The sequence below is a fragment of the Eisenbergiella sp. OF01-20 genome, from assembly GCF_003478085.1.
In the GTDB taxonomy this organism is placed as follows: Bacteria; Bacillota; Clostridia; order Lachnospirales; family Lachnospiraceae; genus Eisenbergiella.
Map to the genome: position 1 here is coordinate 1992 of NZ_QUES01000023.1, position 97185 is coordinate 99176.

General features: G+C 48.8%; 83 protein-coding genes, 3 tRNA genes and 1 other annotated feature. Of the genes, 9 read left to right on the top strand and 77 right to left on the bottom strand.

All coding sequences use genetic code 11. The features are described 5' to 3' along the window. Nucleotides 1-458 precede the first annotated feature (458 nt). The 17 genes from DXA36_RS21700 to DXA36_RS21775 form a co-directional block, all read right to left on the bottom strand. Nucleotides 459-800 (bottom strand): hypothetical protein, encoded by a 342-nt coding sequence (locus tag DXA36_RS21700; protein WP_118681549.1) that lies wholly within the window; start codon nt 798-800, stop codon nt 459-461. A gap of 165 nt (nt 801-965) precedes the next feature. Beyond that, nucleotides 966-1952: an FxLYD domain-containing protein gene (locus DXA36_RS21705; protein ID WP_118681550.1), complete on the bottom strand. Its 987-nt coding sequence runs from the start codon at nt 1950-1952 to the stop codon at nt 966-968. A 646-nt stretch (nt 1953-2598) separates the two neighbouring features. After that, nucleotides 2599-3033, bottom strand: coding sequence for a phage portal protein (locus DXA36_RS21710; RefSeq protein ID WP_118681551.1), 435 nt, complete (start codon nt 3031-3033; stop codon nt 2599-2601). Nucleotides 3034-3526: 493 nt separating this feature from the next. Next, nucleotides 3527-3739 (bottom strand): hypothetical protein, encoded by a 213-nt coding sequence (locus tag DXA36_RS21715; RefSeq protein WP_118681552.1) that lies wholly within the window; start codon nt 3737-3739, stop codon nt 3527-3529. 84 nt (nt 3740-3823) lie between these two features. Further along, a tRNA-Phe gene (locus DXA36_RS21720) sits at nt 3824-3896 on the bottom strand. Nucleotides 3897-4039: 143 nt separating this feature from the next. After that, entirely contained in the window at nt 4040-4636 is a 597-nt protein-coding gene (locus DXA36_RS21725) for a GNAT family N-acetyltransferase (RefSeq protein ID WP_118681553.1), read from the bottom strand. Nucleotides 4637-4668: 32 nt separating this feature from the next. Next, nucleotides 4669-6087 (bottom strand): phospholipase D family protein, encoded by a 1419-nt coding sequence (locus DXA36_RS21730; protein ID WP_118681616.1) that lies wholly within the window; start codon nt 6085-6087, stop codon nt 4669-4671. Nucleotides 6088-6221: 134 nt separating this feature from the next. Further along, nucleotides 6222-6923, bottom strand: a complete 702-nt coding sequence (locus DXA36_RS21735) for a GTP pyrophosphokinase (RefSeq protein ID WP_118681554.1) — start codon at nt 6921-6923, stop codon at nt 6222-6224. A gap of 129 nt (nt 6924-7052) precedes the next feature. Then, nucleotides 7053-7619: a GNAT family N-acetyltransferase gene (locus DXA36_RS21740; protein ID WP_243114708.1), complete on the bottom strand. Its 567-nt coding sequence runs from the start codon at nt 7617-7619 to the stop codon at nt 7053-7055. Nucleotide 7620: 1 nt separating this feature from the next. After that, nucleotides 7621-7893: a hypothetical protein gene (locus tag DXA36_RS21745; protein WP_147366631.1), complete on the bottom strand. Its 273-nt coding sequence runs from the start codon at nt 7891-7893 to the stop codon at nt 7621-7623. Beyond that, nucleotides 7859-10459, bottom strand: coding sequence for a GyrI-like domain-containing protein (locus tag DXA36_RS21750; RefSeq protein WP_118681556.1), 2601 nt, complete (start codon nt 10457-10459; stop codon nt 7859-7861). Before DXA36_RS21750 ends, DXA36_RS21745 begins: the two co-directional genes overlap by 35 nt. Then, nucleotides 10449-11369, bottom strand: coding sequence for a hypothetical protein (locus tag DXA36_RS21755; RefSeq protein WP_118681557.1), 921 nt, complete (start codon nt 11367-11369; stop codon nt 10449-10451). The genes DXA36_RS21750 and DXA36_RS21755 overlap by 11 nt, the downstream gene beginning before the upstream one ends. 31 nt (nt 11370-11400) lie before the next feature. Further along, entirely contained in the window at nt 11401-11913 is a 513-nt protein-coding gene (locus tag DXA36_RS21760) for a GNAT family N-acetyltransferase (protein ID WP_182479202.1), read from the bottom strand. A gap of 19 nt (nt 11914-11932) precedes the next feature. Further along, nucleotides 11933-13060 (bottom strand): hypothetical protein, encoded by a 1128-nt coding sequence (locus DXA36_RS21765; RefSeq protein WP_147366632.1) that lies wholly within the window; start codon nt 13058-13060, stop codon nt 11933-11935. Between the two features lie 67 nt (nt 13061-13127). Beyond that, nucleotides 13128-13337, bottom strand: a complete 210-nt coding sequence (locus DXA36_RS32720) for a hypothetical protein (RefSeq protein WP_147366633.1) — start codon at nt 13335-13337, stop codon at nt 13128-13130. Between the two features lie 99 nt (nt 13338-13436). Continuing rightward, the gene (locus tag DXA36_RS33080) at nt 13437-13676 is read right to left on the bottom strand and encodes a hypothetical protein (protein ID WP_182479203.1); all 240 of its coding nucleotides are present in this window, start codon (nt 13674-13676) and stop codon (nt 13437-13439) included. A 24-nt stretch (nt 13677-13700) separates the two neighbouring features. Then, entirely contained in the window at nt 13701-14129 is a 429-nt protein-coding gene (locus DXA36_RS21775; protein ID WP_118681560.1) for a hypothetical protein, read from the bottom strand. 201 nt (nt 14130-14330) lie between these two features. Here DXA36_RS21775 and DXA36_RS21780 point away from each other — a divergent pair, with 201 nt between their 5' ends. Both DXA36_RS21780 and DXA36_RS21785 read left to right on the top strand, forming a co-directional pair. Further along, nucleotides 14331-14714 (top strand): BlaI/MecI/CopY family transcriptional regulator, encoded by a 384-nt coding sequence (locus DXA36_RS21780; protein WP_243114709.1) that lies wholly within the window; start codon nt 14331-14333, stop codon nt 14712-14714. Beyond that, nucleotides 14705-16246 carry a M56 family metallopeptidase gene (locus tag DXA36_RS21785; protein ID WP_118681561.1) on the top strand — a complete coding sequence of 514 codons (1542 nt, stop codon included), beginning with the start codon at nt 14705-14707 and terminating at the stop codon, nt 16244-16246. The genes DXA36_RS21780 and DXA36_RS21785 overlap by 10 nt, the downstream gene beginning before the upstream one ends. Before the next feature lie 45 nt (nt 16247-16291). Here DXA36_RS21785 and DXA36_RS21790 read toward each other — a convergent pair whose 3' ends face one another. The 7 genes from DXA36_RS21790 to kdpA all read right to left on the bottom strand — a co-directional run bounded on the left by DXA36_RS21790 (nt 16292) and on the right by kdpA (nt 26769). Further along, complete coding sequence (locus DXA36_RS21790) at nt 16292-16990, bottom strand: response regulator (protein ID WP_118681562.1); 699 nt, start codon at nt 16988-16990, stop codon at nt 16292-16294. Then, nucleotides 16950-18536: a DUF4118 domain-containing protein gene (locus DXA36_RS21795; RefSeq protein WP_118681563.1), complete on the bottom strand. Its 1587-nt coding sequence runs from the start codon at nt 18534-18536 to the stop codon at nt 16950-16952. The genes DXA36_RS21790 and DXA36_RS21795 overlap by 41 nt, the downstream gene beginning before the upstream one ends. Before the next feature lie 29 nt (nt 18537-18565). Beyond that, nucleotides 18566-19267, bottom strand: a complete 702-nt coding sequence (locus DXA36_RS21800) for a response regulator (protein WP_118681564.1) — start codon at nt 19265-19267, stop codon at nt 18566-18568. A gap of 21 nt (nt 19268-19288) precedes the next feature. Further along, nucleotides 19289-22003: a sensor histidine kinase gene (locus DXA36_RS21805; RefSeq protein WP_118681565.1), complete on the bottom strand. Its 2715-nt coding sequence runs from the start codon at nt 22001-22003 to the stop codon at nt 19289-19291. Between the two features lie 120 nt (nt 22004-22123). Continuing rightward, on the bottom strand, nt 22124-22732 hold the full coding sequence (gene kdpC / locus DXA36_RS21810) for a potassium-transporting ATPase subunit KdpC (protein ID WP_118681566.1): 609 nt from the start codon (nt 22730-22732) through the stop codon (nt 22124-22126). 75 nt (nt 22733-22807) lie between these two features. Further along, nucleotides 22808-24886, bottom strand: a complete 2079-nt coding sequence (gene kdpB / locus DXA36_RS21815) for a potassium-transporting ATPase subunit KdpB (RefSeq protein WP_118681619.1) — start codon at nt 24884-24886, stop codon at nt 22808-22810. A 65-nt stretch (nt 24887-24951) separates the two neighbouring features. Beyond that, nucleotides 24952-26769 carry a potassium-transporting ATPase subunit KdpA gene (gene kdpA, locus DXA36_RS21820; RefSeq protein ID WP_118681567.1) on the bottom strand — a complete coding sequence of 606 codons (1818 nt, stop codon included), beginning with the start codon at nt 26767-26769 and terminating at the stop codon, nt 24952-24954. A 579-nt stretch (nt 26770-27348) separates the two neighbouring features. Here kdpA and DXA36_RS21825 point away from each other — a divergent pair. Both DXA36_RS21825 and DXA36_RS21830 read left to right on the top strand, forming a co-directional pair. Then, nucleotides 27349-30525: a leucine-rich repeat domain-containing protein gene (locus tag DXA36_RS21825; RefSeq protein ID WP_182479204.1), complete on the top strand. Its 3177-nt coding sequence runs from the start codon at nt 27349-27351 to the stop codon at nt 30523-30525. Between the two features lie 113 nt (nt 30526-30638). Further along, on the top strand, nt 30639-31403 hold the full coding sequence (locus tag DXA36_RS21830) for an alpha/beta fold hydrolase (RefSeq protein ID WP_330425088.1): 765 nt from the start codon (nt 30639-30641) through the stop codon (nt 31401-31403). Nucleotides 31404-31448: 45 nt separating this feature from the next. Here DXA36_RS21830 and DXA36_RS21835 read toward each other — a convergent pair whose 3' ends face one another. The 8 genes from DXA36_RS21835 to DXA36_RS21870 form a co-directional block, all read right to left on the bottom strand. Then, entirely contained in the window at nt 31449-32414 is a 966-nt protein-coding gene (locus tag DXA36_RS21835; protein WP_118681570.1) for a phosphotransferase, read from the bottom strand. Between the two features lie 46 nt (nt 32415-32460). Continuing rightward, a complete protein-coding gene (locus DXA36_RS21840) occupies nt 32461-33156 on the bottom strand; it encodes a response regulator (RefSeq protein ID WP_118681620.1) in 696 nt (231 codons plus the stop codon). A 28-nt stretch (nt 33157-33184) separates the two neighbouring features. Then, the gene (locus DXA36_RS21845; RefSeq protein ID WP_243114710.1) at nt 33185-34306 is read right to left on the bottom strand and encodes a sensor histidine kinase; all 1122 of its coding nucleotides are present in this window, start codon (nt 34304-34306) and stop codon (nt 33185-33187) included. A gap of 72 nt (nt 34307-34378) precedes the next feature. Beyond that, on the bottom strand, nt 34379-35029 hold the full coding sequence (locus DXA36_RS21850; RefSeq protein ID WP_118681571.1) for a potassium channel family protein: 651 nt from the start codon (nt 35027-35029) through the stop codon (nt 34379-34381). Between the two features lie 9 nt (nt 35030-35038). Next, nucleotides 35039-36388, bottom strand: coding sequence for a TrkH family potassium uptake protein (locus DXA36_RS21855; RefSeq protein WP_118681572.1), 1350 nt, complete (start codon nt 36386-36388; stop codon nt 35039-35041). An 84-nt stretch (nt 36389-36472) separates the two neighbouring features. Continuing rightward, nucleotides 36473-36997, bottom strand: coding sequence for a hypothetical protein (locus DXA36_RS21860; RefSeq protein ID WP_147366634.1), 525 nt, complete (start codon nt 36995-36997; stop codon nt 36473-36475). A gap of 181 nt (nt 36998-37178) precedes the next feature. Further along, the gene (locus DXA36_RS21865; protein WP_118681574.1) at nt 37179-38549 is read right to left on the bottom strand and encodes an ATP-binding protein; all 1371 of its coding nucleotides are present in this window, start codon (nt 38547-38549) and stop codon (nt 37179-37181) included. Further along, nucleotides 38546-39271, bottom strand: a complete 726-nt coding sequence (locus DXA36_RS21870) for a LytR/AlgR family response regulator transcription factor (RefSeq protein WP_118681575.1) — start codon at nt 39269-39271, stop codon at nt 38546-38548. Before DXA36_RS21870 ends, DXA36_RS21865 begins: the two co-directional genes overlap by 4 nt. A 182-nt stretch (nt 39272-39453) precedes the next feature. Here DXA36_RS21870 and DXA36_RS21875 point away from each other — a divergent pair, with 182 nt between their 5' ends. The 3 genes from DXA36_RS21875 (at nt 39454) to DXA36_RS21885 (ending at nt 40830) form a co-directional block, all read left to right on the top strand. Further along, the gene (locus DXA36_RS21875; protein ID WP_118681576.1) at nt 39454-39846 is read left to right on the top strand and encodes a hypothetical protein; all 393 of its coding nucleotides are present in this window, start codon (nt 39454-39456) and stop codon (nt 39844-39846) included. Between the two features lie 6 nt (nt 39847-39852). After that, nucleotides 39853-40050, top strand: coding sequence for a hypothetical protein (locus DXA36_RS21880; protein ID WP_118681577.1), 198 nt, complete (start codon nt 39853-39855; stop codon nt 40048-40050). Between the two features lie 159 nt (nt 40051-40209). Next, nucleotides 40210-40830, top strand: a complete 621-nt coding sequence (locus DXA36_RS21885; RefSeq protein ID WP_118681578.1) for a flavodoxin family protein — start codon at nt 40210-40212, stop codon at nt 40828-40830. A gap of 136 nt (nt 40831-40966) precedes the next feature. Here DXA36_RS21885 and DXA36_RS21890 read toward each other — a convergent pair whose 3' ends face one another. The 30 genes from DXA36_RS21890 to DXA36_RS22030 form a co-directional block, all read right to left on the bottom strand. Next, complete coding sequence (locus tag DXA36_RS21890) at nt 40967-42304, bottom strand: SPFH domain-containing protein (RefSeq protein ID WP_118681579.1); 1338 nt, start codon at nt 42302-42304, stop codon at nt 40967-40969. Between the two features lie 157 nt (nt 42305-42461). Continuing rightward, nucleotides 42462-43577: a GGDEF domain-containing protein gene (locus DXA36_RS21895; protein ID WP_182479205.1), complete on the bottom strand. Its 1116-nt coding sequence runs from the start codon at nt 43575-43577 to the stop codon at nt 42462-42464. 160 nt (nt 43578-43737) lie between these two features. Next, complete coding sequence (locus DXA36_RS21900) at nt 43738-45660, bottom strand: glycoside hydrolase family 36 protein (RefSeq protein WP_182479206.1); 1923 nt, start codon at nt 45658-45660, stop codon at nt 43738-43740. Nucleotide 45661: 1 nt separating this feature from the next. After that, nucleotides 45662-47380 carry an amylo-alpha-1,6-glucosidase gene (locus DXA36_RS21905; RefSeq protein WP_118681582.1) on the bottom strand — a complete coding sequence of 573 codons (1719 nt, stop codon included), beginning with the start codon at nt 47378-47380 and terminating at the stop codon, nt 45662-45664. A gap of 41 nt (nt 47381-47421) precedes the next feature. Continuing rightward, entirely contained in the window at nt 47422-48249 is an 828-nt protein-coding gene (locus DXA36_RS21910; RefSeq protein WP_118681583.1) for a carbohydrate ABC transporter permease, read from the bottom strand. A 2-nt stretch (nt 48250-48251) separates the two neighbouring features. Continuing rightward, on the bottom strand, nt 48252-49154 hold the full coding sequence (locus tag DXA36_RS21915; protein WP_118681584.1) for a carbohydrate ABC transporter permease: 903 nt from the start codon (nt 49152-49154) through the stop codon (nt 48252-48254). A 133-nt stretch (nt 49155-49287) separates the two neighbouring features. Then, nucleotides 49288-50712: an ABC transporter substrate-binding protein gene (locus DXA36_RS21920; protein WP_118681585.1), complete on the bottom strand. Its 1425-nt coding sequence runs from the start codon at nt 50710-50712 to the stop codon at nt 49288-49290. 195 nt (nt 50713-50907) lie between these two features. Further along, the gene (locus DXA36_RS21925) at nt 50908-52356 is read right to left on the bottom strand and encodes a response regulator transcription factor (RefSeq protein WP_182479207.1); all 1449 of its coding nucleotides are present in this window, start codon (nt 52354-52356) and stop codon (nt 50908-50910) included. Next, nucleotides 52349-54169 carry a cache domain-containing sensor histidine kinase gene (locus DXA36_RS21930; RefSeq protein WP_118681587.1) on the bottom strand — a complete coding sequence of 607 codons (1821 nt, stop codon included), beginning with the start codon at nt 54167-54169 and terminating at the stop codon, nt 52349-52351. The genes DXA36_RS21925 and DXA36_RS21930 overlap by 8 nt, the downstream gene beginning before the upstream one ends. A gap of 170 nt (nt 54170-54339) precedes the next feature. Then, nucleotides 54340-55155: a sugar phosphate isomerase/epimerase family protein gene (locus DXA36_RS21935; RefSeq protein WP_182479208.1), complete on the bottom strand. Its 816-nt coding sequence runs from the start codon at nt 55153-55155 to the stop codon at nt 54340-54342. A 186-nt stretch (nt 55156-55341) separates the two neighbouring features. After that, nucleotides 55342-55686 carry a winged helix-turn-helix domain-containing protein gene (locus tag DXA36_RS21940; RefSeq protein ID WP_118681589.1) on the bottom strand — a complete coding sequence of 115 codons (345 nt, stop codon included), beginning with the start codon at nt 55684-55686 and terminating at the stop codon, nt 55342-55344. Between the two features lie 119 nt (nt 55687-55805). Then, entirely contained in the window at nt 55806-56027 is a 222-nt protein-coding gene (locus DXA36_RS34445) for an acyltransferase domain-containing protein (RefSeq protein WP_182479212.1), read from the bottom strand. Between the two features lie 110 nt (nt 56028-56137). Continuing rightward, a tRNA-Leu gene (locus DXA36_RS21945) sits at nt 56138-56221 on the bottom strand. A 47-nt stretch (nt 56222-56268) separates the two neighbouring features. Further along, nucleotides 56269-56350 (bottom strand) — tRNA-Tyr (locus DXA36_RS21950). 92 nt (nt 56351-56442) lie between these two features. Next, nucleotides 56443-58602: a glycoside hydrolase family 13 protein gene (locus DXA36_RS21955; protein ID WP_243114711.1), complete on the bottom strand. Its 2160-nt coding sequence runs from the start codon at nt 58600-58602 to the stop codon at nt 56443-56445. Between the two features lie 333 nt (nt 58603-58935). Continuing rightward, entirely contained in the window at nt 58936-60786 is a 1851-nt protein-coding gene (gene ftsH / locus DXA36_RS21960; protein ID WP_118681623.1) for an ATP-dependent zinc metalloprotease FtsH, read from the bottom strand. 101 nt (nt 60787-60887) lie between these two features. Then, nucleotides 60888-61415 (bottom strand): hypoxanthine phosphoribosyltransferase, encoded by a 528-nt coding sequence (gene hpt / locus DXA36_RS21965; protein WP_118681590.1) that lies wholly within the window; start codon nt 61413-61415, stop codon nt 60888-60890. Further along, the gene (gene tilS, locus DXA36_RS21970; protein WP_118681591.1) at nt 61408-62856 is read right to left on the bottom strand and encodes a tRNA lysidine(34) synthetase TilS; all 1449 of its coding nucleotides are present in this window, start codon (nt 62854-62856) and stop codon (nt 61408-61410) included. Before tilS ends, hpt begins: the two co-directional genes overlap by 8 nt. 100 nt (nt 62857-62956) lie before the next feature. Beyond that, the gene (locus DXA36_RS21975) at nt 62957-64168 is read right to left on the bottom strand and encodes a SpoIIE family protein phosphatase (RefSeq protein ID WP_118681592.1); all 1212 of its coding nucleotides are present in this window, start codon (nt 64166-64168) and stop codon (nt 62957-62959) included. A 328-nt stretch (nt 64169-64496) separates the two neighbouring features. Then, nucleotides 64497-64805, bottom strand: coding sequence for a septum formation initiator family protein (locus DXA36_RS21980; protein WP_118681593.1), 309 nt, complete (start codon nt 64803-64805; stop codon nt 64497-64499). A 1-nt stretch (nt 64806) separates the two neighbouring features. Continuing rightward, the gene (gene yabQ / locus DXA36_RS21985) at nt 64807-65304 is read right to left on the bottom strand and encodes a spore cortex biosynthesis protein YabQ (RefSeq protein ID WP_182479209.1); all 498 of its coding nucleotides are present in this window, start codon (nt 65302-65304) and stop codon (nt 64807-64809) included. A 40-nt stretch (nt 65305-65344) separates the two neighbouring features. Then, on the bottom strand, nt 65345-65635 hold the full coding sequence (gene yabP / locus DXA36_RS21990; protein ID WP_118681595.1) for a sporulation protein YabP: 291 nt from the start codon (nt 65633-65635) through the stop codon (nt 65345-65347). Nucleotides 65636-65718: 83 nt separating this feature from the next. Continuing rightward, nucleotides 65719-66696, bottom strand: coding sequence for a phosphotransferase enzyme family protein (locus DXA36_RS21995; RefSeq protein ID WP_118681596.1), 978 nt, complete (start codon nt 66694-66696; stop codon nt 65719-65721). Between the two features lie 284 nt (nt 66697-66980). Beyond that, a complete protein-coding gene (locus tag DXA36_RS22000) occupies nt 66981-67220 on the bottom strand; it encodes an RNA-binding S4 domain-containing protein (protein ID WP_009255983.1) in 240 nt (79 codons plus the stop codon). A 196-nt stretch (nt 67221-67416) separates the two neighbouring features. Further along, the gene (locus DXA36_RS22005) at nt 67417-67692 is read right to left on the bottom strand and encodes an HU family DNA-binding protein (protein ID WP_009255984.1); all 276 of its coding nucleotides are present in this window, start codon (nt 67690-67692) and stop codon (nt 67417-67419) included. A 221-nt stretch (nt 67693-67913) separates the two neighbouring features. Beyond that, the gene (locus tag DXA36_RS22010) at nt 67914-68897 is read right to left on the bottom strand and encodes a CotS family spore coat protein (protein WP_118681597.1); all 984 of its coding nucleotides are present in this window, start codon (nt 68895-68897) and stop codon (nt 67914-67916) included. A gap of 83 nt (nt 68898-68980) precedes the next feature. Then, complete coding sequence (locus DXA36_RS22015) at nt 68981-70309, bottom strand: CCA tRNA nucleotidyltransferase (RefSeq protein ID WP_118681598.1); 1329 nt, start codon at nt 70307-70309, stop codon at nt 68981-68983. Between the two features lie 145 nt (nt 70310-70454). After that, the gene (locus tag DXA36_RS22020) at nt 70455-72830 is read right to left on the bottom strand and encodes a valine--tRNA ligase (protein WP_118681599.1); all 2376 of its coding nucleotides are present in this window, start codon (nt 72828-72830) and stop codon (nt 70455-70457) included. Nucleotides 72831-72966: 136 nt separating this feature from the next. Next, nucleotides 72967-73254: a binding site (T-box leader), on the bottom strand. 55 nt (nt 73255-73309) lie between these two features. Beyond that, complete coding sequence (locus DXA36_RS22025; RefSeq protein WP_118681600.1) at nt 73310-74329, bottom strand: hypothetical protein; 1020 nt, start codon at nt 74327-74329, stop codon at nt 73310-73312. A 134-nt stretch (nt 74330-74463) separates the two neighbouring features. Further along, nucleotides 74464-74790 (bottom strand): PadR family transcriptional regulator, encoded by a 327-nt coding sequence (locus DXA36_RS22030; RefSeq protein WP_118681601.1) that lies wholly within the window; start codon nt 74788-74790, stop codon nt 74464-74466. 277 nt (nt 74791-75067) lie between these two features. Between DXA36_RS22030 and DXA36_RS33090 the strand changes: the two genes are divergently transcribed. After that, complete coding sequence (locus DXA36_RS33090) at nt 75068-75223, top strand: hypothetical protein (RefSeq protein WP_182479210.1); 156 nt, start codon at nt 75068-75070, stop codon at nt 75221-75223. A gap of 15 nt (nt 75224-75238) precedes the next feature. Here the strand turns inward: DXA36_RS33090 and DXA36_RS22035 are convergent, their stop codons facing one another. The 10 genes from DXA36_RS22035 to DXA36_RS22080 all read right to left on the bottom strand — a co-directional run bounded on the left by DXA36_RS22035 (nt 75239) and on the right by DXA36_RS22080 (nt 90338). Further along, nucleotides 75239-77125 carry a family 20 glycosylhydrolase gene (locus tag DXA36_RS22035; protein WP_118681602.1) on the bottom strand — a complete coding sequence of 629 codons (1887 nt, stop codon included), beginning with the start codon at nt 77123-77125 and terminating at the stop codon, nt 75239-75241. Nucleotides 77126-77138: 13 nt separating this feature from the next. After that, on the bottom strand, nt 77139-78584 hold the full coding sequence (locus DXA36_RS22040; RefSeq protein WP_118681603.1) for an arylsulfatase: 1446 nt from the start codon (nt 78582-78584) through the stop codon (nt 77139-77141). Then, nucleotides 78547-80787, bottom strand: a complete 2241-nt coding sequence (locus tag DXA36_RS22045; RefSeq protein ID WP_118681604.1) for a helix-turn-helix domain-containing protein — start codon at nt 80785-80787, stop codon at nt 78547-78549. Before DXA36_RS22045 ends, DXA36_RS22040 begins: the two co-directional genes overlap by 38 nt. Before the next feature lie 68 nt (nt 80788-80855). Further along, complete coding sequence (locus DXA36_RS22050; protein WP_118681605.1) at nt 80856-82541, bottom strand: extracellular solute-binding protein; 1686 nt, start codon at nt 82539-82541, stop codon at nt 80856-80858. Between the two features lie 36 nt (nt 82542-82577). Beyond that, nucleotides 82578-83480, bottom strand: a complete 903-nt coding sequence (locus DXA36_RS22055) for a carbohydrate ABC transporter permease (protein ID WP_118681606.1) — start codon at nt 83478-83480, stop codon at nt 82578-82580. 15 nt (nt 83481-83495) lie between these two features. Next, nucleotides 83496-84437 (bottom strand): ABC transporter permease, encoded by a 942-nt coding sequence (locus DXA36_RS22060; protein WP_118681607.1) that lies wholly within the window; start codon nt 84435-84437, stop codon nt 83496-83498. A gap of 29 nt (nt 84438-84466) precedes the next feature. Further along, entirely contained in the window at nt 84467-85978 is a 1512-nt protein-coding gene (locus DXA36_RS22065) for a sulfatase family protein (RefSeq protein ID WP_118681608.1), read from the bottom strand. 236 nt (nt 85979-86214) lie between these two features. Then, nucleotides 86215-87828, bottom strand: coding sequence for a DUF5597 domain-containing protein (locus DXA36_RS22070; protein WP_118681609.1), 1614 nt, complete (start codon nt 87826-87828; stop codon nt 86215-86217). Between the two features lie 81 nt (nt 87829-87909). After that, nucleotides 87910-89952 carry a M56 family metallopeptidase gene (locus DXA36_RS22075; RefSeq protein ID WP_118681610.1) on the bottom strand — a complete coding sequence of 681 codons (2043 nt, stop codon included), beginning with the start codon at nt 89950-89952 and terminating at the stop codon, nt 87910-87912. Continuing rightward, nucleotides 89949-90338 (bottom strand): BlaI/MecI/CopY family transcriptional regulator, encoded by a 390-nt coding sequence (locus DXA36_RS22080; RefSeq protein WP_118681611.1) that lies wholly within the window; start codon nt 90336-90338, stop codon nt 89949-89951. The genes DXA36_RS22075 and DXA36_RS22080 overlap by 4 nt, the downstream gene beginning before the upstream one ends. A 440-nt stretch (nt 90339-90778) precedes the next feature. On the opposite strand from DXA36_RS22080, the gene DXA36_RS22085 reads away from it, so the two are divergent. Further along, a complete protein-coding gene (locus DXA36_RS22085) occupies nt 90779-90991 on the top strand; it encodes a cold-shock protein (protein WP_009255996.1) in 213 nt (70 codons plus the stop codon). A gap of 112 nt (nt 90992-91103) precedes the next feature. Here the strand turns inward: DXA36_RS22085 and DXA36_RS32725 are convergent, their stop codons facing one another. The 5 genes from DXA36_RS32725 to DXA36_RS22110 form a co-directional block, all read right to left on the bottom strand. Then, the gene (locus DXA36_RS32725) at nt 91104-91295 is read right to left on the bottom strand and encodes a hypothetical protein (RefSeq protein ID WP_147366637.1); all 192 of its coding nucleotides are present in this window, start codon (nt 91293-91295) and stop codon (nt 91104-91106) included. A 255-nt stretch (nt 91296-91550) separates the two neighbouring features. Next, entirely contained in the window at nt 91551-91739 is a 189-nt protein-coding gene (locus DXA36_RS22095) for a hypothetical protein (RefSeq protein ID WP_118681613.1), read from the bottom strand. Nucleotides 91740-91848: 109 nt separating this feature from the next. Continuing rightward, on the bottom strand, nt 91849-94548 hold the full coding sequence (locus DXA36_RS22100; RefSeq protein WP_118681624.1) for an alpha-mannosidase: 2700 nt from the start codon (nt 94546-94548) through the stop codon (nt 91849-91851). Nucleotides 94549-94695: 147 nt separating this feature from the next. Beyond that, entirely contained in the window at nt 94696-96219 is a 1524-nt protein-coding gene (locus tag DXA36_RS22105; RefSeq protein ID WP_182479211.1) for a sensor histidine kinase, read from the bottom strand. Nucleotides 96220-96221: 2 nt separating this feature from the next. Further along, nucleotides 96222-96947, bottom strand: a complete 726-nt coding sequence (locus DXA36_RS22110) for a response regulator transcription factor (protein ID WP_118681615.1) — start codon at nt 96945-96947, stop codon at nt 96222-96224. Nucleotides 96948-97185 lie beyond the last annotated feature (238 nt).

Genomic DNA, 97185 nt, shown 5'->3' on the forward strand with positions numbered 1-97185 from the left:
ACGCAAAGTGGATGTTAATTTCAGAATGTGGATGTTAGTTTAAATATTGACCCTTTATTTCCCACAAAGAAAGACGCGCCTTCCGGGCTATCCTTACTTGCAGCAATGCTTGGAACTGAATATGCGGCAGGGCGGGGATTACCGGCCTGCATTATCTGCATGCCGGTTCGGTTTATAGGTTACCTCATAAAACATAAAAAACCCTTACAAATACCACAAAATAGTATTCGTAAGGGTTCATGCCCAGAACCGGAATCGAACCAGTGACACGAGGATTTTCAGTCCTCTGCTCTACCAACTGAGCAGTGACCTCTCGTGAAGCCCGATAAACACTGGACAACATACTTGTATTCGTAGGATTATATCCTGTTTCATTCGTAGGATTAATCATCGGAATAAGTTATATCTTACCATGTGAAATGCTAAAAGTCCCCTAAATTTGTATCTTCTATGTAAACTCAAATTCCTCTCGTATACATCAGCGAAAAGCAACTGTAATCTTCATTTGGCTCTGGTATAGACGCTATCTTATCTTTGACTTGTGCTATCCGCATTTCTATAAATTGATATGCCTGACCCATGTTGCTGAACTCTGTAGATATGGATGTCATTAGGTCTATATCATTGGCAACTGCTTCTAATACATCCAGTACAGTAAGCAATAATTGTTTTTGCATATCTTCTTTAATATATGCGTTCTCCGGCAATAGGTTGTTCTCCGTGAGGAACTGGATATATTGCTCGTCTGTGAAATACTGCTGATTGGATAACTCCATTTTTAATCTGTCTAATGTTTGCATTGTTGAACTCCTTTCGTTTTACGCTTCTCCTTCAATTGGAGGGCAACCGCTTTGCCATATAAATGAGTGTCCAAAATTGGACAGTGAGATAGGTGTGATTTTTCACTTATCTGTGCATTAAAAAAGGACTGTCCGTTGTGGACAATCCTTTCTTTGCTTGTTGATTTAATCATAGTCATATATTTCTGCTCTATAATATTCCATATTAGAATCTTTTTCTATAAAGCAATCGAATTTCGCAGATTCGTTCGGTTTTATACCCTCATCACCACAAGCGTAGGTTGTTTCAGTATCAAGCACTTTATAATTTTCATCCAATAAAGAAACTTTTACTTTAACAAAATATACTGTACTATATGTATTATTAGTAACTGTTCCATATATTTTATAGTTCTTTCCAGATGTAGTAATATCACACTCTTCTACGATAAGAGATGTTTTCCTTCTTTCTTCACGCATTTCTTCATTAGAAGAATAAGCAACACCTTTTACCAACTTATCTGCTGATTCTTCATTTGTATCTGCAACAAAATATTCACTCTTTATGTATGTTTTATATTGTTCCCATGATTCATAAGATGTCTTTGATTTTACATAAGATTCTACTGCGTCAGATACCCTAGTATCTACTTTATAATCCATGTCTACAAATGACATATACATACTTATATCATCTAAATCATCTGTTACATTTTCTATTGTGCCATCGCTTTCAAAACTACCATATACATAATCTACACTTGTTAATGTACTATCTACGCTAGACACACAAGTTTTAATTCTATCAACATATCCTTTAGAATCCTCGATCGCTTCTGCTATTTTATTCTCTTTATCTATGTACATTCCAAACAAAATTACAAGAGCTAATACTGCACAAGCAGCAACTCCCCATCCAAGTTTTTTCATAGGAGTACCAAAATACTTATTTATATTCTCTTTGTGTTGTTTTTCTTTGTCCTCTTGTAATCTCTTGCGTTTTTCTTCATCTGCAATTCTTTGTTTTTCACGTTCTTCTTCAAGACGCTTCTCTTCTTCCTCTTGCTTTACCTTATCATAGTATGCTTTTATTGCATAACCACAATCAGGACACATATCTGCACTATCAGAAACTTTTTCTCTACTGCATTCGGGACATTTAACAAGTGCCATTATGTTTCACCACCCTTTTTGATATTCTTATATCCTACAAAAACAAGACCGATTCCTACAACACAACAAATGATAGCAGCACCTCTAAATTTCCAAATTTTCTTCATATCATCTTCCATCATATCTTCATAGGTAGACGCTATACTTTTATAACAGCCCGAAAACATTCCGCCATATTTGGCTTCCTCCTACAATCATCATAACCTCTTTGCAATCTTCATAATGTTCTATATAGAATTTATAATCTTCATGTGAAATTCTAGTGATTGCAACAATGAAACAGATACAACCTATAATACACATCACTGTGCCTATAAGTTTCTTCTTCTATTTTAATGGGTCTATTGGTTCTTTTGCCACTTCAGGAACCTTCGATTCTGTTGGTTTTTTATCGGAAAAGCACAACAAGGACATACTGATACTTCACTATCAATTTCTGCATTACATTCTGGACATTTGATTAAAGCCATACCAACCACGCTCCTCTATAAGAATATATCTACATTATATCTTATATCTCGGGTCTTTTCCACAAAATATCACCGCATAACACACAATGCTACTTTATCATGCTTTATCCTATTTTTCAATATTTAGTATGAGTTGGTGATATATTATTTACGAGGTAGGTGATTGAATGAAACCATTAAAAAACAAGGTAAGTATTACATTGGATTGCATATAGTATCTTCATAGCAACTTCACTGATATTCGCAATATTTGTACTACTCCCTAACACAGACGGAATACATGATATATCCTTCAACATCTGTTTCAGATTATCTAAATACAATTTCACAGTATTGTAATCCATAGAAGTGCTAACCACCTTGAAATCTCCATTATCAAGGTTCAGCACATACCCTGTTGCATCTGCCGGTATACTGGATTCTATTCTTTGACCAATCGCCACAGGCATAGGATTAAGTGTATTTGCATAGATTGCATCTCCTAATTTACTGATTATATCCTCCAACTCATCCATAATCGGCTTAATATCCGTAAGCAAACTGACACCATAATTATAATCTTCATCACTGAAATTATGATAATGAACAAATATTTTCTGCAAGCGGAACATATCACCTCCGGCAAGAATCCACTGCTTTGCAAATGTATGTCTAAACAGGTGGCATGAGGTTTTATTGACACTTCTTTTGATATTGTATCTGCGTACCAACTGTTAATAGGTTCTCTCGATTGCTTTATCCCCATACTCATTGCAAAATAAATAATCTTCCGGCTCACCGCCCCTAATAAGCAAATATTCTTGCAGCACATCAGCAAGGGTATTGGAAAGCGGTATAATCTACTGTTTACGGTTCTTTATCTTACATAGGGTAATTGTCCCATCCTCAAAGTTTAAATTTCCTATATGGACGTTTAACGGTGTTGAAATACGGTTTCCAGTCCCCAGCAGATAGTTTTCAAATACCCAAGTTTTATATGCACTAAAGGAACAGTTGTCAACATCTGGCTTATGTAATAAGTTACACTCTATACAGTAATAAAGAAAAGCCATCTTCCTGCGTAAGTAACTGTTAATGGTAATATCATTGGCTTCCGTGTTCTCCCTAAGCCACAGGATATAAATCATCTACAGTATCAGACGTAATCTGTTCAATGGTTTCTTCCCCTGACAAAAACTCATAGAAATGCACTATCTTTTTTCGGTAACTCTCAATGGATAATTCGGTCAGATTTTTGACCTTACATTTACGAATAAATAACTTAAATGCTTCTTCGATTGTAGGCGTTGTTGACTTAGACATGGTAATTTTCTGCATATAGGACTATCTCACTTTCTGTGTAATAATCCTACGAAATTAAAAAACCTCTAAACACTGCGAATACAGTATTTAAAGGAAAAATGCCCAGAACCGGAATCGAACCAGTGACACGAGGATTTTCAGTCCTCTGCTCTACCAACTGAGCTATCTGGGCCTGCTGCAATAAATGATTACTGTAATCTGCAACATTGCTTATTTTACCGATTTTCTTTTTATCTGTCAAGATGCATTTTCATTTTCCGACAGCAATTTTATTATTAAATAACAGCTCAGAGGGCCGTCTGGACTATTACATTTTTACGCCTTAATAAACTGCATACTTTCTTCCAGAATATCCTCAATTCTCCCGCATTCAACTGCAGAACAGGGAAGAATTTCTTCCGGATCCTTCTCATGGATCCCAATATTTTTCACAAAGCAGGAAACGTCGATCCATTTCCCCATCTTATAGCCGGTTTCGCGGGAAATCCCCTCCAGACGGAATCCCATTGCCTGATGAAGCGCTTCGCTTTTTTCATTGGGGCTGGTCACCAGCGCATAGGCATTTTTCACGTTCTGGCATTTCAGAATCTCCATCAGCGCATGGTAAAGCGCCCTGCCCATTCCCAGTCCGGTATACTCTTCATGCACATAAACGGACAGCTCCGCATTCCACTGGTACGCGGCCCTTTCCTTGTAACGGTGGGCATAGGCATAGGCCAGGATTTTCCCACCGGCTTCACAAACCAGGTAAGGGTAGGAACCCATAATGCCGGTCATACGGCTTCGGAATTCCTCCAAAGACGGCACCTCATATTCAAAAGTAATTACCGTCTTTTTAATGTAAGGCTCATATATCCCCAGGATTTGGGAGGCATCCTCCGGGGCAGCCATCCGTATTTTTATCTTTTCCATTTTAGTCCATTCCTTTCTCCTATGCTGTTTTTTTATGCGAGTACCCGGACGGGCTGGAGGAGGAAGCCCACTATTTTCCATGCCGCCCGTTTTAGAAACGGCACCGGCGCCACAGTTATATGATCGGGGACAATATAGTCCGTTTCATCCACTACCGTACGGCAGTCCTTTTCGATGTCATCCATGTAATGAATCAGCTGCTCCGTAAGTGCCTCACTCTGGATCACCAGCATGAGTTCGGTATCCATATAGGTACTGCGCAGGTCAAAATTATAAGAACCAACGGCACACAGGTCGTTATCAATGACCAGTGATTTTCCATGGGTGGAAATCCCGCCGTCGTATTCATACAGCCGGATTCCTGTAGCCACCACATCCTTTTTATGATATTGATAATCACTGGAAGCCACGAAATTATCCCCGTTTTCCACGGAATTAATGACCATTTTCACATCCGGGACCGTGTCTGCAATCTCCGTAAGCGTTTCGTTCATATAGTCGTTGGTTACCACATACGGCGTATGGATAACCACCCGCTCTTGGGCCTGCTTCATCAGTTCGGTCAGCGTATAGAAAACAGCCGGTTCTTTCCCATAGATGCCCGTCGGACCGGATACCAGACGGATGCGGTTTGTAGGGCAGGTGTTGTTGCTGTAATCGTAGGTGCCGTCAAATAACCCTACCTGCTTTTCCTTAAGTTCTTCATAACGGCTCGCAAGCATATCTATCTGTTCCCTCACCCGCTTCTTCTTCTGCAGGCTCTCATCGTCATGGAACAGGCGGCATACATCTAGATTCCAGACCTGATGGAAATAAGCCTCCACCTGGAATAAGGAGCTTTCTTTGCTGTCTGCCCCGCCTTGTGCGGTGTTATAAATGAGAACCTCTCTGTCCAGGCTCTTATTTTTAGAATCGTAATCCCCCAGGAAGTAATCAAAGGTATTTCTGCCTCCCAGTATATAGGCATTGTCATCCACGATCACATATTTATCATGCATCCTTCCCTGGCTTTTCCAGGGCATAAGCAGATTGATGGGGTTATAGATCTTAATCTGGATATTAGGATGGGATGCTGCCGCATAAAAAAGAGGATCCGGCTCCATCCGTATCAGCCCGCTGAAGCCGTCCACCAGAATTTGTACCTTTACACCTTCTTCCGCCTTATGCCACAGCACAGCGAGTAAATCCTTCGTACTTTCCCCATTTCTCATATCAAAGGTGCTGAGTATGATACGGGATTTGGCTCCATCCATTAACCGGATGCGATGCTCCAGGGCGCTCTCACTGGTTTCCAGCAGCATGGCCCGATCCGGTCCGGTTCCGCTGCTCCTGAAATCTTCTGCACGGAAATTCTCTTCCGCCTGTCTGCTCACATCCTTATATTTCATAAAAGGGACCATTGCCCCTGCCACCAGATATACGACAATACTCACCACGATTATCAGTACCATCTGTTTTGCTTTTATTCTCACTGGTTATACTCCTGTATCCGCTGTATATAGTAGAATATTATAACGCACTTTGCCTTAATTGCAACCCGCAAAAAGGGCCGGATCCCTTCCCGGATCCGGCCTGTCCATTGTTCCTATCCCTGTTCTATTCGGTTTCGGATTTCCTGCATCCGTTCATCCATGCTGCTGATGATCCTGGCGCATTCCTCCAGTTCCCGGGCGATGTCGTCCGGATTATCGATATCCTTTTTGTATTTCAGCTTATGCTCCAGGCTGGCCCAGAAATCCATGGCGATGGTACGGAACTGTACCTCCACCCGCATGTATCTCTTACAGTTGGAAAGGAAGATAGGTACTTCCACTATCAAATGAAGGCTCCGGTATCCGTTAGGCTTTGGTTCCGCAATATAATCCTTCTTCTCAAGCAGCCGGATATCATCCTGCTTCACAAGCATAGCGGCCAGTGCATAGATATCGTCGGGAAAGGAGCAGATCACGCGGACTCCCGCGATATCATTCAGATTCTTTTCTATATTTTCCACAGAAAGGGGAATCCCTTTCCTGCGCATCTTATCAATGATGCTCATGGGCTTTTTTAACCGCGATTTAATGGTTTCAAAGGGGTTCCTGTTATAGGTAATGGAAAATTCCTCATCCAATACCCGAAGCTTGGTTTCCACCTCCATCATGGCGCAGCGGTATCTGCTCATAAGTGCAATAAAGGGTATGGCATTCTCCAGGATTTCCTCCGGACGTTCCCCTTCCAGAATCCTGGAAAACGCATCCCCTGTAAGCCCGTCAAATAATATATTTTCTTTGGTTGTCCGTTCTTCCATAATCCTATTCTTTCCTTTTCTTACCGGGATTTATACATTCTATACGGCCCGTCCGCCGTTCTCCCCTATCATAACACAAAAGAGGCGGCGGTGAAAAGAAAAAGCAGCGGCCGGCACATATTTTTCACCTTAATTGGCGAACCGGAAAACCAGCTTGGGCATACCCTCTATTCTTTTTTCCATATTACTATAACGGCCTCCGGTATACTCTCCTATCGTTTTTGTCCAGAAGTGCATCGCTTTTTCATTTTTGTTATCCGACTGGGTAAAAAGCATCCACCGGCCGTGATGCCGATCCAGGACTGCCTTGACCGCATGGGCGGCAATCCCTCTGTTTCGGTAAGGTCTCAGGATAAAGGTTTCATAAATATGGAAGTCCGTTTCCTCCGGTACAAACCTTCCGCTTCCTATCAGACAGAAACCTGCGGGCAGGCCATCAGCCATGATAATATATGGAAATAATTCCTCCGGGTATTCAAACCAGGCCTGCTGGACATCGTACTGTTCCTGCAATGTACGTATATTCCCTTCTTCAAAGATACCATATTTATTTGGCAGGGTTCCATGTATGCCTGCCAGATCATGCAAATATAAGGGATACATATTTTTTATAATAAATCCATTTTCCTCTGTTGCTAAAATAATTTCCGTTCTCATCCCATCCTTTTCTTTCTGTTCAGCCAGAATTACAGCCATTTTATAGTATATCCCAGCACGGGCGGCCCGCATTGATGCTCTTCGTAAAAGCGGAACGGATTTCGTCCATGTTTTCCTCGTTCTCCTCCATGATCCCGCAGCCATCCCCCGCATAAGCAAAGGCATAGCGTATGGTGTCGTCATGGCCGGCGTTCACTTGGGTGAGGACAAAGGAGGAGGGGCATTGCTCCGGGTGCCAGAGAATACCGAAGGACATACCGGAGGCCGCCAAGTATTCTTTATAGGCTAACCGTTTCAGATATTTCCTGCTCAAACACTTTCAGTATATCCCTGCAATAGCTGCCTGCTTTTTTGATTGCGTCGCTGACGGGCTTCATTCTTGCACTATCCCGGATTGCTTCAGGCGGCAGACTGAAACCACCCTCCATTCCTATGAGTTCCATGAACCCTTTTCCGCACTGCTTCTCATATATGGGAAGGAGCTGTTCAATGAAAGTGAGTTCGGTGTTGAACTCATAGGCCTTTTTCAGAAAATCCACGGCGCAAAGGTTGGTTCCCAGCATACAGAGATAGGTCCCGTGCATGTTCCAGCAGGTAAAGGACGGATCGCCGTGGGTATGGAACAGCTTGCTCTCCGCCGGGTATTTTTGATACCGGCCGTCCTCAAGGCTTTCCGCCCAGTCTATGAAAGCCTTTTCACCAAAGGAATAGTCCTCCGTTTCCTGTATCGTCATGAGAGCGGGAACAGCCAAAACGGCGTCTTTATATGCAACGGCCAAGGCTGGCTGTTCTTTTTTATCTCCAACAAAAATCAAATTACTGTAACTGTAGGCGGCGGGAGTGGTTTCTTCTCCCATAATGGAATAAAACCTTTCGGCATCATAGCCGCAGATGACGGCAAAGGAGCGGAAGGTATTCTCCACCCGTGCAATGACAGGAATGTTCCTATCGATGGATTCCCGAATCCGTTTTCCAAGCATTTCCCGGTTGCCTTCGGTTATTTTATCGTATGCATAGCCATAGCCGCAGGCGTCAAAGGCTTTTTTGAGGGCAGTATCCGTCATGATATCCGAATAGCACAGCACCATTTGTTCGGGATTTTTGCCGTACACCTGTAAAAAACTGTCGCCGGTGACGCCGGAAAAGAACCAGTAATCATAATCCGGGCTTTCGCCCAGGCACTCCATCAAATATGCCATACAGCCGTTCAGCCAGTAATTCTGCCCCGCCATATTGCTGATCATTGGATGGGCGGGAAGATTGGGTATCATTTTTTTCGGCACAGGATCGCCTCCTCCTCCTTTGCAAACTGCCGTCAGCTCCGCCAAAACAGCCCGATCGTTATCAAACACAATTCGGAACAGCCTCTTGATTTCATTGCGCGTTTCGGGGTTCAGCAAGCGTTTGGCCGCCTCCGGCGTTATCCAGTATCCAGTTTCCGGCCCAACACCCAGCAGTCTCCATATCTTCCAGCAAACTCCGTGGGTTTCATCGTTGTGATCGGCAATATATTTTTTGAAGAAAAGATCAGACAGCCTGCTTTTTAATGCCTGTTCCTCCGTCAGGCAGCTTATCATATTATCCATCGAGCAAAAGGCCTCTGCCGCGTGCCACCTTGCCTCAATCGGGACACCGGTGATCCCGCACATCATCATCGCGGTTTCCTCCGCGTTTTCAGGCGTTACCGCGTCCAGCTTCGCCATGATGTCATTTTCGAGCTTTGCGTGAGAGGGATGGCTGAGCGTTCTGATGATACGGTCCAGCACATCCATATAGGTAACGCTTTTTTCTTGGTGCCCGGTGATGATCACTGCGTCGATGAAGCTGTCCTGCCAGTTTTGCAAAAGAAACAATCCGTCGGAATATGCAGCGGTTTCCGAAAGTGAATTCGCATCCAATCCGCATAAGGCGCCGTCTTTATAGCCGGTAACGACCTGCCATGCGGTTTCCCCCGGAAATACCCCATGGCCGCCCAGCCGTGCAAGCACAGGATATCCCCTATCAATGGAGGCTGTGATGGCCTTATAAATTTCACTTTGATCTGCATCCCGCATAATTCTTTTCCACGTCAGCCCTGCAAAGCCCATGATATAGCCGATAAATGCATCGGGCCAGCGCCAGCCGATTTCCACGTCTTCAAAAGAATGGCAATCCACCTCGTCATCCTCCGGATAATCAAAGCCGAAGGCCGTCCCGGTCGCTGTTAACAGCGCATGATAAACCGACAGTTGATGTTTCTGCAAGGTGGTTTTATCGCCGCAGCCACCGCAGCCTATACAATATGCGGCCTTGGGCGGACACCAATAGGGCGTTTCTTCTGAATATCCGAGTATGGGGAGAAGCGCGCTTGCCAAGGCGCCGAAGAAAGAGTCGCTCTCCGCGTCGCAGGGGAATGGAACGACGCCACGGATCTGCTTTTGATTAAATGTATTCGGCCGGATTGGAATCAAAATATCGCATCCGTCATCTTCATCGCAATGCTCCATATCGTCAAATATCTCAAAGTCGCCCGGCAATTCCTCATTCACCCGGAAGCCGGACTCCGGGAGCCACTGGTTGTATGCGTATCCGCCGGGGCCGCCTACCGTACCCCTCTTTTCTTCCCGGAATTTTGCAAACAGGCTTTCTGGCAAAGCCTTCACAATAAGATCCTTTGGCACCGGAGCCTCCTCCGATACCTCAACGCCTGTGAAATAGCACCCGTCTGGCTGCCAAAAACCAACCATGCGAACCGGCGCGGACATATTGGGGATCTGATTTAGATTCTGCCGCAGCGTCTCCCGCAAATCCTCCAACGTTTTTGAAAAATCCTTGCTGAAATCAATCTGTGTTTCCAGCCCCACCAGTAAGAATTCCTTTTTCATTATTTCAGGTTTCATCGTACAGTCGCTCCTTTTTATTTTTATGAATAGGCTGGCATTTAGGGCAGTAGTAAACCACGCCTCCCAAATGCGGCTCCTTGACGATAGGCTCGCCGCAGCGGCCACAGGGTTTACCAAGGGTGTTTCGGCTGACTTTGGCAGCGTAAACTCCGGGATTTCCGAAGATATCCTTCCAGGTATCCAGTCCTCCCGCCTCGATCACCGCCGGGAATACTTTCTTGATTGCGGCGTACAGACGCTTATACCCGGCTTCACCTAAGGCCGCCATATCACTCTTGGGATTCACCTGCGCCTCCCACAGAATTTCATGCAAGATGGAGTTGTCCAAACCCGGAATACGATTGTTTGTTGCGAGGAAACATTTGACGGTTTTGGCGGGCTTTAATTTTGCCAGATCGGTGTTTTTTATCAGGTCAAGGAAAAAAGGTTCGGAAAAATCGTCCGACAATACCGACGGGGCATCCGGCGGCGGATAACCAACGGCAAGGCCCTTTTCATCTACCCGAAATAAATAGATCGCACCGCCAAGAGATCCGCACAGAGCCAGGGACGAGCCGTCGTCAAAGATGAGATACAGCTGGTGACGCTTCGGCGGCTTTTCACCCACAGCATAATAGCGTGTCGGCAGGCTGAACATCAGCGCACGGACGCCGACGTAAAGAAAATTATAAACGCCGTAGCTGCCCAAATGCACCTGTGAATCCTCAACCCGTTTGCCGGTCAGCAGCGCTTCATATTGTTCTGCCTGCCTGTGAGAAACCTCCGCCGCCACAAAAGCGTATTGCGGTTCTGTTGCGAACCACACAAAGGTGTGCGGATTTTGATTCGCAATTACTTTGACGATGGTTTTACCAACAACTGTGCTTTGCAGCTGATTTGAAATGACCTGATTCTCGGCAAGGCTCATCTTGATCTTCCCTCCTTTGATGCTTAATGTGCTATTTATCTAAACGTTCATATGCACTCGCTAAGAAGCTGATAGGATTTCCCTGTGCGTCATTACAAAAACTGGCTTCCAGAGACCGTGTTTTCGTAAAGCCCAATTTATCAAGAAGCTTTACAGAAGGCTCATTGCAATCCGCTGTTCCCGCTGTAAACTTTCCGATGCTGCACTCTTTCGTGTAATACTCTATCAAGGCGCGGCACGCTTCACAGGCATAGCCTTTGTTTTGGTAAGCTGAATGTATTGTATACCCAAGGTCGCGTATCGCTACATCATCCGTGCGGCTTGCGGCAATAAAGCCAATTACTTTCTTTTTATTGATGAGTTCCACGGCGTACCATGCATCATCGTTCATAAAATATGCTAAGATATCCTTGGGGCTGTCAATCGGCCACTGCGTATCATAGGGCGCATATTTTGACGACATCTTATCGTGAATCAAAAGGATTAAATCTTCAAGATCGTTTTCCTGAAATTGCCGTATAATGAGCCTGTCAGTCTTCAACAAAAATACCACCTCCGTTCTATTATTTCTTTTTCAGCCCGTATTCCAGCTCCAGAAGCTGCGTATAAAGCGGGACATACCCGGTGTCGAAAGCGTTGAAGTTAAAGCATTGAAAAGCGCAGCCGTCATGGGACTCGCCGTCAAGCGTCCAGTGCAGGCGGAACTTGCAGTATTCCTTTGTGGATCCCTGAAAACCGCAATACTGGCAGCAGCTTCTTGTAAACGGCTCCTTTACGGCAGCAGGCAGCTGTTCCACAAAATCGATGTATTTGTTCACGCCTTTCAGCTTCAGGATCAGCATATAATTCTTGCCCATCGCGGGAGATATGGTGTTCGTGATGCGGGCGATGCGCTTGCCCTTATACATATAATCACCGTTAAACGCAACGCCGCCGTATTTCTGCATTTCCTCAAAAAAGGCAATACTGAATTCTTTCAGCTGCGGGCCGTATTGCATGATATCGGCCTCGTCCCGCACCCAGGCCAGCATAGGCAGCTCCCTGAGGTCGGCGGTGATTTTATAGTCGAAGCGGTAAAAATGGTGGTGGAACTCCTGCGAGCTCAGCTTGACAAGCTCATTTCGTATTCCTCTGTTTTTGCAGCCTCCCCGGAACCTGTCCACCTGAGCCCAGCATTGGCAGTAGGCTTTTATGGTGTCGACCATCTCCGGGCCGTCCGGGAATTCCACAAGGAAGGATTCCGCGCCCCTCGCGATCATGCTGCCGTTAAAGTTGGAGATTGTAAAACCGAATTCACAAAGCTTTGTAAGAATCAGCCCATACCCGGTAATCGCCACCGGTGACTTGATCGCCTTGCGGAATTTCGCCGTATCTACCCGCAGGCAGTGGTTATTGACCTCTCCGTTAGCAAAAAGCGCGTTAAGCGTCTCAACAAAGCGGTAAACAGAATTGTAGCTTTCTCGCGCAAGGTCATTGTCTGTTGAGTCGATGGGAAGAAGCGCCAGGCCGTAAGCTTCCGGCTCTTTCGCCATATCGAGGTAACTTTTTTTCGCAAGTTCGCACAGCCGCGCAAAGCTCTCACGGTAATTCTCCGGCAAGATGGGGTTTAGGGGGTAATCGACCGGCACCGGCAGAATTTCTTTGGCGAATTCCTCCGCCTGACGCTGGGAATGGTATTGATATGTACCCATAATAATCTCCTTTTTCTGTATTACGTACGCATGCTCCTGGCAGAGAAGCCGCTGAATCTCCCCAAGGTCATCCGCTGAAACATCCGGAATCCGCCGCAGCCGGCCTCTCCCATCTCCTCGTATCGTCATTAGGCCGAGCGTGTCCTCTGTCCTCGTCAAACGGCGAAATCCCAACCGCCTGCTTCATCACTGCAAATCGATTTCCGCCAGTCCATTCGTCCCACTGCTTTCCGAAGCCGCCCGACAAAGCGTATGGCAGGTATTTTTTTATATTCAAAGCGTTCCCCCACCGCGCCTTTGACAGGATCCGTATCCAATTCATAATCTTAGCATTTCTGGCCGGATGGAGTACTCGTTTATTTTATCGTACCGGCATTCAAAACTCCATGTCATAAAATGCGATGTTTTGTCCGTTCTGGTTTACGCTCCTTATGTTGACTGTACTGAAAAAGTCCTGCGCACAAAGGATGCGGCACCCGCACTCCATCCATATATTGGTTATCCATACCTCCGTGATTCCCACGTTTCCGGTTTCCAAAGGGATCCTTGTCGTCATTTCATCCATAAATGCCTGCTGCTCTATGATGCCGGCCACCACATTTATGGCGCATACCACTCGTCTCCTTCCTCCCTACGGCACTTAAAAACAGAAGATACCCTGTTTGTCGTTATGTTTTCTTTTCACCACATGGCCCACCCCGTTTTCATCGTATTCTATCTTAAAGCGTTCCTTCGTTTCCTCCCTCCTGCAGTCCTCCATAGTATATGCCGCTTCCGAAGGACGGGCAAAGCTTCCGTAATTCTCCATATTTTTTCTTGCGGGCAAAAATGTGGGATCCAGCGCCCATGCCGCCCGGAAATGCTTCATCGCGGATATATGGTTGCCCCGCTTTTCCATAAGGATGCCGAACAGGTTATGCGGCTCCGCCGCATCCGGATATTCCTTCATGGCATCACAGACTATTTCTCGGGATTCTTCTATATGATAATCACAGATAAGGCTGCGGACCTCTTCACACAGCTGGTTCAAATATTCTTTTTCAGTTTCTGCTTCTCTCGTTGTTTTCATCGCTTACTCCTCCTTTTGATGGTTTTATTCTAGCTTATAACCTGTGAGGAGGGTGTGAGAGTTTGGGGAAAGGGTGTGAGAATCCTGTGAGAATAACTTGACATGGTTATTATACAATTATATAATCAATATACAGACGTATAATGCGTTTTAACGGGAATCATCAAATTATCATCCGCTGATAGGATAAGGAGAAACAAATTGAAATCTTTAGGGGACGCAGAGCTTGAGATTATGAAGGTTTTATGGAAGGCAGGGGATAAGGTGTCCAGCACATATATTTTGGCAGCGCTGGACGGCAAACTAAACTGGAAGCTTTCTACCCTGATGACGGTATTAACCAGATTGGAAAAAAAGGGATTCCTGGTTTGTGACCGGCAAACCAGAACCAATCTGTATCAGGCAAGCATAAGAGAAAAAGAGTATATGGCGGAGGAAAGCAGGGAGTTTCTGGAAAAGCTTTATGATAATTCAGTAGAAAATTTTATTACAGGGTTATATAACAGTAAAATCCTGAAAAATACAGACTTGGATGAGCTGCGCGTTTTTTTGGATAAATTGGAGGAATCAGAGGAATGGCATTAGAAATTTTTCTGACATTTATGGAAATATCTCTTTCCGTAGGGTTAACATCCGGCATCCTACTGGCACTGTCTCCCATTCTGGAGCAAAGATATGCCGGGAAGTGGAGGTACTGGCTTTGGGCGGCACTGGCGGTACGCTTGTTTATCCCTGTAAATATAAATATACCGGAATATCATTGGAGCCTTACTGTGCCAGGTATCCTTTTACCCCAGACGGCCGCTGACGGGCAACAGGGATATGCGACGGATGATGAAACAGGGAGCGGCACTTATGAAAATGAGGAAAAGAAGGGCCTAACATCCGTTGTTCCTTCTGATAAAACTCCTGTCCGCAGGACATCCGAAACAATAGCTCACGGAATTTCACAAGTATGGCAAATAATCCCTATCGTGTGGCTGACAGGTGTTATTGGCTATCTCTGTCTCTCCGCAATATTATGGCAGATAAATAAGAAACGGATATTCCACAAAACCCGTACCATACAAAATAACAGTATATTGGATATGGCTAAAAATCTGTCTCTCGACATTGGTTTACATAAAAAAACAGAACTCCTGACAGGAAGTAAAGAGTACGGCCCCATGGCCGTGGGCCTTATATCCCCGGTGATTATCCTCCCGGATTGTAAATACACGCAGGATGAACTCCTGTTTATCCTGAAGCATGAACTGCTTCATATCAAAAGACGCGATCATTTATATAAACTGCTTTTGCTTCTGGCAAATGCCGTCCATTGGTTTAATCCGGTTATTTATCGGATGGTCCGGGCTGCAAATACGGATTTGGAAATGGCCTGTGATGAAGACGTGATCAAAAATACTTCGTTTGCCGGACGAAAGGCATATGCAGAGGTGATTTTTACCGCCCTGAGCAAGCAGAAGGGCAGAGACGGTTATTACACCACTCATTTTTATAGAGATACAAAGTTTATGAAAAAACGATTCCGAAATATCCTGAAAAAAAAGAAGGGCCGCAGAGGTATGCTCCTGTTGTCCGTAATGCTGCTCCTGACTCTGACCACAGGCAGCCTGATTGCCTGTACCACTCCTACGGGAGCTGCCGGCACCGATATGGACTCCCCCATACGCCCGGAAGAAAACGAAACCCCGGATGCCCCTATCCCCCGGGAAATTCCCACCAGGGAATCGGAACAGACAACAGAAACCACAATGCCGGACGAACCGGCCGCTCTTTCGCCGGAGCTTTCCGAAGATGCACAGAAAATAAAAACAATGACAGAAGAATTTTTAACTGCTTATTTTAACGCAGACCTGACAGGCCTCCAAGGCTGTCTGACAGATCCTTACGAATGGGACATAACCGTTTATGATAATCCTCAGGAAGCCGGCATGATAACGGACACCTCCTTGAAAGGCCTTTCGGATATAGGCGTTCTGGAAGAGAATACCCCCTGCGTAATCTCCTTCCAATACAAAGTCTCTCCCCAGGCCGATTATTACCGCTGCCTGACTATAGAATTCGTTCGTACCGGAGAGAACTTTTACATTCAGTTCTATGGGGAGGAAGGCTGATCTTGCTTTCCATGTGCAGAAAAAATGCCTTAGAGGCTCCATTTTTTATTCGTCGGCCATGCGGTAGCCTATCCCTATTTCCGTAAGGATATAGCGCGGTTTTGCCGGATTCTTCTCGACCTTGCGGCGCAGGGCGGCCATAAGGGCACGCAGAGCCTGGGTATCGGAATCATAGGCTGCTCCCCATACCTCCTTCAGGATATAGCCGCTGGTGAGAACCTTTCCTGCATTTTTCATGAGAAGGGTCAGCAGGCTGAATTCCATAGGCGTCAGGTGAAGCGCTTCGTCCTCCAGTGAGGCGGCATGTTTTTCCACATCCAGTGTAAGCCCTCCCACACGGTATACGGACTGGGGGCGGGGAAGTCCCTGCCGGTACAGATGACGGAGGGCCACACGGATCCGGGCCATCAGCTCCGTGGCGGAAAAAGGCTTGGTCAGGTAATCATCCGCGCCCAGATCCAGCATGGCTGCTTTTTCTTTGTCCTGATCCCTTGCGGATACGATAATGACAGGCATTTCCGACCATTCCCGCACCTTTTTGAGAACCGCCTCCCCATCCATGTCCGGAAGGCCCAGATCCAGCAGCATCATATCCGCCTGCTCCATTACCAGCAGCTTCATGGCAGCGGCGGCGTTTCCCGCAGTCAGGCAGGTAAACCCCTCCGCCTTCAGGGCGTAGCAGATAAAGTTCCGGATCTGGACATCATCCTCCACTACCAGAATTGTTTCGTGATACTGTTCCATCCTCATTCTCCTTTCCAAGGTTATGCAGGTGTTTCGTTTCCAGAGGCAGGGTAAACATAAATTCCGCCCCCGGCCCGTCCGTCCGGTTGCCCGCTTCCATCCGCCCCCCATGCTGGCTCACAATGGATTCACAGATCGTCAGCCCCAGGCCAATCCCCTTCTGGGCGTCCGCCGGTTTCATCTGTGAGGTATAAAAGGTTTGAAAGATATGGGGCAGATCCTCCGGCGCGATGCCCTCTCCCCGGTCCGCCACGCGGAATACGGCGTTTTCCCCTTTCGGATCTTTTTTGACCGTAACCGTGATCTCTTCCTCCGGCGGCGTATGCTTTACCGCATTATCCAGCAGATTGATAAGCACCTGCATGATCAGCCTGGCATCCATGGGGATCATAAGCACCTCCTCCGGCACCTCTACCTGGATTTCCCGTCCGGGGGCACGTCCCGCCATCCGGGCGACGGCGCTTCCCACGATCTCCTCTGCCGCCTCGGGCTGCTTGTTGATGCGCATATGCCCCTCCTGAAGCCTGGTGAGGCTCAGGATATTTTCCACAAGGGAGTGCAGCCAGACAGCGTCCTTATGGATTCCCTGCGCCAATTCGTATCGGGGGTCCTCCTTCCGGGACATATCCATAATCATTTCTGAAGTCCCCATAATTCCGGACAGGGGAGTCCTCAGATCATGGGAAATCGCCCTGAGCAGATTCCCGCGGTATCTCTCCTGCTGTATCTGCTGCCGGGAATGTACCTGCCTTCGCACGGCATGGATCCGATCCATCGCCAGCGCCACGCATTCCAGCATGGAATGCAGAAAAATCTTCTGGGTTTCCTCAAAGGCCGAAGCTTTTTCCCTGGGAATACGCACCACACCCAGAATCCCCTCACCGCCGTATACCGGCCAGTCATAAAATTCCGCCCCCTCATCACAGGGGGCATGGAGCTGTTCCAGCCTTTTCTTCAGGCTCTCCCCGTTTTCCAGCCTTCTTCTTACCAGCTTCCCCTCTTCCGTCCTTTGAAGGAAGGTCTTTTCCGGCCACCCTTCTTCATCATAGCAAAGACATGCCGCCTGGCAGTCCAGCAGATCACTGATAATGGAAACGGTGGTTTCCGCCGCATCGGAAAGCTCCTTGGACTCGGTAAGATGGCTTGTCAGAAGATACAGCGCCTGTGTCTGGCGTTCCCTGTCCAATGCCCTTTTGGCGTTCACCTTTTCCCTGGAGGTAAGCGCGCTGGTTACCAGGGCCACCACGGTCATCACTGCAAAAGTGACCATATACCCCGCATCGTAAAACTGCAGGGAATGGTAGGGCTTTGTAAAAAAATAATTAAAGGTAAGCGTCGCCGCCAAAGACGACAGAATTCCCCATATATACCCCCTGGTCAGGCTAGAAGTGACAAATACGGCCAGGATATATAAAAGCACCACATTGGTTTCGGTAAATCCAATTTCCCGGAAACCCATCCCCAGCAGCGTGGCCGCCAGCAGAAACAACGCCGATTCCATAAAATAGATAAGCCCGCTCCCGGCCTTTTTCCTGTTTTTATCCATAACACGTTACACACCCTTTTCCGTCTGTCTCACAGCCGGTTCATTTTATAGCCGATACCCACCCTTGTCTGGATATAGCGCGGATTTTCCCTGTCGGGTTCTATTTTTTTACGGAGAGTCGCCATATAGACCCGCAGGGAAGGAATATCGCTCACATTTACATTTTCCCAGACCTTATTTATCAGATACTGGTGGGTGAGGACCTTACCCGCATTTCTTGCCAGCTCGCACAGAAGCCGGTACTCAATAGGGGATAAATGCAGCTCCTGCTCCCCCATATAGGCGGCAGCGGCAGCAAAATCAATTTTCAGGTCACCGTTTGTGAACACCGTACTGACCCCGCCGTTCTCCGTCTGCATATAGCTGATCCGGCGGAACGTGGAACGCAGCCTTGCCAGCAGCTCCTCCACGCTGAAGGGCTTGGTGAGATAATCATCGGCCCCTGCATCCAGGGCTTCTATTTTATCCTGATCCTCCGTTCTCGCACTGATTACGATGATGGGCACGGGGGACCAGCTTCTTACCTTTCGTATGATATCCAGGCCGTCCATATCCGGAAGCCCCAGATCCAGAAGGATAATCTCCGGGTTATGGGAGGTAACGGCCATCATGGCCTGCGCTCCGTTGGATGCTTTTTCATAATGATAACCCTGCGTCTCCAGGGTGGTGGCAATCAGGTTGGAGATCGCCTTTTCATCCTCTACAATAAGAAGGTTATGCTTTGTTTCCATGGTATCCTCATTTCTGCGTTGTTATACGCCGCTGTCTGGTCCCACATCCTCCGCCTTCAGATCAAAAAGGAAACAGGTCCCCCTGGGGACGTTGTCCCTTACCTCCAGCCTGCCGCCGTGGGCCTCCACAATGGAACGGCATAAAGACAGGCCTACCCCCATGCTCCGTGTTCCGTCCGCCGCCTGGTATTCCCCCGTATAGAACAGGTCAAATACCTTTTCTTTCCGGTCATCCGGAATCCCCTGCCCGTCGTCGGCGATATTCACATAGATTCTGTCCCCCATTTTTTTAGCGGAAATGTCTATGTGGGAATCCTCCGGGGTATATTTAATGGCATTGTCCACAATGTTCAAAATGACCTGCATGATCAGCTTTGCGTCCATCCAGGCCATAAGAAATTCATTCTCCAGACGGACCTGGATCGTATGCCCTCTCAGACGCCTGCGGATATGGCTGAGTGCCTCGCTTATCACATCCTCCAGAAGCTCCGGCTGCTGTTTTAATTCCATACTGCCGTTTTCTATTTTAGTTACGGACAGCAGATTCTCAACCAGATTATACAGCCAAACGGAATCGTCGTAAATATCCTCATAAAGCTTCTGCTTCTGTTCCCGGCTCAGGTTATCCCCCCGCTTCATGAGCATGCCGGAATTTCCCGAGATACTGGTCAGCGGCGTGCGCAGATCATGGGATATGCTGCGCAGCAGGTTGCTTCGGAGCTGTTCCTGCCTGATTTGCAGCTGGGCACGGTTTTTATCCTCCGCGCTCTTTTCTTTTTCCAGAGCCAGCGCCGCCTCATTCAGCATGGCGTTCAGGATACTTTCATCGAAAGCGGGAAGGAACCCGTCGCCCAGACAGATTCCCACCACGCCGTATACCGCATTGGCGCTGCGCACCGCCAGATACAGTCCCTTCGCTCCCGGCAGGGTCCCCGTGGAAGCCCCCGCATGCTTATTATTGCGGTAGCTCCAGTAGGCTACCGCCGTTTCATCCTTGGTGAGCAGCAGCCGGATGGTACTGTTTTTTTCTTTGGGAAAACAATAGGGCCTGACTCCCTCCCCCGGCTCCCCGGCGTAATAAACAATATCTTTATCCAGAAGCTTTACCAGTTGTTCGGAAACCGTTTCGGCGATGGCTTCTTCCCCGGAGGCCATCTGCAGCTTCCTGCTGGTATCCAGGAGTATTTCCATCCTCCATGCCTTTCTTACGGCCTGCCGTCCGTAGGATTTCACTTTTTTGGCAAGAGACGCGGTGAGGAAACCCGCCAGGAACATGATGAAAAAGGTGATCATATACCCCGGATCCCTGACCTTCAGGGAATTATAAGGGATGGTAAAAAAGATATTAAAGCAGACCACGCTGAGCACCGAGGCGAGCAGGTTATAGATTTGGTTTTCCGTTATCAGCGCAATGAGCAGAACTCCCAGGATATAGATGGTAACGATATTAGCCTCGTCGAAGCCCAGCAGCCGGAACACAAATGCCAGAACCGAGGAAATCCCCAAAACGGCAAGCATAGCCAGGGTATCCCTCAGATAATTCTGCTCCTTCACCGCAAGTATCCGTTCCAGCTTTTTCTTTTTGGCATAACGCCTGGTATAGGTATCGGGTATCAGGTATATTTCAAGCTTGGGAACCAGAGCCGTCAGCTGATCCGCAAAGTTTACATTCGGGCCGAACAGCTTATTTCTGGTATAGCTTCTTCCAAGAACGATTTTGGAAACGCCGGAAATCCGGGAATATTCCGCAATCTGCCTGGTGATGTCGCCGCCGTAAAGGGTTACGGTTTTCGCCCCCAGCTGCTCCGCCAGCCTCTGGTTCATCCGCAGGCGGAGGGCATCGTCATCCCCCATCCCTTCCCTTCCGGGCGCCTCCACATGCACCGCCGTAAAACGGGCGCGGAAAGCATTCGCCATTCTGGCGGCGGCACGGATTACCTTGGCATTAGACGGGGAGGCGGACAGGCAGACCAGAATATGTTCCCCTGTATAGTAATCGCTTTCCCTGTTCTGTTCCCGGTTTTTTTCCGTAACACGGTTGACCTGGTCCGCGGTCCTGCGCAGGGCAATTTCACGCAGGGCGGTAAGATTATCCACGGTAAAAAAATGATCCATGGCCGTGCCCGCCTGCTGCGGGCGATATACCTTTCCCTCCTTCAGCCTTTCCAGAAGCTCCGCCGGCTCGATATCCACAAGCTCCACCTGATCCGCCTGGTCAAAAACAAAATCCGGTATCCTTTCCTGTACCGTAACCCCCGTGATGGATGCCACAATGTCGTTCAGGCTTTCCAGGTGCTGCACATTTACCGTGGTATATACACTGATCCCTTCCTTGAGCAGCTCCTGGATATCCTGGTACCGCTTGGTATGGCGGCATCCCGCCGCATTCGTGTGGGCCAGCTCATCCACCAGGATCAGACGGGGCCTCCTTTTCAGCGCCGCATCCAGGTCAAATTCCTTCAGCACTATGTTTTTATAAGGGATTTCCAGCGCCGGAAGCTGCTCCAGCCCCTCCAGAAGGGCCATGGTTTCCGGGCGCGCATGCGGTTCTATATACCCGGCAGCGACATCGATCCCCGTTTCCGCCGCCTGATGGGCCGCTTCCAGCATCGCATAGGTCTTGCCCACTCCTGCGGCATACCCAAAAAATATTTTTAATTTTCCCTGTTTTCCCCTGGATTCTTCTTCCTTCACCTGCTCCAGAAGCTTATCGGGATCGGGTCTGTTCTCTTCCATATTATCTTCTCCCAGCTGCAGCTGTTACTTGTTGAAACACAGCAAGCCGCCAGTCCGGAGACTGCCGGCTTTTATTGAATGTAGGAATGGTCCGCAAAGAGCCGTATCCGTCATTTTCCATTAATCCGTAAGAATTCCGTCAAGGGCCAGATTCACTTCCAGCACATTTACGGTTTCCTCCCCCAGTATACCAAGAAACTTTCCTTTTGTATACTTATCGATAACCGCCCTGACTTCCTCCTCCGACATCCCTTTTGCCTCCGCAATACGGGGAACCTGGTACTCCGCTGCAGCAGGGGAGATATGGGGATCCAGGCCGCTCCCTGACCCGGTCACCAGTTCCACCGGAATGGCTTCCCTATCCGCATGGGGGTTTGCCTCCTTTATCATGGCGACACGCTGCGCGATCTGCTGTGCATATTCCTCACTTGCCGGTGATTTATTGGAAGCCCCCGCATACAGGAGCGGGTTTCCCTCCTCATCCGTGTAGGTAGCCACGTCCACAAACATGATTCTCCCCCACAGATGAGCAGGATCCGTAAATTTCTGCCCCAACAGCTCGCTTCCGTATTTTATCCCGTTCACTTCAATAATACTTCCGTCGGCTTTGTCTTTAAAAAACAACTGCGAAATCCCGGTCATGACCAGGGTATAAACCAGACCGCATAACAACATCATGATAAAAAATAACAGGGTTGTTTTCCCAAACACCTTTTTTATATCCTTCATTTTTTTCCTCCATAACTGTTCCGTATTTTCACAGTTATCTCCCTTTCTATATCATGTTTTCTATTCTGCGCCGTCTTATACAAACAGCCCGCATGCAACGAGAAGCATATCAATCAGCTTAATGCAGATAAACGGTGTGATAATCCCGCCTGCCCCGTAAATTAAAAGGTTTCTGGAAAGCAGCCTGCCGGCGGATACCTCCCGGTATTTAACGCCCTTGAGCGCCAGGGGGATCAATGCCACAATAATCAGCGCGTTATAAATAATTGCGGAGAAAATTGCGCTTTCCGCACTGTGCAGACGCATGATGTTCAAAGCGGCCAGGCCGGGATAAAGCCCCATAAATAATGCGGGTATGATGGCAAAGTATTTTGCCACATCGTTTGCAATACTGAAGGTGGTAAGGCTTCCTCTCGTCATCAGAAGCTGTTTGCCGATCCGGACAATATCTATCAGCTTGGTGGGGGAACTGTCCAGATCCACCATATTTCCGGCTTCCTTAGCTGCCTGGGTGCCGGTGTTCATGGCTACCGCCACATCCGCCTGGGCAAGCGCCGGTGCATCGTTAGTACCGTCTCCGGTCATCGCTACCATATGCCCTTTAGCCTGCAGTTCCCGGATCATGGACAGCTTTCCTTCCGGCGTTGCCTCCGCCAGGAAATCGTCCACTCCCGCCTCCGCTGCAATAGCGGCGGCAGTCAACGGGTTATCTCCGGTAATCATAACCGTACGTATGCCCATTTTCCGCAGGTCTGCAAACTTTTCTTTCACTCCTGCCTTAATGATATCCTTCAGGTGGATGACTCCGAGAATGATATGGTCTTTGGCTACTACCAGCGGGGTACCGCCCTGATTGGCAATCCGTTTTACCACCTCATCACATTCTTTGCTGTATATCCCGCCGTATTTTTCCACATAGCCCTTCATGGAATCGGCGGCGCCCTTGCGGATTTCCGTGTCCTTTGTATTGACACCGCTCATTCTCGTCTTTGCTGTAAAAGGAAGGAATTCCATAGGGGTTTCCGACAGATTTCTTTCCCGGATACCGAATTTCTCCTTAGCCAGGATCACCACGCTCCTGCCTTCCGGCGTTTCGTCCGGCAGGGAGGCCAGCTGTGCCGCATCCGCCAGCTCCTGGGCCGTATTGCCGTCCACCGGAATGAATTCCGCGGCCTGGCGGTTTCCCAGCGTAATGGTTCCTGTTTTATCCAGAAGCAGCGTATCCACATCACCGGCCGCCTCTATGGCACGGCCGCTCATGGCAAGCACGTTGGCCTGGTTTAAGCGGCTCATTCCCGCAATACCGATTGCGGAAAGCAGCGCCCCGATGGTGGTGGGAGCCAGGCAAACCAACAGCGCTGCCAGGGAGGTCACGGATGTGGGGTTCTCCACGCCCAGCTGCTTCGCTGAAAAGAGGGAATAGGCATACAGTGCCATTACCACCAGAATGAAGATTATGGACAGTGCAACCAGAAAAATTTCCAGTGCAATTTCATTCGGAGTTTTCTTTCTCGCAGCCCCCTCTACCATAGCAATCATCTTATCCAGGAAACTCTGCCCCGGTTCGCTTGTAATCCTTACTACAATCCAGTCGGAAAGGACACTGGTCCCACCCGTCACCGCGCTGCGATCCCCTCCCGCTTCCCTGACAACCGGGGCGGATTCGCCGGTAATGGCGCTTTCATCCACGCTCGCCGCACCCTCTATAACTTCCCCGTCGCCGGGGATCTGTTCCCCGGCCTTTACGATAACCAGATCTCCTTTTACCAGCTTTGCGGAAGGAACCTTGGTAATCTGCTCCTTTTTTTCAGAAGACGGGATTTTATGGGCTTCCACATCCTGCTTTGCCGCACGGAGGGAGTCTGCCTGGGCTTTTCCGCGCCCCTCCGCAATCGCTTCCGCGAAATTGGCAAATAACACGGTAAACCAAAGGATAATTGTAATTCCCAGGATATATCCCGGCGCTGCATCCCGTACTCCCAACAGGGATACAGCCCAAAGTACGGTTGTCATAACGGCCGATACAAATACCAGAAACATTACGGGATTCTTAATCTGTGTATTTGGCGCCAGCTTCAGAAACGCATCCTTAACGGCGCGCATGACCATTTTTTTATCATGCAGAGCATTTTCTGTTTTCATACCGCTGCTCATTTTTACTACCTCCATTTATACGGATTCCTTTCGGAATATAACATGTATTGTCTGTATGGTCCATTTTACCCTATCATCTGGAAATACTCCGCTATCGGACCGAGTGCCAGCGCCGGGAAGAAGCTCAATGCGCCCACCAGCAGCACCACGAACACCAAAAGGAAAACAAACAGTCCGTCGCAGGTGGACAGAGTACCCGCCGTCGTGGCAACCTTTTTCTTTTTCGCCATACTGCCGGCAACGAGAAGCATGGTGACTAAAGGGATAAATCTTGCGCCCAGCATTACCAAACCGATGGATACGTTGATAAACGGGGTATTGGCATTAAACCCTGCAAAAGCGGAACCATTATTTCCGCCGCCGGAGGAATAGGAATACAGCACTTCCGATAAGCCATGTGCCCCGGCATTATTCAGGCTGTCTGCCGTAGAGGGAAGCAGGGCTGCCACGCCGCTGCCCACCAATATTACAATGGGGGTAGCCAGGCAGCATAGTACCGCCATCTTCATTTCAAAGGGTTCGATTTTTTTACCCAGATATTCCGGGGTACGCCCGACCATGAGTCCTGCGATAAATACTGCCAGAATGGCAAAAGCAAGCATGCCGTAAAGCCCGCAGCCGACGCCGCCGAATACCACTTCTCCCAGCTGCATGAGGAGCATAGGTACCAGACCTCCTATAGGCGTATAGGAATCATGCATGGAATTCACGGAACCGTTGGAAGCCGCCGTCGTCCAGGTTGCCCAGGTAACCGAAGTGGCTATACCGAACCTCGTTTCCTTGCCCTCCATATTGCCGCCTGCCGTTCCATCCGTACTGTCCATTGCCACCGCGCCGTTCTGTGCCAGCTGGGGGGTGCCGTTGTGTTCATTCACGGCACAGACCGCCATGGCTGCCGCAAGCATGAGGAACATAGCCGCAAAGATTGCAAAGCCCTGCCGTTTATCCTTTACATTACGGCCAAAGGTAAAGCATAAAGATACAGGAATCAGCAGCAGGAAAAGCATTTCCAATAAATTGCTGAAAATCGTGGGATTTTCAAAGGGATGGGTAGAATTCAGGCCAAAAAAACCGCCTCCGTTGGTACCCAGCTGCTTGATGGATATCTGGCTTGCTGCCGGTCCGAGAGGAACCACCTGCTGCGTAACAATATCGGCAGCCTCCACAGGAGAACCGTCAACCGTCACCTCACCCGTTTCCTTATTCACAATTGCCCCTTCGATAATCTCCCCGTTTTCATCCAATGCGACAGGCTCCAGCAGCTGCACCTTGTCATAAGGCTTCAGGTTCTGTACCACGCCCTGGGAACTGATGAGGATACCTCCCACAATTGCTATAGGGAGCAGGACATAAATAACCGTTCTTGTTAAATCAACCCAGAAATTCCCAATGCCATTCTGCTTTACCCGTGTAAATCCGCGGATAACCGCAAACAAAACGGCAATACCGGTTGCCGCAGACACAAAGTTCTGAACGGTGAGTCCCATCATCTGTGTAAAATAGCTTAATGCGCTCTCACCGCTGTATGCCTGCCAGTTGGTATTTGTCATAAAGCTGACTGCCGTATTAAAAGCCAGATGCCAGGAATTCCCTTCGATATGTTCCGGGTTCAGCGGCAGAATACCCTGCAGCAAAAGCATGAGGAACAGTACCAAAAATCCCACTGCATTAAAAATGACCGCGCTTATTATGTACTTCTTAGCGGACATTTCCTCCCTGCTGTCCACACGCATGATTTTATATATCAGTTTTTCGCAGGGACCGCAGATTCGGGAAAGGAATACCTTTTCCCCATTCATAACCTTTCCGATGTAGCCTCCCAGCGGAATGGCGAGCGCTACCAGTATAATGAGATAAACCGCATATTGAATAAAGCTTTCCATTACCTGTCTTCTCCCTTCAATAAAATAACTAAATAGTAAATCAGCATACCGATACCAGTTGCCGCTATAAGCCATATCAGTATATCCATATCTGTCTCCCTTCCGCCGCCGGACGCGGCCGCTCATAACTTTGTGATTACTTCATGAAGTATAACAGAGCGGATAAAAAGATAGGGTTAGAGAAATCGGTAGGATGTTAAAATTGTATTAAAACGGCTGCCTGGTTATCATTCACGGCCCCTCTGCGCGCCGCCCTGTGGTTTTGCCTGCCCGGTTTTTCCCTGGGGCGGCGCGCAGAGGGGCCGTGAATGGTAACACAATATGAATTCTTATGCTAATCTTAAGATTTACTTCATTGTTTTTTGTTGATATATAGCCCATAATGGTTATATAAAGAAGTATTGTAACTGTTCAGTACCCTCACAGTTACTCTGCAAAAATCCATCCTAAATCGCCTTCGGCGATGGATTTTTGCACTCCTGAATCACTTTCTTACGGTCAGCGCAGTAAATGCGCTGACCTGCTGAACAGTTACGAAGTATTTTACCTTATTTTATCACGATGAGGGGAGGTATCATTATGAAGGGGTTAAGAAGAGTTTTCACCCTATTGGCCATCAGCGCCGTATTGACATTGTTGACAGGGAATCTGACCGTTTTGGCCGACAATCCGGACGGCGGGACGGCGGATAATCCTTCTGCGGGTACCACGTCGCCGGAGTCAGAGGCCCCCGGTACAGCGTCCTCCGAGACGGGAGAAGAGGAAGGTACGGATGTGAACACAGGCGGGACGCCTGCAGCCACACAACCATATATCTGCGACAGCAATGGTATGATTACAGGGGTCAATCCGAAATATCTTCAGGAATTGGCCGATGCGGGGCAAACCAAAATGTCTTTGAAGCTTCCCGCCTCCGTAGGAGGGACTGCCGTTAAGGGAATCGGACCCAATGCGTTTGCGTCTTCCCAATATGCTGCATATAATGTCACTTTTACGGATCTGGATTTTTCCGGTACGGCTATCCAGACGATTGGAAGCGGGGCTTTTGCGGGCTGTACCGGATTAACCGGCTCCCTGCACCTGCCATCGGCTCCTGTTTCCGTGGGGGATAATGCCTTTGCTTCCACGGGGTATTCCTATATCTATTTTCCCAAAAGCCTTAACAAAAGCGGTGTCGATGCGTTTGCCGGCATGAATAAACTGATCGCCGCCATATGTCCTGACGAAGCGTCTTATAAAACTTTTTCACAGCTTTTTTCCATCAGGGACAAGCTCACCTATCCTCTCACCCTTTCTTTTCAGGATGAGGCCGGTACGGTAATAGATACACCCAGAGCCGCCCTGTATCATATGCCGCTCACCTACATGCTTAAGGATAATAAGTCCTGGACGGTGAATAAGAATTATAAATTGCCAGTCTCTTCCTCCGGCGGGGAATATACATGGAAATGGAGCACGGATAAGGACTGGTCCGTTCCGGTAACTCCTTCTTCTCTTGTTGAAGGGAATCTGCTGATCGCCCAAAAATCCATGGAGCAGCCTGTCATCCGTTTTGGAAACGGCATTGACAAGACTTATGATAAATCGCCGGCGGCGCTTACCGTTACTGCCAGCCATCCCCTGGCCAAGGCGGATAAGGATGCCGGGAACGGGGACGTTGTTTTCTGCTATACCTGGAGTTGGACAGACAATACCGGTATTACGAATGAAGAACCTGTTTATGATAAGAACACCATAGAATTCACAAATGCCTCTGATTTTATGTGTAAGGTTAAAGTACAAGCTTTTGTGAAAGGGGAAAATGAACCTTTTTATGAGGAAAGCCATGAGTACAAAGTAAAAATCAGACAGGCATCCTCCGTGGTAAAACCCGTAGTGTCATCCGGCACCATTCCTGCAGAGGGGCCGCTGCCCAATCTGAGCCTTGGGGAGGGGAGCACGCCGGGTACCATTGCATGGGACGAAAACCAGCCGATACGTGAGGGGAAAAATGAGTATTCCTGGACCTTTACCCCAAAGGATAACATCAATTACACTACCGTTACCGGTAAAGTATCCCTTCAGAGTACTGCCGCTTCCCTTTATACCGTTTTGGCAGAGGTCAGCGGAAAAGGGAAGGTGACCCCTGACGGCACCGTTACCGCGGAAAAAGGAAAGGATCTCCTTTTTACCTTTACTCCGGATCCCGGCTATAAGCTGGGAACGGTTACCTTTGACGGTGTGGATATTACAGGTAAACTGAAAGATAATACGTATAAAATAGAAAATGTCCCTGCGGGGGATTCCCAGGAGCATAAGCTGTCTGCCGCCTTTAAACAAATGGACAGCGATGATATCAATCAGGTGTTCCGCAGCCTTCCTGAAATCAAGGGAGATTCCATGACTCCGGAACAGGAGACTGTCTATCTGGATGCCAAAATCCAGTACGAAGCCCTGTCCGCCACCAGGACTCCCTCCGTGTCTCAGGATACTTTGCTTGCATTCTACCGTTCCTTCGCAAAGCTTTCTGAAATAGACTTTGACGTCGACAACAAAGGCCCTGTCAGCATATCGGATTATACGGCGCTTTTAGACAGTATGACTTTGGATGAAGCCAAAGGGTTGAAGGACGGGACGATTTCAAACTTCAGCATACAAATTAATGTGAGCGGTAACATAAATTTAAGTACGCAGCAAAGGGACCTGATACTTGCAAAGAAAAAAGATGGCATCATTGCGGATAGTTATAGTATTGACTTAAAAAAGATAATCACCCAATCAGGTACGACTAACAGCTTCACCCTTACGGAATCAGATTTTCCCCTTACCATGAAATTTCCTCTTCCCAAGGGTATCAAAGCCCCGGCCTCCGGCTATGAACGTACCTTTTATGTAGCTGCCATCCATAATGAAGGGAAAGCCCGTACCGATGCGGATATCCTTTCGAATAAGGACAGCAGCGGCAAAACCATAACCGTTACCACGGAGCGTTTTTCCATTTTTACCGTCCTTTATCAGGATGTAAAAAAAGCGGAGGATCCCCACAATTCCTCCAACCAGAACAATTCCTCATCGGATAAGAAGCATGATGACAACAACGCTTCCTCCAATACCTATGTCCCTGATTATGAAAAGGACTTCTGGGATAATGTAACGAGTCTTATTAAAAAAGCAAAAGCGGGGGATACGGTAAACGTCAATGCGGTAACCTACGATAAGATGCCGGAATCGGTCATGGCCGCCCTTCGGGAGAATCCCAAGGTGGCGCTGATCGTAAGGTGGGACGGGGGAAAACCGGTCATGATACCGGCGCAGACGGCTCTCGCCTATGAAAAAGGCCGCGTTTATTATCCGCTGTCCCTGCTGAGCGAATTGTATGCCAAGGTGAATGCCGCGCTGACCACGCCTCCTCCGGCCCCTTCCGGATCCGGCTCCTCCGGCAGTTCCAACTCCGGCGGCGGTAACTCGTGGGAAATAAGCGCCCCTTCCTCCAATAATACCAACTATACTCCCACTTCCAAGGATAAAGGGACCGAAACAGAATCGGAGGAGGAGAGCGAAACAGAAGCAACGGAAACGGAAACACCTTCGGAAACGGCGGAGGAATCCTCCGAAGCGCCGGAGACCGCACCTTCAAAGGATCTTACCACCCAGGAAATCACAAAGACTTCGGAAAACAAAACCATTGCCGTCGTCCTTGTCGCATCCTGTGTCCTGCTGGTTCTCGTAGTGGTAATCATTGTGGTACTGCTTTCCATTAAAAAGAAACAGGAATAACAGGCGGCTTTCCAAGGCACGATAAAAGGACAGCCATATCCAATACAAACGGAGGATAGATTCTCATGTTTTATCATGCCAGAAACAGCTCTGTACCAATAGGCAGTACCCAAATGGACTATATCTCCTTCGGCAGCGGGCCAAAAAACCTCATTATGATACCCGGCCTGGGAGACGGTTTGAAAACAGCAAAAGGAACGGCTATCCCCTTTGCCATGCTGTACCGGGAATATGCCAGGGATTATAAGGTATATGTTTTCAGCCGGAAAAACAGGATGGAAATGGGTTATACCACAAAAGACATGGCCCGGGACCAGAAGGAAGCCATGGATCGGCTGGGGATTACCGGCGCTGCGGTGATAGGGATTTCCCAGGGCGGGATGATCGCCCAGCATCTGACCGCCGACTACCCGGAAGCAGTGGAAAAGCTGGTATTAGCGGTGACTTCCCCGGGGCAGAACAAAACGCTCCAAAACGTGGTCAGCCGCTGGATCACGATGGCCCGGGAAGGGGATTACAAGCATCTGCTTATTGATACGGCGGAACGCTCTTATTCCGAAGAATATCTGAAGAAATACAGGCGGCTTTACCCCTTCCTCGGCCTCATCGGCAGGCCAAAGGATTTTTCCCGTTTCCTCATACAGGCGAACGCCTGCCTTACCCATGATTCGCTGGATGCGCTGGGTAAGATCACCTGCCCCACACTTGTTATTGGCGGGGGAAACGACCGGATCGTAGGCACCCGGGCCGTCCCCGCCGTCGCTGCCGGCATCCCCCATAGCCAGCTGGTAATTTACCCTGAGCTGGGGCATATGGTCTATGAGGAAGCAAAGGATTTTAACAGCCGGGTTCTGGAATTTCTTTCCGCCCGGGAATAATGGCATGGTACCAGTGTACCATGCCATTATCTTTGTATCTTATCGTCAGAGGCCGAGCAAAGCCGGCAGCTCAAACCAGTTCTTTTCCACCCATACGATTTCTTCCTTGAATCGCGTGATCTTCTCCTCTCCCCCGGAAAAAACGGCCGCCTGAATCCACCACGGCACTTCCACGCACCAGGCGATTTTCAGGGAATCCACAATATCTTCCCCGGTGAGCGGCAGATATTGGGTATAACCCCGCCAAAAGGCATCCACCTTCCCTCTGTCTATCCCTTCCTCCGTTAACGCAAAGGAAAGAAAAGCCCTGCCGATATCATGTAAAATAAACCCGTATTGGTTACGGTCAAAATCCAGGATAGCCGATACCTCCCTGGTATGGAAAAGCATATTGTCAGGAGTAAAATCCTCATGGGCAATTCCCCGGGAAAGCCTGTCGAAAAAGGCGGGCGTTAGCTGCTTCAGAATGATCTCCTGGCCCAATACCGCCTTTTTATATTCCTCCGGTGTATCCGACGTCAGTTCAGCCGCCCGGGCATAAAAATTATCCCACAGGGAACCGTAAAACTTTCGGCTGTCGATGGGATATCCCTGTACCTCCGAAAGAGGCAGTTTGGCGAACTCCCTGCGCATGAGGGCGCTTACGCTCCCCAGACTCTCCATCTGATCCGCGGTTACCGTTTCCCGGTTCTCCGATTTCCCCGTACGGTAATCCATGACCATATATGCCGTATCCGCATCCGCATAGCGTATCGCACGGCCCTGACAGGTCAGGATGTGAGGGCAGGGGATTCCGTTTTCCTCCAGAAGGATTTGCCTCAAAAGTGCCGATTCTATCTGCTCCAACCGCTTTTGGGTAAACCGCTCATAGCTGTATTGTTTAACCAGTAAGGTGCCTCTGCTGCTGCTTACCTTCCATTTTTTATTTAACCAGCCCCCCGTAACTGGGGTTATCTCCCCGCACCGCAGGCCATAGCTTTCTTCCAGATCCGCCAGCAGCTTCTTCTCCATACCCTTCCCCCTAATGGCAGCATCCCGGCTGCCCGGCGCCTGTCTCTCATTCCGAAAACCGGTAGCCCACCCCTACCTCCGTGATAATAAACCGGGGATTGGTGGTATCCTTCTCTATTTTCCGGCGCAGGGTTGCCATAAACACCCGCAGGCTGTTGGGATCCCCGCCTTCTCCATAGCCCCATATCTTATTCTGGATATAATTATGAGTCAGAACCTTCCCCCGGTTGCTCACCAAAAGGGTAAGAAGCTTATATTCAATAGGGGTTACATGGATTTCCTTTCCATCTATAAATACCATACGCTTCACAAAATCGATTAACAGGTAATCGCATGCAAAGCTTTCCCCCAACTCGTTTCCGCCGCCGGTCTGCTCCGCCTTCCGGATAGCTACCCGGATGCGCGCCAGAAGCTCTCCCATATGAAAGGGCTTTACCACATAATCATCCGCTCCCAGATCCAGCGCCCTGATTTTTTCCGACTCCTCCTGTCTGGCGGAAACCACAATTATCGGCTTATCCGAATTGCTGCGGATATGCTCTATCACTTCCATTCCATCCATATCCGGAAGGCCGAGATCCAAAATCACCACATCCGGGTTATTGGCATAGCTCAGGCCAATGGCCTCTCTTCCCGTGTCCGCCTTCAGATAATGATAGCCCTCCTGCTTCAGGCTCATACAGATAAAATTGGATATATATTTATCGTCCTCCACAATCAGGACGGTCACTTCCTTTTCCATACCTTCCATGGTCTGTTTTCCTTTCCGTTCATTTTGCTCCAAAGGGCAGGAAAAACCGGAAGCTTGCGCCTCCTTCTTCCCTGTTGGCGGCTTCAATGCGCCCGCCGTGGGCGGTCACAATCGCTTTGCAGATAGCCAGTCCCAGGCCTATCCCCTTTCCGGTATCCCGGCTGACCGGGCGGAAGGTTACAAACTCATCAAATATCCGATCCTTTATTTCCGCTTCAATACCTGTCCCGTTATCCTCCACATAAAACCACACACCCTTTTCATCGGTTTCGGCCTTAATGAGTATAACCCCGTCCTCCCTGGTATGCTTTATCGCATTATCCAAGATATTAACCAGCACCTGGACAATCATTTTCCCGTCCATTTCCACCAGAAGCATTTCTTCAGGAATGTCGATTTCCACCCGGCGCAGCTTTCTTCTGCCCTTCACATAAGCCAGGGCATTGGTGATCACATCCTCCACGGCCTCCGGCTTCTTCTCCACCACCAGCTTACCGCTGTCGATTTTCGTCATGTTCAATATATTCTCCACCAGCTGGATCAGCCAGTCCGCCTGTTCATTGATATCTTTTCCCAGGCTCATGATGCTGTCCGGATCCATCTTGTCCCCCGACTCCGCTATCAGGCTGCTGGCCCCGGCAATACCGGTGAGAGGCGTACGCAGATCATGGGAGATACTGCGCAGAAGATTGCTGCGCATCTGTTCCTTTTCCATGGCGAACTTAATCCGCTCCTGCTCCATGGTCAGCTGCTCCGCCAGCTGCTCGTTCTTCCGGGCAACTTCCACCTGCTTGCGGAACCGGACCGTCAGATTGGAGGAAATCAATGCCGCCACCAGGAAAAAGAGCAGAAGGATGACATCATCCTGGTTGGAAATAGAAAAAGTCCGCACCGGCTCCGTGAACAGATAATTAAAAACCATCACGCTCACCACCGAAGCGGTCACCCCATACGGATAGCCGTTCGTGCAGTAGGCCACCAGAAGCACCCCCACAATGAACAGCATCAGAATATTTTCCTTTCCTATCCCCAGCCAATGCAGCAAAAAAGAAAACAGAGAGGTAATGAGCATAATACCGGCCAGGCGGCCGGCATACCGGATTTGATGCATTCCGAAATACCTTTCCATTTTCTTTTTCACAATAAATCCTCCCAAACCTCCTGCGGATTAACTCCTGTAAAGGGTTCCGCCAGTTATCGTTATCCCCTTATTTTATAGATGTTTGAGAATTTTATCAATATCTTTTTTCTTTCCGATGACCATCAGATGCTCTTCCGCCCGGAATACATGGTCGGCTCCCGGCAGAAAACTGGTGATTCCGTTGAGCCTGGTGCCTATGATGCTGCTGTTCAGCCTGGCCCGGAAATCCACTTCCCCGATGGTTTTCCCCACCCATTCCCGCAAAGGCGGAATTTCATAGATGGAATATTCCTCGTCCAGTTCAATGTAATCAAATACATTATCCGCGGAGTACCTGACCGCTATCCTCTCCGCAATATCTTTTTCCGGATAAACCACCGCGTCCGCGCCGTTGCGGAGCAGGAACTTGGCCTGGATATCACGGGTCGCCTTGCTTATCACATGCCTGGCCCCCGCCTCCTTCAAAAGGCTGGTAATTTCCAGGCTGCTCTGGAAATTGGTGCCGATACAGACAAAGCAGAGATCGAAATTTCCCACCCCCAGGCTGTGCAGCACTTCTTCATTGGTACAGTCCCCTATTTTGGCATTGGTAACCAGAGGAAGCAGATCCTCCATGGCTTCCTCCCTTTGATCCACAATCATGACTTCATTATTCAACTGCAGCATTTTACGGCACAAATGCTGCCCAAACCGTCCCATTCCTATAATCAGTACTGTTTTCATAGTTAACCTTTATCCTATCATTACTTTTTCTTCCGGCAGCTTCACCGGGGCCACTTTTTTCCGTTCCATAAAGGACAGGGCAAAGGACATGCTGCCGATCCGCCCGCAATACATCAAGAGGACAATGATAATACGGCTGGCAGCGCTCAGATCCCGGGTAATTCCCGTGGACATCCCTACGGTACCGATAGCGGAGAACACCTCAAACACCACATCCTCCATTAAAAGATGAGGCTGGAAATAGGGTATGGCTATGGATGCCACAATAGCCATAAACAGGCTGATTACCGCCACGTCGCTGGCTTTTCTCACCGCATCGTCCTCCAGCCTGCGTTCAAAGATATTGCATCCTCTGGCCCCTCTGAGGTTGGACCATACATAAATCAAAAGAACCACGATGGTGGTGGTTTTAATACCTCCCGCTGTGGATCCGGGGCTTCCCCCGATGAACATTAAGAGCACGGTAAGCATTTTGGAACTGGTGGTAAGGCCCGCCGTATCTATGGTATTAAAACCCGCCGTCCTTGCTGTCACGGAGCTGAATGCGGAGGTAAGTACGATTTCCTTGCCGGACATCCCTGCCATCAGGCCGTCTTTTTCAAACAGATAAATAAAAAGAGCGCCGCCTGTTATAAGTATTGCCGTACAGGAAAGAACTATTTTGGTATGCAGCTTATATTTTTTAATATGAAATTTATTCCTGCAGATATCATCCCATACAAAGAACCCGATACCGCCCACCACAATCAATGCCATGATCGTGACATTGATCAGTGTGTCGTCCGCATAGGCGGTAAAGGAAGAATAAGGCCCTTTGCTGGTCCCCATCAAATCGAAGCCCGCATTACAGAACGCGGAAACCGCATGGAAAATACCGAAGTAAATCCCCCGAAGGATTCCGAACTCCGGTACAAACCGGATCATAAGCAGCAATGCCCCGGTCAGCTCAATCAACGCCGTACCGATAAGTGCCTTGCGCACCAGGCGCACCACTCCGCCCACCTGGCTGGTATTCATACTCTCCTGCAGGATTCCCCTTGTCTTAAGGGATATCTTTTTATTCAGGAACATGGCGAACAATACACCGATGGTCATAAAGCCCAAACCGCCCACCTGTATCATAAGCAGAATCACACACTGCCCGAACAGACTCCAGTAGGAAGCCGTGTCCACCACAACAAGCCCGGTCACGCAGGTAGCGCTGGTTGCCGTAAACAAAGCGGTAAGGGGCGTAGCCATCTCACCGCTTTTCGTGGCAATGGGAAGCATCAGGACGAGCGTCCCCAAACCAATTACCAGAAAATATCCCAAAGCAATAATCTGCGCTTGTGTCAATTTATTTCTGATATAATGAAACATTTCCTTATCCTTTTCCTTTTGCTTTATTTCTTCCGGGAGCCGCCTCCCCCTTCGGACATGACGGCGGAGATTCCGGGCGTGCAGTTATCCGTTGCCGGCATACTGTCTGATAAACAGATGATAAAGCCCTTCCGGGGTTGCCCCTGCCTTTTCCAGAACCCGTATGCGGTTTTCCAGGAAAATCCCCCGGTTTCCCGATTCATTGCAGATCCCATATAACTGCTCCGCCCCGGCCATACGGTTTGCCATACCGCACAGCAGAAGGTTATGGTAATCCGAACCATCCAGGGCAAACACCGCCATTCCCGGCGCACCCGCCACCTCATGCCAGCGGGAGGACACCGCCATCAGCTCTTCCCTCGCCCTGTCGTCAAATTCGGGAATCCGCAGGCAGCTGACACCGTTCTCTTTCAGCTTTTCTTCAAACAGGATTGCCAGTTCCCCTTCCCCGCCAATCAGGACCTCATAATCATCATCCGGCACCGCATCCTTGGGCCTGAAACGGTAGCCTTTTACAATGTCATTCATCTGCCCGGTAAACACGAAACCTACGATGAGCAGATAAGCCGTTAACGCGGCCAGTAATAAAATATTTGTGAAAATGGTCATTTCATAATCGCCTCCTCGCCTTTTTTCCGGCGTGTACATTGCTTCCGTCACGGAAAAAGGATGCCAGCCTAAACTCTTTTCTTAGCTTAAGCATAGCATCCCCGGCATTAAGATAGTCTTAAGATTCCCTATCTGGCATTAAGATTGTAATAAGATAAAAAAGGCGCATAAACACTGGGTTTCAGACATGTTTCACGTCATCTGCGAAGGTTTCCGGAACCGTTTTTAATAATACGGAAGCGTAAAATACGCCGTCTTTCTGCGCAAATTCCACCGTCCCCCCGTAACGGGCTGCAAGCTCCCGCACGGAAGCCGTTCCGATTCCGGTCCCTTCCCTTTTCGAAGATAGGGGTATCCCCTGTTCAAACCCGACCTGCGCCGTGCAGGTGTTGTCCGTCAGGATCAGCAGCGATGAACCGCCCCTCCTTTTCAACCTGAGCCTTATAAACCTCCGTTCCGCCGTCTCCCTCCGGCAGGCCTCCACCGCATTTTCCAGAAGATTCCCCAAAAGTACGGTAATATCCGTATCGGATACCGGACAGTCCCGGGGATAATCCACGCCCGCCTCGAACTCAATTCCGCCGTCCCGGGCCAAAGACGCATAATAACAGACTATGGCATTCACTGCGTCATTTACGCAGTACCGTTCCCTTGTATCAGGGGGCAGCTGGTTTCTATAAAGATCAATGTAATCCGCAAGCCCCTCCTTATCCTCCCTGTCAATATATGACTGCACCACGGCCAGATGCTGCCGCAGATCATGGCGTGCTCTGCGCATTTCGTCCCTGTGGGAGGCCAGCGCGTCAAACTGCTTTTTCTGGACCTGCAGGCTCCTGTCCGCATACTTCAGGGCTTCTTCCAGCTGCGTCCGGGCATGGGAGACTTCCAGCACTTCAAATGCCACATAAGACACATAGCAGGCGCCCAGCAGCATGAGATAACGGGATACCAGAAACTGCCAGGAGGCGAAGGCATATACCTCCGTTACCGTACAGTAGAGCATACCGAACAGGGTGGAAAACAAAGGGATTTTCCACAGATGCCGCCACATGGCCTTATTGTCCATTTTCAGCGCGTCAGCTATGGTATGGCTGAAAAAATGGGACAGGAACGGAAAGGTTATCAGGTAAACGATTATACGGGCGATATTATAGACCATGTATGGGTGCCTGTCAGAGAATTCATAAAAAAACCGGCTTTCGATAAAGTTGGCATTGCCGAGCACAAAAAACTGCCACGCCAGAAACAGCAGCCAGGTAAACATCAGTTTAGGGAAACTGTCCCGGATCAGCAGGAACGCAAAGCCCAGGAAAAGCAGAAGAAAACAGTAGCGGGTAATCGTCGTCCACTTCACTGCCATCTCATAACCGCCCTGGTTGATCACATAAAATACACCGCTGTATACCGACGAGACGACGAACTGCAGCAGGACGATATACCGGAAGGGAAGGCGGAGCCTGTCACGGAACAGCCAGTAACGCGGCAGTGTAAAGGGGATGGCATCCAGAAAGGGGAACAGCAGTACCATCAGTGTATCCATAAACCTCATCATAGCAGAACATCCTCCCTTTCCCGCCGGAACAGATAAGCACTGAATAACGCTTCCAGCTTCTTTTTCTCCCGTCTGGCAAATGGTATTCTCACTCCTGTATCCATCAGGAAATCCAATCCGTCAATCCGCTCCACCCGTTCCGCATTGACGATACACCCCTTATAACAATTCAGGAACTGAGGAAAGGCCGCCAACAGACAGCTCAGCTCACTGATGGATATGCGGAACCGCAGGATACCCCGCCTGTCCGTGTGAATCTGGATATAATGCTCGTCCCTGTCACACCAGAGGATTTCACGCAGGAGGATTTTTTCCTGCTCCACACAGAGGAACCGCGCATCCCGTATTTTACCAACTCCTGCCAGATCCATAGTCTTTTTAAAGGCTTCATACTCGTAAGGCTTTACCAGATATCCGCATGCACGCACACCGTAGCTCTCAACAGCATGACTTTGACTGGTGGTAACAAACACCAGCGCCGCCAGTTTATCCTTTTCCCTGATCTTCTGCGCAGTTTCAATTCCGGAAAGCCCCGGCATATATTGATCGATAAATATCATATCCCATACTTCCGGCATAAAACAGGACAAAAAATCCTCCCCGCTGGAAAAATCATCTATCACAGGCGTTTCCCCTGCATAACTTTCATTCAGATATCGGCACAAACATTTCCGTATTTCCTCTCTGCCAAGGTATAAGTCGTCAATGACAGCGACTCTCATGTCCCCATTCCCCTCTCTGTTCCCAAGCCTGGTATTACACTTATCATTTTACAGGAACCGCACCACGGCTGCAACGCAAAATCCGGCCAAAAATTACAAGTTCCGGCCACCTTATTGCTTATCTTTCCGTATTCTACTATTTTAATAATAAGAGAGCACGCATACCGGAAAGGAGGGAACCTATGTGGAATACGATTGTCTGTGACGGCAATGCCGCGGAGCGGGATCTGCTCATGGAATCCGCCCGGCATTGTTTTGAAGGGAAAAATATAAAGGCACACATAACCGGCTGTGCAGACTGGCAGGAGCTTGAGAGTATCGTAACGCACGCTTTTCCGGATATTGTAATCATAGCCCAGGACGGTGTGGACGGCTTGAACACCATTACCAGCGCAAGACTTTTATCCCGTAAAATCATATGGTTTTCTGATTTGGATTTTGGGCTTCAGGCATACCGCCTGTGCGTCCCATTCTTTTGCAGAAAGCCGGTCTCGGAGCAAAAGATGGAGCAGGCATTGTCCCGGCTCATGGAGCTGATTACGGAAAACAGGAAAATAGAAGAAAAGGAGCAGTGATGCTTAATGGAACATACCTTTAAAATAACCATATCCGCCGATGCACATCACAGCTGGCAGGGAGTGCTGCAGACAGAAAGCGGCGTCTGTTCCTTTAACAGTGAACTCGAGCTTCTGCAGAAAATGGCAACGCAGGTAGATGCCGGGGAACCGGACTGCTCAGACTGGAAAAAGGATGCCTGCATCGATAACACGTCCCTATGACCCCCAGACGGGTTTTGTGTTGAATTTTTTTCCAATGATGCATATACTATAAGTGACACCGGCTCCCGCACCTCATATCCATGTGGCCCGGGGAGTTATTTTCGTATCCGGAAATCTTTTATACGGACCAACAATTACGTGGACAGGAGTACATAAATAATGAAAGTTTTATTAATCAACGGAAGCCCTCATGAAAAGGGCTGTACTTACACCGCCCTTTCGGAAATCGCTTCTGAGCTGAAGGAATGCGGGATCGATTCCGAAATTTTCCATGTGGGCACCGCTCCGGTACGGGGCTGTATGGGCTGCGGCGGCTGTGCCGGAAAGGGCAGATGTATCTTTGAGGATACCGTTAACACGGCAATAGAAAAAGCATCCCGGGCGGATGGTTTTATCTTTGGTTCCCCCGTCCATTATGCATCCGCAGGCGGCGCTGTCACTTCCTTCCTGGATCGGATGTTCTATGCGGGGAAAGCGAATATGGTGTATAAACCCGGCGCCGCAGTCGCCAGCTGCCGCCGTGCCGGCTCCACCGCCACCCTTGATCAGCTGAATAAATATTTTACCATATCCAACATGCCTCTGGTAGGTTCCTCCTACTGGAATATGGTCCATGGGAATACCCCGGAGGAAGTGCTTCAGGATAAAGAAGGCCTTCAGACGATGCGAAATCTGGCCCGCAACATGGCCTGGCTGCTGCATTGTATCGAAGCCGGTAAAAAAGCGGGGATCGCCGTTCCGCTCCCGGAAACAGGAAATACCACCAACTTCATACGTTGACCTCTTTTCCTTTTTGCGCGGACAATAACGCCGGGAACAGAGATCCCGAAAAAAAGAAAGCAGAATGATGTGCCTGCCGGAAACGCTGTCGTTCTTCCGCCTGCATCTTTCTGCTTTCTTTTTATCCATTGATACCTTATCTTATATCGCCGTCATCGAAGGGATCGCCGCACTCCGGACAGAATTTGGGGGGATGCGCCGGATCCTCCGGCTCCCATCCGCATTTGTCACACTTGTAAAGCCTGGCTCCTGCCGGTTTCTGTTTGCCGCATTCGGAACAGAACCTGCCTTTGTTTACCGCTCCGCAGGAACATACCCAGCCATTCTCCCAAGGCCTGGGCTTTCCGCACTCGGAACAGAATTTTCCGGTATTTCCGGCGGCACCGCAGCTGCAGTTCCAGCTTCCTGCCGTATTGTCCTGCCTGCCGGCCGCTGTCCCTGCCAAAGTCTCCTGCTGCCGGTTCTGCTGTCCCATTTCAAAAAGCTGCCCGGCATTGATTCCGCCCGCGTTAGCTGCCATATTCATCCCTGCAAAGGCCATCATGGGGCCGGTGGCTTTATTACCCGCGGCCGTCTTCATAGCGTCTGCCTGCGCACCGGTAATGGTTGCCGCCGCCATATTGGGATCCCGGAGCACAGCCGCCTTCTGCAGCTGCTTGATCATATCTTCATCCTCTTCCGAGGCTTTCACGCTGCTTACCCCGAAGGAAGCCAGGGCAATTCCCCGAAGCTTCACCCATTTTTCCGAAAGAACCGTATTCAGGGCGGATGCTATTTCATCCGTATGGCCCGGCAGCGAGCTGTAACGGATCCCCATATCCGAAATCCTCGCAAAGGCAGGCTGCAGAGCTGTCATCAGCTCACTTTTCAGCTGGCTGTCCAGATTCTCCCTGGAATAAGCCCCTTCCACATTTCCGCATACATTCACATAAAAACAGATAGGATCCACAATCCGGTAGGAATACTCCCCGTGGCAGCGGATCGCTATATCGATATCCAGCCCGATATTCCTGTCTACCACCCGGAAGGGCACCGGATTCGCCGTTCCGTATTTATTTCCCACAATTTCTTTTGTATTGAAGAAGTATACCCTCTGATCCTTGGGTGCTTCCCCGCCAAATGCGAACCGGATGCCGAAGGTTTCAAAGGAGCGCCTCACATTCTCCCCCAGATCCCCGAAAAATACTGAAGGTTCGCTGGACGTATCGTAAACGTATTCACCTGGCTGCGCACAGACATCCACTACCTTTCCCTGATCCACGATCATCATACACTGCCCTTCATTGACCGCGATGACCGATCCGTTGGAGATGATGTTATCGCTTCCTTTTTTATTGGAACCTCTTTTGGAGGTTTTCCTGCTTCCTTTTACCGCAAGGATATTGGCCGGAATCGAATCACAATAAAAATACTCTTCCCACTGATCCGCCATTACCGATGCTGCCGACTGTACTGCCGCTCTGATTAATCCCATATAGACCTTCCTTTCCGTGTCTGCTGATCCAGCGAATGCATTCCGCTGCCGATGTGTGCCGGGAATCTGTTTTTATTATATGATACTGTCCCTGTTTTTGCAAAGGAAAAACCCGCCGGGCACCCATAAATAACTGCCCTGAAAATGCAAAATACAATCAGGCATCCTTTTTGCCGTCGGAACCTTTTTGGGCCGCTTTCATTTTCATTTTATTATTATACATGTAACGATCCATTTCCTCCGTAGCCTTATGCAGATCTCCATCCCGGTATTCTATAACCCCGTAAGCGAAGGAAAGCGTAATTGCGTTCACTTTACCGCAGTTTGACGCAATCAGCTTTAACTCATCCTCCAATTCCTCCCTGCACCACCTGCCGACCACTATGATGAACTCATCTCCTCCATAGCGGTAAAGCTTCTTTCCCTGTACAGGAATGGACAACAAAGCCTGAGATACACTTATAATAGCCTGATCCCCCGCCTCGTGGCCATAAGAATCGTTAATCGCTTTCAGCCCGTTCATATCTATCATAGCCAGGGTGACAGACTGCCCATTCCCTATGGATTCCAGCCTCTTTGTATAGGCCAAGCGGCTGTAAATCCCTGTATGTGAGTCGAACAATACCTTTAAAATAGTAATCAGCAAAAAGTAGGTCAACAGCATTACAGCTGTGGTACTCCATATCATGTAACGGATGACAAACACGATTTCAAGAGCACAGGCACCTGCAATTGCTATCCCCGCACAGAGCAGGAATATTGTCTCCAGCCTGCGTCCGGGCGTCTCCTGCCGTGAGGCCGTATATAAAATAAAGGCTACATAAAAGGCTGATGAAAAAAAAGGCAGTAAAAATAGCGGCCCTCTGCTATAAATGTTTCCAGGCGCCACCCAAAGCACCTGCCCCGTCCAGAAGCTTCCTAACGATAACAGCGCGTTAACTATTGCCGGCAGGCACTGCAGCCATCCCATACGGACAAGCTGGTTACGCCTGTATATCCACAACAGTACCAGCGGCGAAAGAGGAGCCGCTGCAAACTGCATCGCGCTTGTTAAAAAACGCAGGCGCCACCATTCTCCTGTCGTAATGGGGCTGACACAGCGATCCACCCAGGTGGAAAAAAGCATCAGACCTACTACTCCAAGCTCCATCAAAAACAAGTTCTTTTCCTGACGTGTCAGAAGCTGATCGGTTACTAAAATAATAGAAAAAAAGAGAAGCAGGACAACAGGGGCATAATAAGCTTGCAAAGCTTCCAAAAACATTAATTTCATAATTATTACCATCCCCAATATGATACAAAAAGTATAGCACAAAACATTTTTATTGTTCACTGCTTTTTGCTAATTTTTGAATTAAAATAAAAACCGGAATCACATGCGGTATGATTCCGGTTATACTTACCCACTTGTTATGTATTGAACGTTTAAAGCATTACTCCAGGTTATTCCATAATCTTTCATAATCAACAGAAACCTGCGTTTCTTGTGTTACGATAAACAGACGGCAGTCATGAGAAGGAATCGTAACTACCAGCTGCTTTTTCCACAGTTCTTCTTTTTCACCAGTCCTGAACCGGAAAACATGCCAATCGGAAGGAATCCCAAGCTTTTCCAGAGCATATACCCCATTCAGCTTGACTTCGGTATTATTAAGGATAAATACGATCCCTTTTTTCTTTTCTTTATGTACCATGACGATTTCCGGCCGTTCTTCGGAAAGAAAGGGTAAGGAAGGCTTCCTTCTCCTGTCCGGCTTTATGAATTCGAAAAGCTTATTCCTGCCGGCCGCTATCCGGTGAAGGGGATCGGATGTATAAATACAGCCGCCGGATACAGCTGCCAATAAGGCCAGGCTGTTAATTTCCCGGTCTGTAAGACGTATCTGGAAATCCCGGAGCATAACCGCATCCGGATCCGTCTGGTAAAAATGGTGATTGGCATAATTGTTCCCTGTCAGGCAGCGTATCATATTCCGGGGACCGAATCCGCCATCCCAGCTGGAGCCTACATCCCCTCCGATCCGCATACCGTCGGCATATCCCACAAAGGGGAGAAAAGGCGCTATACAGCCAAGCCAATAGCTGTCTTCCCCTATGGCTTCCCGGATCATCTGTAAATAATCCCGATAGTATTCGACGGACGTTTTACCGGGACTGTATCGTTTTACGCGGCTGCTGTCCTGAAGCCCCCAGAGCATAAAATCCGTTTTAAACATCCGCGCGCCCCATTTTCTGAAAGTGGTAAAAACATGCCTCATATAAGACATGGCATCCGGGTGGGAGGTATCCAGGCAATAATACTCTTCATCCTGATATCCCCAGGGCTTTGGTTCATTGTCCGTAATCCATAGCCTGACAGGCATTCCCTCCCAATCGTGCAATACCCAGTCCGGATGCTCGCTGTACAGCCGGCTTCTGTTGCCAACCATAAAAGCACCTACCCAGATTCCGGGAATATATCCGGCCTCTTTTATTTCTTTAAAAGCGGTTTCAAGCCCTTCCGGGAATCTCTCACCCGGTTCCAGCCAGTCCCCGATAGCCGTACAATACCCCACATCCAGCTGGAAATATTTCATATCCTTACCGCACTTTACATCGGCAAAGCCCTCCAAATATTCCTTCAGCTGTATACGGTCGAAATTCTGATAACAATAATACCAGGAACACCAGTGATACGCAGGAGGCATAAACAGCCTGGCGGACATATTCCGTCCGATTTCTTCCGCCGCCCTTTCCAGACCTTCCTCCATGGACGCTGTTAAAAGGAACTTTACCCGTTCAAAAACCACCTGTTCTCTGTTGGTATTTTCCATTCTTACATCGAAAGACAGTTGCATTACCGTTTCCAGGTTCCGGTTACCGCTTCCGTCCGTATAGGTATTCTTCTCACAGGCATCCAGTTCGCATACCGTTTCATAATGCTTCTGAGAGGCGGTATATATGGTCAGGAATTCCTTCTTAAACTGTAAAGAACATAATCCATAGCTTACAATTGTCCCTTTTTTCCGTATACTGTCTCTTCCGTAATAACCGGTATCCCCGCCCATGCCCTCCGCAGCCTGGTAAAAACCGTCCGCTGCCGTATCCGCCCTATAAAAGAAATGCAAGGTATGGACAGGACCTCTATAGTTTTCCAGAGCATATTCCAGTCCGAAGCTGTCTTTTTCTTCCTCCTGCAGGCTGCAGGATATATTCCCGTATTCCGTTACCCATACGACTTTCTTTTCTTCTTTAAGGATCTGCAATACATGGAGGGAATGCCCGTCTATGCCGGGATACATATTTCCGATAAGGCAGGAGGAACCGCTGCATACCGTAAGGCTCCTGTCCTTCTCTATTCTGCACGTTACCCCCATCTCAACATTCCTCCCCCAGATATTCATGTGCCATAACCAGCATAACACTCGCCGTCCAGGTATATGCACGATCCCGCAGGCCATCCCCCGTCTGTGCATCAAAATTTTCAGCACAGCCGCTCTGCTGTACCATTTTACAAAAACGGCGGGTTATATCCCGGACAAACACCTTTTCTCCGCATTCCCAAAGCCCGTCAGCCAGCAGCATCGTGCTCGGTGCCCATATCGGCCCTCTCCAATAGCCGTCCGCTTCATATAAGTCACTGGACGGACTTTCCGTAGCCAGTCCATAACCGGTAACAAATGTGTCACTTTTCAGCTGCTTTATCAGGTATTCCTTACAATCCGCCGGAAGCGCTTCCCCAAGTACGATAGGCAGATATAAAATCAGGCTGCAGTTTTCTACCTCTTCCCCGGTAACCGTCCTGACAGCGCGGGGCCTTCCGTTTATAAAAAGCTTATCCAACATACGGACACGCATATCGCCGGCCCGTTTCCTCCACATCATGCTATCGGCATTACGGCCGGTCTGTTCTGCCAGATAACCCAGCTCTTCCATTTGGATGATAAGGAAAGCGGCCAAATCCGGAAGGGTAACAGGGGGCAGCATACGGAAAGCCGTGGAATTATCCCAGCCGGAATCATTCCCATGTGTATATTCACAAAGCCCGTCTCCATCCTGGTCCCTGTAATTTAACCACCATTGTGTCCATTTTCCTATCTTTTCATAGGCTTCCTCAAGCTGCTCCATGTCCAGGTTCATAATCTTTCTTAACCGGCGGAAAGTCCAGCCATGAATGGGGGGTTTGCAATAATTATCAATAATTATGGAATCATTAATGCTGTCGGGGATTCTCCCCGTCGGGCTTTGCTGATCGAACAGTATCATAAACTGATCCCATGCATCAAGCGGATTATCATACGCCAGTGCCAGCGCATTAAAACAGTGATCCCAGCTCCATACATTGCACATCCAGTTTTTGGACATAAACATGGCATCTCTCTTCAGGAATCCGCATTTCTTTACTATGCTGCTCCAGTTAACATATGCCGCCTTTTCCCTGGCATCCTCATATGCAGCAGGCACAGTGGGCATGGAATGATAAAAACGCCGGAAATCATCTCTTGTATGGTTACATATCTCATCCATATCGTAGGAACGGCGGCGGTTAATCCAGGAATCCCTGACCTCTTCCAAAACCAGCAGAAATTCCTCTTTTTGTTCACAAATGTCCAGCCGGCAGTATTCCGAATTACTCACGTTCCATTCCTGCTGCAATGTAATGCTTCCCGCCTGGTTAAACAGCATATATCTCATATAGTTTTTAAAGCAGTCAGCCATATACCAGGTATCCTCACCGGAAAGAACCGGCTGGATAAAGTCAAAGGCATCCCCCGGCAGGAAATCCAGTCCGATGCCGATCCCCTCTCCCTTTCCCCCAAGCAGAAGCGTATCGGAATCCGCAAAGGCCAGTGTAATCGTCCCGTCCTCCAACAGCAGCTCCACCTTCTCCGGCTGTGCCTCTATCCGGTATGTACAGATTTTCCCCTTGTGCAGGGGAACTATCCTTGCCACATAAGGTGTTTTCGCATTTCCATGGACCGTTCTGAGATACAGGCCTTCCTCCAGCCCTGAACCCCGGAAATTTTTTCCACAGTAAGATACTGCCATATAGCTTCCTCTCATGCTGAACGGTACTTCTTTTAAATCCAGATTCATAACTTCCCTCTCCTTTTCAATCCATAAATTTGTTCTTCCCCTTATCCCTTCAGGCCGGAAAAGGTAATCCCCTCAATAAAATATCTCTGTGCCATAAAGTATACTACAATCATAGGCAAAGTAATAACAGAAGATAACGCCATCAGCAGATTCCACTCGCTCACATGCTGTCCCATAAAATTCTGCAGGGCGAGGGATACCGTTTTCAGGTTTTCCTTATCCAGATACAACAGGGGGCCCATAAAGTCATTCCAGGTATTCATAAACGTAAATACTCCCACGGTACATAAGACCGGTTTTGCCATGGGAACTATGATCCGCAGATAGATCACAAAGTAATTCGCTCCGTCCACTAAGGCCGCTTCATCATATTCTTTCGGTATCCCTGCATAAAACTGTCTCACCAGGAATACATGAAAAGCGCTTCCGAAAAAACAAGGCAGTGTCAGCGGGACAAAAGTATTGTATGCCCCCACAGCCTGCCAGATAAGGAACTGAGGGATCATCAGTACGGTCTGGGGGATCATCATGGTAGACAGCAGCAGGGCAAACCACAGGTTTTTTCCTGAAAACCGCAGCCGGGAAAACCCGAAAGCAATAAAACTGGAACTGAGTATACTCCCCAGCATGTTAATAAGCACTATGATTGCCGAATTGACAAAGTATCTGGAAAAAGGCGCCCGTGCAAAGGCATCTTTAAAATTATCCAGATTATAATGGCTGGGAAGCCATTGGATAGGTACCGTCATAATTTCCCGGTTTGTCATAAAGGAACTGCGGACCATCCCGAAAAAAGGGAACAGCATCAGAACGGATATACCGAATAGCAAAATATAGGAAATAAGTTTCCCTCTGTTCTTTTTTTTCATGATTACTCTCCATTCTCATATATTACCCATTTATCCGAAGTCTTGAATACAACAGCTGTAAGCGCCGCAATAATCAGGAATAATACCCAGGACATGGCTGCCGAATACCCCATCTGCGATTGCTTGAATGCGGTGCGGTAGACAAGCAGGGAATAGAAAAGGCTGGCATTGGAAGGCCCTCCGTCCGTCATGATATAGGATTGGGTAAACGTCTGCATGGAACCTATAATCGCCATGACAAAATTATAGAAAATAATAGGGGTCATCATGGGAATGGTAATTTTCCGGAATTTGGCAAAAGCACCGGCGCCGTCAATTTCCGCCGCCTCGTATAGCTGCCTGGATACCCCCTGCAGCCCTGCCAGATAGATAACCACCGTATTACCTGCGGCCCAGACCGCCATTACGGCAAGCGACGGAATAACCTCCTTCGGGCTGAATATAAAGTTATGCGTATGCCCCCCGAACGCTTTTATAATACTGTTCAGCAAGCCATACATAGGGTTATATATGTACATCCAGATAGCGGAGCTGGCCACTACCGGTACGATGGAAGGGATATAAAATATGGTCCGGAATACGGACAGCCCCTTCACTTTTGTATTCAGCAGCATAGCTATCAGCAAAGGAACGCACGTTACCAGCGGGACGCTGAGCAGCGTATAATATGCCGTTACCTGAAGCGATTTGATCACAAGCGGATCCTTAAAAAGATTCAGATAATTCTTCAGGCCAATGAACTCCTGGGGCGTTATCACATCCCATTTTGTAAGACTAATCCACATGCTGAACAGCATGGGGCCAAAATTAAAGCAAAGCAGACCGATAATTGCAGGGGCTATAAAGAAATATCCCCACTTCAGCTGCGTTCTGTCCTTTAACGACATCCTTTTCTTTCTTTTCATGATTTCTCTTTGTCCTCCAGTCCAAGCCCGGCCTTTTACGGATCGGGCATCCTGCACTATTTATTTATTCCCGCGGGCAACGAGCCAAACGGATGCACGAGTGCATCCACTTGGCGACTGCCGCGAGGGTTATTTATTTCCAGTAACCATCTATACTGTCGGACAAATCCAGCGATTCCAGAGCTTCTTTGGCAGATACCTCTCCCAGCCACACATTGTCCAAGGCCGGAACTATTGTATTATCCACGATAACAGGGAAATTCTTTACTCTGACATTATCGCCCAGCACCGTACTTTCGGCCTGCAGAATATTTTTAAACGCTTCACACATCTGTGCCGCATCCACCTTGGTATAAGTGGATATCCATTTCTGTTCATTTTCCCCTCCGTCAAATACCTCCAGTGTGTGAGGAAGGCCGCCGAGAGAAACTCCCTGCTCCAAAGCCGCCTGTATGGAATTGGTAAAGTTGGTAAAATACTGATAGAAATCAAATGCTTCCTTCTTATCTGCAGCGGCAGGCGACATACATAATCCCGCTGTCCAGCTGATATCTGCAGGATGTTTAAACGCCGGAATAGGAGCCACACCTACATCAAAACCTTCGTTGGTATAGTTGGCAAGCGCCCATCCGCCGTCAATTACCATAGCAACCTGCCCGTTCATTAACATGGCAGATGCATCGGAAAAAGCGCCTTTCGCCATGGCACTGGAGGGTGCGCAATGAATCACATTCCCCAAATCGGCAATAGACTGAATCACCTCGATACCGGCTTCCGACCGGATCCCAAGCTCTGTGCCTTCTTCGTTAAGTATGCCTACATCGTTCGTGTGCAGCAAAGCGATATACTTCGTCCAGTCCGTTGGCATCATGGTGCCATATACGGTGATATTATCCGGGTCAAAGCCTGCATCCCCAGGGCCGTTGCCATTGCTGTCTTTGGTTATTTTTTTGGCGTTTTCCACAAATTCATCCCATGACCAGGGCTTTGAGGCATCTGTGGAAGGAAGCGCTATTCCGTTCTGTTCCAGAAGCTCTTTATTATAATACATGCACATTGTCGTTACATTATATCCCACTGACCATACATTTTCATCTGTGGAAAAAATGGCGGAATCCACAGAAACATCGGACGGATTAACACCCGCCTCCTCATATAAAGGCTTCAGGTCCAGCAGCGCCCCCTTTTCTCCCCATTCGAAAACATTTCCTTCGGGAAGATTAAAAATATCCGGCATACTACCCGCTGCCGCCATTGTATTGATTTTACTCAGATACTCCGCATACGGGATATAATTTTCTTCAATATCAATATCCGGATTTTCTTTTTCATATTGTGCTACAATTGCCTTGTCAAATTCCTGCTCGGCATCCGAAGCCCACATATAAAAAGTGACCTTCTTCTTTTCCCCTGCCGAACGGTCGGCCTGTGATGCTTCTGTCTGTCCCGGTTCTGCCGCACTCCCGGCAGTTGATGCACTTCCACCGCCGCTCCCGCATCCCAGACATGTACATACCATACAAATTCCCACAAACAATACCAGTAACTTCTTTTTCATTTTTCAACCTTCCCCTTTCCTATCAGTTATTATCTTCGTCGACATGTATATAATATTAATTTATAGAAGCCTTTTCTAGTACAATATTGTCATGAGAATAGCACAATATTAGCTCTGTGCGGTTATTATCCTGTAATACAGGGCAAAAAAAACAGAAAGCCGCATGGTTTCATGCACACTTTCTGTATCCTTCTTTTATTCTCCGCCGCAGATATTCCTGTATTCCCGCGGTGTCAAATCATAAACCTTTTTAAAGCTTCTGGCAAAATAGTTCGGGTCATTATAACCGACCATCATTGCTATATCGGAAATAGAAAGGGGCGAGGATTCCAGAAGCTCTCTCGCCTTTTTCAGCCTCATATTTTCCAGATACTGCATCACGGTACAATTCTTTTTTTCCTTAAACCGTTTTGCCAGATAAGTCGGAACCACAAAAAACTCTCCCGCCAGTTCACTTAGATTAATTTCTTCTTTATAATGCTGTCCGATATATAGTATGACCTTATCGACCAAATCACTTCTCGACAGGATTTCTCCAATCCGGGTATTGATTTCCTCCGAATAGGCAGCGAGCCTGGCTATCATTTCTTTTTTATTTTCGAAAGCTGCCGTGGCAAAAGGAAACAGCTCCTGGCGCAGCCTGACGGGTAGCTGCAAATCATACTTTGTATATTTATTTGCTATCAATAATATAACCGACTGATATACCTGTTTAATTAAATTACAACTGGTTTCTTTTAAAAATACCGGTTTCATTATTTCATCCAGACATTCGGTATATTTGTTTTCCTTTACATTCTCCAATGCCGAATCAAAGGCTTCATAGAAAATGCCGGGCTTTTCATAAATTTGGTTTTTTATCTTCATAACCCGGTATTCCGGATGGTAAAACCGGATATTCAAGGTATCCTCAAACTGTCCGATCATCTCTTCCGGATTTCTGCATTTACCGGTCATATACACAATCTGGCAGGCATGGGAAAAACAATTTTTTCTTGTTATCGCTTCGATTTCCCTTCCAGAACAATTGTTTCCCTCCCAAATGAGCAGCAGGATATCCGTCACGCCGTAAAAACGAACGGCATTCCACCCCTGTCCGCCTTCCATAACCGCCAGTTCCTTTAAAAAAGACGCCGCCCTGCTGCCTATCTCTTTCCCTCTGATTAGGAAATACGTCCCTTCCGTATCCTTTTGTTTCTTCAAATGAAGGAAATCTGTCCAGGATCGTATGTTTTCTTCTTTTTTCTCTTCCTTGTCTCTTTCCTCTTCCAGCTGCCTGCAGACATCGCACAGCATATCTGAAAATTCCTGCTGCAGAATAGGTTTTTTAATATAGTTGATAACACCAAGCTGTATCGCTTTTTTCATATAAGCAAAGTCATCATAACCGCTGATTATTATAAAACGGGTCCGGGCCTCCGGATTCCGTTTCCTTATTTTTTCTATAAAATCCAGGCCGTTAACTACAGGCATATTAATATCCACGAAAAAAATATCAGGCTGTTCCTTTTCATAAAGCTCCAACGCTTCCACGCCATTGCCTGCCGTTCCCACCACTTCCAGCTCCATGCCGCTGCTGCGGATCCTCTGCATAATACTCTTAAGGACATATTTTTCATCATCGGCGATACCTATTCTATACATATGGTTTCTCTTCCCTTCTTTCCCCTTCTTCAGGGATTTCGAGTTCAATTCTTGTCCCATATCCCGCAGTGGAAATTATTTTTACATGGAAAGCTTCCCCGTATTCCAGATACATACGCTGTACCACATTTTTAATTCCTATATGGTTTGCTTCCGCCAGGCATTTCATGGGGTTTTCAAAAATACCGCGTATTTCTGTATGTAAAGACGCAAGCTGTTCTTCCTCCATACCGTTTCCATTATCCATCACCTCAATGTGAAGCTTATCATTATTCTGCCTTATCAAAATCGAGATACAGCACTCCTGCTGCTTTCTCTGAAATCCATGCTTAATTGAATTTTCCACTAACGGCTGCAGGATCGCTTTCAAAAATGGGGTATCCATCAGTTTGTCATCCACATCACAGAAATAGGAGAGATCATTTATTTTATATTTCATAATCAGAAGATACTGCATGGTATAAGCAAGCTCTTCCCGAAGTGTGATCCATTTGTTCTGTCTCAGATTATACCGGTACAGCTGGCCCAGAGTCTCACACACTTTTACAGCCGATTTTTCCTTTTTATTTAATATCAGGCTGTTTATAATTTCCAGAGTGTTAAAAAGGAAATGAGGATTAATCTGCCTCTCCAGAATTTTTATTTCCGCATCCTTCTGCAGTGCACTAATCATTTTATTTTTTTCTATTAAAGAAAAAATGGAGCCGGACATTTCATTAAAGCCATCTATCAGTTCGCCTATTTCATCAGAATACGTATTCTCCATCTGAATCCCTATATTATTGTTCCGTATTTCCAGCATGGCATCCGCACAGTCCAGGATAGGGTTGGTCAGATACCTGGATACCGCAGCCGCCACCACTATCAGCAGACATCCTACAAAAATAAGAACGCCCACAAATACAAAAACCATCATCGGATTGCTTATTTTCTGGAATTTTTCATCCACTACGGTAATCAGGTTCCATGTAAAAAAATCTGTTTCAATCTGTGTTTTAGAAACAAAAAAACGGTTTTCCGCCTTAACCACATGAAAAGGCATTGTCTTTATCTTCCCTTCCAGATCCGTATCCTCCGGCAGCCCGGAGCAATCAAGCCCTCCGTCCGGATCTTCCAGAGCAAGCCAGGTCCCTTCATAGCTTGTATCCAGCAGCTTATATATATTTTTTAATGGTATGGTAATAACCAGGAAACCGGTTCTTTCCAGCGTATTATAATCATGGACAACATAATAAATTGTCATATTCCATTCCGGATGATTCCTGTATATTCCTTTTTCGCTGCCTTCTCCTGTTTCCACATATTTTCCGTTTGCTAACAGCTCCTCATACCAATCCTTCTGCTCAATATCCACACTATAATCCAGCCGATAGCTGTCCGTCCCGGTTACCTTCGTCCCATTTAATGCAATGACGGCGAATTGGTTTCCCTCATACAACGTACTGAGGCTGCCAAGAAAAGCTCTGGCATTTTCCTCCATTTCCTGTCTGCGCTGAACGGATACGCTTTTTTTAAATATATCCTGCATCCAGTTACTGTAACAGATATTATAGGCCAGACTCTGCATATTTTCAAAATACCCCTTTATCCCCTCTTCTTTTTCAGCTTCGATACTCTTCACATGCTTAATAACCGTGCTTTTCCAGGAATTGCTGTATAGGATGCCAAATACCACCGATGTAAACAAAACCGCTCCCAGAAAAGTACACATTACGAAAGTAACCGTTTTCTTTTTTAGTCCCATATGCATAAAACGCGCCCTGATTTCTTCCGTAAAATGCCTGAATTCAGAACCTAATAATCCTTTTTCCACCTTCCTGCCCCCTTCCCAAATCCGATGAGTTCATTATAGCATTGCAGATCCGGCAATGCTACTACGGAAAGGATGTCTCCATTATCCATATTCTCTTTATATCACTATGCATAAAAAAAGGAACAGCTGTTTAAAAGCCATTCCTTTGATTCCATTTCACACATTGTTTTTTAATACTTCAGCCCTTTTACATGCGCGAGCGCCCTGTCATAGGTTTCCATATCCGGCAGATGCTCCAGCAGTACAGGAAGATCCCTGTCTAGATCTGCAATATGCCGCAGATACATCCCCAAATCCACACAGCCCTCTCCGGCAGGGACCTCATGGATAGCCACTGTGGTCCCGCTTTCCATTAAGCAGTCCTTCAGATGGCAGCTCCTGATGCGGCTGCCCAGCAGGGAAAAAGTCCTGTCCGCCAATTCCTCCTGGTGGGTATAATTCCAGGGATCCTTTATAAAATTCACCATATCCATATGGACAGCGAAGCTTTCCCTGTCCACATCCTTTACGAACTGCAGATACTGCTCCGGAGAATCCGGCAGCATCCACTGCATCGGCTCCAGCGCATAACAGGTATATTCCGGCTTTACGGTATCGCAGAGGCTTCGAATGAATTCCACATTTTCTTCGTACAGCTTTGGGGAATAATTATCCCCGTAGCAGCCGTACCATACGGTTCCCGCCGCTCCTGAAACATTCACACAGCACTCCGCCCGGACATAATCGGCAAGACGGAACTGCTCCAGACAGGCTTCCCTTGCCAGGCGAGCCTCCTCCGGTGCCGTATGGTGGGGCGAATTCCATACTCCTACCTCCGCAATCATAATGTCCCGTTCATGGGCCGCCTTGACATAAGCATCGATCACGGATACGGATGCCTTATAATTTACCGGAAAGGAAGCCGCCCGGTACCCCTTTGCAGCCAGAATATCCGCCCATTCCTCCGGCGTCCGGTGCGCCGGTACAGCATTCAAACCCAGTCTCATCTTATCATTACCCCCGTTCCCTATGGACTTTTTACCATTATATACGGTATCCGGTATGAGGTCAAAGTACAGGCCCACTTTATTTACAGATGACATAAAAAATATGGGCGCAATCAGGCTTTTACCGGCTACCGATAAACCCTGCCTATTAAAAAGGAGCAGCAAGAGAAGCTGCTCCAATGTATTTTAGTGAATATCTTTAATCTTCCAATAGCCTGTTTTTTTGGAACCAACCCTCATAATAATTTCTGCTTCCCGCAACTGTCTTGTTACACGCCTGACTGTGCTTTCGCTAATTTCTAATTTATCACTAATTTCTTTTGCTGTTATATATGGTTCATCTGCCAATATCAATAAAACTCTTTCCATTAATTCATTTAATCGGTCATTCCTTATAAAAGTTATTGGCTGCGGTTTTTCAAACGGGAACACTACCTTTATAAAATGATCCGATATATGAAATACACTAATCCTGTCGTGGTGAAAGAATATTACGGAGCGTGGTATGGATCCGTTTTGCATATAATTCATCTATCATAGCTGTTGTCATAGGTTGTAACTTTCCTACAACTATCGTATAGCCGACATCATGAAGGCAAAAAGACGGCATCCGCACATGACTTGGACACTTACCATTATACTATTCCCCTTTACAAATGAATCCCAAGTCCGTTCCCCAGCTTTTTCCCCTCCAGCAGATATTGCTTTGCCGCCGTCTGGAATTGCAGACGCCCCAGCCTGAACACCTTTAAATTCAAATGCAGGCTGAACCAGCCGTACTCATTTATCCCATATTCCCCATACTCCCGGAAGCAGTTTTCACACCAGTATGTTATATCCCGGAAGGTATCCCAATAAACTTTTTCCCCAATCCCGCGCTGTTGCTTGTTTCACGTTTTTTCATCCTCCCCCGATTTTATAGAAAAAGACTCTCTGTCAGCCATAATTGATTGACAGAGAGTCCTCATCCGTTATTATTAAGTGCCGGCAACCGGACTTGAACCGGTACGGGATTGCTCCCGAGGGATTTTAAGTCCCTTGCGTCTGCCAATTCCGCCATGCCGGCAGACCATCCGCAGCCTGTGTGCAGAAGCTGCACATGTCTGTGGATAATGGATGGAGGTGGATTCGAACCACCGAAGCAATTTGCAGCAGATTTACAGTCTGTCCCCTTTGGCCACTCGGGAATCCATCCATTTTCTATTGCCGGAGACGGATATCCGTCTCCAACAATATACATTTAACCATACCTTTATCGGAATTGCAAGAAATTTTTTCGGCTCGTTTTTAAATCCGAAACAGTTTGGACAAGCCGGAACTGTTACTTAAATCCACCGGTTTTCTGACAGGCTCATTCCTGTGCTGCAGGATGATGCCTGAAACGGGAGGCAGCGTCACCGTTATTTTCCCCGCGTTTACCGGATAAGACACCGGTTCTGTTTGGTATCCTTCCCTTCCGGTGAACATGAGCCTTGTCATTTCCGCTTCCCTGGGTATCCCCAGTTCCCAGACGGACAGCTCCTTCGTCATTTCATGGTCATTGTTGTTGATAAGTATGATGGAATGGTTATCTTTTGTAAAACGGGCGTAACCGATCATGTTGTAGCCGGTGAGCATCCATTTGATGGATCCGGTTTTGAATTCCTGGTTCTCCTTGTGCACACGGATGATATCCCTGTGGTAGGCTATCATCTCTTTATCCTCTCTTCCCCAGGGATACGTGCGCCGGTTATCCGGATCGGTGAAACCGCACAGCCCCGCCTCATCTCCGTAGTAAATGGTGGGTGCCCCGGGCCATGTCATCTGGATCAATACCGCTTCCCTCATTACCGCCCCGTCCACTCCCTGATTGGCCGCCTCCGGTCCCAAGGTATTCATACGGCCCACCTTTTTATTGGTGCGGGTCAGGAAACGGGAATGATCGTGGTTGGAAAGTTCATTCATGGCAACCTGCATGGATGGAGTGGCAAAGCAAGCGCTGTGGTAGCCCATGGCCCCCCAGAAGCTTTCCCCATTGCCGTACAGATCCTGCCGGTAGTCGTCGCTGTGCTTCTGCATCCCGGTAAGGAACCAGGTAACCGGTTCCATAAAAGCGTCATAATTCATCACCGTATCCCACTGATCCCCCTGAAGCCAGGAGGAAGGATCCCCGTAATGCTCCGCCAGTATAATCGCATTGGGATTGGCACTTTTTACGCTTCTGCGGAAGTCCCGCCAGAAACGGTGGTTAAAATCCGGGGAATGGCCCAAATCGGCAGCCACATCCAGTCTCCAGCCGTCTGCGTTAAAAGGAGGGGAAACCCATTTGGCGGCAATTTTCATAATGTATTCATAAAGCTCCCGGGAGCCTTCATAATTCAGCTTGGGAAGGGTATCATGGCCCCACCAGCCGTCGTAGGTAGGGTTATAAGGAAACCGGTTCTCATCGTGGAACATGAAATAATCATGGTACGGACTATCCCTGTCAATAAAAGCGCCCTTGGCATAACCTTCCCTGCCCTCGTAAATCCGTTCCCGATCCAGCCATTTATTAAAGGATCCGCAATGGTTGAACACACCATCAATAATGACGCGCATCCCTCGCCGGTGGGCTTCCCTTACCACCTTGATAAACAGCTCGTTGCTGGCCTCCAGGTTCGCCTTGTTGGTCACGCGGTTGATGTAACGGCCGGCAAAACGGTTTTCGTGCTGCCAGTCCGGAAGAAGATCCCCTTCTTCCGATACTATTTTACCTACATGGGGGTCAATATAATCATAATCCTGTATGTCATATTTATGGTTGGACGGCGATACGAACAGGGGGTTAAAGTAAATCACATCGATACCCAGATCCTGCAGATAATCCATCTTATCCAGGACACCCTGCAGATCCCCTCCGTAAAAATCCCTCACGTCCATCTGGGAAGGATACCGGTACCAGTCTTCCACCTTTCTGGATTTATCGCCGATATAATGGTATTCTCCCGTAAGTACATCGTTGGCGGGATCGCCGTTATAAAAACGATCCACATATATCTGATACATCACCGCACCTTTTGCCCAGGCCGGTGTGGAAAAACCGGGAATAATGCAGAAATGATAATGCTCCTCGGTCTGCTTTACCACGCCTCTTGTATCAAAATAGCACCTTGCTTTTCCCGACTGTACTTCAAAGTAATAGGTGATTTTATCGTTATCCAGCTGCTGCCGGTATTCGTAATAGTCAAAAAGAGAATCTGACGATGCTTTGAACATCAGATTCTTCTGGCCCTGACAGACAAAAAATACCCGGTCCAGATTGTTCTTTTTTGCCCGGAAGGAAATCGTCACTTCACTGTATGGTGCCGGTTCTGCCGGTGATATAAAATTTTCCGTGGTATCACTGAACAGAGCTCTTTTGCTGAGGACCGGCCGCATGCTGCTGATATACTGATGCTGTTCGCCCCGCAAAAACCGTTCAAAATTCATAATACAAACACCCTTGCTCTCATGCATTCCTTGGTACATACCCGGGAATGCCTAAATTTGGAGATATTCCTTCTCCATTGTAACGTAAAGCCCGCTTACATTCAAGCCTTTTCCCATAAGGCTTTCCCTTCCTGACGGACAGTAAAAAAGACAGCTTTTTATGGCTGTCCTTTTTAGAGAAGGTATTTCTTATGGGGTATAGCAAAAAACTATATAATGTATTGGGGGGGGTTACGAATATTATAATAGCAAACCCATCCCATTTTGTACATACCCAGAATTCACAAATATCACAAATTCATCCTATCATTTTCAGTACTTTTTCACAATTGACTAAATGGTAACTGTATCGAAAAAGGGCTTATCCTTCCGGAACAGGTCTTCAAACTCTTCCCGGGTGATTTTTTCTTTCTGCAGAAGAAGTTCTGCGGAACTGTGGAGAACCTCCATATTTTCCAGAATAATCTCCTTTGCCTTACTGTAGCATCTGTCAATGATTTCTTTGACTTCTTTGTCAATTTCCCCGCTGATCAGCTCACTGTGGGATTTGGCATGGGCCAGATCCCTTCCGATAAACACTTCATCATCATCGTCGTCATAGCATACCACACCGATATTGTCGGACATACCAAAGCGGGTAACCATCTTTCTGGCAAGCTTGGTGGCTTTCTTGATATCGCTGGATGCCCCGGTGGTAATATCGTCAAAAATGATCTGCTCTGCAATACGGCCGCCCAGGGAAACCATGATTTCTTCCTCCAGCCTGCCCTTTGTCATAAACATATCGTCCCGTTCGGGAAGCGGCATGGTATAGCCGGCGGCACCGATACCTGTGGGGATGATGGATACGGTATAAACCGGCCCCACATCAGGAAGCACATGGAACAGGATGGCATGGCCCGATTCATGGTAGGCGGTGATTTTCTTCTCGGCATCGGAAATAATGCGGCTTCTTTTCTCCGAACCGATCCCTACCTTGATAAAAGCTCTCTGGATATCTTCCTGGGCCACAAACACCCGATCCGCTTCGGCAGCCAGGATAGCGGCCTCATTCAAAAGGTTTTCCAGATCCGCCCCGGTAAAACCGGCGGTCGTCTGGGCGACCTGTTTTAAATTCACGTTTTCTGCAAGCGGCTTATTCCTGGCATGAAGCTTCAGAATATCCTCCCTGCCGCCCACGTCAGGTGTCCCCACACTGATCTTGCGGTCAAAACGTCCCGGGCGCAGAATGGCGGGATCCAGGATATCCACACGGTTGGTTGCCGCCATCACTATGATGCCTTCGTTCACGCCGAAGCCGTCCATTTCCACAAGCAGCTGATTCAGGGTCTGTTCCCTTTCATCATGTCCGCCGCCCATACCGGTGCCCCTGCGTCTTGCAACCGCATCAATTTCATCGATAAACACAATACAGGGTGAATTTTTCTTAGCTTCCTCAAACAGGTCACGGACCCTGGAAGCACCCACACCTACAAACATCTCCACGAAGTCGGATCCAGATATACTGAAAAAAGGAACATTGGCTTCCCCGGCGATCGCCTTGGCGAGCAGAGTTTTACCGGTTCCGGGAGGGCCCTCCAGAAGAACCCCCTTGGGAATCCTGGCACCGACCTTGGTAAACTTGGAAGGCTCTCTCAGGAAATCCACTATTTCCTGCAGCTCCTCTTTTTCCTCCTTCAGCCCGGCCACATCCTTCAGCGTTATTTTATTCTCATTTCCCACACTCATTCTGGCGCGGCTTTTGCCGAAATTCATCATTTTGTTGCTGCCGGCGCCTGCTCCAGCATTCTGGGCATTCATCATCATAAAGAAAAATACCATGATGACAACGCCAACCACCAGTACCGGCAGCATGGAATTCATAAACCAGCTTTCTCTGGGCACATCACGCACCACCGGATCAATACCGCTTTCTTCAAAAAGCGTAATGGCTTCCTCCACATTCGTCACATAGACGGTACGGTTATCCCCGCCCTTGAGCATAACGGTGACGGAACCGGTGGGGGTTTCCTTATTCTGGCTGATAATGGCGCTGCTTACATTACCCGCCTCCAGATCCTTTTCCAGTGCCCCTCTGGTATAATTGTCCTGCATCTGGTTCATGGAACTGGACCACACCATCAGAAGAAGCGCTCCGAGCAGTAAAATAAAGATCAGATTAAAGCCCCTGATATTTTTTCCCAATGTCTTTCCTCCTTTTTCAGAAGATCCCTGCAGCCTCAGACGCATGCCAACCTTCTTTTTTTTTCAAACGAAGAAGCTGCTTTACGCAGCTTCTTTATCAATTAATCATCAAATTCCACCACACCAATGTACGGAAGATTTCTGTATCTCTGGTCATAATCAAGCCCGTAGCCCACCACGAACTCATCTGGAATCCGGAAGCCGGTATAATTCACATTTACATCCACAACTCTTCTTTCCGGTTTATCAAGAAGGGTGCACAGCGCCAGGCTCTTTGGCCCTCTGTCCCTCATCATTTCCATCAGATAACTCAGGGTCCTGCCGGAATCCACGATGTCCTCCACAATGATAACTTCCTTATCCTTCAGAGGTTCATCCAGATCCTTCACGATTTTGACAATACCGCTGGATTTGGTGGAGCTTCCGTAGCTGGATACGGACATGAAGTCCAGGGAAACCGGAACGGTAATCCTCTTGGCAAGCTCACACATAAAAAAGCTGCCGCCCTTCAGCACACAAACCAGATGGACCTGCTTTCCCGCATAATCCCTGCTGATCTGATCGCCTATTTCCTGGATTCTCGCATCCACTTCCTCTTCTGGTAATAAAACCCTGACTCTTTCAGCCATTTTCTTTTCCTCCTCTTATGTGTATACGGAGTACCCATTTTGTGTCTTCCGTTACCTTCACTGCACTGCTTATGCGGTGCCCCACAACCCAGAGGATATGGCTGCCGTCCGCAAGCAGAAGCAGATTTTCTCTTTTCTCTACCGGGATCTTTTCCTGGATCAGGTAATCCTTCAGACGTTTCTTCTGAAGCCTGTCATTGATGGCAAGATAGTCCCCCGGCCGTCTGGTCCGAAGTACCAGAGATTCTATTCTATCATAATCCAACCATTTCGTACATGTTTTTTGTGGAATAATCTGAGAATTTTCCCTTGCAAACACGGAAAATTCCAAGACTCCCGCTTCTCCTGCATCGATTTGCCAAACGGGCGCTTCCTGTTGTGTCTCTTTCTTCCTTTTTTCCAGCAGTTCTTTCCGGATCTCATAGTAAAAAGCAGTTTCCGGAACGGACTCTTCTCCCGCGTCGCCGTTCTTTTCCCGCAGGACGACCTCTCCGAAGCTGCGAACCGCCTCCAGTCCATAGGGAAGCATGATCTTTCTTCCCCCCTGTTTATGGAACAGGGCCTCCACATCAAGGATATGGCTCATCCCGATATCCTTCCCGCCTTTGGATAACTCCTTCAGAACCAGCTTCAGCATATGCGTACGCAGCAGTTCTTCCTCTCTTCCAAAAGCCATCACATCGATCCGGATTTCCGGACCATCCGTACCGCGGCGGCAGCGTCCCAGCGCTTCCCGGGCCATCCGGTTCACATAGTCTGCTGTCAGCATGAGCAGCTCCGCTTCCTGTGCCAGGTGGATGTCGGCCTCGCGGCAGATCTCTTCTTTGGCAAAAGGAAGGATATGGCGGCGGATTTTATTTCTGGTATAAGTATCCGTATCATTACTTTTATCTATACACCAGCTTATGTTATTTTTTTTGAGCCATTCTTCGATTTCCTCTCTTCCCACGCACAGAAGAGGCCTGATAATCGAATCCCTTACGGGGCGGATGGATGCCATACCGTCCAGTCCGGTCCCCCGGAACATGTGGAAAAGCAGGGTTTCCGCCCGGTCATTCCGGTTGTGCGCCACAGCGATCCGGTCCGCCCCGAAATCGGCCGCCGCTTCTCCAAATGCCCGGTACCGGACCTGTCGGCCCGCCTCCTCCACGGAAATCCGCTGCTGCCCCGCCTCCTGTTCCACATCAGCTTCCGTGAGATAAAAGGGGATTCCCAGCCCCCTGCAGCTCTCCTCCACGTAGGCGGCATCCTCCCCCGCTTCCTTCCGGATCCGATGATTCACATGCACAGCCGCCAGCTTCCAGCCGCAGCGGTCCGAAAGCCGGGCAAGCACATGGAGCAGGCAGACAGAGTCCGCCCCTCCGGACACCCCTATCACGATCCTGCTTCCCTCTGCTGCCATATGCTGCTCATCCATATAACGACGGATTTTTTCTATCATTTCTTACTTGCCTTCAGCCCTTATTTTCTTTTGTAGTAACAATTCGGCCAAAGGCTGAACGGTTACCTTTTGTATACTATATCCAAAAAACGGGGAAAAGTCAAAAATCCTGTGACCTTTCCCATATTCCCGCGGTCAGGACTGTCATGTCGTCCCGTATCCGCCCCTGGCACTGTTCGATGGCATATCTCATAATGGAATTGGCAAGTTCTCCGGGAGAAACCGCCCCGATACGGCCAATCATGCTTTCCAGCCTGTCCTCTCCGTCCCCGTCCGGCCAGCCTTCCGTCATTCCGTCGGAAAGCATGATTATGTAGTCGCCATCCATCAGCTGGCAGTCCGAAGGTTTTGCCTGGGCATGTCCGAAAGCGCCCAGCGGAAAGGTTCCTCCGTCTATTTTTTCCACAATACTGCCTCTTTTTATAAAACTCACGGCAGCTCCGGTTTTCATGAAACGGCAGCTCCCCTCGCACAGATCCACGCTGCACAAATCCAGGGTGGGCATGTTTTCTTCCCTGCCCTCACTGGCTACCGCGCTGTTGACCAGCTGCACGGCCATCTCCAGTGGCAGGCCCGCTTCCAGCATGGCCTCCGTCATATCCGCCACCGCCTCGCTGTCCCTGCAGGCATTTTCCCCGGATCCCATCCCGTCCGACAGAACCATGGTAAAATTCCCGTCATCCGCTTCAAAAAAAGCGTAATTATCACCGGAAACTTCCTCCGTCTCCTTCACCGCCCTGGCCGTTCCGGTCATATAGCAATAAAAAGGTTCTTCTTCAAAGAAAAAACACAACGGCGTCTGACCGATGAAAAATGGATTCCTTTTAGCGGAAACCAGACGCATATCCAACAGCACGGACAGGTAATCTGCGGCATCCTCCACAGTCCGGGACGCTTTTCCTCTGGTTGACAGCAGCACGGAAAGTTCCATGCGTCCGTCCCCCTTCTGCACCAGATACACATCCTTCGCCACCAGTCCCTCCCCCAAAAGCCCTTTCGCTATCTGCTTCTGCCTACGGCCTCCCAGGCTGATGAAACGGACCGATTCTTCCGCTACCTGATTCATCATATCCGCCATTTCCTTCAGGTTTCCCGCAAACAGCTGCCGGCCCTCCGTCAGCTTTCTCCTCATAAGGAAAACGGCTCTCGTCTGCCTGGCGGCAGCTTCCCCGTCCGCCTCCGCATTTTCGCCCTCTTCCCCGAATATCTGCGCCAGATTCTGAAACGTATCCGCACAAACTTTCATTTTACGCCTTCCATATTCCAAAAGATAAACGGACTGTGCCGTATCCGCCGTGTCCTTGTTTCTCATATTCCATCCCGCCTTTCCTCATTATAGGGCTCTCACTTTTCCGTAACCGTTCAGACAAGTTTGAACCGTTACCATTTTCCATCCATTATAACGGACGGTCTTTGCAGGATTTGTCAAAGCATAGGGGGATGTCCTCATTTTTTTTCCGGTTATTTTTTTCTTTTCCCGCAAGAGCTTATATTTTCAGCGTTTTTTACTGTCAGCTTTTGCTGTTGTGAGTCGTCCGGGGTCACTTCTTATAACAAAGAGTCCGGATCGCCGAACTCTCCTATGAAATAAAAAAACAGCGAAAGCAGGCCGAAGCCCCTTCCGCTGTCCGATTTCCCATTTATTCTTCCGGTTTATATATGATTTCCCCTTCATTGACGAGGCCAAGCTTATCCTTGGCTACTTCTTCCACATACTTTTTGGTCTGGGTATATTTCCGGTATTCTTCTATTTCTTCCGTCCTGGCATTTTCCGCATCTATCTGCTCCTGGAGAGCCTTTTCCCGTGCGGCGTAAGTCTCCTGCTTCTGCTTAAGCTCCACGCTTTTGAAGGAAACCACAACAAGGAGCATCAGCACTACCGTCAATACCAGGAACATTCCCAGGCGGTTCTGTCTCTTCTTGCGGAAAACCACTTTTCTTTTTACCATATCAAATTTCCTTCTTATTCCGCCTTTTTTCCTGACGTTTACATAGCTTCATTTTAATCGCTTTCCTGCATGCAGTCAACCTGTATTTTACCTGTCTGCGGCGTATTCTGGCTTCCCTTGCCGCCCTGCGCGCACCCCTCCCCGCCAGCACCTTCAGCTTATGCCAAACAAAGCGCACAGGGGCCGTCAGCTTCCACAGGAACCTGCCTATCAGGGACAGCAGCTTATTTACCGCTCCGGATACCACATTTACAAAAGGTGTACTCACCGTTTTTTTATACAGAAGCATTCCCGTACCGGCACCGATGACGGAAAACCACCGGAACATCCCGCTGTTTTCATAGTAAAGCATATAAAAAATACCTGCCGTTGCCAGAATCCAGAAAGCCAGATCCTCCAGCGAAAGCAGGAACCATCCATGGGGAATGATTCGTCTGAGTATACGGAACAGATCGTAGATAAAGGTAATAATAACTCCCAGGAGAAAGGAGTGCAGCATGAAAACTCCTTCTCCTGCAATTACCGGGCTCACGGCGCACCTACTTGAAAAGCCTGGAGAAAAGGGATTCCCCTTTTCCGCCATAGCCGGTGTTCTCCGAATAAGTAAAGCTGTCTATTTTACCGTCCACATCCACCTCGCCCTTATCGAGCATAAGCCGGCTCACATGCAGATCGCTCCCTTTTATCATGAGCATCCCCTGTTCGGTTTCCAGGAGAACCTCCGCCACATCAAAGGAAAGCACGTCGCAGACACCGCTGATATTGCAGATTCCTCTGTCCGTCAGAACCAATTTATGCTGTCTTACTCTGGTGGTATTCAAATCTTCCATAGCTGGGGCCTCCTCACGTGTTCTTATAGAATATATGTGAAAAGGCCCTTATTTATGACTGTATTATCCCCCGCCGTCTGCCTTTAGCCGGAAAATCCCGATTCCAGCTTCCTGATTTTCTCCTCCAGTTTCCCGCGAAGCTCTTCCAGCCACTGCGGCTCCTCCCCAATTACCGAACTGACACACCGGATGAGTCCGGCATAGGAATGCAGATTCACAAACCTGCGCATAAGCGGCAGAAGCGCCTGGGTTTCCTCCGTGTAAGAATATTCTCCTGCATAGCCTTCCAGAAAAGACGTCCATGCCGTTTCCAGACTTTCTCCTTCCAGCTCCTGGGCAAGGGAATCCCGCACCTGCTCCAGATCCAATCCATACCAGCAGTAAATCCCATCGTCAAAATCTATGACACTGCATTCCTTTTTCCCTTCATCCCAGAATACATTATCGGGTTCAAAATCATAGTGGATCAGCCCATAGTTCCCTTTTGTCACGGGCAGGCTGTCCAGAATAGCCTCCACCGCGGCCAGCTCCGCAAACGCCTGCCCGCAGCCATGATATTCCTCCAAAGTCTTTGCGATCCCTTCCAGAATATCCTTATGGTTCCGCTTCTTCACTGCGGGAACGTATTCCGCAGAAAGGGCATGCAGCCTGCCCAGGGCGCTTCCATAGGCAAGCATCCGATCCCGTCCATAATCGGTTTCAGATATGGGTACCCCATCCACCTTCTCAAAAACTGCTGCAAAATACGTTCCGTATCCGGTATCTGCCGTCACCAGTTCTTCTCCCGACAGAGCCTTCACCGGTTTCATGGCTGGATACCCATTCTTCAGCAGATAGTGTATAAACTCCAGTTCTCCCCTGATATCCGTCTCCAACTTCTCACTTACGGGAGCCATACGCAGGAAACAGACCCTGCCCTGCCTGGTAAAAGGATAAACCGCATTGGAAGAAATACGGAAATATCCCAACATTTCCTCCAGGTTTTCCTCATCATGCTCCCAATAGGACAGTACCTTTTTGGCCAAATCATAATTTTCAAATAAATAAACGAGCTTCAGCATTTTCTAACCCTTTCGTGTACATAAAAAACAGCACTCCCGGAAAACAGAAGCGCCGTAAATTTACCACTCCATATAAAAGGATGAATGCTGTCAGAATTATCCCCTCACGTGAGCCGTACGTCTTTGCTTTCCGGAATTCCCATTATCAGTTTTCTTCATAATACGACTCACCTGCCTTTCTGATTATAATAATAGAAAAAACTGCTGCAAAAGTCAAGGGTATCCCGGTAATTACAGATATTTTCTGTCCACTGCCGGTAAAAGCCCTTTCACCGTCTGTCTGCTTACAGATACCGGAACAGTTCCTTTGCCTCTTCCTTCCTCACCGTCTCCTGTACATCCAGAACTTCCACCTTCACATCTTTGTTACCGAACTGAATGGTAATGATATCCCCTTCCTTTACATTGGAAGAAGCCTTGGCCGGCTTATCATTAATCAGCACACGCCCTGCATCACACGCCTCATTGGCCACTGTGCGCCTCTTTATCAGCCGGGATACCTTTAAATATTTATCCAATCTCATGTTTTTCCTCCTCCGGTTTTATATTCCTCCGAATAACTTCCCACGCGCTGCAGGAAATCCTGATATGCAACAAAATGGCTGCCAAAAATAGATTGGCAGCCACCGTTACTTGTCCATTATAAACGAATACGTGCAACTATTCCGTACCTTCGCAGTAACTGCGCCGGCCTGCCGAACAGTTATGGGTCCATTCCGATTATGCGTTCAGCATATCCTTTAAAGCTTTTCCTGCTTTGAACTTGGGAGCCTTAGAAGCAGCAATCTTCATAACTTCGCCGCTCTGAGGATTTCTTCCTTCTCTGGCTGCTCTTTCAGATACTTCGAAGGTACCGAAGCCTACCAGCTGTACCTTTCCGCCTTTTTTCAGTTCATCTGCTACTACATCAGTAAAAGCTTTCAGAGCTTTTTCTGCATCCTTCTTGGAAATTTCAGCTGCGTCAGCCATAGCTGCTACTAATTCTGTTTTGTTCATTATGAACTCCTCCTGTAATCACTGTAAATTATTTCTGTATGCAAAAGAGTTGAATCTCTCAGACACTATATTATATATATACGTTTATGCCCCCTTTGTCAAGTATTTCCCTTGAAAAACCTGGGTTTTTCGGATAAATTTAACCCTTTTTTAATAAAGAAGCTGTCAAAAAAAGACGCACCGCCGTTTTTACGTGTGCGCCTTTTTTGTCGATTTTACATCTATTTTAATACATTGTCCAGAAAAGCTTTTTTTTCGGATTCCTGTTTGAGTAAATTCTCCAGTTTTTCCCTGTTTCTCCCGGGTATCCAGGCTTTTCCGTTGTTATAATAAAAGTTAACAATTTTCCAGAATTTTTCCGGGTAGGAAAAGCGGTAATACAGCTGCATCCGGTCCTCATCCGTCAGATTTCTTTCGGTTTCATAGGCTGTCAGGATATTCAGGCCCAGGCTGACCGACCAGCTGTTTTTCTCCAGAAGCTTCCTGAGAAACAGATAAAGATCACGGACAGGGTTATCCAGCAGATACTTTTCAAAATTGATGACGGAAAAGCTGCCCTGGGTAAATAAAAGGTTATGGTATTGGAAATCCCCATGGCAGAAATTACCATTCGTCCTCACGGTGTTTTCATCAAAGGCGGCTGTACATTCCCGGAGTTCCTCCACGGCGGACAGGGCTTTTTCGTAGAAAAAATCATAATGATGAAGAAGGTAGATTTCGAATTCCGTTTTCTGGCCTTTTTCCCGCAGATAACGGCGTACCTTCTTCAGCTCCCGGTTATGCTTGACATATTCATTTTCCATACAGAAAGCGGGCACATCATAATCCCGGGCAAGCCCGGGCAGGCACATGGCCTTATGAAGCTTCCCCAGTGTCCTGGCCGCGCTCTGGCATTCCCGCACATCCTTGAGGTTGCATTCCCTGCCTTCAAAATAGGTCTTTACAATGTAAGGGACCCGATCCTGATCAAAGGAGATCAGTTCCCCTTCCTTATTTCTTTTGAGCTGTTCCACCTGGGAAAAACCACTTTCCTTCACAGACTCCAGCAGTTTTTCCTGTATCTCCAGCCGGGCTGAAGGGCCTGTATACTCCTTCAGGATAAACCAGCCCTCCTGGGTTTCTCCCAGAAGCGCTCCTCTCCCCTTTATTATCCGAAGAAGCTCTATTTCATAATTCTCAAAAACGCTTGCCGATCTGTCATTCACTGATAATACCTCCTGCCTGCTGTCCGGTCAGCGGTAATTTTCTGCCGCTAGGTATTACCTATCATATGAGAGGGAAGCTCAAGTTATGTTTCTTTCGGAAGGTTTGAGAGCAAATATTCTTTGGAATTACGGGAAGGATCCTCCAGGACAAGCTGAAGCAGATCCTGAAGGGCCTGTCCAAGCCGGGGGCCGGGTTTCATGCCGGCCGCAATCAGATCCCTGCCGGTCACAGCCAGATCCTTGAGGGCAAGACAGTCCCCTTCTTCCCGTATCTGTTCATATATATCCTGAAGGCTGTGCAGCCATTCTTCCTTCTGTATGCGCTGGTAGTCACTCTGCGCCGCCAGATCCGCACGTTTCACCTCCAGCAGCAGGGGGAACAGTTCCTTCCCCACTTTTGATGCCGCACGCCGCACGGCCTTTTTATCCGGCAGGATTTCCATGTCGTGCCAGTATACCAGTTCCCGGACCCGGTCTATGGTGTCATTGTCATAGCGGAGCCGTTTCAGTATCTCTTCTGCCATTTTGCTGCTCCATGCGCCATGTCCGCGGAAATGATCAATCCCGTTTTCATCCGTGGAAGCGCAGTCCGGCTTACCAAAGTCGTGGAAAAGCATGACAAGGCGCAATACCCTGTCCGGCCTGACAGCCTGCATGGCCAGCAGCGTATGCTCCCCTACATTCCGGCAGTGGTGGGGATTTCGCTGCGGGGTCTGCATAAGCCGGTTGAACTCCGGCAGGATGACCCCGGTAATACCGGTTTCCCATGCAAGGATCAGATTCTCGGGATGAGGACTGATCACAAGCTTTGTCAGCTCGGTCCGGATACGCTCCGCGCTCACCTTTTTCAGATTTCCGGCATGGCCCCGTATGGCCGCCTTTGTCTTTTCTTCTATAGAAAAACCAAGCTGGGCGGAAAAACGCACAGCCCTCATAATCCGCAGGGCATCCTCGGTAAATCGTTCATCGGCATCCCCCACGCAGCGCACAATTCCTTTTTCCAGGTCTTGTTTTCCGGAAAAAGCATCCACCAGCCCGCTTTCTTCATTATAGGCCATAGCGTTAATGGTGAAGTCCCTTCTCTTCAGATCTTCAATGAGGTTTGCGGTAAAAATCACCTCTTTTGGATGCCTTCCGTCCTCATATTCCCCATCCACCCGGTAAGTGGTGACCTCATAACCCTTTTTATGCAGCATGACCGTCACCGTACCATGCTGGATTCCCGTATCAATGGTGCGGCGGAACAACGCCTTCGTCTCCTCCGGCCTGGCCGAGGTGGTGATATCCCAGTCGTCCGGGGTCCGTGATAGAAGGGAATCACGGACGCACCCGCCCACCGCAAAAGCTTCATGCCCTGCATCCTGCAAGGTGTGTATAATATAACGGACATCCTCCGGAAGCTGTATGTTCATCTTTTCTGCGTCCCTCCTGTTTCCTTAAGCTCCGGCCCGCTCCCGGGCCGGCAATGTTTTAAAGCCTGAGTGTATTATATATAATATACCCCTTATTTAGCAACTGCAAAGCGGATTTAGCTGCGGAAACTGATTTTATTGCTATTCATTCCGTGGCCAGTAACAGGATTTTTTCCGCACTGGTACATGCCATAATATCCTTTTGGGATAATTTATAATACTTCATAAGCCTTCCGGGACAGGTGATTACCAGCTGAGGGACCGGTTCCTTCATGGACTGCTGCTTTTCCGTCTTTTCTTTTCTGACACCGGCGATTACTTCTTTTACATGGCTTCCGAAGGCCAGCAGCTCTTCATCCGGCTTTCCCTCTTCCCACAGCAGCTGGTGGACGGATACCGTCTTTTCGTATTTCCTGAAGCAGGACTGGTATATATAATCGGTGATATGGGGCACATAGACAGCATACAGCTTCAGGATACCCAGAAGGCTGTGATAGAGGGCATACCGTGCCCCCGCCTGTTCACAGGCACCATGCTTTTCCGGCTGGTAAAGCCTTTCCTTAACAATCTCAATATAATAATCACAAAAATCCTCCCAGAACAGCTCATCTATTTTTTTCCTGGCCTGTCCTGTCTCATATTCCTCCAGAAGCGTACCGGCTTCGGAAAATGTCATTTTGATCCGTTCCAGAATCCATTGATCCGCAGGCAGGAGCCTGGGAGCCGGCCCTTCTTCCGGCCGGTAGTCCTCCAGATGCAGGAAAGCAAAGCGGGAAGCATTGTACAGCTTGTTGAGAAAACGCTTGGAGGGTCTGATATCCTCTTCGGCAAAAAAGGTGTCCGTCCCCAGCTTGGCCCCGGCAGCCCAATAACGGATGGCATCCGCGGAATGGGTTTCGATCAGCTCCACGGGTGAGGATCCGGCATTGCTCTTGGACTTGCTGATTTTCTCTCCGGGTTTTGCCAGGACAAATCCGCTTATCATAATATCTTTCCAGGGAATGTCGCCGGTATGGTACAGGCTGCGCACAATGGTATAAAAAGCCCAGGTGCGGATAATTTCATGAGCCTGGTGCCGCATACCCATAGGAAGGATTTCTCCGCTCCTGTCATCCGTTTCCTTGTATTTTGCATTGATCAGGGGGGAAACGGAAGAGGTTGCCCAGGTATCCAAAACCGCCGTTTCCGGAACAAATTCCGTACAGCCGCAGGGACAGGCTTCTCCCGGCCCTTCCTCCATGGGATTTACCGGCAGCCGGTCCTCCTTTGCCAGAATCGGTTCCTTACAGTTCCTGCAGTACCAGAGAGGAAAGGGTACCCCAAAATACCGCTGACGGGAAATGCACCAGTCCCATTTCAGATTTTCCACCCAGCTGCTATATCTGCTTTTCATATGGGCCGGATGCCAGCGGATCTCCTCTGCCGCCTGCAGGAACCGTTCCTTTTCCGACAGCACATCAATATACCACTGGCTGGAAGGGATAATTTCCACGTCCGTCCCGCATCTTTCATGGACAGCCACCATATGGGTCAGCTCCTCCCTGCGAAGCAGCGTCCCGTCCTTTTCCAGTTCCTCCAGGATAACCTCCCTGGCCTGCTTAACCTTCATGCCGCCGATGAGAGGGACCTCCTGTCCGATGGTCCCGTCAGGACATATCACCTTCTTATAAGGAAGACCATGCTTTTCACACCAGGCCGCATCCGCCGTATCCCCGTAGGTTGCGCACATAACCGCACCCGTACCCTTATCCATGCCGGCCTGTTCGTCGGTGAGGATAGGGATTTCAAAACCATACAGGGGAACACGGGCTTTCTTCCCCTCCAGATGGCGGTACCGTTCATCCAGGGGATTTACAAAAATACAAACGCAGCCGTACAGCAGCTCCGGCCTGGTGGTGGCAATCTGCAGCGTTTCCCCTTCGGTTTCAAATGCCAGGTAGTTAAAAAACGTCTCCTGCTCTTTTGTCTCCAGCTCCGCCTGGGCGATAGAAGTCCGGCACCGGGTACACCATAATACCGGGGATTCCTTTCTGTAAGCTTTTTTCTGTTTTACCAGCTCCAGAAAAGCCCGCTGGGATATCCGTCGGGTATCATCGGAAACCGTCCGGTACTCCAGAGACCAGTCAACACTGAAGCCCAGACTCTGCCACATCCGCTTGAAGTCGGCCTCATAGGCATCTATCGTTTCCATACATTTCTCCCGGAACAGGCTTCCGGCCATATCCGCGGCCCGGATCCCCAATTCCTTTTCCACAAGCCGTTCCGTGGGAAGCCCATTGTCATCAAAACCAAAGGGATAAAAAACATCGTATCCCTTCATCCGCTTGAAACGTGCGATCATTTCCGCCTGGGTATAGGAAAATACATGACCGATATGAAGCTTTCCGCTTACCGTAGGGGGCGGAGTATCAATGGAAAATACCTTTCTTTCCCGTCCGTTCCGATACCGGTATATCCCTTCCCTGTCCCACATTTCCTGCAGTTCCTTCTCCGTCTTTCTGAAATCATACTTTTTATCCATTCCGGATACCTCCTTTTTTTCGGCAAAGCCGTTTGTTTACAAACCAGATTGGAAGCGTATGGCCGGTGGCCCTTTTCCGACAGCCCTTTACGGGAAAAGATAAAATCTGCCGAAAAAAAACGCCCTAAGCAAATATGCTTAGGGCGAACAATTGTCCGTGGTACCACCTGAATTCAGAAGAGACTTCTGCACTTTGTACAATACGGGAAAACCGTTCCGTTTTCCGATATCGCTTTCCCTGGTAACGGTGGAATCTCCGTTGGAGTCTACTTGGAACCATAGCCGGTATACGGTCACCGGTTGCTTTTCCGTTCAATCCAAAGCTCAAAGGCTACTTCCATGTTCCCTTCACGGAGATTTTCACCAGCCATCTCCTCTCTGTCCATCCGGAAGAACATGTGCTCCTCCTCATCATCGCTTTTGTCTGAGTCTGTTAACGCTATTATAAACAGGTGCGGCAGGTAAGTCAATATCAAATTTTAGCAGCCGTTCCTGTCATATTTTAACGCCTTATAAAGGGTCGTTCCAAAGTCCAGTATCATAATGAGTGCTATCACCAGCAGGAAAACTCCGGGGAATCCGGTTATCAGCCTGGTAAGAAAGATATCCTTTTCCTGGAACAAATGTCCCACAGCCGGAATGAGTTCCGGGTTCACCAGACCCGGTGTGTTCAGGAAGAAGAAAAAGCAGATAAAGCCGAGTATATCGGCGATGCCGGTAACCACTGCAAGCCGTCTGGTATATCTGCCTTCAAAATAGCCGAACAGATCCCTGCCCACTCCGAATATCACCACTCCCACCAGCAGGAACCATACGCTCCTTACCACCCGGGTATCCAGGAGGGGAATACTTACCTTTTGCCCGCCCTGGTCCACAATCACACAGAGAATCCGGGGAATTACCAGAAAGACAATCAGGAATGCAATGGAAAGGCATATGCCGGCAATGGTCTCTCCTTTGCTGATCCGTTCCTGTTTTTCCGGCACAGGGGGAAGATTCTCCCAGCTTCCGTTGATTTCCTCCAGGCTTATGCCTTTTCTCTGGAAAAAAGCAAAAAGCAGCGTCACAAAACCAAACGCAAATACCAGTCCCATTATCATACTCCCCAGCCATCCGGCGGCATCCAGGAGATATTCATAGAAAAACTTTGTTTTCTGCCAATTATCCATAACTATGGTAATTCCGCCTGCCAGCAGCATTCCCCCGGCCACCGCCCAAAAAACGATCCGCAGCACATATTTATAGGCGCTGAAGTAGGGCGGGCCGATGAGGCATTTGTCCTTATCCGGGCTGTAGTGGTTCGCCATCTCGGAGGGGGATCCCAGCTCCGCCAGAATAACACGCAGATCCTTTTCCTCCGCCGGCCGGTCCCGGCAGCGCTCTTCCAGCATATCTTCAATCAGGGTATCCAGCTCCGCGCTGATATCTGACCGCATCTTATGGGGAAGCAGCCTGGATACCGCATATACATATCGTTCCTTTAATTCCTGTACACTCATTGTCAACCTTCCTCTCCTTTTCCATCCGGCAGCAAGCATCCAACCATTGAAATCGCAGCGCGACGGGCCGGATGCTTGCTGCCACAACGTTTCCTTACGGTCTGTGCAGGAAATGCACAGACCTGTTCAAACTGTTACAGCAGCTGTTCCATACTTTCCACTGTCCGTCTCCATTGCTTTTTCAGTTTTTCATACACTTCCTTCCCCTCCGGGGTAATACAGTAATATTTACGCGGTTTGCTCTCTTCCGTATTCCATTCGCTGATTAACAGGCCCTGGCCCTCCAGCCTTCGAAGCAGCGGATAAAGTGTATTGGTTTCCACCGGCATCCCATATTCCGTCAGGATTGTCACCAGGCTGTAGCCATACCTGGGTTCGCTCAGCTGGCTTAAGACACTCAGCACAATCGTCCCCCGGCGCAGCTCCATCAGCAGACCGGACAGAACCTCTTCTTTTCCCATAGTTCATCCTCACCTTCTTCGCTTGCACTATATTGTTTATTACATTATAGTGTGTGATACACACTATGTCAAGCTATAAAAACAGCATCCGTTTTTTCTTTCAGAGAAACGGATGCTGTCCAATAATAGAAGGCTTTAATCTCCGTTACGGTTCATTCCGTGACCAGTAACCACCTCCTCTATTTCCAGCATTTCCCTCGCCCCGTGCGGCTGGACACGGAATACCGGTACATGCTATCATCTAATCAAAACAGAATCGGTAAAGGAGCTTAAAGCTATGGATAAAAGTACCCCCGTCTGTCCCTGCCGGAAACATTCCTGTGTCCGTCATGGGGATTGTGCCGCCTGCCGGCAGCATCATAAAGAAAATTCAAGATACCAGCCTGCCTGTGACAGGAAAAAAAGAGGGAAAAAAGCTGACCTGCGCCCCTGAAAGGATTCTTATCCTTCAGCCATCACTTAAAGAAACACTCTTGTCATATACCTTCCATATACCGTTTCCAAGCAGGCTGCCGCATCGATCCAAAACATGGCGGGGCACATCCAGCTCCGGAATTTTGGAAAGAGTGCCTTCAAGGTACCTCCGCAGCCGTTCTTCCGCGGTATCCAGCCTGGCAAGCAGTCCGCCGTACCTTAGATCCAGACGGGACCAGCCAAAGGCGGAACCGTTTGCCATCCATTGCTCTCTGTGCAGCCTGCGGAGTGTTTTTACCCGGACGGTTAACTCTGACAGTGCATCCGCATCCTGCTGCAGAGCCTCTCTGTCGTTTTCCTGGTAATGCCAGGAAAGGGATCCGCTCAGGGCACTTTTTATTTCCAGCACTTCAGCCAGCGCCAAAGGGACACGAAGAAAAAATCCGTTTTCTCCTGCTTCCTCCAGATCGCGCTTCATCCGCTGCGCGGCACGGCGGTAATGCAAATCAAGTCCCAGGCCGCGGATATCGGCATCATAAAGCCCTTCCAGAGGATCCTGCCATAAAAGATATTTGCAGGGATTGGGGGGCCACCGGTTTTCCGTATTGATACAGGGGACTTCATCCAGAAGGGCAGCATCCCGGAACCATCCGGCATGCAGGCCGGTACAGGCATAGAAACGGGAATCCATTGCACCGGGATCCACCGCTCCCGGCGTATAGGCGTGCTCTGCGTAGAACTGCATGCCGGGAAGTCCCAGCCAGTCACTGCATTCCGCCCCGTCATCATGCCACAGACAGCCGTACGCCATAGGGATCCCCTGTTTCTTAACAGCCATAAGTGCCGGCCCTGCCGTCTGCCAGGTAGCCTCATATTGTACGCAGAAGGAAGAAACGGAGAGCAAAGGCCCTGCATAAATTGTAGATCCGATATTTTGATGGCAGGCAAGCATACCGTCCAGCAGCGAAGCATCCCTGGAATAATAATCCCAGTATATCAGCTGTGCATCCGAAGGAATAAGGGTCTTGATCTTTTCTTCCAGCAGCATATGCGGATCCAGATAGGTATGTTTCCCTGAACCGTATGTAAAGAGCATGTCGCTGTAAAAAGCAATCGTCAGCCCTTGTTTTCGGGCCAGCGTATGTACGCGGTTCAGGTGTTCCAGATATATTTCCATGGGGGGACGCAGGCCGTTTAGCAGACGGTAACGTCCTTCTCCCAGTCCATGGGTTTCATCCATACCGACAATGACCTTCCGGCTTCGTAAACAGGATCCCACTGCGGACAACATTTTGCTGATAAATTGCTCCGTCTCCTCACTCCCTGCCAGCAGACAGGAGGGGCTGTCACGCAATCCGGCATATTCCGGGAAACGCAGTACCTTTTCCATATGTCCTAATACCTGGATGGAGGCCACGATCCGAATCCCGTAGCCGGATGCATAGTCATCGATACTGCGCAGCTGCTTCTGTGTATATCCGCCCCTCATATAACCGAAACGGGGTTCCCCTTCCATTTCATAAACATCCTCCATATACAGGATCAGGCAGTTAAGCCCCATGAGAGCCATGCGGTCAAGAAGTGCCTCAAGAAACCCCGGCGACGGAACACTGTTGCGGGATACATCCACCATTATTCCGATTTCCGGTATGTACATCTTCTGGCCTGTATCTATATTTTTATCACCGGCATGTTCTTTCAGCAGTCCCAGTCCGCGGAACAGATGAACCGGCAGCCGGTATTCTATCCGGCAGACAGCACCGTCTTTTTTCACCGTCAGGTCAGCACCGCCCGGATCCGGCGGTATCGGGCAAATAGTTAGATGTATCCCCTCTGCCCAGCCCTCTTCCCAGAAAAAAGAAGGAAGCCGGTTAACACAGGAGAGCAAAGCTTTATCCGTGCCAGTAATCGATGCAAACATATTCTCTATCTCCTTATTCAGATAAGACCTTAGACAGCACAGCGCGGAACGGCCTTCCGGTTATCAGCCGGTGTCCGTCGCTGTACCCCTCTTCCCTGCCCTCCAGTTCCCGGACCAGAATAGCCCGCAGAGCTGCAATACGTTCCATACATGAGGGATCCTGTATGCGGTCTTCCGCCTCCGACGGATCCTTTTTCAGATCGAAATATTGTTCCCGTCCCGATTGGGAAAACCAGACGTACTTATCCTCTCCGGTAACGATAAAATGATTGGAATCCTGTCCGAACGAATGCTCTCCATGCAGGTACTTCCTGGTTTCACACCCGCCGCCGGAAAGCATACTTCTGCCATCCAGAGACGCGGGGATATCCACACCCGCCAGATCGAGAAATGTGGGCATAACATCCCTCAGCTCCACAAGGGAAGAGCATACCGACCGGCTGCCCCGCAGCAGCCGGTCCGGTCCATGGACAAGCATAGGGATACGGACGCTGCCCTGATAAGGATAGCATTTGCGTACCAGATTGTGATCGCCCAGCAGTTCTCCGTGATCCGAAGTAAAAAGGATTACATTGTCTTCTCCTGCACATTGTGCATGAAGAGCCTCCAGGAAACGGCCTATTTGATGATCAATATGGGTAATGCACGCATAATAGCCGGCCTGCTGCTGCCGTTCCAGCTCCGGATCGGAGGGTGTGAAATGGGAATTATAAGTCAGGCCTTCTATTCCCGGATCCTGAGGATCCCAGTCTCCCTTTGCCGGTGCACGAAGCGTCCTGTTACGATAGAGATCGAAGTACCATGGGGGTGCATCATATGGTGCATGAGGGCGCACGAAAGAAAGCATGAGGAAAAAGGGCATCCGCCGGTCTCTGCGCCGCAGGAAATCTATCCCCCTGCCGGCCACCCAGTTTGTCGGGTGAAGAGCCTCCTCATACGGCCATGGGCGGGCCACCCAGGAATTACAGTTCAATCCGGTATCGGACACGTCACAGTCCGGCCCCCGCCGGCAGTGGAGCCAGTGATAATAATCATCGGCAATACGCTGATCCTCATAATAATCTGTTCCCGGACGACGATAAAAGCCCAGATTCCCGTCATGAAGTTCAATATGCTGAAAACCCATCATACTCCGCAGGGGATGCACATGCATTTTTCCCACACACTGCGTATAATAGCCCGCTTTCGACAGTTCTCCGGCCATAGTTACGGTATAGTTCCAATCAATTCCGTCCTGGTAGCCGACCCTGCCGTGGTTTTTCTGGGACAGACCCGTATGAAGAGCCGCCCTTGCAGGTATACAGCTGGGACAGGCGGTATACGCATTGGGATAATAGATACCCTGGGCGGCAAGGGTATCCAAATGCGGGGTTTTTACATCAGGATGTCCGGCAAAACCCAAACAGTCACCGCGCATCTCATCAGTCATTATCAGTATCAGGTTTGGTTTTCTGTTCATTCGTCAGCAGTCCTTTCTTTTCGGAGGAAGCCGTATGCATATATACGGAACGGTATTCACTGGGTGTCATTCCCGTCTGTGCCTTAAATTTACGGATAAAGTTGGGGGCCTGGGAGTATCCCAGGCTAACGGCAATTTCGCTTACGGTCAGCCGGGTTCCGGTAAGAAGCTGCCGCGCGTATTCCAAACGTTTTTCACTGATATAGTCAGATATATTCATACCGGTCTGGGATTTAAAACGATGGCTTAAATTGGAAACCGACAGACCGAATACCTGCGCAACATGGCTGACATTCATGTCCTCACGGCTGTAATTTTCATTGATATAACGGATAATGTGCATGGCTGAATCCGTTTCATTTTCTTCCGGTGCGGCCAGACGGACGAGCAAATCCAGTGCCTGCCGGCTTATTGTTTTGGCAGTGTCCAGAAGGAAGGCGGGATCCGTTTCCCAGCGCAGGGAAGAGTACAGTTCCCGCAGCTTCCGGGAACAGGGCTGAAGTTCACGCATCCCTGTCAGGCTGATATTGATGATATCACAGCAAATGGAACACGCAGTAAAGGGCTTCAGGGATCCGTTTTCCACCGTATCCGCCAGCATATCGGAAATCATCTGGTACCGTTCCGGATCGATTTGGATCAAGGCGTAATACAGCGATTGAAGATCGAGAGTCGGATAGACAAAGTCCAGTTGTTCCAGCCCGGCTTCTTCATAAAAACGGACATACGATCCATCCGCCATACCTTCATGTAGCTGAATAGCCTGACGAAAGGAATGATTCAGTTTTCCCGGATTGGAATAGCTTTTTCCCACCGTAACCCGGATGGCCTGCCCTGTCTGCGAAGTAATAAGATCAGCCGCTTCCGTAAAAGCCGCACGCAGTTTCTCCCTGTTTTGCACATGCCCCAACAAAAACAGATAACATTTGCCCGTAATATATTCCATACCTGACACCGGGCAGAGTCCTTTCACACAATGCTCAACAGATTCCGTTACCACTTCCTTGGGCACAGCGGATATGGTCTGGATAACCACGGTACAGTAGCTTTGTTCTTCCGCCGGCAGTTCTGCCAGCTGCAGACATTCCGTCACAGCAGGCTCCTCCCGGAGACGGCCATATATTAATTGAAAAATGGCTCTTTCCCGAAGGACCATTCTGCGCAGACTGCTGGTCTGCCTCTCCATGCTTTCCAGCGCGTAACCTACTGCACTGGTTCCCTGCAGTTCCCTGGGGATATCCGACACCCGCCGCCTGGCAGAATCCGACAAACGGCGAATAGGACGGTAATTGACCATTGCCATGACAAAAACCAGGAACCCTCCGGCAGCGGCCAAAAGCAAAAATATTACCAGGAACAGCTTCTGTGCGTCCTGTACCGGGGAAAGGATGATTTCTTCCGAAAGAAGTAAAACAAGATACATCCCTGATTCCGGCGAAGAACGAAAGAAAAGGACCCGTCCGTCGGAAAGTCTGACAAACGGTTCTGAGGCTTCCACTATCTGCTCCGCCGGATACGGATCCGATCCTAAACTGGAGTAAAGCACCTCCCTTCTTCCGTCAAGAATCATAAAATCCGTGTTATCTGCAAGTTTCCGGAAACTTTGTGCCGGAATTGAAAAAATAACATAATCCCCGGGCGTATGCGGTACCGGGATGATATAATCATAGGAAAGTCCCTGGTATCCTGAGGGCATAAGCTGCTGTTCGGGTGTAAACCACCGTTCCCCCGCAATCTCCGGAATCAGATCTTTTAAATCCATGGTTTTTCCGTCCGGGAGAAGATATTGTTTATAAAATCGTATATTGAAGGTGCCGTTATTCGTATATATGGTATCGGGAAAATCGGAACTGTAAAATCCGATGGTAGTAAAAAAATCCTGGGGGGAAACGATACTGCTTAATACATTCATGGTACGTGAATATCCGGGCGCATCCCCGATAATGTCTTCCTGCCGGAAGGTACGCTGATTCGTAAACTGACCGGCTATATTGCGCATCCACTGGACATGTGTGACCACCTCACGGTCCAGATTGACTATTTCATTCCGGTAGCGCCCGAATACCTCATTTTGATAAAGCGAAAGAAAATAGCGGTTATAAATTAAGAAAAATGTGACGAGGGGCAGCAACAGTACAAGAAGGAAACTAAAGAGATACCTCAGCAGCGTGCTGTCGAATAAAGTGTCTGATTGCCTTCTCATACGTGTAAATTCCCCTTTCTGTTACCCTGAAAAACCATGGCTTCCATGTAACATCCTCTATTCCCGGATTAGAATTTGCCGTCCAGATAATCCTGCTGCCACCCAATCCATTCGCTGTAGCGGTATTTTTCCAAATCCGCCACATGTTGTTCCCAGGAAGCATCGGTAACACCGTTCATAATGGCATTTGCGGTAAAATTCTTGATATAGGATAGCAGATCCGGCTCATAAGCGGCTTTAGCCAGCGTAGCTTCTTCGGTAGCAATACGGCTTGGCATCAGCCCTTCGTCCGATATCCATTTTTCCACCGCTGTAACATAGCCGTCACGGGCATAGTTCTGCGGGGAGGTCTCCGGATCATCCCAGGCCATTTCATCAGGATAGAGAAGCACGGGACATGACTGCATCAATCCATAAGTATAACAGGAATTCTGGAAATTGAAGTCCGGTCCCTGATTCTGCAGCTCATATATTTTACCGTCTTTTACTTCCCACATCACCCCTTCTTCTCCGATACGGGCCGTCTGTTTCATCTCTACAGAGCTTGCCATATAATCATACCAACGTACCAGTGCTTCGGGATTCTTACAGGCAGAGGTTATCACCAGCCCGTTAATAATTCCCATAAAACGGTCTTTTGTCCCATATACCGTTTCCTGTCCTTCCAGACCCGGGGCCGTCATCGGAAGGACTTGTACATACTGGGCGGCGAGCTGCGGATCATCGATGATGGTATCGGGCGTCCATGCATAGAAGGAACCGTACAGACCCTGTTTGGCTTTTGACATAAACTGCTGATCGGTTTGTGAAAACCCCTCGATATCCAGAAGTCCTTCCGATGCCAGCCTATGGTAATATTCCAGGAATTGCCGGTATTCCGGTGTATTTGCAGTAGGAATGACTTTACCGTCTTTTATGCGGTAGTTGTCGTTAAAGCCGAAAGCTCCCATAAACTGAAGCAGACGGGCCTGGAAATTGTTTTCACAATATCCCAGAGGGATTTCATCGTTCGGATCGCCGTTTCCATTTGCGTCCATTTCTTTAAAGGCTTTAAGAACTTCATAATATTCGTCCAGATTTGCGGGGATATCCTTACCCACCCGGTCCAGCCAGTCCTTATTAATGAATTGTACGCCGATTGTCCAGCTTTTGTGCTGTGTATAAACACTGGACATAAAGCTGTATATGTTACCGTCGGGATAGGTGAGCATTTTTAGGGCTTCTCCGTTTGTTTTATCATAGGTCTCTTTAATATTTGGGGCATATTTCTCCAGCATATCATTCAAAGGAACAAAGGATGCGTAATCCTTCATGATATCAGCCGGATCCACCATCCCCAAAAATGCGTCAGGCATGTCGGTGGAAAGCAGAATGCTAAGCTGTTCCTTCTGCCCTTCGCCCGTGGGGATATCTATCCATTCAATATGAATGTTTGTAGCCTCCTCCATAAGCTTCATTATGGGTTTCTCATTGGTATCCGTGCCGGAATCGAGAGGGTTCTTACCGCGGGCAATGCGGAAAGTCACCTTTTCATTGACGATGGGAAGTCCATCCGAATAAGTATTTCCGTCCGCAAGAAGCGTACGTTCCCCCGCCGGGGTTCCATCCCCTGTAGCAACAGCCCCCTCTTCGTTTATCTCAGATGTTTCGGAAACGGCGGCGGACGGTGTTTTTGCGGCCCCGCACCCTGTTAAAAGACTGCAGAACATGGTAAAAACGATTAGCAGAGCAATTGGTCCGGATTTCTGTTTCATGATAAAAAACCTCCTTTTCTTATAAAAATTGATAAATCAGCCTTTGATTGAACCGATCATGATACCTTTAACAAAATATTTCTGTAAAAATGGATAAACACATATGATAGGGATGGTGGAAACCACAATTACGCCATATTTGATAACCTCAACCATACGGTTAAGCTGGGCGGCCGCCTGGGGATCCATCTCCGTCAGCGAGGCGGTATTCTGGGACATAAGCAGAATTTCTCTCAGATAAAGCTGCAGGGGCTGTTTCGCCCGGTCGGTAACATATATCATAGCATTAAAATAGGAATTCCAGTGCGCTACAGCCACGTAGAGCGCAATAACCGATATAATCGCTTTTGACAGCGGCAGGGCGATCCGGAAAAAATACCCCGCATTTCCGCAGCCGTCTATAAATGCTGCATCCTGAAGCTCCCTTGGAAGCATATTGGAAAAAAAGGAACGTATCAGGATAATATTGTATACGGATACGCTTCCCATGATGATCAGCAGGAGCCGTGTATTTGTCAGATGAAGTCCTTTGACCACCAGATAAGTAGGAATCAGGCCTCCGCCGAAATACATGGTAAATACCAGAAGAGCCATCAGTACATTTTTACCGGGCAGGCGGGCGGCGGAGAGGGCATATCCGGCCGGGACACTGACAGCCAGACCGAAAAAGGTACCGCATGCCGCATACAGAATGGTGTTCACATAGCTTTGCCAGATACGCATGTCCCGGAAAACCTGGGAATAACCGATTGTAGTAAAGCCCTTGGGATACAGCAGCATTTGACCCGAATTGACATAAACGGGATCCGTAAAGGAAGCGATTACCACAAAGAAAACGGGATAGGTTACTAACAGAAGAAAAAGGAACAGTAAGATCCTTGTTATAACGGTAAACAGCCTGTCTGCCCACCCTGATTTGATATTGCTTTTTCGTTTCATAAAACACCCTCTTTCTTACCAGAGACTGGAACCGGAAAGTCTGCGCGTAATTCTGTTGACCGTCACCAGCGTAATAAAATTTATTATGTTGTTAAAAAGTCCTATAGCTGCGGAGTAACTGTAATTTTGCTGGATAAGCCCCACCTTGTAGGTATAGGTGGATATAACCTCCGACACTCCCAGGTTCAAATCATTTTGCATAAGATAAACCTTATCAAAACCGATACTCATAATACTGCCGCAGTTTAATATCAGTAGGATAGCCATGGTGGGCATGATGGCGGGCAGGTCGATATGCCAGATACGCTGCAGCTTATTGGCACCGTCGATCATGGCCGATTCATGCAGTTCGGGGCTGACACCGGTGAGCGCGGCCAGATATATAATGGATCCCCAGCCTGCACCCTGCCAGACTCCTGACCAGACATACATATGGCGGAACCAGTCCCCGCTTCCCATAAAATAGACAGGTTGTCCTCCCAAAGCCTTGACAGCCGTATTGATGAAGCCCGACTGGGGAGAAAAAAAGGAGGACATCATTCCCACAAGAACTACTATGGAAATAAAATGGGGCATATATGTAAGCGTCTGGGAAATCCTCTTTAATTTGGAATTCCTGATGTCATTCAGAATCAGGGCAAGAATGATCGGGACCGGGAAACCGGCTATCAGGGAATACAGGCTCAAATACACGGTGTTGCGGACATAATCCCAGAATTTAGGGCTTCTGAAGAACATGGTGAAATAGGTAAGCCCTTCCCACTCGCTTCCCCAGATTCCTTTGGACGGGATAAAATTCTTAAAAGCGATCTGCACCCCATACATGGGGGCATATGCAAAGATCCCAAAATATACGAAAGCGGGAACCAAAAAAAGATACAGGACCCAGTTTGCTTTAATCAGCTTCCGTTTTTTTTGACGGGCAGTATATTCTGCCGCGCATTGTTGCTTCCTCATTCAAGTCGCCTCCTTGCTTTCGGTGTGTTTCAGGCTCCGGAGATCCGGGGCATCCACATAGGCTCCCGACCCATTTCCATCCAAAGGGCCTGCAACAGCAGTTTTTCCTTAAGGTTCCGGAAACCCGGATGATTCCAGAGATTATTTGACTCGCCGGGATCCTCAGTCAAATCATAAAGTTCCCCCCATTCCCGGTCTGCATAAGCGGTGAGCTTATACCTTTCATCCACATAACAGCGCTGATGGAGGGAAACAGGTTCCTGATGGTTTTCACAGATCACGCAGTGACGGGCAGCCTGCTCTTCTCCCTTCCATACCCTGTGCTGGTTTACGCCGCTCATGGATCCGGGAACCGGGCATGCACAAAAATCCAGAAGCGTGGGTGCCAAATCCACCAAAGACTGCAAAGCATGGCAGCTTCGTCCTGTGGGGACCTCCGGGGGATAACGGACCAGAAGCGGAACCCGTATCAAGTCCTCATACAGAAAGGGACCCTTATAATAAAGGCCGTGCTGGCCGAACAGATGTCCGTGATCGGTAGTGAAAACCACAAGGGTATTTTCCCGCATACCAAGCTCATCCAACCGTTCAAGAAGCATTCCTGCACAGGAATCCAGATAACTGATCATACCATAGTACACCTCCATATTCCGCCTGGCCTGTTCCCCGGTAATATGGGAGTGAGAACGCAGTCCATGCAGAAACTGTCCGCTTTCCCCGTAAGACGACCAGTCGGCATTCTCTTGACGGGTCATTGCAAAATGGGGAGGCAGATTTTCAAATTCTCCGGGGCATCCCCGGGGAAGCGTCAGCGGCGCTCCTGCGTACCTGTCACACCAGGGAGACGGTGCCAGATAGGGCGGATGGGGATCCGGAAAGCTGGCCCAGAGAAAAAACGGTGTTTTATCCCGGCAGAAGCCGTCCAGCAGGCTGCAACAGCGTTCGGTAATCCAGGTATTGTAGTGGTATTTTTCCGGGATATCCCACTGGTACAGCCTGTCGGACGAACGGGTACCGGTAGGAGGTGAAAAATATTTTTTCCATTTACCCGGATACTGCTTCTCCAGCCAAAGTGCGTAATGCTGCCCCACCAGATATTCACATGTGTGGTTTCTCAGCAGTTCCACATGCCTGAAACCATAAAACGGTCCATGATACGCTTCCCAAAAGGAAGAATCATAAAGAAGCGGTTCGGATTCCAGGGAAGGATAGGACGGTGAGGAAGCTTTGGGCTGAAAATGTGCTTTTCCTACCAGCGCCGTTTGATAACCGGCCTTTTCCAGATAGCCGCCCAAAGTGGGAATCTCTTCCGGCAGCTTTGTCCCAAGCGACCAGGCTCCATGCTGTGAGGGATAGAGGCCGGTTATTATAGAAGCGCGGGAAGGAGTACTTGTAGGGTTCGTACAGTACGCGCGGGTAAAAAGTGTTCCTTCCCGGGCAAGCCTGTCCAGGTTTGGAGTGCGTATTTCCGGGTTACAAATACCAAGTGTATTGTAGTGCTGTTGATCACTTGTAATAAGAAGAATATTGGGTTTGCGCATACGATTACTCCTTTTCGCAAAAACCGCAGACAATATACACTAAACATTTCTTTGCTCCAAAAAATTGCTTGTGTATTTTTCAGTCCCAGTATAGCATTTTATAAAAGTTTTTGTAAATTATCACTTATTGAATGCCATCTCATATTTTGAATATATGGTAAATATATCCAAATAAAAAGGCTGCGGCACGATGGTTTTATTATAAAACCTATCGTACCGCAGCCCCTTACCTGTCTTTAGTTATCTTCCACATCCATCCCCGTATCCGGATTCAGGCGGATACGAATCAGCTGTCCGTCCAGCACATACTGGGAAAAATTGGTTTCATCCCCGTTCCGGTTCATCTTAGCCACCCAGGTTTCCCCTTCAAAATACCCCTCCTCCACAGAGAGGAAATTCAACTGTCCCGATTGCCTGGAAGAGAGGTGGCTGAAGCATTCCTCATCCTCCGGCGCGGGCCTGCGGTAAAAATCCAGAGCCACGCCAGCACCTCCCAGATAAAATTCACAGGGTCCGGTCTGGACCAGCAGGGCACGCCCTCTCACCTGTGCTTTTTTCCTGCCCTCTTCCGAAACGGTATCGGCGGTATATCCGAAATACATTTTGTGGCGGCGGAGAAACTTAGCCACCACATGATAGGAAGGCAGCTTCAGATAATGGCTGGTTTCAAACTCGTCCTCCGCAAATGCATGCACGTTTCCTGTATTCCGGTACCGGAGAAGCAGGGGAGCCATGGAGGAAAGGATCCTCATGGTCAGCGCCATATCCCGGCATTCCTCCAGAACCTCTCCCTTTTCATCCAGAGCGCTTTCCGCCCCGAAGCAGCAGATTCCCACCGCTCCGTAATCCGCCGCCGCCAACAGGGCGTTCATGGCATTGGCTTCCCCGCGGACAGGGGATTCCGGTATAAACAAAGGATTGTCCGGCCTTGTATAGGCATCGCATATCCTGGTGTACTCCCTCCGGTTCTGATTATAGATATCCGGCCCTATCACGTCCAGGGCAGGTGCGCCGGCCTTCCAGATGTCCAGCATCCTGCCTGTCGCCGCCCCTGCATTATAGCACAGGCCCGGCTCTTCAAAAGACTGCTCTCCCACCATGACATTGGTTATCATGGGGATCGGGTACACTTGCTTTCCCGCTTCTGCAATCTCGTTCACATACAACGAATGGTACCATGCGCTGAAGGCTTCATGTGCATGCCTGCCAAACTGCTTTTTCCAGGGCGATACCGGACTGTCCGGGGCAATGCTTTCCTTTCCGCTGTCCTTCAGGCTGATCGCCTTCAAAGCCTCCGGTATGGGTTTTTCATAATCCCGGTCTGCCGGACGGGAATAATCCCTGTCCGTATTGGCATACCCCATCTCATTTTCAATCTGAACGGCAAGCACGGTCCGTTCCTCTCCATCATAGGCCTTCAGGAATTCCATGAACTTCACAAAGGCCTTTTTATCCCGTTCCAATGTTTCCCTGCAGTGCACGGACAGAGAAGGAACCGGGGCTTTATCCGGCCCCAGCGCCAGCCGATAGGTCCGGGGCTGCCGTTTTATATATTCCGGCACATAATTGGGATGTCCGTTTTTGCTGGTTCCAAACCAAAGCAGTATGAGATGCAGCCCGGCGGTTCTTGTTTCATCGATGATCCCCTTTACCAGGGCCATATCGTACCGATCCATTTCCGGTTCCACGCAATACCAGTAAACAGGGGCTTCCAGACAGTTTCCCCCGAAGGCCGCCACCGCCCGTAACGCCTTTTTTATCAACCCGGTCCCTGTGGATGAGTTATGGGCCTGCAGCCCGACAGGCATAAAAGGCTTTCCTGAGGCGTCCGTAAAGAATGTATTTTCCATTTTCCGCTCCTTATCCTTTTCTTTCTTTCAGACGCCTTCATTATAGCCCCCGCAGGAAGTATTGAACAGGTGTAAAAAAGCTCATCCCTCTTCGCTGTTCTTCAGAATATAGTAGTACATATCCTGCTCTTCCTTCTGTGCCCGATCCTTAAGCTGCTTTCTGTGTGCTTCCGACAATTCATTGCATATTATGGAAAACATAGATACGTTATCCTCCTCATAGGCTTTTGTTGCCAGATCCATCCTGTCGTTTTCAGACATGGCGTCCACCGTAAGGGAAAATAATGCCGCATCGTCCTCCTCATAGGCCCTTTCTCCCAGGCTCCGGGCGAGCTGGGGGGATACCTCATTCACCACAGCAGCATACAGACTCAGGCTGTCCTCCTCCTCATATGCATTTTCTGCCAAGATATCCGCCGGCAGAGTATAAGGCCCTTCCACATAAAATACCACCGGCTGTGTCATTTTGTTTTTCTCATTCCAGAAGCCTGTCGGGTCTGCGTTTTCTTCCCTTTGTTTCTGTTCCAGGACGCAGAGCTTCAGTGCTTCTATAAACTTCTCATCCCCCGCAAGGGAATCCGTCTCTTCCGTAAAAGCGATCTGCCAGTCTTTTCCTCCTGCTGTGATTGTACGCACGGTGCCGTAATTCTCCGGTCCGTTGTTCCAGGCAAGCTGGATACTATATCTATTCTTGAAGTAAGTGCTGGTGGCAAACTGTCCCTCCCATGCATTTTTGTATCTGTTGTCCCCCCAGAAGGCTACTTCTTCCCCGCCGTGGATTACCGTCCCCTGTGCCCCCGCCGGTTTTTCTGCCAAATGCACGCCGGCTGCTGCCGTGGTCTGTTCTGTTTTACCGGCTTGTGCTGTGTTGCCGGCCTGTACGTTATTCAGGGACTGTGTCGTTTTTCCGCTGTTTATTCCGCCATTTCCTACCGCCTGTGCGGAAAATCCGCCGCAGACGAAACCGGCAGCGAGCAGGAGACCTGCCAGCAGTACGGCTGCCGCCCTTCTTTTTCCCGCTGCTTTCTTTTCATATTTCATAATTGCCAATAACCTCTCTTTCATCAATCCTGTATTTTCCCCAAGAGCTGCACAGACCTCCTGCCGGGCAGGGGCATGCAGCGCCTGCAGGGATGCCACAAGGGTATCGCCGTAAGCGATCCGGCCCGCCATGGAAAGTCTGCCAATCACAGCTTCATCACAGGACAATTCACAGTCTTCGCTGATTTTCGCAGCAGCTGCCGTTAACAGGGGATTAAACCAGTGGATACATATCACGGCCTGTACCAGCCACTTATAATACAAATCCCTTCTGGTCAGATGGACAAGCTCATGCCGGAGTACATACTCCGCCCGAAGCGCCCGCTGTGCCTCCGACAGTTCTTCCTCCCACTGTCTGTATAATTCCGCGGGAAGAACCAGGAAGGGCCGCAAAAAACCTGCCACCATAGGGGAGGAAATCCCGGGGCACTGGTACAGGTTAACCTCTTTTTTCCACCCTAATTCCCTGCACAATTCCGTACAAATACGAGAGATTTGCAGATCCTCCGACAGCGTCCGTTTCTGTTTCATATACCGCATGAAACGGCGGTACCGGAAGCCGCGCAGAGCCATCAACCCTGCTGCGGGAAGCAGCCACACCAGCCAGAGGAAACGGAAAATCCTTTCCGGCAACAGGAGCCGTGCTGCTGATTTCTCCCCGGCGGGCATAATTCCTTCTGCCGTTTTCCCTCCGGCAGGCATCTCCCCTGCCTCCTGATCCTGAACCGGGGGTGTAACTGCTGCGGACAGTTCCGGATTGTTTCCCGCGCCTGCCGGTTCTCCCGCTTCCAAAGCGTTCCCGGATCCCTGCGTCCCGTCCCTGTCGGCGGCCGGTGCAGCGGCCTCCATCCCTGCCGCCTCCTGCTGCCGTCCCGCCTGTTTCACCCGCTCCGCAGCATAACCGGCAATTCCCGGTATGGGAGAATATGGGATCAAAAACCGGAGAAGGATAACAAGCCAGATATAGTAACAACCCGTTCTGCTGATACGTCCCCTAAGCAGATACCTGCCGGCATAAAATACCAGCAGCATCAGGGTTCCCGAAAGAGAGGCGGACAGCAGTCCCTGCATCATATGATTCATTGCATATCCTCCCTGCACTTTTCCCAGAATGCCTGCAGCTGCCTGACTTCCTCCGCCCCCATTTTCTCAGGGCCAATCAGGGACGCCAGCAGATCCTTTACGTTACCGTCAAAAACTTCCTCTACAAAATTCCTGGCCTGGCCGGACAGGTATTCCTCCCTCGAGACATACGCCCGGTATTCACAGTTCTTCCCCTGCCGTACTCCCAAAAGCAGCCCTTTTTCCATAAGGCGGGTAAGGAAGGTCCTCACCGTTGTCCGTTTCCATTCCCTGCCGGATCTCTCCACCGCGTCCAGCAAATCCGATATGTATATCCGGCCTCCGTTATCCCATATAATTTCCATGATCTCTTTTTCCGAATCCGACATGAGCTGTATTGGTTCCATAAAAGACCTCCACTTTATTACATATTGTAGTCATTTATATTATTACACAGTGTAGTCATAATGTCAACAGGGAAATCAAGTGCCGCCCGACGTATTTACACCGGATGGCTTATAAGGTTTTAAGATGCAAAAAAGCCGGAGAATCCGGGGAAAAATGGCTGTTCTGGGCAAAGCCGCGGAAACCGGAAAACAGGGCGGCCGGTAAAAGATATATTTGTATGTGTAGTAACGATTTTCCCCTCTGAATTTTTACAGTTTTTTTCGAAAAAACTCTTGACAGTTTCCTAAAAGAAGGGTACTATGGTGCTGTATTCCAAACGATTCAATGATTTCACATATTTTTGTAAATCCTTGGCACGTTCGAAGATTTACAAAAATATGTGATTTTTTTGTATTTCGCCCCGAATATGTAAAAATTTTTAAATGAGGAGGTACCACTAATGAGCAACGGTACAGTAAAATGGTTTAACGCAGAAAAAGGCTATGGTTTCATCACCAACGCAGACAACGGAGAAGATGTATTCGTACATTATTCTTCTATCCAGACTGATGGATTCAAGACATTACAGGAAGGTCAGGCTGTAACTTTTGATACAGAAGCTGATCCCAGAGACAGCAAGAAGGTTCGCGCTGTCAATGTTATTCCCCAGTAATCAGAGATAACGTTAAGCCAATACCCCGCAGCAAGCTGCGGGGTATTTAACTTTTGCGGCGGCCGGCAGGGATAAGAGAACCCTCCGTTCCCGCGATACTGAGAACATAAGCTCATGACTCACGTCTCAATAATTTTAATACTTCCTCTTCTGTGTCTAAATCGTAATCACCAAAAATACCATCTCTGTGATATACAATTCCCTCCTTTTTATTCCGGTTTATGTATGTTATAAATGCATCCATACCATCCTCTTTGATGCATCGGACAAATGCTCTCATTTTAATTTTGTCCTTTGCCAGCATATCTTTCCCACAGGGAGAATCCGCACATTCCCAACATCCGTTTATGCCCTTTGCTGTACAGCAATTATACTGAAAGCATCCCTCCGGGGACAATCTTTTCCCGCAGTGATTATCCGTTTTACAGCTGCAGCTGCCGTCAGGAAAACAAAAGCTGCATAGCAATCCGCAATAAGCTATTGATTTTTCTGTCATTGACTTATCCTCCTGTTTATCCAAACTTGCTTTATTCCGCCGGAAGGGAATCAAAAAATCTATTCATTCCTTATCTGAAAACTTCCGAATAACCAATCCGGCCCCTGCTCCGATCAGAAATCCGATGACCAGGCCGGAGCACATGGGAATCCCTATATTTCCCCTGGAAATGCCAATGGCACAACCGGCGGCCATCCCGATTAACATACCTGCAAACATACATAGCGTAACCAAGTTACTGTTTTTATTCATAATCCAACCCCTTCCATAGCTTTCATTCTAATTTAAGTATCCGTAAATGTCAAATAAAGAGCGGGCCATGGATAATGGCCCGCCAAACCTGTTACGGTGTAGAATTCCTCTATGCAAGACCTGCCGTAAAAATACCGCAGCCTCTGACCCCGGTTTCCTTATCCGGCAGCGCTTCTTTCTTTTCGCCGAGCACATTGGAGCGGTACACTCGCTTTTCCGTCTCCAGTTTCAGCCTGTCAGGCTCTTCGGATGCATTGAATACCCGGAATATAAAGTCGCCGGTCTCTTCCTGTACCTTCCATGCCGTCCACAGCAGGGTCTTTCCGGACCATTTCAGGGAGGTGAAGTGATCCGGTATGTTTCCTTCCGTGCTTTCCGTCTTACTGATCCAGAGGGGGGAGGTATAGGCATATGCCTCCTCATAGGAGCGGTACAAATCCTTTTCCCCGCCATGAGGTATCAGCATAAATTCCTTTTTCTGCCTTCCCAGACATTGGGCCTGTGGCGCAGGGAAATCCCCCCAGTCCCCCATCTCCCGCACCCCTCTGTGCAGAGTGAGCGCTATGGTATTCTCTTCCCCGGGAAGGATTTCATATTCGTTCAATCCCTTATTGGCAATGGTCATGCCGCAGCCGGATTCATGGACATTGACAAACAGCTGCTGGTGCTGGGCATTGCACGGATTTTCCCAGACAGGGGACACGGTATTGCTCCGCTTTGCCACCTCAAAAATGGAATCCGCATAATGCCATGGGGTGTCCAGGCCGGTTTTAACCAGTATGCGGAGGCGGTGATCCAGCGCCTGGTTGTCAAATTCCACCTCTGCCCGCAGTCCTCTCCCCACGCGTTCCAGAATATAGGTAACCGCAACCGTCATGGAAAGGGATTCCCGGCTGCTTCCGGCTTTCCGGTTCTTAAACTCCACCAGATCCCTTATTTCCCCGGCCAGCCTTTCGTCAGCGGAAACCGGGATTTCCATGGTTATTTCAGCCCGTACGGCCGCCCGCAGAGGCGTGTCCTCCACTACGCGTATTACCGCCTTCGCTTCTTTGCTGAGAATCGGGGGCTCTCCCGCGGGCTTAAAATAAATATACTCATTTCCGATATCCCTGGTGTCCTCCAGCATTACCGCCTCACGGTAGGTAACACCGCTTTCCTTATGGGTGATATCCACCGTCCCGTTGCTGTTTACCCGGCAGGATAGCCTTCTGTTTTCCATGGTGTTATCGCCGGTAAACAGCGATTCCCGGCTGCCTTTTTCCTCTTCTTCCCCGGCCGGAAGCAGACAGAAGCTTTCCAGGGTAAAGGGATCCATATCCTCCACCTCCAGGGTCACCCTGACTTTACGGCAGAAATACGCATTCCGGAACCGATCTTTGGGAAGATCGTACCCAAAGGCATAAGGGAGCTCTTCCACCCTGCCCGGAACCGTATTTCCTGCTCTGTCCACGATCCGGTACGCGGGAAGCTTTTCCTTCTGCGCCTTTTCCAGACAGGCGGCCACCGTACTTCCCTGGAAGGGATATTTTTTAACGGTAAGCACGGCCTCTGCCGTCTGGCTTTTCCGGTAGCCGGTTGGATTCACCACAAAAAAGGGAACCGCTTCGCCGTCCCTTTCCCGGAATCCCCGGCTGTCCATATGCCCGGCCAGATAGGAAAGACTTTCTTCTATGATATGCAGGGCCACCTGTTCCGCCTTTTCAAAACGGGTGACCATTTCCCGGTGCACGGCATCCACGCTGCAGCCGCAGATACTGTCATGGGGATGATTCTGCATCAGCGTTTTCCAGCCGTAGGCCAGCAGATCATGGGGATATTCCATTCCCCACTCATAAGCCATTGCCGCCAGCGGCTCGGCAGCGCGGACAAACAGGGCTTCACAGCGGGCGTTCATCTGCTTCAGGTAGATACGCGACGATGCCGTATTCGCCAGCGTGTACCAGCCGTCGGTTTCCTGGCTGCGCAGCTCTCCCTTGATCACCGCCAGATCCTCTCTGCAATCTTCCTTCAGGCTTTGGAAATAATCCATAAAATTGGAATGGATGAAATCGATATCCGGGTACAGCCCGGCAGCGGTTTTCAGCGCTTTCGACAAGTCGGTCTGCACTGGCTGATGGTCACAGCCGTTCATGAACAGAAGCTTGTCCGTGGAGGCAAACTTCAATGCCCCCGCCAGCTTGCCCTCCCAGTATTTCCGTGCCTCCTCCGGTTCTGTGGGCACCTCCATACCATTATTGTACCAATTGGCAAACAGCACCCCCAGGATCAGGGAACCGTCCGGGGATTCCCAGAACATTTCCGAATATTGGGAGGTAAAATTATCCGTTTCCCCCACTTCATTATTAAAACCGGTGGGTTTTACGCCTCTTCCGAAGGCGGCGCAGTCGATCCCCGCATCCAGCAGTATCTGGGGCGCCTGTCCCATATTTCCGAAGGAATCGGGAAAATACCCCACCTTACTCACATTTCCGTATCTGGATGCCTCTCTCATACCGGTTTCCAGATTGCGCAGATTGGATTCGCTTCCGGTCAGCCATTCATCCTGGAGGATGTACCAGGGGCCTGCATAAAGCCTTTTTTCCCTGACCAGCTTTTCCACCAGTTCCCTTTTTTCCGGACGTACCTGAAGATAATCATCCAGCATAATCGTCTGTCCGTCCAGATGGAAGCTCCTGAAATCCGGATCCGCCTCCAGCGTTTCCAGAAGCCTGTCCATAAACTCCACCTCCAGGCAATGGTGCTTCTCATACGGCAGATACCACTCCCTGTCCCAATGGGAATGGGAAATCACATGGGCCTGTTTTTTCATTTTCCGCGTTCCTCCTTTTCTTTGTTTCCCCCAAATTTTCACTGCTGCTTCCCAATAACCGTTCAGACGGTCCTTTGCAACCATTATAACGGATCAGAAAAGAAATATCTTCCGTGAAAGTATAGATTTATTCTAACGTTTGTATACCTATTCCCCTTTCACATCCCCATACCACAGGATCTCCCACCATTTACGGTTTTTCCTGACCTTCCGCTCCTCCAGGGTGCCTGCCGCCGGCAGATAAAGGATTACCTCCCTGCCGTCAGCGGAGAAATCCATCCGCCCGCCATGGGCATTCACAATCTGCTTTACAATACGCAGCCCCATAATATGGGGCTTCCCCATGATATAGGGCTTTCCCATTATGGGGGACTCCCCTCTGTTATCTGCCTTTCCCGGAGCTGCACGCAAGTTTCTGTCCTCCGTAAGGATATTCCGGATTTCCGCGGGAATCCCTTTTCCGTCATCCTTTACAGCAATGCGGCAAAGGGTAAGGCCGTTTCCGCTGACAAGCTCTCCCTTTACTTCTATGCGGCACCGGCTGTTATGCCGGATACTGTTTCCGATGAGATTATTCAAAGCCCTGGTAAGCAGACGGACATCCCCCTGCATCACCACCCCTTCCAGCTCCTCCTGAATATCGGTTTCCAGTTCATATTCCTCCGCCAGGCCTCCGTTCAGGAAGGAAACCGCCGCCAAACGCAGCAGGGCCGCAGGGATATATTCCTCCATACGCAGCGGCTGCATCTGGTATTCCAGCTTGGACGTAAGGTTGAGATCCTCAATCAGGGTTTTGATTTTCAGGCTCTGTTCCTTAATAATTGCGGCCTGTTTCCTGTCCTCTTCAGGCAGTTCTTCTTTATTTTCCAGATTATCCGCATATCCCATGACCATAGACAGAGGGGTACGGATATCATGGGATACGCCCGATATCCATTCGGTACGGGCCGTATCCCGCTGTTCCAGGTTCCGCCGCTGTATTTCCAGAACTGCGGAGGCCTGGTTCAGCTTTTTCCCCAGTTCGCCCGTCAGTCCCTGCTCCGGCACCAGGATTCTCCGTCCGGATACCAGCCCGTCGATACCGGAAGCTACCGGACGCAGAGAGGAATACAGACGGTAGCCGGACAAAACCGCCAGGATAAGGACCAACAGCAGATTAGCAGTCATGATTACCAGAAGGAAAACCGGAAGCTTCCGTATGGAGGATCGAGACATCTCCACCGTATATTTTCCCACTTTATCCTTCGCATCCGCTATTACTAAAAGCCCCTCGTCACAATTCCAGACCCGTACCGGATAATCCTTCAGATACCAGCGAGTAAAGGAAGCCACCTCACCCAGGGTAAAATGAGCAGGGATTTCCTCCGGCACCTCCCAGCTCCAGATTCTGCGCCCGGAATTATCCAGCAGGAAGGCGAATTCCGCCCCCGTATCCTCCAGAGCCTTATACCCCTCCCCCTCCAGATAAGGCTGGCCGTTCTCTTCCCGGTTCATATAGGAGCTTACCTCTATGATCCGGCGTCGGCCTCCGCTGTCCGGGTTTTCCCTGCTCTGGGAAGCAAAGTATGCCCCCACAACCATCAGCACACACATATTCACCAGGATAACCGCCGCCGCTATCCAGCCGGCGGAAAAAATATACCGCCGGTATATCTTGAACAAACTTTTCATAATCAATGCTCCTTTGCCAGACGGTACCCCAGACCTCTCACGGTCAAAAGCCATTCCGGCGCCGACGGATTCTCTTCTATCTTCTCCCGCAGCCTTCGAATATGGACCATCAATGTATTTTCATATCCGTAATATTCGTCCCCCCATACGGTATTACAGAGTATATCAAAGGTCACGATATTTCCCCGGTTCTCATACAGCTTCTTCAGAATAGCCAGTTCCTTCGCGGTCAGCTGCAGGCTTTCCTGCCCTTGCGTTACGGTTCCCGCATTAAAATCCACCTTTTTCATTCCCAGCTGCAAAATCCCGGCTTCCCCCTGCTGTCCGATCCTCCCGGGCGGAAAGTAGGTCCTTTTGAGAATTGCCGTCATCCTGAGAAGCAGTTCTCTGGGCAGAAAAGGTTTGGTCATGTAATCATCCGCCCCAAGCCCAAGCCCGAGAAGGCGGTCGTTATCCTCATCCCTGGCGGAAAGGAAAAGCACAGGGACCATGGAAACCAAACGGATTCTCTGCATCAGGGAAAAACCGTCACCGTCCGGCAGGTTAATATCCAAAATCACCAAATCCGGTTCCTTTTTTCCCGTTTGAAACGAAAGGAAGGCTTCCTCACAGCTTCCTGCCGAAACCACATTCCGGAAACCTTCCCTGTACAGCATATCCGTAAGCATCCTGCACAGTTCTTCATTATCATCCACCAGCAGCAGGCTGCTGTCATAAATAGTATTCATAAATTATCCAACCTCGCTCTGTCCGGCTGCTTATATCCTGACAGCCGTTCCATGCCTTTACCGTTGCATCTTTTCTCCATTATATCCATAAGCCTGCATTCCCGCCAGATCCTCCGCAAAGATTTAAGGTAAAAGTAAGGCAGGCTTCATGAACGTGTAAGGGGATGCGTTTATTCTGGTTACATACTCAAACTTCGCAGGTGCCAAATGGCCCTCCGCCCGCTGTCTGCGTGGCGCT

What these genes read in the sequence shown, in the direction of transcription:
- yabQ (WP_182479209.1), bottom strand. Translation starts at nt 65,304, where the DNA reads ATGCTGCACTCCTTTCTCCTGGGAGTTATTATTACCTTTATCTACGAT.
- DXA36_RS21830 (WP_330425088.1), top strand. Translation starts at nt 30,639, where the DNA reads ATGGACTATATCTCCTTCGGCAGCGGGCCAAAAAACCTCATTATGATA.
- DXA36_RS22100 (WP_118681624.1), bottom strand. Translation starts at nt 94,548, where the DNA reads ATGAAAAAACAGGCCCATGTGATTTCCCATTCCCATTGGGACAGGGAG.
- DXA36_RS21885 (WP_118681578.1), top strand. Translation starts at nt 40,210, where the DNA reads ATGAAAGTTTTATTAATCAACGGAAGCCCTCATGAAAAGGGCTGTACT.
- DXA36_RS21835 (WP_118681570.1), bottom strand. Translation starts at nt 32,414, where the DNA reads ATGGAGAAGAAGCTGCTGGCGGATCTGGAAGAAAGCTATGGCCTGCGG.
- hpt (WP_118681590.1), bottom strand. Translation starts at nt 61,415, where the DNA reads ATGGCTGAAAGAGTCAGGGTTTTATTACCAGAAGAGGAAGTGGATGCG.
- DXA36_RS21785 (WP_118681561.1), top strand. Translation starts at nt 14,705, where the DNA reads ATGGCATTAGAAATTTTTCTGACATTTATGGAAATATCTCTTTCCGTA.
- DXA36_RS21725 (WP_118681553.1), bottom strand. Translation starts at nt 4,636, where the DNA reads ATGGAAAAGATAAAAATACGGATGGCTGCCCCGGAGGATGCCTCCCAA.
- DXA36_RS22055 (WP_118681606.1), bottom strand. Translation starts at nt 83,480, where the DNA reads ATGAAACGAAAAAGCAATATCAAATCAGGGTGGGCAGACAGGCTGTTT.
- DXA36_RS21790 (WP_118681562.1), bottom strand. Translation starts at nt 16,990, where the DNA reads ATGGAACAGTATCACGAAACAATTCTGGTAGTGGAGGATGATGTCCAG.
- DXA36_RS21825 (WP_182479204.1), top strand. Translation starts at nt 27,349, where the DNA reads ATGAAGGGGTTAAGAAGAGTTTTCACCCTATTGGCCATCAGCGCCGTA.
- DXA36_RS22065 (WP_118681608.1), bottom strand. Translation starts at nt 85,978, where the DNA reads ATGCGCAAACCCAATATTCTTCTTATTACAAGTGATCAACAGCACTAC.
- DXA36_RS22085 (WP_009255996.1), top strand. Translation starts at nt 90,779, where the DNA reads ATGAGCAACGGTACAGTAAAATGGTTTAACGCAGAAAAAGGCTATGGT.
- DXA36_RS33090 (WP_182479210.1), top strand. Translation starts at nt 75,068, where the DNA reads ATGGATAAAAGTACCCCCGTCTGTCCCTGCCGGAAACATTCCTGTGTC.
- kdpA (WP_118681567.1), bottom strand. Translation starts at nt 26,769, where the DNA reads ATGGAAAGCTTTATTCAATATGCGGTTTATCTCATTATACTGGTAGCG.
- DXA36_RS21905 (WP_118681582.1), bottom strand. Translation starts at nt 47,380, where the DNA reads ATGAATCTGGATTTAAAAGAAGTACCGTTCAGCATGAGAGGAAGCTAT.
- DXA36_RS21850 (WP_118681571.1), bottom strand. Translation starts at nt 35,029, where the DNA reads ATGAAAACAGTACTGATTATAGGAATGGGACGGTTTGGGCAGCATTTG.
- DXA36_RS21710 (WP_118681551.1), bottom strand. Translation starts at nt 3,033, where the DNA reads ATGTTCCGCTTGCAGAAAATATTTGTTCATTATCATAATTTCAGTGAT.
- DXA36_RS21955 (WP_243114711.1), bottom strand. Translation starts at nt 58,602, where the DNA reads ATGAATTTTGAACGGTTTTTGCGGGGCGAACAGCATCAGTATATCAGC.
- DXA36_RS21875 (WP_118681576.1), top strand. Translation starts at nt 39,454, where the DNA reads ATGTGGAATACGATTGTCTGTGACGGCAATGCCGCGGAGCGGGATCTG.
- DXA36_RS22015 (WP_118681598.1), bottom strand. Translation starts at nt 70,309, where the DNA reads ATGAACATACAGCTTCCGGAGGATGTCCGTTATATTATACACACCTTG.
- DXA36_RS21735 (WP_118681554.1), bottom strand. Translation starts at nt 6,923, where the DNA reads ATGGAAGAACGGACAACCAAAGAAAATATATTATTTGACGGGCTTACA.
- DXA36_RS21855 (WP_118681572.1), bottom strand. Translation starts at nt 36,388, where the DNA reads ATGTTTCATTATATCAGAAATAAATTGACACAAGCGCAGATTATTGCT.
- DXA36_RS21795 (WP_118681563.1), bottom strand. Translation starts at nt 18,536, where the DNA reads ATGGATAAAAACAGGAAAAAGGCCGGGAGCGGGCTTATCTATTTTATG.
- DXA36_RS21895 (WP_182479205.1), bottom strand. Translation starts at nt 43,577, where the DNA reads ATGAAATTAATGTTTTTGGAAGCTTTGCAAGCTTATTATGCCCCTGTT.
- DXA36_RS21975 (WP_118681592.1), bottom strand. Translation starts at nt 64,168, where the DNA reads ATGAGAAACAAGGACACGGCGGATACGGCACAGTCCGTTTATCTTTTG.
- DXA36_RS22080 (WP_118681611.1), bottom strand. Translation starts at nt 90,338, where the DNA reads ATGGAACCAATACAGCTCATGTCGGATTCGGAAAAAGAGATCATGGAA.
- kdpC (WP_118681566.1), bottom strand. Translation starts at nt 22,732, where the DNA reads ATGAAGGATATAAAAAAGGTGTTTGGGAAAACAACCCTGTTATTTTTT.
- DXA36_RS21935 (WP_182479208.1), bottom strand. Translation starts at nt 55,155, where the DNA reads ATGAGACTGGGTTTGAATGCTGTACCGGCGCACCGGACGCCGGAGGAA.
- DXA36_RS21865 (WP_118681574.1), bottom strand. Translation starts at nt 38,549, where the DNA reads ATGATGAGGTTTATGGATACACTGATGGTACTGCTGTTCCCCTTTCTG.
- tilS (WP_118681591.1), bottom strand. Translation starts at nt 62,856, where the DNA reads ATGATAGAAAAAATCCGTCGTTATATGGATGAGCAGCATATGGCAGCA.
- DXA36_RS21715 (WP_118681552.1), bottom strand. Translation starts at nt 3,739, where the DNA reads ATGCAGAAAATTACCATGTCTAAGTCAACAACGCCTACAATCGAAGAA.
- DXA36_RS22060 (WP_118681607.1), bottom strand. Translation starts at nt 84,437, where the DNA reads ATGAGGAAGCAACAATGCGCGGCAGAATATACTGCCCGTCAAAAAAAA.
- DXA36_RS21920 (WP_118681585.1), bottom strand. Translation starts at nt 50,712, where the DNA reads ATGAAAAAGAAGTTACTGGTATTGTTTGTGGGAATTTGTATGGTATGT.
- DXA36_RS21805 (WP_118681565.1), bottom strand. Translation starts at nt 22,003, where the DNA reads ATGGAAGAGAACAGACCCGATCCCGATAAGCTTCTGGAGCAGGTGAAG.
- DXA36_RS22025 (WP_118681600.1), bottom strand. Translation starts at nt 74,329, where the DNA reads ATGAGTGTACAGGAATTAAAGGAACGATATGTATATGCGGTATCCAGG.
- DXA36_RS22045 (WP_118681604.1), bottom strand. Translation starts at nt 80,787, where the DNA reads ATGAGAAGGCAATCAGACACTTTATTCGACAGCACGCTGCTGAGGTAT.
- DXA36_RS21915 (WP_118681584.1), bottom strand. Translation starts at nt 49,154, where the DNA reads ATGAAAAGAAAGAAAAGGATGTCGTTAAAGGACAGAACGCAGCTGAAG.
- DXA36_RS21995 (WP_118681596.1), bottom strand. Translation starts at nt 66,696, where the DNA reads ATGCTGAAGCTCGTTTATTTATTTGAAAATTATGATTTGGCCAAAAAG.
- DXA36_RS21925 (WP_182479207.1), bottom strand. Translation starts at nt 52,356, where the DNA reads ATGTATAGAATAGGTATCGCCGATGATGAAAAATATGTCCTTAAGAGT.
- DXA36_RS21775 (WP_118681560.1), bottom strand. Translation starts at nt 14,129, where the DNA reads ATGAAAACAACGAGAGAAGCAGAAACTGAAAAAGAATATTTGAACCAG.
- DXA36_RS21765 (WP_147366632.1), bottom strand. Translation starts at nt 13,060, where the DNA reads ATGGGTACATATCAATACCATTCCCAGCGTCAGGCGGAGGAATTCGCC.
- DXA36_RS22035 (WP_118681602.1), bottom strand. Translation starts at nt 77,125, where the DNA reads ATGTTTGCATCGATTACTGGCACGGATAAAGCTTTGCTCTCCTGTGTT.
- DXA36_RS22075 (WP_118681610.1), bottom strand. Translation starts at nt 89,952, where the DNA reads ATGAATCATATGATGCAGGGACTGCTGTCCGCCTCTCTTTCGGGAACC.
- DXA36_RS21705 (WP_118681550.1), bottom strand. Translation starts at nt 1,952, where the DNA reads ATGGCACTTGTTAAATGTCCCGAATGCAGTAGAGAAAAAGTTTCTGAT.
- DXA36_RS21890 (WP_118681579.1), bottom strand. Translation starts at nt 42,304, where the DNA reads ATGGGATTAATCAGAGCGGCAGTACAGTCGGCAGCATCGGTAATGGCG.
- DXA36_RS22050 (WP_118681605.1), bottom strand. Translation starts at nt 82,541, where the DNA reads ATGAAACAGAAATCCGGACCAATTGCTCTGCTAATCGTTTTTACCATG.
- DXA36_RS21900 (WP_182479206.1), bottom strand. Translation starts at nt 45,660, where the DNA reads ATGGGGGTAACGTGCAGAATAGAGAAGGACAGGAGCCTTACGGTATGC.
- DXA36_RS21940 (WP_118681589.1), bottom strand. Translation starts at nt 55,686, where the DNA reads ATGAATTATATGCAAAACGGATCCATACCACGCTCCGTAATATTCTTT.
- kdpB (WP_118681619.1), bottom strand. Translation starts at nt 24,886, where the DNA reads ATGAGCAGCGGTATGAAAACAGAAAATGCTCTGCATGATAAAAAAATG.
- DXA36_RS21910 (WP_118681583.1), bottom strand. Translation starts at nt 48,249, where the DNA reads ATGAAAAAAAAGAACAGAGGGAAACTTATTTCCTATATTTTGCTATTC.
- DXA36_RS22110 (WP_118681615.1), bottom strand. Translation starts at nt 96,947, where the DNA reads ATGAATACTATTTATGACAGCAGCCTGCTGCTGGTGGATGATAATGAA.
- DXA36_RS22070 (WP_118681609.1), bottom strand. Translation starts at nt 87,828, where the DNA reads ATGGAAAATACATTCTTTACGGACGCCTCAGGAAAGCCTTTTATGCCT.
- DXA36_RS22040 (WP_118681603.1), bottom strand. Translation starts at nt 78,584, where the DNA reads ATGAACAGAAAACCAAACCTGATACTGATAATGACTGATGAGATGCGC.
- DXA36_RS21755 (WP_118681557.1), bottom strand. Translation starts at nt 11,369, where the DNA reads ATGAGCCTTGCCGAGAATCAGGTCATTTCAAATCAGCTGCAAAGCACA.
- DXA36_RS21700 (WP_118681549.1), bottom strand. Translation starts at nt 800, where the DNA reads ATGCAAACATTAGACAGATTAAAAATGGAGTTATCCAATCAGCAGTAT.
- DXA36_RS21800 (WP_118681564.1), bottom strand. Translation starts at nt 19,267, where the DNA reads ATGGAAACAAAGCATAACCTTCTTATTGTAGAGGATGAAAAGGCGATC.
- DXA36_RS22005 (WP_009255984.1), bottom strand. Translation starts at nt 67,692, where the DNA reads ATGAACAAAACAGAATTAGTAGCAGCTATGGCTGACGCAGCTGAAATT.
- DXA36_RS21880 (WP_118681577.1), top strand. Translation starts at nt 39,853, where the DNA reads ATGGAACATACCTTTAAAATAACCATATCCGCCGATGCACATCACAGC.
- DXA36_RS22000 (WP_009255983.1), bottom strand. Translation starts at nt 67,220, where the DNA reads ATGAGATTGGATAAATATTTAAAGGTATCCCGGCTGATAAAGAGGCGC.
- DXA36_RS22095 (WP_118681613.1), bottom strand. Translation starts at nt 91,739, where the DNA reads ATGAATAAAAACAGTAACTTGGTTACGCTATGTATGTTTGCAGGTATG.
- DXA36_RS21870 (WP_118681575.1), bottom strand. Translation starts at nt 39,271, where the DNA reads ATGAGAGTCGCTGTCATTGACGACTTATACCTTGGCAGAGAGGAAATA.
- DXA36_RS21730 (WP_118681616.1), bottom strand. Translation starts at nt 6,087, where the DNA reads ATGGTACTGATAATCGTGGTGAGTATTGTCGTATATCTGGTGGCAGGG.
- DXA36_RS22030 (WP_118681601.1), bottom strand. Translation starts at nt 74,790, where the DNA reads ATGGGAAAAGAAGAGGTTCTGTCCGGTCTGCTGATGGAGCTGCGCCGG.
- DXA36_RS22020 (WP_118681599.1), bottom strand. Translation starts at nt 72,830, where the DNA reads ATGGATAAAAAGTATGATTTCAGAAAGACGGAGAAGGAACTGCAGGAA.
- DXA36_RS21750 (WP_118681556.1), bottom strand. Translation starts at nt 10,459, where the DNA reads ATGAAACCTGAAATAATGAAAAAGGAATTCTTACTGGTGGGGCTGGAA.
- DXA36_RS21740 (WP_243114708.1), bottom strand. Translation starts at nt 7,619, where the DNA reads ATGGCTGTAATTCTGGCTGAACAGAAAGAAAAGGATGGGATGAGAACG.
- DXA36_RS21840 (WP_118681620.1), bottom strand. Translation starts at nt 33,156, where the DNA reads ATGGAAAAGGAAGTGACCGTCCTGATTGTGGAGGACGATAAATATATA.
- DXA36_RS22105 (WP_182479211.1), bottom strand. Translation starts at nt 96,219, where the DNA reads ATGAAAAGTTTGTTCAAGATATACCGGCGGTATATTTTTTCCGCCGGC.
- DXA36_RS21980 (WP_118681593.1), bottom strand. Translation starts at nt 64,805, where the DNA reads ATGGTAAAAAGAAAAGTGGTTTTCCGCAAGAAGAGACAGAACCGCCTG.
- yabP (WP_118681595.1), bottom strand. Translation starts at nt 65,635, where the DNA reads ATGGAAGATTTGAATACCACCAGAGTAAGACAGCATAAATTGGTTCTG.
- DXA36_RS32725 (WP_147366637.1), bottom strand. Translation starts at nt 91,295, where the DNA reads ATGCTGGCAAAGGACAAAATTAAAATGAGAGCATTTGTCCGATGCATC.
- DXA36_RS21860 (WP_147366634.1), bottom strand. Translation starts at nt 36,997, where the DNA reads ATGACCATTTTCACAAATATTTTATTACTGGCCGCGTTAACGGCTTAT.